Raw genomic sequence first — 101,199 nt, forward strand, 5'->3', positions numbered from 1 at the left:
GACCGCGCCGGCCTGGCCCGACAGGCCGCCGCCCTTGACGGTGGCGATCACGTCATACTGACCGTTGCGATCGGTCACGCCGAACGGCTGGTTGATCACCAGACGCAGGGTCGGACGGGCGAAATAGACTTCCTGATCGCGGCCATTGACCGTGATCTTGCCGGTGCCGGGCTTCACCCACACACGGGCGACGGCATCCTTACGACGGCCGGTCGCATAGGCGCGGCCGAGGCTGTCGATTTCCTGCTCGCGCAGCGGCATGGTCGAAACCGGGGGCGCGATCGGCGCAGCGGCTTCTTCACCTTCCACGACAGCGGCAGGCGCAGCAGCAGCGGCGACCGGAGCGGCAGCGGCTTCGGCGGCGATCGCCGCGAGGTCGGACAGGGACTGGCGGTTATCGGACATTATGCACCCACCTTGTTCTTGCGGTTGCGCGACGCGAAATCGAGCACTTCGGGGTTCTGGGCTTCGTGGGGATGCTCGGTGCCGGCGAAGACGCGCAGGTTGCGCATCTGCTGGCGGCCCAGCGGGCCACGGGGGATCATGCGCTCGATGGCCTTTTCAAGCACGCGCTCGGGGAAACGGCCTTCCAGGATCTTGGCAGGCGTGGTTTCCTTGATGCCGCCGGCATAGCCGGTGTGCTTGTAATAGACCTTGTCCGTCAGCTTCTTGCCGGTGAACTTGACCTTGCCCGCGTTGATGATGATGACATTGTCACCGCAATCGACATGGGGCGTGAAGCTGGTCTTGTGCTTGCCACGCAGGATATTCGCCACGGTCGAAGCGAGACGGCCCACGACGAGGCCGTCGGCGTCGATCAGGACCCACTTCTTTTCGACCGTTGCCGGGGTCGCCGGCTTGGTGGTCTTCATCAGCGCCTTCATGGTGCCAATACTCCAGAATAAAAATGAAACCGGGCGCCGTCGCCGACACCCGGAAGTGGGGCGCTAATGACGGGTGAGGCCCGACAAGTCAAGAGATTCGGCCCCTTTGCTGACGGGTAAAATAATACCTCTCCCTAATTGGCAGGCATCAGCGTGCGGCTTTCGGTCAGGGCGAGCGTGCCCACGGCCAGGCTGCGCTGCTGCGTTTCCACCAGTCCACTGGTCCGCGACAGGCGATAATGGATATCGACCTGCACGCCCGCGCCCGCCAGCTTCTCCTCCAGGTCCAGCGCATCGGCCGGCTGCCCGACGACGCGCAGCGTGCCTTCGACCGGCACCGGCCGGCCCAGCGGCGATCCTGCCACGGTGCGCAACCCGCGCCCTTCGCCGCCTTCCACAGTGCTGCCCGCGAACAGGAATATCGGCTGGACTTCGCCGGCCAGCAGCGCGAGCCGACCGTCGGGCGACAGGCTGGCGAACAGCGCCTGGACATTGGCCGCCGCCTTGTGCCGCGGCGTATCGGGCGCGAACGTGGCCAGCATGGCGTCGATTCCCGCTTGCACCGCGCCCCAGGCGGCGTCGACATTGTCGAGGCCGACGATCCGCCCCTGCCCGTCCAACCGGAACCGCAGCACCACGCCGATCAGCGGGGTCAGCGCAGCGCGATAGGGCTCCGCCCCGGCGGCCGGCGCATCGCTGTCGATGGCGCGCAGCGTCGCCTGCAAGATATAGCCTTGGTCCGCCCGCTCGAACTTCAGGTCGCGGATCGCGCTGAACCGGCGGGTCGCGCCTTCGACCGGCCGATGTTGCTCGATCCGATAGACCAACGCCCTGTCCGTGGGCGGCGCGAAGGGGACGGCGATGCCCTGCGCCGTCGCCGGCTGGCTGAGGACGATCAGCGCGGCGGCGAGCAGCCGCCTCAACGGCGCACGCCCACGGCATGGGCGCCCCAGGCGGCGGCGACCACGACCAGCGCCCCGACCGCCTGATGCAGTACGGCGAGCGGCAGCGCGATGCCGCTGATGACGGTGGCGATGCCCAGCAGGATTTGTGTGCCGACCGCCGCGTTGATCGCAATCGATGCGCCCCGCTGCCCGGCCTGCTTCGCGCCCCGCGCCAGCACGACCAGCGCCACCGCCGCCACCCAGGCCCACCAGCGATGCAGGAAATGGACGAGATAGGGATCGCTCGACACCGTGGCCCAGAGCGACCCCAGCCACTGGATGCCTTCGGGCACGACATGGTCGTTCATCAGCGGCCAGGTGTTCGACACATAGCCCGCGTCCAGGCCGGCGGTGAAGGCCCCCAGCATCAACTGGACCAGCAGCACCAGCAGCACCAGCAGCGCGAAGGGACGCAGCGCAGCAGGCCGCGCCCGCGGCGATCGCGCCAGCGCGCGCAGGTCGAGCGCGGTCCACACCAGCCCGCCGATGATGAACAGCGCCGTCAGCAGATGCACCGCCAGCCGGTAATGGCTGACGTCGGTGCGCACCGACAGGCCCGACTTCACCATCCACCAGCCGATCGCCCCCTGCAATCCGCCCAGCGCCAGCAAGGCAACCAGCCGTCCGCCATAGCCCGCCGGGATCGCCCGCCGCGCCGCAAACCAGACCAGCGGCAGGGCGAAGGCGACGCCGATCAGGCGGCCGAGCAGCCGGTGCAGCCATTCCCAGAAGAAGATGAACTGGAAATCCGACAGGGTCATGCCCTGGCGTAACTGCTGATATTCGGGAATCTGCTGATAGAGGCGAAACGCCTCCATCCACTGGTCGTGGGTCAACGGCGGGATAGCGCCTGTGATCGGCTTCCACTGCGTAATCGACAGGCCGGATTCGGTCAGCCGCGTGATGCCGCCCACGACCACCATGCAGAAGACCAGCAGGGCGACGACCAGCAACCAGCGGGCGATGGCGGCGGGACGCGAAACGGACGGAGCGGCGCGGGTGAAGGGAGACACTGTCATGCCGGGTCCATGCGCTCATGCCCTGCCCTTTTCAAGCCGTCCTGCACGACATAGGCATGGACAAATCAGCCCAGGCGCTGGCAGTGGAGGGGGGAAACAAAACGCCCCGCAGGCGTATCCTTCCAACGTGATTTTCTACAGGGGTTTTCGATGACCGCCGCATCGCCGGGAACAGCCGCGATGATCGCCGCACAGGGGCCGATCGGCGCCCTCACCGCCCGGCTCGACGCGTCCTCCCCGCTCGGCCCGGTCGACGGCTGGTCGCCCACCCTCGTCTCGACCGTGCGCCTGATGCTGTCGTCCAGGGCGGAGATCGTGCTGTTCTGGGGGCCGGACTTCTGCGCCCTCTACAATGAAAGCTATGTCCCGACGATCGGCGACAAACATCCACGCGCCTTGGGCCGCCCCGCGCGCGAAGGCTGGAGCGAATTGTGGGCCGATCTCGGCCCGCTGCTCCGGTCCGTCCTCGACACCGGCGAAACCGTCCATGCCAAGGATCGCCCCTTCTATATCGAGCGCGACGGCGGGCGCGGCGAGGACGTCTATTTCGACATCAGCTATTCCCCCGTGTTCGAAGCCGACGGATCGATCGGCGGCGTCCTGTGCATCGTCAGCGAGACGACCCAGCGCGTCCTGGCGGAACGGGCGATGCTGGCCGACCGCAACCGCATCTGGGCGCTGGCGCGCGACCCGTTCCTGATCGCCGACACGACCGGCGTCTGGCTCGCGGCCAGTCCGGCCTGGACCGATATATTGGGCTGGACCGAGGCGGAACTGATCGGCCGCACCGCCGAATGGATGGAGCATCCCGACGACATCCAGCCCACCCGCGATCAGATTGACGGCCTGGCGCATGGCCAGCCGGTGCTGCGATTCGACAATCGATTCCGCACGCGCGACGGCGATTATCGCACCTTCAGCTGGACCGCCGCGCCCGACGGCGACATCATCTATGCCGTTGCCCGCGACGTCACCGAACAGCGCGCCCATGCCCGCGCGCTGGCCGATGCCGAAGCTGCGCTGCGCCAGGCGCAGAAGATGGAGACGCTGGGCCAGTTGACCGGCGGGGTCGCGCATGACTTCAACAATCTGCTCCAGATCGTCACCGGCAACCTCGAACTGCTGCAACGCGCGCTGCCCGCCGACGACGCCCGGCTTCAGCGCATGGTGGCGCGCGCGGCGGCGGGCGCAGACAAGGCGGCCGTGCTGACGCAGCGGCTGCTCGCCTTCTCCCGCCGCCAGCCGCTCGATCCGCGCCCGACCGATCCCAACCGGCTGGTTGCGGGCATGTCCGACATGCTGCACCGGACGCTCGGCGAAACCATCAGCGTGACGACGATGGAGGCGCCCCAACCCTGGCCCATCGCCGTCGACGTCAACCAGATGGAAAATGCGCTGCTGAACCTTGCGGTCAACGCACGCGACGCCATGCCCGATGGCGGCAAGCTGACGATCGAGGTGAGCAACAGCCATATCGATGCGCAGCAGGCCGCGCGCGAAACCGACCTGGCGCCCGGCCCTTATGTCATGATCGGCGTGTCGGACACCGGCGAAGGCATGGACGACGCGACGCTGGCGCGGGCGATCGAACCCTTTTTCACCACCAAGGATGTCGGGCGTGGCACCGGCCTTGGCCTGTCGATGGTCTATGGCTTTATCAAACAGTCCGGCGGCCATATGCGGGTCTATTCGGAGCCGGGCCAGGGCACCAGCGTCATGCTCTATCTGCCGCGCCATCATGGCTGCACGACCATGGAGGACGCGCCGGAAACGCCTGCGTTCGCGGCGACGGGCGGACAGGAAACCATCTTGCTATGCGAGGATGACGATAATGTCCGCGCCTATTCCTTCGAAGTGCTGCGCGACCTTGGCTATCATGTCGTCCCGGCCGCCGATGGCGCGGCCGCGCTGGAGGCGCTGGAGGCGGCCGAGGGACCGGTCGACCTGCTCTTCACCGATGTCGTCCTGCCCGGCGGCATGACCGGCGCCGATCTGGCGGCCACGGCCAAGCTGCGCTGGCCCGCCCTCAAAATCCTGTTCACCACCGGCTATGCCCGCAACGCCATCGTCCATCACGGCCGGCTGGACGAAGGCGTCGACCTGCTGACCAAGCCCTTCAGCTATGCCGATCTCGCCGCCAAGGTTCGGGATGTGCTGGACAGACCTGCGGACGTGCCGGAAACGGTCGCCTGACTGTCAGCGCAGCGTCGCCTGCCACGCCGCGACCAGATCGCGGCCGCGCTGGCCGACCGTCGCCGCGTCGTCGCCCGGCTTGTAGAGCGCGCCGCCCACGCCGATGCCTTCGCAGCCGCCCGCCAGCCATTCGCCGATCGTGTCCGCGCCGGTGCCGCCCACGGCCCACACGCCCACCTCGCGCGGCAGCACGTCCTTGACCGCCTTCACATAGGCCGCGCCCAGACGGGCCGCCGGGAACAGCTTGATCCGCTTCGCCCCTGCCGCGATGGCGGCGAAGGCTTCGCTGGGCGTCATGAAGCCGGGCAGCAGGTCCAGCCCCAATGCCGCGCCACGCGCGATCACCGCCGGATTGGTGTTGGGTGTGACCATGATGCGCCCGCCCGCGTCGTGCAGCGCCTCGACTGCCTCGACGCTCAGCACGGTGCCGGCGCCGATCAGCGCCCGGTCGCCAAATTCGGCCTGCATCGCCGCGATACTGACCAGCGGATCTGGCGAATTGAACGGCACTTCCAGGATGCGGATGCCCGCATCGACCAAAGCGGCGCTCACGTCGATCGCTTCGTCGGGCCGGATGCCGCGCAGGATCGCGCAGACGGGCGGCGCGCCATCAGCCAGCAGGTCGTCCAGGGTCATGCTATCAAATCTCCGTCAGGCCAAGGCCGGCGAGCGCGCAGGCGTCGCCGTCCAGCATGTGTGTCGTCACGCCCTGCCTGTCCAGCGCCTGCGCATAGCGGGCGGACAGGCGGGCGTCACCGATCAGGGTGACGCTGTCCGTCGCACCCAGCATGCCGCGCATCTCCGCGACCTCGCACCCGATCAGCAGGCCCGACAGATAGCCCAGCGCCCAGTCGGGCGAGCGGCCCTGGCGCAGCCGCATGGCGCGCGCCGCGAACAACGACTGCAACAGCTTCCCGTCGTTGGCGCGGTCCAGCCCCTCGGCAAAGCCGGCGGCTTCCTCGACCGGACTGGTGACATCGACCTTCGGCCCCAGAGTCGACCGGTCGCGCAGCAGCGCGAACAATTCGCCGGTGGGCATGGTGCGGAAGGCGGTGATGCGGCCATCCTCGACCAGCGACCATTTATTGTGAGTGCCGGGCAGGACGATCATATGCCGCCCGGCGCCGAGCGCAGCATCGCGGGCAATCGCCCCGAAAATCTGGGTTTCCTCGCCGCGCATGACATCGGCGATGCCGTCCGCCCCCTCGCAGGCCAGCCCCGCCATGATGGCGACCGGCGCGCCGCGCCAGTCGAAACGCATCGCCGCCTGCCGCCATAGCGCCGCATCGGCCGGGCAGTCCGCATAGGGCGCCTCGACCCAACCGTCGCGCGCGCCGGCCATGCCGCACAGGGTGATCGATTCGGGCGGGCCGTCGGCCAGCCAGGGGGCGATCGTGTCGGCGAAGGCCGCCTCCGCCGCGCCGCCCACCGCGCCGATCCCCGGCCCATCGCGCCGCGCCGCCAGCACGGCCTTTTCGACCCGGAACAGCCGCAGACGGCTCGTCCCCCAGTCCCCGACGACGGAATAACCACTCACCAGCACGCTCTCCGGCCTTTATTTATGGTAGCGCTCACATTTCCCCGCTTGGGGTGCTTGAATTTCTATTTGTCTGAGTATATCAGGAGGCGGAGCGCGTCAACGCGCCATGCCCAATTTTTGCGTCAGCCATTTCTTGAATCAGGATGCCCCGATGAGCGATTCGCCCAAGACCTTCCCGAAGCTGCGCAGCCGCGCCTGGTTCGACAACCCAGACAATATCGACATGACCTCGCTCTATCTGGAGCGCTATCTGAACTTCGGCCTGAGCCTGGACGAATTGCGCAGCGGCAAGCCGATCATCGGCATCGCCCAGACCGGCAGCGACCTGTCGCCCTGCAACCGCCACCATATCGTGCTGGCCGAGCGGATGCGCGAGGGCATTCGCGAAATGGGCGGCATCGCGCTCGAATTTCCGGTTCATCCGATCCAGGAAACCGGCAAGCGCCCGACCGCGGGCCTCGACCGCAACCTCGCCTATCTGGGCCTGGTCGAAGCCATGTATGGCTATCCGCTGGACGGCGTGATCCTGACTACCGGCTGCGACAAGACCACCCCGGCGCTGCTGATGGCCGCCGCCACCGTCAACATCCCCGCCATCGCTTTGTCGGTCGGCCCGATGCTGAACGGCTGGTTCAAGGGCGAGCGCACCGGGTCCGGCACGATCGTCTGGAAGGGTCGCCAGCTGCTGGCGGCGGGCAAGATCGATGACGAAGGCTTCATCAAGCTCGTCGCCTCGTCCGCGCCGTCGACCGGCTATTGCAACACGATGGGCACGGCATCGACCATGAACAGCCTGGCCGAAGCATTGGGCATGATGCTGCCGGGTTCCGCCGCCATCCCCGCCCCCTATCGCGATCGCCAGGAAGTCGCCTATCTCACCGGCAAGCGCATCGTCGAAATGGTCGCCGAAGACCTCAAGCCGTCGGACATCATGACGCTGGACGCCTTCCACAACGCCATCGTCGTCAATTCGGCGATCGGCGGATCGACCAACGCACCGATCCACCTGTCCGCCATCGCCCGCCATATGGGCGTCGACTTGCCGCTCAAGGATTGGGAGACGGTCGGGCATAAGGTGCCTCTGCTGGTCAACCTCCAGCCCGCCGGCGAGTATCTGGGCGAGGATTATTATCGCGCCGGCGGCGTTCCCGCCGTGGTCAGCCAGTTGATCGACCAGGGCCTGATCCGCGAAGGCGCGATGACCGTCAATGGCAAGACCATGGGCGAAAATTGCAAGGGCGTGGAGATCGAGGATGAGAAGGTCATCCGTCCGTTCGGCCAGCCGCTGGTCACGGACGCCGGCTTCCTCGTCCTGTCGGGCAATCTGTTCGACGCCGCCGTCATGAAGACCAGCGTCATCAGCGCCGAGTTCCGCGATCGTTATCTGTCCAACCCCGACGATCCCGAAGCCTTCGAAGGCCCGGCGGTCGTGTTCGACGGGCCGGAGGATTATCATCACAGGATCGACGATCCGGCCACCGGCATCACCGCCAACTCGCTGCTGTTTATGCGCGGCGCCGGGCCGATCGGCTATCCGGGCGCGGCGGAAGTCGTGAACATGCGGCCGCCCGCCTATCTCATCACCGAAGGCGTTTCGGCCCTGCCCTGCATCGGCGATGGTCGCCAGTCGGGCACGTCAGGCAGCCCGTCCATCCTCAACGCCTCGCCCGAAGCGGCGGCAATGGGCGGCCTGGCGCTGCTGGAAACCGGCGACCGGGTCCGCATGGACCTGAAAGCCGGCACGGTGAACGTCCTGATTTCGGACGAGGAACTGGCCGAGCGCCGGGCGAAGCTGGAGGCCGCTGGCGGCTTCCAATATCCCGCCTCGCAAACCCCCTGGCAGGAAATCCAGCGGTCGGTCGTCGGCCAGTTGAACACCGGCGCCATATTGGAAGGCGCGGAGAAATATCAGCGCATCGCCCAGACCATGGGCCTGCCGCGCGACAACCACTGATCCTTGTAAAAAAGGGGGCGGCTATCCATCTGAGGCCGCCCCCTTCCCTGTCATTTCAGCCTGATATGTGCCGCAAACGGGTCCGATCCCGGCGGCATGATCGACCCGCTATTCCACCCCCCATTCAGGAGAACATCATGTTCAACGGAGCCATCCTCATCGGCGCGAGCGAGCGCACCGGCGGCGCGCCTTTCTACGCCATCGACCCGTCCACCGGCGCCAGGGGCGACATCGCCTTCTCCAACGCCTCGGTCGCCGATGTCGCCGACGCGACTGCGCTGGCCGACGCCGCGTTCGAAGCCTTCTCCACCCTGACCCCCGACGCGCGCGCCACCTTCCTGGAAAGCGTCGCCGACCAGATCGTCGCCATCGGCGACCTGCTCATCACCACCGCGATGAGCGAATCCGGCCTGCCCCGCGGCCGGCTGGAGGGCGAACGCGGCCGCACCGTCGGCCAGTTGCGCCTGTTCGCCTCCTATGTCCGCCAAGGCGACTGGCTGGACGCCACGATCGACAAGGCGCTGCCCGACCGCGCGCCCCTGCCCCGCAGCGACCTGCGCCGCGTCAATCAGGCGCTCGGCCCCGTCGCCGTGTTCGGCGCATCCAACTTCCCGCTGGCCTTCTCGGTCGCGGGCGGTGACACCGCGTCGGCCTTCGCCGCGGGTTGCCCGGTCGTGGTGAAGGGCCATCCCGCCCATCCCGGCACCGGCGAACTGGTCGCCCGCGCGATCATCGCGGCGGTCGCAGCCTGCGGCCTGCCCGAAGGCGTCTTCTCCTACCTGCCCGGCACCACCAATGATCTGGGCGGCGCGCTGGTCGCCGATCCGCGCATCAAGGCGGTGGGCTTCACCGGGTCGCGCGGCGGCGGCATTGCGCTGATGCAGATCGCGGCCAAGCGCGAAGAGCCGATCCCGGTCTATTCGGAAATGTCCTCGATCAACCCGGTCGTCCTGCTGCCCGGTGCGCTCGCTGCGCGCGCCGAAGCGCTGGGCACCGCATTCGTCGGTTCCATGTCGCTGTTCGCCGGCCAGTTCTGCACCAATCCCGGCATGGTGATCGCGCTCGACAGCCCCGATCTCGACAGCTTCGTTGCGTCGGCCGCCAATGCCCTGTCGGCCAACGCGGCGCAGGTCATGCTGACGCCCGGCATCCACGCCGCCTATGAAAAGGGCGTCGAGGCGCTGGCCAGCGCGGACGGCGTCACTACCGTCGCGCGCGGCACCGAAGCGGACGGCGTCAATCGTGGCCAGTCGGCCTTCTTCGCGACCGCCGCCGACCAGTTCCGCGCCAACCCGGCGCTGGCGCATGAAGTGTTCGGCGCGTCCTCGATCCTGGTGAAGTGCGCCACGATCGATGACGTGATCGCCACCATCGCCGATCTGGAAGGCCAACTGACCGCGACGCTTCAGATGGAAGCCAGCGATGCGGACAATGCCGCCAAGCTGTTGCCCACGCTGTCGCGCAAGGTCGGCCGCGTCCTTGCCAATGGCTGGCCCACCGGCGTCGAAGTGACCCATGCCATGGTCCATGGCGGCCCCTTCCCCTCGACCTCGGACGGCCGTTCGACCTCGGTCGGCACCTTGGCGATGATGCGCTTCCTGCGCCCCGTCTGCTATCAGGACCTGCCCGACGCGCTGTTGCCGCCCGCATTGCAGGCCGCCAACCCCTGGGGTCTGACGCGCCGTAACGAAGGCAAGCTGGACGTCACCGCATGACGATCCGGGCAGGTCTGGTAGGGCTCGGCAAGATCGCGCGCGATCAGCACCTGCCCGCCATTGCGAAAATCGACGGCATCGATCTGGTCGCCGTCGCCAGCCGCAACGCGCAGGGGGAAGGGGTGAACAACTACCCCGACCTCGGCGCGATGCTGGCGGGCGAACCGGACCTCGACGCCGTCATCCTCTGCCAGCCGCCGCAGGTCCGCTATCAGGCGGCCCGGCAGGCGCTGCTGGCGGGCAAGCATGTGTTTCTGGAAAAGCCGCCGGGCGCGACCGTGTCCGAAGTGGAGGCACTGACTGCGCTGGCCAAGGCGGAGGGCGTCACGCTCTACGCAAGCTGGCACAGCCGCTATGCCGCCGCCGTGGCGCAGGCCAAGGCATGGATTGCAGAGCGGAAGGTCGAGCGGATCGACATACAGTGGCGCGAGGATGTCCGTCACTGGCATCCGGGCCAGCCCTGGATCTGGGAAGCGGGCGGCTTTGGCGTGTTCGATCCGGGCATCAACGCCCTGTCGATCCTGACCGAAATCGTCGGCGAGCCGATCACGGTGCTGTCGGCCGAACTGGAAGTGCCGTCCAACAAGCAGGCGCCGATCGGCGCCACGCTGGCCATGGCGACGGCATCCGGAGCCGCGATCGACACCGTGTTCGACTGGCGCCAGACCGGGCCGCAAACCTGGGACATCGCGGTCGAGACGGACAAGGGCAGCCTGCTCCTGTCCGAAGGCGGCAATACCCTCCGCCTCGACGGCGAAGTGCAGATGAAGGCGCCGGACGAGGAATATCCCACCATGTATCGCCGTTTCGTCGGCCTGGTGGCGGACAAGGCGGTCGACGCCGACACCGCGCCGCTGCGTCTGGTGGCGGACGCCTTTCTTTGCGGACGGCATTGCCCTACGGCAGCATTTGAGGACTAGACTATAGGAGCGGGGATTTGGGTAGCGGGCGCAAGATCGGATCCGAGGAGGGCGTACTGCGCATCCATCAGACGATCGCCCGCGACCTGGGCACCGCCATCCTTACGGGCAAGCACAAGCCGGGCGAATTGTTCGAGGGTGAAATCGAGGCGTCCGAGCGCCTCGGCGTCTCCCGCACCGCCTATCGCGAGGCGGTGCGCATCCTGATCGCCAAGGGGATGCTGGAAAGCCGCCCCAAGGCCGGCACTCGCGTCCTGCCGCGCAGCCGCTGGAACGTGCTCGACCCCGAAATGCTCGCCTGGATGTTCGCGGGCGAGCCGGACGCCAATTTCATCCGCGACCTGTTCGAACTGCGCGGCGTGATCGAACCGGCCGCCGCCGAATTCGCCGCCCGCCGCCGCACCGACGAGCAACTGGCGACGATGGAGGCCGCGCTGGCGGAAATGGGCCGCTTCGGCCTGTCGACGCCCGACGGCCGCGCCGCGGACCAGCGTTTCCACCATGCCATCCTGGCCGCCACCCATAATGACGCGCTGGAGGCGCTGGCCAGTTCGGTCGGCGCGGCGGTCAGTTGGACCACGACCTTCAAGCATCGCAAGAAGCTGCTGCCGCGCGATCCCCTGCCCGACCATCGCGCCGTGTTCCAGGCGATCGCCGCCCGCGACACCGCCGCCGCGCGCGCGACCATGGCGGAACTGCTGCGCCTGGCGCTGGCCGACATGGACATCGCGCTGGCCGAGCCTGGCGGATAAGGCAGCCCCCATCCGTTCGCCCTGAGCGAAGCGACCTTCCTGCGGTCGGTCGAACCCTTCGACTTCGCTCAGGGCCAACGGATATCGGATATCAACCCAATATAAATTCCACCCCCGCCTTGGCGTGGATGCCGGTGCAATCATAGATCGGCAGGACATTGGCCTTTACGTCCACGATCAGCTCCAGCTCGGTGCAGGCCAGCACCACCGCCTGCACGTCCTCCTTGGCGATGTCGGTCAGTTCCGACTTCATATAGCGTTCGGATTCCTTGCTGACCTTGCCCACGGTCAGTTCGTCATAGACGATGCGGTCGATCCGGTCGGCCAGTTCCATGTCGGCGGGCAGCAGCGAAATGCCGTGCGCGACCAGTCGCTGGCGATAGAATTTTTCGGTCATCACGTTGCGCGTGCCGATCAGTGCAGCCTTTTCGATGCCGTCCGCCTTCATCTTCTTGCCGACGATATCGGCGATATGCAGGATCGGGATGCCGACCGCCGCCTGCACCCGGTCATAGACGCGATGCATCGAATTGGCGCAGATCAGCAGCGCGCCTGCGCCGCCCTGCTCCAGCCGCTGGGCCGCGCCGATCAGCTGGCCTGCCGCGCAGTCCCAGTCATTTTCCGTGGCGCAGCGCGCGACTTCGGCGAAATCCAGGCTCTCGATCAGCAACGGCGCACTATGCTGCCCGCCCAGCGCGCGGTGGACCGCCTGGTTGATGATGGCATAATAGCGCGCGGTGGAGGTCCAGCTAAGGCCGCCGATCAGGCCGAGTTTGTGCATATACGTCTCCGCTGCGGGAATGATTGGCTGGTAGCGTTAGGGTAAGCCCGCCCCGCTGGGCAAGGCTCTTGATGCAATCCTGCGCGCGCGCCACGCCAGGCGCAGCCCCGCGACGCCCGCCATGCCGCCCGCCACGACCATCGCGCCGTTGCCGATCGCAAAGCCCAGCGCCGCCGCCGCCCAGCCCGCGCCGCTGGTCAGCAAGGGAAGTCCGCCCAGCCTGCGCCCGAACGCCAGGACGAGCGCGCCCGCCAGCGTCGCCACGCCCAGGCCGAACCCCGCCACCAGCATCCCGCCCCCAAATGGAAGCACCGCGCCATCGTCGCCCAGCAGGCCGAACGCGCCGGGATTGCGCCACAGGGTCGCGGCCATGGCCATCGCCGCCACGCCCAGCAGGCCATGACCCGCGACGGCCAGCCAAAGCAGGGCCGCCACCGCACTGCGCCGCGCCAGCAACAGCGCGATGCTGCCGCCGATCACGACCGCGCTGACCATTTCCGGCAGGTTGACGACATCATGGCTGTAGACCGCCGCCGCCGCGCCGGTCGCGATGCCCGCCATCGCCCAGCGATGGCTATGGCGGCTGTTGCGCAGCCACAATCCCACGAGCAGCAGCAACCCGGACAGGAGATAGGCACCCGCCACCACGGGCGACGGATCGATGCCGTCCAGTTGCGCGCCCAGCCATGCCGGACCGACCGGGGGCATCATGCGTCCGTGTCCTCATCGCCTGCGCCGTCATCACTCGGCGACACGCGGCGTTCCGGAACGCCCAGCAGGAGGACGCTCGCGGCGCTGGCGCATAGCAGGGCGATCAGGGCGAGATAGCGCGCGGTCGCGCTGCCCGCTTCCGCGGCGGCGATCAGCGCCCCGACGAGGAGGATGGCGGCCACGCCGCCAATGCCCGACTGCCAGTGCGGCCGTTCGGGATCAGGCCCCGGCCGGGCGGCGACATAGCCGCCCGCACAGGCCAGCAGGAACAGGGGGATCAACGCCGGCGCGCCCGTCATGCGCGCGCGCCTCCTGTGTCGCCCTGCGGCAAGTCGATCAGCTTGAAATCAGCAGCACCACCAGCGCGGCGAGCGCGACGCTGACGATCGTGCCCCATTTGACGAAGCCGACGAAGCTTCCATAGGTTGCATTCGCAGCCTTCATATTGCCGTCCGACGCCATATCCTGTCCCCTTGTCCCAAGCGATTGTCGCCCACCTCTTATCGCCAAGGGTCTTCGCCCTCAACCCGCCGCCTTCAAGAAAATTCTTCGCGGTTAAGCACGCCTTTACCCCCTGCGCTTACCATCGGCTCCGGGTTGCATATGAGGGGTTTTGATGGCGCGCGACGGCGTACCGATGCTGATGCTGATCGACGACGAACCGGCGCAGCGACGCCTGGTGTCGGCGCTGGGGGCGCGTGCGGGATGGCGCACCATCTTCGCCGCCGACGGCGAAACCGCCATTGCGACGCTAGGCACGCAGGACGGGATGCAGCTCGACGCCATCATCCTGGACCAATGGAGCCCGGACTATGAGCCATCGGGCCTGATCCGCGAGATTCGCAGCCGTCGTCCGGCGCTGCCGATCCTGATCCTGACCGCGCATAACAATGTCGCCATCGCCGTGGAGGCGATGCGCGCCGGCGCCACCGACTATCTGTCCAAGCCGATCGCGCCCGAACGGCTGCTGGCCGCCTTGAATGCGACGCTGGCCGAAGGCGCGGCGGCGGGCGAGTTGCGCCCGCTCACCGAAAAGATCACCGCCCCCCTCTCCTTCGAGGATGTAGTCGGCTCCGCCCCGCAATTCCGTGCTGCGCTGGCCATCGCCGCCAAGGCCGCCCGCGCCCGCGTGCCGGTGTTGATCGAGGGCGAAAGCGGCGTGGGCAAGGATGTCATCGCCCGTGCCATCCATGCCGCTTCCCCCCGCCACAAACAGGCGATGGTCACGGTCAATTGCGGCGCCATCCCCGCCAACCTCGTCGAATCGGAGCTGTTCGGCCATGAACGCGGCGCCTTCACCGGCGCGTTCGACCGCCATGTCGGCAAGTTCGCCAGCGCGGACATGGGCACGCTCTTCCTCGATGAAGTCAGCGAAATGCCATTGGAGGCGCAGGTCAAGCTGCTGCGCGTGCTGCAGGATGGCGAAGTCCAGCCGATCGGCGCGCGCCGCCCGGTCCATGTCGATGTCCGTGTCATCGCCGCGACCAACAAGCGGCTGATCGAGGAGGTCGAGGCCGGCAATTTCCGCGAGGATCTTTATTACCGCCTCAACGTCGTCCAACTGACCGTCCCGCCCTTGCGCGAGCGCATGGGCGACATTCCCGCGCTTTGCCGCCATCTGCTCGCCCGCATCGCCACCCAGCCTGGGCTGCGCGGCCTGGGCGTCACCGACGATGCGCTCGCGCTGCTGATGCAACATGGCTGGCCGGGCAATGTCCGCCAGCTCCAGAACGCCCTCTTCCGCGCCGCCGTGCTGTGCGAGGGCGATGCGCTGACGCCGCAGGATTTCCCGCAGATCGCCTCGCAGATCCAGGCCGGGGCCAGCATATTGTCGTTGCGCCCGCGCGCCGCCAGCCAGCCGCATCGCGACGGCGCGGGCATCACCCTGTTCGAAGGCGACGGCCATGTCCGGCAACTGGCCGAGATCGAGGCCGACGTCATCCGTCTCGCCATCGGCCATTATCGCGGCCGTATGACGGAAGTCGCCCGGCGGCTGGGCATCGGCCGCTCGACCCTCTATCGCAAGCTCGCCGAACTGGGCATCGACAGCGCGGCCTGAACGGCCGCAATGAACAGATGATCGGGACCAGCAGCCTGCGGCGTTGAATTATCCGCGCGCCTATGCTTTGGATCGTCCCATGAAACATGCCGCTCTCGTTGCCTGCCTCCCCGTTCTCCTGCTCGCCGCCTGCGGCCGGTCCGAACCCGTGTCCGACATGCCGACGCAGGAGGAACTGGCCGCCGCCGCCAACGCCGCCGCGGCCAATGCGCTCGCCAATGCCGCCGCAGAGGACACCGACAATCGCAATTATGTGAACCAGGCGCGCGGCTTTTCCATCACCTTCCCTGAAGGCTGGACCGTCGACAAGGCCGCCAGCACGGCCGACGGCGCAGTCTATCAGGACCCCGGCGCCGGCGCGGACGTGCGCGTCTTCTGGCAGAAGAACGACAATGACCAGACGCTGCAGCAGATCGTAGAGGCGGTGAACGACAGCGCCGAAGGCGTGGACGGCGATTTCGTCGGCGAGAATGAATATCGCGGCACCGCCAATGACGGCGAAGGCAATAATGTCGCCATCCGCCTGCTCAAGCAACCCGACGGATCGATCGTGACCGCCACCTTCGTCTATCCCGAAATGCTGAGCGAACAATATCAGGGCATCGCCGAGCAGACGCTGTCCAGCCTGCGCAGCTTCGCGCCCAAAAGCGGGACGACGCCTGCGCCCGCGGCCGTCCCCGCACCGGCGAGCAACGCCAACTGATCCTGCGCGCGTCATGATCGGTCCCTTCGCCCCCGCCGACCAGCAGGGCGTGCTGGACCTGATCCTGTCGATCCAGCGCGACGAATATGGCATCGCCATCACCGCGGCCGACCAGCCCGACCTCACCGACATTCCCGCCTTTTACGGGCCGGGCGCAGGCGGTTTCTGGGTCGCGCGGCAGGATAGCCGGCCGGTCGGCACGGTCGCGCTCAAGGATATCGGATCGGGTGCCGTCGCCCTGCGCAAGATGTTCGTCGCCGCCAGCCATCGCGGCCGCGCGGCGGGCGTGGCGCAGGCGCTGCTCGACACCGCGCTGGCGGCCGCCCGCGACCGGGGCGTGACCCAAATCTGGCTCGGCACCACCGACCGCTTCGTCGCCGCGCACCGCTTCTACGAGAAGAACGGCTTTGCGCTGGTGGAGGCCGAAACCCTCCCGCCCGGCTTTCCACGTATGGCGGTCGACAACAGATTCTATGCGCGCGCGGTGGATGAATCCGGTCGATGTGCCTCCGCCTAAACCGCGCCTAGCCCCGCATCCGCCAGCCCGCGCCACAGGTGCAATGCCTGCACGCTTTCGCGGACATCATGCACCCGCACCATCTGCGCGCCCAGTTGCGCCGCGCGGAAGGCGAGCGCGATCGATCCGCCCAGCCGATCCGCCGCCGGCGCCTCGTTCGACAGCGCCCCGATCAACCGCTTGCGGCTCCCTGCGAACAGCAGCGGCACGCCCAGCGCCTGGAAAGTCGCCAGGCCGTTCACCAGCGCCAGATTGTCGGCCAGGCTCTTGCCGAAGCCCAGCCCCGGATCGACCATGATCCGGTCGCGCGCGATCCCCGCGCCCTCGCACGCGGCGATCCGCGCCTCCAGATGGTCGAACACGTCGGCGACGACATCGCCATAACCGCCCGGATTGTCATGCGGATCGTCGCCAGCGGATGGCGCGTGCATCAGGATCACCGGGCATCCCGCGCGCGCGACCACTTCCAGGCTGCGCGGATCATGCGCCAGCGCGCTGACGTCATTGACGATGCCGGCGCCCGCCGCCAGCGCCGCCTCCATCACGCCTGCCTTGCGCGTATCGACCGACACCGGCACGCCCGCCGCCGCCAGCCGCTCGATCACCGGGGCGATGCGGGCGATCTCATCGCCCTCCCAGACCTTAGGCGCGCGCGGCCGGGTCGATTCGCCGCCCACGTCGATCAGCGCCGCCCCCGCCGCCGCCATCGCGAAGCCGGCATCCGCCGCTGCCTGGGGATCGCCGACATGCTTGCCGCCGTCGGAGAAGCTGTCGGGCGTGACGTTCAATATCGCCATCACCTGGGGCGCGTCGAAGCGGATCGTGCGGTCGCCCAGCACCAGCGGCGCGCGAAGCGCGGAGATATGCGCCGCCAGTCGCTGCGCCCGCACTGCCAGCGCATCGGGCAGTCCCGCAATGGCCGCATCGAAATCCGCCACCGGCACCACGATCCGCGCGATCCGTCGCGCGCCGTCGAAGGCGCTCAGTTCATAGCCCTGGAACCAGATCAGCCCATTGCCCATCCGCGCCGTCGACCCGTCGGGCAAGCCGATCGGCGTCGGCACGAACCATGTGGGCTTCAGGTAGAGGCGGGCGTGAGGAGGGATGGTAGGAAGCATCGACTATCCTTCGGGCAGATGTGGCGCACATCCCCTTAACGCGACCCCATGCTCCTGCGAAGGCAGGAGCCCCGCTCAGACCGTGCGGGGTCGAACGGGCGGCAGGACTGGGCTCCCGCCTGCGCGGGAGCACCCCATCATCTCAAGGCTCGTTTGCCAGCAAATAGGTCTGCCGCAGCGTGTCGATCGGCTGCAACTTGCCCTCGACCTCCACATGCCAGAAGGTCCAGCCGTTGCAGCTCGGTGCATTTTGCAGCGTCGCGCCCATTTTGTGGATCGAGCCGCTGTCGGCCCCCACCAGCAGCGATCCGTCCGCGCGCACCTCCGCCTGCCAGCGGCGCTTGCTGTCCATCAGCAGCGCGCCGGGCGTCAGATAGCCCGTCTCGACCAGCGTGCCGAACGCGACCTTGGGCTGCTGGCGCGCGGTCTGCATGATGGTGAGCGCGCTTTCGTCCAGCGGCAGCGCCGCCTCGATCCGCTCCAGCGCGACCTCGATATAGTCGTCCTCGCGCTCGATGCCGATCCATTTGCGGCCCAACCGCTTGGCCACTGCGCCCGTAGTGCCGGTGCCGAAAAAGGGATCGAGCACCACGTCGCCCGGCTTGGTGCAGGCCAGCATCACGCGATAGAGCAGCGCCTCGGGCTTTTGCGTCGGGTGCGCCTTGGTGCCGTTGCGCTTCAACCGTTCCTGCCCGCCGCAAATCGGCAGCACCCAGTCGGAGCGCATCTGCAACTCGTCGTTCAGCGTCTTCATTGCCTTGTAGTTGAACGTATATTTGGCGTCTTCGCCCTGGCTCGCCCAGATCAGCGTCTCATGCGCGTTGGTGAAGCGCGTGCCCTTGAAATTGGGCATCGGGTTGGACTTGCGCCAGATGATGTCGTTCAGGATCCAGAAGCCTTCGTCCTGGAGCGCGGTGCCGACGCGGAAAATATTATGATAGCTGCCGATCACCCAGATCGAACCGTTGGGCTTCAAGATACGGCGCGCCTCGCGCAGCCACGCCTTGGTGAAGCGGTCATAGCTGCCCAGCGTGTCGAACTTGTCCCAGTCATTGTCGACCGCGTCGACGCGGCCGCCTTCGGGCCGGAACAGGTCGCCGCCCAGTTGCAGATTATAGGGCGGATCGGCGAAGATCATGTCGATGCAATTGTCGGGCAGCTTGGCCATTTCCGAAATGCAATCGCCGCGCAGCAGGGTGTCGGTCGCGATCTGGGCCGCCTCGACCGCGATCGGCCGTGCCGCTTTCTTCCGCCGCGGCGCCGCGACGCGCTCCATTACACCCATATGCAAAAGCCCCCGAATTCGTTCTGAGGCCCAGCGATGAGTCCTCGGGAGTCCGCCGTCAAGATCAGCAGCTTATCACAGGGACTTCAGGAAATGGTTAACGTGCAGGGGAACGAAGGGTGGACCCACAAGATATAGAGTCGCACGACTCGCCCCAGACTCCATATCGGGCGGTGTGACTCAAAAGACTCTATCCCCCGCCCCACCGAACTTTTTTTGGTTAACGCCGGTGCGGGGCGGTTTCACACCGCGAAACTTGACCAATTCATAACCCAATGATTATGGGTTAACCATGACAAGTGATTCACGAAGCGCAGATCGCGACGCCGCCGCCGATGCCCTGTTCAAGGCACTGTCCGACGGCACCCGCCGCGCTTTGCTGGAAGCGCTGGTGCGCGAGGGCGAGCAGAATGTGCAGGCGCTGACCCAGCAATCGGGCGTATCGCAGCCGATGGTGTCGCGCCATATGGCCAAGCTGAAACGTGCCGGCCTCGTGACCGCCCGCCGCACCGGCCGCGAAACCTGGTACGCCGCGCGGGTGAAGGGCCTGGCGCCGGTAATCGGATGGATGGCCGTCCACGGCGCGCTCTGGTCGCAGCGCTTTTCCGCGCTGGAGGGGTTGGGCGAGTGAGTGAAAGGCTGTCAGCCGTCCACTGCCGTTTTATCTCCGCGAAAGGCTGAGCAAGACCGCTGGTCCACGGATCATCATCTACTGCCGCCAGCCCAGCCTATCGGCAATAGCCCTCCTGCCCCGCGATCACGACCAGGCAGTCCTGCTTGCCCGCCAGATATTTGAACCCCGTCTCGTCGCCATTGCCCGGCCGGATCGCCAGATCCTTGCCATCGCGCACGAAGCGGATCGTGGTGCCTTCGGCCACACCGCTATAATCGCCCTGCCGGTCGAGATTATCCTTGTTGGTCAACGCATAATGGCCCGGCTTGCCGTCGGGCGAGGGCTGGATGTCGAGGAACAGCCCCTCCGGCCCGGTCCACCGCCCGACCCAGTCGTCGGTCGGCAGCCGCGCGTCAGTCGCCTGCGCGTTGGCCGGCACCGAGTCCATATCCTCGATCGTCTCGACCGCGGCGGCGTTGGTGGCATTGTTCGCGACCGCCATAGTGTCGTCGCTCTTGGCGCAGCCCGCCAGCAGCAGGGGCAGGATCAGCAGGGGGGAAAGGGCGCGCATCATCCGTCAATCTCCTTCATGTCCCGGGAAGAACCAACCGGGCCGCCGGTTCGATCCCTTGCTTGAGACGCCATCTTGCCAGCCGCACCGTCAGCGCGCAAAGGATGTAGCGGGGGAATGACTGTGAACGACAATAAGGACGATAGCATGGGCAAGGCGCGACCCAGGGCGCGATTTGTCCGGGAAACGGCGGATGTACGACGCCAGGCGCTGATCGAGGCGACGGCCCGATGCCTTGCCGAGAAGGGCGTGGGCGGCACGTCGGTCCGGGCGATCTGCGCTCATGCCGGGGTATCGTCGGGCCTGCTGACCCATTATTTCGATGGCGTCGATGCGCTGATCCTGGCCACCTATGCCGATGTCGGCGCGAAAGTCTCCGCCGCGCTCGACGCCGCGGTGGAGGCCGCGGGCGACGATCCGCGCGACCGGCTGCGCGCCTGCCTCCAGGCCAATTTCCTCTCGCCGATACTCGATCCCGACCTGCTCGCCACCTGGATCGCCTTCTGGAGCCTGGTCAAGTCCGACCCGAAGATCGCCGCGGTCCATGCCGAAGTCTATGGCGGCGCGCGGGCGCAACTGGAAACGCTGCTGCGCGCCGCCGCCCCGGCGATGAGCGACGCGCGCGTCCGGGTCGCCGCGATCAGCCTGACCGCGCTGGTCGATGGCCTGTGGCTCGAACTCTGTCTCGACCGGTCGACCTTTTCGCCCGAAGAGGCGCAGGCCATGGTCGAAGACGCTATGCTACAGGTGCTGGCAGGCATTTGAGGACAGGCGAAGCGATCGATCAGTCCGACAGGCTGTGATCGTTTTTCTCACTCAGACCATCTCAGAAAACCAATTTCCCCCGAATCGACCGCATCCCTACATGGGTGTTCGCAACTGCAACATCATATCGAGGATCTGGACAGCCTATGGCTCTCATCAACACCACCATCAAGCCGTTCTCCGCCACTGCCTATAAGGAAGGCAAGTTCGTCGACGTGACCGACGCTGACGTGAAGGGCAAGTGGGCGGTCTTCTTCTTCTACCCGGCCGATTTCACCTTTGTCTGCCCGACCGAGCTGGAAGATCTGGCGGATATCTACCCGACCCTGCAGAAGATGGGCGTGGAAGTCTATTCGGTGTCCACCGACACCCATTTCAGCCACAAGGCTTGGCACGACACCTCGCCGGCGATCGGCAAGATCAACTATTATATGCTGGGCGACCAGTCGGGCCAGATAACGAACAATTTCGAAGTGATGCGTCCGGGCGTGGGCCTGGCCGACCGCGCGACCTTCCTGGTCGATCCCGAAGGCGTGATCCAGTTCATGGAAATCACCTCGGAAGGCGTCGGCCGCAACGCGACCGAACTGCTGCGCAAGGTCAAGGCTGCACAATATGTTGCCGCCAACCCCGGTGAAGTCTGCCCCGCCAAGTGGGAAGAAGGCGAAGCCACCCTGGCGCCGTCGCTCGACCTGGTCGGCAAGATCTAAACAACCCGTCCCCTAACGGGTCGCAAAGTGGCCCGGAGTGGAACCTCTCCTCCGCTCCGGGCCATGTTTGTATCTAGAGTTTTCGATTCTGTCGCGGTTTCCGCCGGAAACCGCTTTGAGGAGTTTCCCCCATGCTCGACGCAACCCTGACGCAACAGCTCAAGGCCTATCTGGTCAACATCCGCGAGCCGATCGAACTGGTCGCCGCGCTGGGCGACGACGCCAAATCGAAGGAACTGGGCGACCTGCTGAACGAAATCGCCGCCCTGTCGGACAAGGTGTCCGTGGTGGACGGCGCCGATCCGCGCACGCCGAGCTTCCTGATCCGCCGCGTCGGCACGGACATCGGCGTGCGCTTCGCGGGCCTGCCGATGGGCCATGAATTCACCTCTCTGGTGCTTGCCCTGCTCCAGGTCGGCGGCCATCCGTCGAAGGCGGCGCAGGACCTGATCCAGCAGATCAGGGATATCGACGGCGACTTCGCCTTCGAAACCTATTTCTCGCTCTCGTGCCAGAACTGCCCCGACGTGGTGCAGGCGCTGAACCTGATGAGCGTCCTCAATCCCCGGATCAGCCATGTCGCCATCGACGGCGCGCTGTTCAAGGAAGAGGTGGACGGCCGCAAGGTGATGGCGGTCCCCACCATCTTCCTGAACGGCGAACCCTTCGCCAGCGGCCGCATGGAACTGGAGCAGATCGTTGCGAAGATCGACAGCGGCGCGGCCATCCGCGCGGCCGAGAAGATCAGGAAGCAAGACCCGTTCGAAGTGCTGATCGTGGGCGGCGGCCCCGCCGGCGCGGCATCGGCCATCTACGCGGCGCGCAAGGGCATCCGCACCGGCGTCGCGGCGGAACGCTTCGGCGGCCAGGTGCTCGACACGATGGATATCGAGAATTTCATCTCGGTATCGCGCACCGAAGGGCCGAAGCTGGCGAGCGCGCTGGAAGCTCATGTAAAGGATTATGACGTCGAGATCATGAACCTGCAAAAGGCGGCCAAGCTGATCCCGGCCAAGGCCGAAGGCGGCTATCATGAGGTCGTGCTGGAAAATGGCGCATCATTGAAGGGCCGCACCCTGATCCTGTCCACCGGCGCGCGCTGGCGGCAGATGGGCGTGCCGGGCGAGGACGACTATCGCAACAAGGGCGTCGCCTATTGCCCGCATTGCGACGGTCCGCTGTTCAAAGGCAAGCGCGTGGCGGTGATCGGCGGCGGCAATAGCGGCGTCGAAGCGGCGATCGACCTGGCCGGGATCGTCGCCCATGTGACGCTGATCGAATATGACAGCCAGTTGCGCGCCGACGCGGTGTTGCAGCGCAAACTCGCCAGCCTGCCCAACGTCAGGATCATCACGTCGGGCCTGACGACCAAAGTGGACGGCAATGGCGAACGGGTGACGGCCCTGTCCTACAAGGACCGCAACCATGGCACGGAACATGATGTCGAGCTGGAGGGCATTTTCGTCCAGATCGGCCTGGTGCCCAACACCGAATGGTTGAAGGACGCGATCGCCCTCTCGCCGCGTGGCGAGATCGAGATCGATGCGCGCGGCGAAACCAGCCAGCCGGGCATCTTCGCGGCCGGCGACTGCACCACGGTGCCGTACAAGCAGATCGTGATCGCGATGGGCGCCGGATCGACGGCGGCGCTGTCCGCCTTCGATTACCTCATCCGCCTGCCCGCCAGCGAGGAGGCCGCGCAACCCGCATAAGCACAACCCCGAGCCGGGTTTACGCGAAAGGCCGAGCCGGCGACGGGTCGGCCTTTTTGCGTATCCGCGGCGCGGTTTCGGGCAGCGTCAGCAGAACGGGCAGCACGCACAAGGCCACCAGCGCAATCATCGCGCCCGGCGCCGGCGCCCAGCCGCTGCGTTCGATCAGCCAGTGCGCCAGCCACGGCGTCAATCCACCGAACAAAGCTGTCGCGCTGGTCGCGCCGAAGGCCAGGCCGCTCAGCCGCCCCTCGCCGGGAAACTGCTCCGCCGTAGCCACCGCGCCGACTGCGCTGACTGCGCCGCCCAGACAGGCCAGCACCACCGCGCCGGCCAGCGCCACGCCAAACCCGCCCTGCATCAGCAGGAACATCGCCATCGGCAAGACCATGCCCGCCAGCGCCAGCGCCACCAGCACAGGCCGCCGCCCGACCCGGTCGGTCAACCATCCGACCAGCGGCGTGACCATGATCACCGCCAGCGCGGCCAGCGTCGACAGCCACAGCGCGTCCGACTCCCCCGTCGTGCCCATGGCGGCCAGGAAACTCGGCACATAGGTGATGCCGACATAATAGGTGATCGACCCCAGCGCCGAGATCGCAAAGCCCCGGCCGATCGCTGCCCTGTGGTGGCGCAGGCTATGGGCCAGCGGATTGGCGGGCGTGGTTGCCTGCGCCTGTTGCCGCAGAAAGTCGGGCGATTCCGCCATCGTGGACCGCGCCACCAGGATGACCCCCGCCAGCGCGGCGCCCACCAGAAACGGTATCCGCCACCCCCAGTCGGTCAGGCTCTGCGCACTCAGCGAGGCGACGGTGATCGCCGACACGCCCGCCGCCAGCAGCGCACCCACCTCGCTCGCCGCCGACGCCAGCGACGTCACGAACCCGCGCCGCCCGGCCCGCGCGCCCTCCAGCAGATAGGCCACCACGCCGGTATATTCGCCACCGACGGAGAAGGCCATGACACAGCGCAACCCGATCATCAGCCACCCCGCCAGCGGCCCGACCTGCGCATGGGTCGGCAGCATCGCGGTCGCCAGCATCGCCGCGGTCATCATCCCCATCGACAGCAGCATCGTCACCCGCCGACCATAGCGATCGCCGATATGGCCGAACACGATCGCGCCGACCGGCCGCATCAGATAGGCCAGCGCAAAGCCCGCCAGCGCATCGCCCAGCCCTACCGCACCCCCGCCGAAGAAGGTCCGCGACAATACCGTGGCGAAATAGAGATAGAGGGTAAAATCATACCATTCGACGATGGTGGAGAGCCCCGCGACCGCCAGCGATCGGGTGGGCAGCGATCGAGGGGATATGGGGTCTGCCAAGCGATCCACCTGCATTGATGCGCCTTCCTTGCTACCGAACGATCATAACTGCCCCGGTCCTTTCCGCATGGGAAGAGCCCGCAGGGACAGGGCCGGTACAGCGTGAACGCCCAGTCCGATAATCCGTCCCGTCGGTGGAAAAGGATAGGGCGAGGAGGGTGGTTAGGCGACTGTCGCCTAACGAGCGACATTGTGGAAAGCGGACATCAATCTCGCTTTGTTTCGTCTCTTATCCCTTCGATCAAACGATCATGGATGCCGTCCATGAGGTGTCGGGCGTCAGTTGGGTTCCTGAAACGCACAGCAATCGGAAAGCATCTTTTCAACTCTGGCTGGAGGTCAGTTGCCGCACCTACGGACGAGTTCCAGTCTCGCCATTCCTTTAGTATTGCTCGCCGATGATCCAATGATCCATCCTTAGCCGAAGCGGCAACAGCCCCATCAAGGGAGCCGTAGAGAAGATCGAAATCCTCGTTAAAATAACAAGCCATAAGGTTTGAAAGCAGCGGCCAGCGTTGCTCTGCGAAGTCTCGTTGCTGCTGTTTTCCTCTCTTCATGACGCGATATTGTCATCAGCGTTAGACGTCCGCAATAGAAGCAGCCTGCGGCCGGTGGGAACATCTGCCATTGGTCGCGTCCCGCCATTACACCTAGCCTCAGACCAAATTCTACGCGGCAGTCCGCCTGTTCAAACGCCCGCGACAGGCACGGTACGCCCTACCCCCGCACCATCCCGAAAATCGCCGGATCGACTTCCAGCCTCGGCACACCGCCCGCATCGTCACGCGCTGGCGGAGGCAGCATCATCCGCTCGCTCCGCGCCGGCCCGAACGTCACCACTTGGCTCCCCGGATCGCCCAGCACCAGCGCATCATATTGCAGCGCCGCAGTCAGCCGCGCCTGCGTCACCTCCACCAGCGTCCCCATCTTTGTCAGCGCGAAAAGGTCGCGGGCAAAGGCATAGGGCAGGCGGATGCAGCCGTGGCTGGCGGGATAGCCCGGATTATGCCCGGCATGGAGCGCGATCCCATCCCAGGTCAGCCGCTGCATATAGGGCATGGGCGCATTGCTGTAGAGGTTGGAGCGGTGCCATTGCCGCTTTTGCAGGATCGGATAGTCGCCGGTCGGGGTGCGATGCCCCTTCATTCCCGTCGATACGCTGGCGAGCCCGATCAACTGGTCGCCGCTATAGACATGGATCATCTGTTTTTCGATGCTGATGACCATGTAGATCGGGCCGTCCCACGGCCCCTGCCCCAGCCAGCGATAGCCGCCCGGCGCCAACTGCTGCGCGCCGCCCTGCGACTGGGCGGGCGCTGCGGCGGGCATCGCCAGCGCCATTGCGCCGGCCAGGGCGAGGGGGCGCAGCATGGACAGGCGAAGACGAACGGCGGGCATAAGCATTTCTTAACCATGATATTCGCCAGCGCCAGCATGCAGTTTGGCGGGCACGCGCTGTGATCCCATCATGGGACATCGGCCACCGCGCGCGACACCGCTGTCCTACAGTCCCGCAAGCTGATAGAGGAAAGGTAGCAAGCCATTGAAAGGCATGAATTTTATGGAAAAACACTCACAGGCGACATGCATCATCTTCGTGAAGTTCCGGTCCAGCCGCGCACCCCGCCGCCCGCAACAAAATGACGCGGCCATAGCCGCCAACATGCGCAAAGCCTGACATGGGCGGCCAAAGGGAATAATATGTTTCGCTGACCGCCCCCAGCCTGTAAGGGGTCCGCTTCCACCGCCTTGAAGGACCGTTGCAATGCCCGCCTACCGCTCCCGCACCACCACCCACGGCCGCAACATGGCGGGCGCGCGCGGGCTTTGGCGCGCGACGGGCATGAAGGACGAGGATTTCGGCAAGCCGATCATCGCCATTGCCAATTCATTCACCCAGTTCGTGCCGGGCCATGTCCATCTGAAGGATCTGGGCCAGCTTGTCGCGCGGGAGATCGAGGCCGCGGGCGGCGTCGCCAAGGAATTCAACACCATCGCCGTCGATGACGGCATCGCCATGGGCCATGGCGGGATGCTCTATTCGCTGCCCAGTCGCGACCTCATCGCCGACAGCGTCGAATATATGGTCAACGCCCATTGCGCCGACGCGATCGTCTGCATCTCCAACTGCGACAAGATCACGCCCGGCATGTTGATGGCCGCCATGCGCCTCAATATCCCCGTCGTCTTCGTGTCGGGCGGGCCGATGGAAGCGGGCAAGGCCACCGTGCGCGGCAAGAAGGTCGCGCTCGACCTGGTCGACGCGATGGTCGTCGCCGCCGACGAAAATTACACTGACGAAGAAGTGCAGACGATCGAGCGTTCCGCCTGCCCGACCTGCGGCAGTTGTTCGGGCATGTTCACCGCCAATTCGATGAACTGCCTGACCGAAGCCCTGGGCCTCTCGCTGCCGGGCAACGGTTCCACGCTGGCCACCCATGCGGACCGCGAACGGCTGTTCCGCGAAGCCGGTCATGTCATCGTCGACATCACCAAGCGCTATTATGAACAGGACGACGAGAGCGTCCTGCCGCGCAGCATCGCCAATTTCGCCGCGTTCGAAAACGCCATGAGCCTCGACATCGCCATGGGCGGGTCGTCCAACACCGTGCTGCACCTGCTCGCTGCCGCCTATGAAGGCGGGATCGACTTCACCATGGCCGACATCGACCGTCTGTCGCGCCGCGTGCCGTGCCTGTGCAAGGTCGCGCCCGCCAAGAACGACGTCCATATGGAGGACGTCCATCGCGCCGGCGGCATCATGGCGATCCTGGGCGAACTGGAGCGCGCCGGCCTGATCGACGCCAGCCTGCCGACCGTCCATGCGCCGACCATGGCCGCCGCGCTCGCGCGCTGGGACATCGGTCGCACCAATAGCGAGGACGTGCGCAACTTCTACCGCGCCGCGCCCGGCGGCGTGCCGACCCAAACCGCATTCAGCCAGTCGAAGCGCTGGGAAGAGCTGGACACCGACCGCGAAAAGGGCGTGATCCGCTCGGCCGACCATGCCTTCTCCAAGGATGGCGGCCTGGCCGTGCTGTTCGGCAACCTCGCGCCCGAAGGCTGCATCGTCAAGACAGCGGGCGTGGACGAGAGCATCCTCGTCTTCCACGGCACCGCGCGCGTCTATGAAAGCCAGGACGCGGCGGTCGCGGGCATCCTGGGCAACGAAGTCAAGGAAAAGGACGTCGTCGTCATCCGCTATGAAGGGCCAAAGGGCGGTCCCGGCATGCAGGAAATGCTCTACCCGACCAGCTATCTGAAGTCGAAGGGACTGGGCAAGGCCTGCGCGCTCATCACCGACGGCCGCTTTTCCGGCGGCACGTCGGGCCTGTCGATCGGCCATGTCTCGCCGGAAGCGGCCGAAGGCGGCCTGATCGCACTGGTCCAGACCGGCGATCCGATCGTGATCGACATCCCGGCCCGCGTCATCAAGGTCGACCTGGACGACGCCCTGCTGGCCGAGCGCCGCGCGGAAATGGAATCGCGGGGGGCGAAGGCCTGGAAGCCCTTCGGCCGCAAGCGCGAAGTCTCGCCTGCCCTGCGCGCCTATGCCGCAATGACCACCAACGCCGCCAAAGGCGCGGTCCGCGACGTCAGCCAGATCGAGCGCTGATCCGATCACCAGGTCCGTCGCGGTCGACAGGCGCGGCGGACCTGGGCGCTCGGCCGGGTAGGGACCGGCAAATTGCGGATGCAACCCATGTCCTCATAACTGGGCCAGGCAATTGGCGAGATCGCTTTGCTTGAACGGCTTGGTCAGGCGCGGCAAATCGGGCGAGATGCCCTTTCCTTCCGCATAGCCCGACACGACGAGCACACGCATACCGGGCCGCAACTCCCGCAGCTTCGTGGCAAGATCGGTACCCGTTATGCCCGGCATCAGATGATCGGTAACAAGCAGGTCTATCTCGTCGGACCCATGCATCAACCTGAGCGCTTCCTCGCCTGAATGCGCTTCCACGACCGTATATCCCAATTCGCTGAGCATGTGCGCCGTACTGGCGCGCACCAGATCCTCGTCATCCACCACCAGCGCGATCCCGCAATCGCGATGGCTGTCGTCGATCTCCAGCGGCGCCGACGCCTGTTCGGGGCGCGCATCCGTTGCCGGCAGCCACAGGTCGATGCGCGTACCCCGCCCCACCAGGCTGTCGATGGACAGGCCGCCGCCCAGTTGCGCGGCGAGGCCGTGGACCATGGAAAGGCCAAGGCCGGTCCCCTGCCCGACGCCCTTGGTCGTGAAAAACGGCTCCACAGCTTTAGCGATCGTGTCCGCATCCATCCCGGACCCGGTGTCGGTCACGCTCAGCCGCACATAGGCGCCCGGCCGCAATCGCGCCGCATTGCCGGGCTTGATCTGGTCCGGTGCCGCACCGATCGTCAGGGTTCCGCCATCGGGCATCGCATCGCGCGCGTTCACCGCCAGATTGAGGAGCGCCATCTCGATCTGGTTCGCGTCCGCCTTGGCCGGCGGCAGCGGATCGGCGATGTCTATCGCTACCCTGATCCGCGGCCCACAGGTGCTGGCGACCAGATCGAACAGATTTCCCACCAGATTGCCGATGTCGATCGCGGTCGCCTGCAACGGCTGGCGCCGGGCGAAGGCCAGCAACCGCTGCACCAGCGTGCGTGCGCGATCGGCCGACTGGACCGCCCCTTCGATCAACTTGCGTTCCCGTTCGGTGCCAACCCCGCGCCGCAGCAACAGGTCGAGGCTGCCCACGATCGGCGTGAGGAGGTTGTTGAAGTCGTGCGCAACACCACCCGTCAATTGCCCCATCGATTCCAGCTTCTGCGACTGGCGGAGCGCTTCCTGTGTACGTTCGAGCGCCTCGGTGCGCTCTACGACGCGCTCCTCCAGCGTTTCGTTGAGGCCCCTCAGCCGCTCCTCGCTCTCGCGCAGCGCCAGCTCCATCTGCCGCCGTTCGGAAATATCGTTGAACAGGACCGCGACCCGTCCGGCGTCCGGATCGCCGACCCGAAATGCATAGACATCGTACCAGATATTTCCCAGCGCCTCGGCATGCTGCTCGAAACGCACGCGCTCGCCAGTCCTGGCAACGGCGCCATAGACGTCGAACCAGTGCTGCTCATGACCGGACACCATGGACCGCATCGTCCGACCCACGGCCCCCTGCAACCCGGTCTGGCGCTCGAAGGCGGGATTGGCCTCCACGAACATATAATCGATCGGGCGTCCGTCCGCGTCGAAGACCATGTCGATGATGCAGAAGCCTGCATCGATCGATTCGAACAGCGATCGATATTTATCCGCGCCGCGATGCAGTTCCTCCAGCCGCGAACGTGCCTCATATTGACGCCGCCGGCCCCGCAGCGCCGACTGGGCGAGACTGACCATGGTCGTGGGGTGGAAGGGCCGCTCCAGAAAGGTGACGTTGCCGAGCATGTCCAAAAACCGCTTGGCCGCCGGGTTGCGTTCGAGGCCGCCGCCCTTCTGGGTCAGCAGCACGAACGGAAAATCGGACCATTCCGGCTGCGCTTCCAGCCAGAGCGCGAGCGGATTGAGATTGGCCGTCCGCAGGCCTTCTTCGGTAAGGAGCGCGAAACCCGCTCCCCGTTCCAGCTCGCCGACAAGATCTCGCAATGCGTTGACGACCGTCGACCCCAACCCCGCATCGGTCAGGATCGACGCCGCAATAGCAGCGTCGCGCCCATGGGGCGCCAGGATGATCGCGCGTTCGGAGAAATGTGGGCTCACCGAGCCTCGTCTTCCAGCAAGGGAGTCGCGCCCTGTCCGCCGACGAAATTGGGCACGCCCCGCAACACGCCCTGAAAGCCGATCAATGGTTCGCCCAGACGAATGCCATAGCTGCCGATGCGGAACTCACGGATCGTATCCTCATGCGCACCTGTGCGCTTCTTGATGATCGAAATGGCGCGCCGCACGCGCCCGGAAGCCTCGAAATAACGTAGCAGCACTACGGTGTCGGCCAGATAGGTCACGTCGACAGGCGCTTTCATGTCACCGACCAGGCCGTGCTGCGCCACTGTCAGGAAGGTCGTCGCCCCCTGTCGGTTCAGATATTGCAGCAATTCGTGCATGTGCAGGACCAAAGCATTCTCTTCCGGCATCGCCGCCTGATACCCGTTCAGGCTGTCGATGATGATCGTACGGACCTTGTGCTGTTCGACACAGGTACGCACGCGTTGGGAGAACTCCCCAGGGGACAATTCGGCCGCATCCACCTGTTCGATGAAGAGATTGCCGCTATCGACCATGGCCTGCATGTCGATGCCCAGCCCGATCGCGCGGTTGAACAACAGGCCGATTTCTTCGTCGAACACGAACATCGCCGCCCGTTCGCCGCGCGCAATCGCCGCCGCGACGAAGATGAGGGCAAGCAACGACTTGCCGGTCCCGGCCGGACCCAGGACCAGGACGCTCGATCCCCGTTCAATCCCCCCGCCCAGCAGCGCGTCCAGTGCGGGCGAATCGCTCCGCAACACGTCGCGCACGAACTCCGTCTTATGTTCAGCCGACACCAGCCTGGGAAAGACCCGTACGCCGCCGGTATCGATGATGAAATCGTGGAAACCGCCGCGGAACCGGCGCCCTCTATATTTGATGACGCGCAGCCGCCGCCGCTCGGGCCCATATTCTGGGGACAATTCTTCCAGGCGGATCACGCCATGCGCGACGCTATGGACCGTCTTGTCGGCAACGTCGGCGGTCAGGTCGTCCAGCATCAGCACCGTAGCGTTCTGCGTCGAGAAGAAATGCTTGAGCGCGAGGATCTGACGGCGGTAGCGCAGCGAACTCTGCGCGAGCAGGCGAATTTCCGACAGGCTGTCCAGCACGACCCGGTCGGGCTTCACCCTCTCGAACATTTCGAAGATACGCCGCGTGGTCTCCCCCAATTCCAGGTCGGACGAATAGAGCAGGCTTTGTTGCTGGTCCTCGTCCAGCAGACTTTCGGGCGGGACCAGTTCGAAAAGGTCGATACCGGTGAGATCCCAGCCGTGCGACTGTGCGCTGTCGCGCATTTCGTCTTCCGTCTCAGACAGCGTGACATAGAGGCATTTTTCGCCACGCATCGCGCCTTCCATCAGGAACTGGGTGGCGATCGTCGTCTTGCCGGTCCCCGGGCTGCCTTCCAGCAGGAAGACCCGGCCGCGCGTCAATCCACCCGCCAGGATATCGTCCAGGCCCCCAACACCGATGAGAGCAGGTACGGTGGCAGCGTGGGTCATGCTCTTGTTCCTTGTAGTTCCACAGGCTCATCGAGCTAACACAGCCGCCTTGCCGGCAAAATCGATCTCAGCCTGATCCATATCAAGAACAACGCAAACCCCGTTTATTTCCTGCGGAGCCCGGCCCATTTCAACAACGCCCCTCTCTCCACTCCGGTGACCCCGACAATCAGGCAATCCGCCGTGCCGCCATTGTATCGCGACCCGAGCGCCCCATAGCGGCCCGACTGCCATTCCCTGAGGATTAGATGTTTAGACGATTATTCGGTTCCTCCGCTCATGATATGGCGATCGACCTCGGCACCGTGAACACAGTCATCCATGTGCGTGATCGCGGCATCGTCCTCAACGAACCGTCCGTGATTGCGATCGAGACCATCGCCGGAGTGCGCCGTGTGAAGGTGGTGGGGAATGAGGCCAAGCCCATGATGGGCAAGACCCCATCCAACATCCAGGCGATCCGCCCGCTGCGCGACGGCGTCATCGCCGACATCGATGTGGCCGAGCAGATGATCAAACATTTCATGGCGAAGGCGGTCGGCTCCGCGGGCCGATTCAGCCGGCGTCACGAGGTGGTCATCTGCGTGCCATCCGGCTCCACCATGGTGGAGCGGCGCGCCATCCAGGTCGCGACGATGCAGGCGGGTGCGACCCGGGTGCAATTGATCGACGAGCCGATGGCTGCGGCGATCGGCGCTGGCCTGCCCGTCACCGAACCGCGCGGCGCCATGGTGGTGGACATAGGCGGCGGAACCACCGAGGTCGCCGTTCTGTCGCTGCAAGGCATCGCATATAGCAATTCCGTCCGCATGGGGGGCGACAAGCTGGACGATGCGATCACCTCTCATGTGCGACGCCATCACAATCTGATGATTGGCGAAATGACCGCGGAGCGCGTCAAACATGCGATCGGGTCGGCGGTGCTGCCGATCGATCAGGGGCGCACGATGCAGGTCAAGGGACGCGATCTGGTGAATGGCCGCCCGGCTGAAATCACGATCAGCGAGTTGGAGATCGCAGAAGCCTTGATCGAGGGCGTAGGCCAGATCAAGCAGGCCGTCATGTCCGCGCTTGAACAGACGGCGCCGGAATTGTCGGCCGACATCATAGAGGAAGGCATCACTTTAACCGGAGGAGGCGCTCTGCTGGGTCATCTCGACCAGGCGCTGTCGGAGCAGACCGGCCTGCCGGTCAGGGTCGCGGACGATGCTCTGATCTGCGTGGCCATGGGTGCAGGCAGGGCGCTGGAGGACGCGGCCTATAGCGGCGTGCTGACGACGGCATAAGCGGACCTCTCGCCCCTTACCCGCCGCGCTACCGCAGCGATCCTGTCAATTGCCTGGGAACGACTTCCCGTCGCTTCCCGTGGATGCTCGCCATCGAAGTTCGGCCAGCTCGACCGGTGGAAGGCCGACGCGCTGCGCCGATTGATTGGCATATTGCAGGAATCGCTTGGCCCGTTTCGGGACACCGACACGCAGCCATGCCAACGCCACGATCGGGCGCCATGCCGCAAGCCTTTCCGGCGGCACGTCACCTATGCCCCGATAGGCTCGCTGACATGCTCTTGTTGCCCAATCACGCCATATGCCAACGACCAGCCCCGTCGGTCCGACACCAAAGCGCATGAGCATGTCCATGCGCACCAGATCGGCGGCCGGATCCCCCCTAGCCGCCTTCGACCAATCGACCAGTATCAGCGCCTCATCCGCCAGCATGACATTGCCGATGTGCAAATCCCCATGGAGCAGGCGATCCCCGTCGGGCAGGGACTCAAGATATTCAATAGCGGGCAACTTCACACGGTCCGGCAGGGGGCCGTGCAGCATGTCGGTGCGGCATACGTCCTTGAAACTTCGCAAACCGTCCGGGACAACCATATGCATCTGCCGGCATAGCATCATCCAGCGTCGCAAAAGGCGTTCGCCCCGCAATGGGCGCCGACGCAATTCATCGGCCATGCTGACGCCATGGACGCGCGGATACAAAATGGCCCGCGCGCCGTCATATCGTACAAAATCGAGTGCAGCAGGCACCGGCAGCCCGGCCCGCGCCGCCAATCGCGACGCGAAAGCCTCACGCTCTATCATCGAATCGGCCGCCTGATCGTCGAACAGCTTCAATACATGATCCGTACCCAGTGCGAGCAACTGCCCACTCGCGCCCCGCGCGATCGTGGCAAGCGATGGATCGCCGACCGGGTCCAGACCGATGTCCGCCAATCTATGGAACTGCATCAAATGCGCTTAAGAGCCAAATGTTCGCACGACGTCGCAATCCCGATTTCACTGCCGCGCGCTCCAATCCAGCCCGGTCGATCGAACTCAAACCATAGGCGATCGGTTCGCAACCGCATCATAGCGCGCATATACTTCATCACCTCATCCATGCTCCTGCGGCAAGCGGATTGCGGAAAAGTCCCGATCTGCCTAAAGTCATGGGCGACACCGACCGGATAACCCATATGCCACGCATCTGCGATGCTCAATCGTCGGATCAAACAATCTCATAAGCGAGAAGTCATGCATTTCATTTGTGCGGCGGCCTTCCGGCCGATTTTAGCATGAGGCTTCTGGTCGATGGTTTCAATATGGCGCTCCGCAAAGGAACCGGCATAGCGTCCTATGGCCGCAGTTTCCTGCAAGCGGCCCATGATCTGGGCCACAGAACCGAATTGCTGTTGGGAGAAAGCCTGACGGACGCGCCAACGCCGACCGCCCGGAAAATCATCGACTATCTCATGTCGCCTCTCGGCCATCGACCTCGCTCGATATCGCGCGACGACCTGTCGATTGGGTTGCAGGCTCTTTCCCCGGCCGTCGACGCTTACTGGAACAAAGCGCGCCTTTTCCGGGCCGCTCGCGGCGCCTTCCGACGGACTGGCCTGTTCACCCCGGTAAGAATGCCGGGTGTGGACGTCGCGCATTGGACCTACCCCCTGCCTCTGTTCGTTCCGGGCGCGCGAAACATCTATACCATTCATGATATCGTCCCGATCAAATTTCCCGCAATGTCCTCCGGCAGCGAGGATTATCTGCGCACCTGCCACGCCATCACAAAGCGGGCAGACCATATTTTGACCGTGTCCGAGGCGTCTCGCACCGACCTCATCGAACATTTCGCCCTCGATCCGGAACGCATTTCCAACAGCTATCAGGCGCTGAGTGCCTGGCATGGGATTGCGACGGAAGAGAACGAAACCATCGACCGGCTGCTGGGCCGCTGGCAGTTGACGGATCGAGGCTATTTCCTGTTCTTCGGCGCCATAGAGCCGAAAAAGAATGTCGCACGCCTGCTTGAGGCATTCGTGACGTCAGAAAGCGAAGCCCCTTTGGTCCTCGTTTCAGGCGGGGGGTGGGACAATGCAACGGAACGGGCGATGCTGGAGCGATTGATGGTGGCAGGCGCGCATCCGCGCATCATCCTCATCGACTATCTGCCGCGCAGCGAGCTTGCGCACATCATCCGACATGCACGCGCTACGATTTTCCCCAGTCTCTACGAAGGCTTCGGGCTTCCCGCCCTCGAATCCATGGCGATGGGAACCCCGGTCATCACATCCGATCGGGGGGCGCTGCCGGAAATCGTCGGGGATGCGGCACTGCTCATCGACCCGCTGTCCGTAGGATCGATCAGCGACGCCATACGGCGTATCAATAACGATGCAGTGCTGAGGGATAGTTTGAAATACAAGGGCGTACAGCGCGCCCAGCTTTTCTCGATGGATGCCTATCGTGTGCGGATAGGAAAGCTTTTCGAGCGATGGAGCTGATACGATTTGGCCTTTCACCCGAACCGAGGAGCGCGTAACTAGGGAGCGGCCAATTTGCTTTGGACATATTCATATTGGGGATCCCGTTTTGATCATCTACCCTACCGGCATAGCGACCTGCGCGCGCCTGCCCCTGATTATGGCGCTTACCCTATCGACTTTCGCGACGACGGGCTGCAGTTCCTTCAGCGCCATGGGACCATCGAGCCGCGATGTCGTCCATGCGGCACAGGCGCCGGATGGAGCGCAGGTCTATCTGATCGATCTTACGAAGGACAATGTGAATTCGGCGCAGAACGCCATGAATGGTGCAGGCTTTGCCGACACGATGGGCGGCGCCCTGCCCGTTGGAACCATCATTCATGCCGGCGATGTACTGAGCATAGCAATCTGGGAAGCTCCGCCCGCCGTTCTTTTCAACGCCACCCCATCCTCAACCCGCAGCATCGGGGAAGGATCGGCGCTGGCGCAAGGCAATGGCAGCAGCACGGCCCGCCAGTCCAGCTTTCCCGATCAGGTCGTCATTTCCGACGGCACGATCTCCGTGCCATTCGCCGGCCAGATTCCGGTGGAAGGACGAACCACACGACAGGTTGCGAATGAAATTGCCCGTCGCCTCCGGGGGAAAGCGCATATGCCCCAGGTGGAAGTCGCATTTTCGCGCAACGCGTCTGCCACCGCAACAATGGTGGGGGAATTCGAGAATAACGGCGTCATCCCGCTGACCGCAAAGGGTGAGCGGGTGCTGGACGCCATCGCCCTGAGCGGCGGCACCAAGCAGCCCATAAACAAGACCACCATCCAGATCACACGAGCCGGGGTCGCCAGATCTCTACCGCTGGAAACGATCATTCGCGACCCCCGCCAGAATGTCGTCCTCGCGCCCGGCGATATCATGTCTGCCTATTTCCAGCCGCTCAGCTTCACCGCCTTGGGCGCAATCGGTCAGAGCAGGGAGGTATCGTTCGAATCCACCGGCCTCAGTCTGATCGAGGCATTGGGTCGTGTGGGCGGCCTTCACGAAGATAAGGCCAATCCTGCTGGCGCTTTCCTGTTCCGCTTCGAAGACGCGCGTGCTCTCGGTTTAGACCCTGCCAATCCAGTCCGCCAAACGGAAAAAGGTCCGGTGCGGGTTGCTGTGGATGCGCAAGGACGAGTGGGCGTCATCTATCGCGTGAATTTACGTGATCCGGCAACATTCTTTGCCGCGCAGAACTTCGCGATGCGCGACAAGGACATCCTGTATGTGTCCAATGCGCCGATCGTCGATGTACAAAAATTCGTCGGCATTATCTCTTCGACGATCTTCCCGATCATTTCCCTCAATAACGCCATCACCAGATAACGCCGGCAACGGCATTGTCGAAACAGAAGGAGCGGGACCGGCATAGACATGCCAGTCCCGTTCCTTCTGTCTCATTCTTGCGCTTCACTCGAGAGCGCAGCGGGGGCGTCGAATCGGCCCTTGCGCCGCCCGTTACAAGATATTCTGCAGCACCCGTTCCCAACTACATGCCTTCGCCAGTCGCCGCGCTTCCTCCGCCATGGCGTTCAGCCCGCCATCATCCTTCGCCACCAGCATCGCCGCCAGCGCCTTTTCCAATTCGGCTGCGCTACCGTCATAGACAATACCGGCATCTCCCCCGCCCATGACTTCCCGGATCATGCCGGCTTCGGTAATCACCGTCGGCACGCCAAAGGTGAGCGCCAGCATCAGCGATCCACTCGTCAAAACGTTGCGATAGGGATAGACGGCGAAATCCGCCGCTTTCAGAAAAACCTGAAGTTCCGCATCGTCTATATACCGATCGACGATATGGATACGCGTTCTTTCGAACGCGCTCAGCGGCGTAGCTAAATTTTCGATCGGGCTTTCCGGCGCCGCGCCGGCGATCAGCAACAACGCGTTGGGGCGTTGCGCCAGCACCTTGCGAAACGCCTCAACCAACGTGCCGATGCCTTTATATTTACGCACCTGGCCATTGAACAGAATGACGTCATCGGCAGGCGCAAGGCCGAGGTAGGAACGGGCCGCATCTTGCGATACCAAATCGGCATATGCCCCGACATAATGACCATGCCTGGCAATCAGCACCTTGTGTCGCGGAATGGGGAACAGGGCCTCGACCTCAGCGATCGAATATTCGCTGTGCAAATGCAATGCATCGGCCAGTTCCGTCAGCTTTTTGGACAGGTTTACTTCAACTTCGCGATGTTCTGCATCGTGCGATATGACATTGTGAATAGTCCACACGACCTTGCCGCCCAGCGTCTTGAATTTTTCCAGCTTGGCGAGGAATTCATTCGCGCTGGCGGCAGCTTCCTGCTCGCTCATTCCTGCCTTGAACAGGAAATTGAGCCAATGGAGATGGAATATATGCTCTGCCGGGCGTTCGGATATCGTGATCATCTGCAACGCAGCGTCGATCGTCCCGGCGCAGAATTCGGCATCATTGGCATGGGGGGCATAGAGGAGGCGCTGATAAGGATTGGCCCGGTAATAGGGCCAGAACATAACGAGCGGCCGTCCCTCTGCCCGCTGATACGTAACCCGCCGCGGTTCCTTGGGATCAGCGATATGGATATCCCAGAAATGAGCCAAGCCGGATCGCGTCAGTGCTTCGCGCTGCACGCGGTAGGTGTTGGTCGTTTGGAATCCTTCATTGACGTTGGACGTGTTTTCGCCATGCCAACGACGCTGGTACAAAATCTCGTCGATGTGATGGAATTTACCGACTTCCGACAATTTCAAGAAAATATCATAGTCGACCGCGTTGACGATATCCTCGCGAAATTTTTCCGTCCGCTCCCACGCCAGTTTGCGAAACATGCGAAAATGGTGCGCGATGGACGTGATCATCATCTTCTCTCGCGAGAAGACGGGCCAACTATATTCGTTCTTGAGGAAATTTTCGTCCGCGTCGATGCGTTCGCAAGAGCCATAGCAACAGGCGACGTCCGTATTCTCGTCCAGGAAATCGGCCAGTCTGCGGACGGCGCCCGGCTTTAGACGATCGTCAGAATCGAGCTGGCCGATATAGATGCCCCGCGCCATGGCGATAGCGCGGTTGGACGCAAAGCCGATGCCGCCATTTGCTCCGGTTGTCCAGCGCACCCGTGGTTCGTCGCCATAATGGCGTTCCAAAACCCCCAGCGTGTCGTCAGGCGATCCGTCATCGGCGATGCAGACTTCCAAATCCTGCATGTCCTGTTCGAGCACGCTGTCGATCGCCCGGCGGATATATTTACCGGCTTTGTAGGCCGGAATGTAGATGCTGACCTTGGGCACCTCATGCGCGCCATCCGTCTTGCGATCCCAATGGTTGGGGCAAAGCTGAACATAGAGCTTTGCGTCGGCAGCCCCTTGGCCTTTCTTGGCCGAGAAATCCCGAATGTTTCGGGTGGCGATAGGCTGAAAATAGCAGCCCCTATTATAGAGACGGAAACAAAATTCGCGCCCCGCATGGTAGGCGCCACCGAACCGAGGCTCGAACAACCCGCCAACATTGCGGAACAAGGTGCTGGTGACAGCAAAATTTAGCCCCAGAACATCGCGAAACGGATAGCGCCTGTTAACGATGTTCTTGTGGGCGCTGGTGCAAAATGGGGTAGCCCCGGAATCAGCCAGCGGCGGGATCAAAGTCTGCACCACCTGATCCGATATCTGGCCCATGTGCGCGATCCGCAAAAATGTCATGGGATCAAGATCGATTACGCCACTGGTGAATAGCAGCAGTCGCGTATCGCCGCTGATCCGCCACAACAGCGCGTTGGCTTCTTCGCTGGGAAACGCAATCGCGTGGAATGTCACATCAAGCCCACGGGGCTTTTTCCACCCTGACGGCTTCTCGCCTAAAATATGAAGCCTTATTCGACCGGCATAGCTCTGGGCGGCGATTGAGGCGAGCAGCGAGGGGATGCCTTCTCCCTTCTCATCGACATGAATGATATCGATCGGCAAAGCCGCTCCAGCGCTGCTGCGCCAATTGGCATATTCTTCGATGTACCGGAAATCGTTACAATTTCCAACCATGTCCGGAAGCGCCAACCCAGATGGATAAGGCTTTGGAAAGCTTGCGCCGTCCTTGATGGATCGGAAAGGAGGATGGAGTGGTCCGCCGATACCCCGATTATAGTCGGAGGGAATATTGATTTTCCGAACATCATCATTGGTCGCGACTCCGTTGATGAGTGTTTCGAAGAACAGGAACAGGTCGCTTTCGATATTATCGTTATATCGGATCGTATCGAGAATCCGATTGGCTTTATAGCCCTGTCCCAGCTCACGGAGATCAATCGCGGCCAGCGCGCGCGCCCAATGATTTCTTGGGTTGGCGGATATCTGGGTCACCGACCCGGCGATATGAGACATTCTGATCTCCGTCATTCAAGTCCGTGAAGGAACAGTATTTTGAAAGATTTTATTTTAAAATGGGCAAATCAGGGACATGATCATAGTCCACCTTATCCGAACTAAATGTAGCGTGCGTACATAGTTCGAGCAAAAGGTCTGTCGTCCATTCAGGCCATTCCTGCGGCTCAATATGAAAGACCGCCATACGCCCTATTATGTCCGAAGGCTTCAAAAGCGCTTCGACAGCATGATATGCTTTACGATCGGCATAATCGTCAAAGAGAACGGTCATCGGTTGCTTGGCACGAAGACAAGCGTTGACCAGACAGGCCGCCCGGAAACGGCCATCGATTAACACGACTTCGGGATGCCGGAAAAAATTTTCTGTCCAGATGGACGTCGGGTACCGATAGAATTTACGCCAGGAACTGTCGTCCTTGGCGCGTCCCCATGCGCCCGTTTCGCCGATATCGACATGATAGATGATGACCGGCGACGGCAGGTCGGCCTCGTCGAAGCGGCGCTGCAGTGACAGTGCCCATTGACGGTCCGTCTCGACGCTGAAAATGAGCTTCCCCGCCGCGCTGCCCCCCAGCACGGTGGAACCACCCGATCCATATTCGAGGATGACGCGCGCCTTATCATAGGTCTCCCGCAAGAATTCCGCTTCCATGGACGGAAGCGTCAATGCGGGCCAGCCTCCCTCTATCGCGGTCATCAGGAAGCACCCTGCGCAAGCGCAGCGTTCCAGAGAGTAAGCCGTGAAGCGCGCTGATATCTTGGGCTTTCCCAATTGGAATTGGCAGGCTCCTGAGTCAGATCGACGGTTGACCGCTGCTGAAAATAATCAATTTCCGCGTTCAACGCTTGGGTAATGGTATCGAACTGGATCAGGGCTTCGCGCAACGCTTCCGTCTCCTGAATCTGCAGCGCCAACTCGCCCTGGATCGTGGCAACCATGCTGTCGCGTGTGCTCAATGCGTCGTGGAGGGCCAACTCAAGAGCTTCCAGTTCACGATAGTCGCTGCCGGTTGCGGCTGGCCGATGGGCATCTATTTCCGCCTGCGCCTCTTCAGCAGCGACGAGCTTGTCCTGAACGAAGCGCAACTCCATCGAAAGCGCCTGGATAACATTTTCGCTTTGCTCCATCGCCTGCAGGAGCGCCCTCGTCCCTTCGAGATGCCTCGCCAGTTCCTCGCGCGTCGCGGCCTCTTGGGCATCCCGCTCCGCGAGCATATCATCAAATTCGGCAATCCTGGCCTGATAGGCTTGCACCTCCGCATTCATTTGCTGAGCCGCCGCCAATTGGTCTTTAAGCTCGCCAAACTCGACCTTCAAAGACAAGAGGAGGTTCTCGCTATGCGCAAGGTCTTCCAAAAGAATCTTTGTCCCCTTAAGCTGACGCGAAAATTCCTCGCGTGCGGCGAGCTCTTGCGACTGCATATCCTCGGCGGCCTTGGTCAATTCCGCCTGCAGCCTGGCATTGTCGTCTCGGTGCTTTGCCAGATCGGCTTCGAAACCGCCGATCGAGTCCGCATATTGCATGGACGCCGCCTGGAAAGATGCCTGCCCTTCTTCCATCGCCTGGGCGTGCGCGGCTCTTTCAACGTCCCGCTGCTCGCTCAAAATCGTGCAGCGCTGCTGAGCCTCGGCCAGTTCCCCGGACAGGCGCACCAACTCTCCTTCATGGGTCGCAATCAGCGTTCTCAACTGGGAAACCGTGGATATCGCCGACTGTTGCGCCTCTTCAAGCTGGGCATATGCCATCTCGCGACCCGCACGGTCGGCCTGGAGCGTCGCCGACTCTTGCGACAGACGCTCTACATCCGCGCCCCGCTCGTCAAACGCCGCCTTGAGGTCAGCCAATGCAGAGCGATCGGTCTCGCGTGCGGCCTCCAGCGCCTGGAGCGCCTCCGCATCGGCCTGCTTGCTCTCCAGCAGTTCGTCCCGCTCGGAGCGCAGGGTGTTCGACTCTTGCGACAGGCGCTCGACCTCCGCGATCCTATCATCAAACGCCGCCTTGAGATCGGACAATGCAGAGCGATCGGTCTCGCGCGCAGCCTCCAGCGCCTGGAGCGCCGTCGCGTCGGCCTGTTTGCTCTCCAGCAATTCGTCCCGCTCGGCACGCAGCGTCTTCGACTCTTGCGACAGGCGCTCGATATCCGCGCCCCGCCCATCAAACGCCCCCTTGAGCTCGGCCAAGGCAGAGCGATCGGTTTCGCGCGCAGCTTCCAGCGCCTGGAGCGCCGTCGCGTCGGCCTGCTGACGTTCCAGCAGGTCGTCCCGCTCGGCACGAAGCGTTTTCGACTCTTGCGACAGGCGCTCGACATCCGCGCTCCGGTCATCAAACGCCGCCTTGAGGTCGACCGACGCAGAACGATCGGCCTCGCGCGCGGCCTCCAGCGCCTGTAGCGCCTTCGCGTCGGCCTGTTGACGTTCCAGCAGGTCGTCCCGCTCGGCGTTCAACAGCGTCAAATTCTGTTTGAGCTGCGCAATCTGTCCACCGCGCTCGGCAAACAGCTTCTCCAGCTCCAGCAATTTGGACTGGTCGGCCTGGCGTGATTGGTGCGCTTCCCGGGCCTTGGCTTCCTCCGCCTTTCGATGACTTTCCAGATCATCGCGCTCAGTCCGTAAAGCCGTCAACTCCTCCGACAGGCGGTCAATTTGCCCCTTGCGCCTTACCGCCACCGTCTTGAGTTCGGTAAATTCTGATTGCGCCTTTTCATACTCATTCTGCAACTGCAGGATCGAGGCGGCGCCCTCATCCAGTTGCACTTGCAGCCGGCCGGTTTCGTCGCGCGCTTTTTTGAGACGATATTTCAGACGGTCCGCCTCGATTCTCCGCATTTCCTCGGCGATTTGAAGATCGAAGGACTTGGCCTGTAAATTGGCGATCTGCCGGTGACGCCCCTCATATTGGGCGCGGCTGTCTTTCAGTTGCTCCGCAAGCTTTTCATATTCTGCCTTCAGCTCTTCGAAATGGCGACCGGCCGAGGAAGCCCGCTCTTCCTGCGACTGGCTGGACATTTCGTAATAATTCGCTGCGCCCAAACGGGTGAACATCTCTATGAATGCCTGGCGCGCCTGATGCTCCGGATGATCCTCGGTCAGCGATACCAGGTCGCCTAGCTGTTCAATCACATTCTTCCCGTAGAGCAGGACGGTCATCCCCTCCCCGCCCGGAAGTTGAATAGTGGGCATACGCGCCGACATTCCGTCGATGAAAGCGGCCACATCCCCCTCTGCCTGCGCCGTTCCGTGGACGAGAATGATGCTTTCATTGGACAGCTTGCCCAGCCATTTTTCCTGGATCGTTTCGATGACTGTAGCCGCGGTCAAGCCCGCCCGGGCAGTCGCGACCATGTCGATCAAAAGAAAATCGATGGAAGCGGCGGCGAAATGCCTGTCGCCTCGCCCGATGCCATCGGTCAGGATGCGGGAAAAATGACCGTATAAATCCGTATTACGGGAAACCAGCTTTGCTGGCGCGTCGACGACATCGCCCTCCCCGGCCCAGGTTCCCACAGCGTCGCAGCGGGCGTCGGGCTGCACCCGGTGAAGGCATTGACATGCGGCCATATAGGCAACGCCCTCGCCCACGCCGATTTCGACATATTGGCGCGGACGCGAAAGCTCCAACACCCAGAACAGAAAGGGGATATGCCACAATATGACATCATTTCTGGCATATTGCGGCTGCCAAAAAAGCGCTTGGACGCGACTGGATCGCGGCATGACGGCGTTAAGGGGGGCCGACAGCAGGCCCTCTTCAGTTGTTACCTTCCTCATCATCACCCCAGCGCCCGAATCAGCTTGCCAAGAATAGCCACCATTCCTCCACCGCTTGTCAATATTATCGGCCCAATCTGGCCGTCTCGCTTCCGTCAAGAAGCGCCTTCCAGGCTATACCGGAACCGCTTCGATCAGACCAAGGTCGACCAAATCCGCCGTCCCCCTGTAACGCCGACTATCAGGATACATGAAGCTGAATCCTGAGAAACGTCTAATCGCCTCATCATAGACGCGATATTCGTAACTGCCTTGCCAATATTGCCCTCGCGCAATCGCATCCGAAATATGCGCAAGCGCATCGCCATCGAACTTGAAATGCAACAGCGCGATCCAGCATGGGTCGTCCCCCAGAAGCGGCGGATCGACATAATGCGGGCTGACAAGAGTTTCATCTGCCGTCAAGCGAAACAGCGGATATTTCGTCATTTCCGGCATGAAATCAGGCTTGATGCGCGACAAGGTCCGCTGCCTGGGACCGCCCATTCGGCTGGTCAGCAGTTCCAGCCGGTTATCGCGATACCCTTCCGGATCGAAAAAGGGATAGGCCTGCAAAAAGGATTGGTCGGACCGACGATGGTCGATCGCCAATGGCTTGTCGCTATACATGTCCAGCAAAAATCCCCGCACCCGCCGCAGGCCCGATCGTTCCGCAGCGGCAGCCAGTGATTGCAGATTCTTTGTCCCGTGAAAGACGGCATGCTCGTCCGCATCCGCGAGCATGTACCAGCGGTCGCCATATTCTTCCACGAGGCGCATGATCCACCCGTGCTTCGCCTTAGCACTGAAAGGATCCAGCATCTCGAACAGATCGACATCGGCCTGGCTCGCCAGGAATTCACGCGAGCCATCGGTCGATCCGTTATCGACGAACAGGAAATGTGCCGCGCCCAGCCGCCGATAATGGGCCAGAAAATAGGGGAGTCGTCGAAGTTCGTTGCGGACAATGCAAATGACGATGGGTTGCCCGGGCCGATCTGCGGCCAGCCTGGAAACGCCGACGCGAGTCAATCTGGCCGATCGAGCCAAGGCGCGAATTTCGTCCGCTTCCGTCGTCATCATGATCCGGTCGAGGCGTAGCGCAGCCCAGCGATCAAACCAGCCTCCTTAGCGCGCCGATTGAAAGGCGTGCGCGTTCAACGCGCACGCCCATCCCAATTAACAATATCGTGCGACCTTAGTAACCGATCGCGCGATGCAAGCCCTGTCGCAAACTAACCATGACATCGGTTGCCCGGCTTCTCAGCATTTCCAGCGCAACGGGATCGTGCGGCGCCGGTTCGGGATCGAAACGGCTACACAGGGTAGGATCGTCAAACTTGGACAGCAGGTCGTCGCGACCGATCCTCTTCATAAAATTGCGGTTCTTGTTGGTGGGGATCAAGACGGTCGAAGGAACGCCGTACATCGTTGCCACAACGGTGCCGTGGAACTTCATGCTGACCAACGCCGTACAGCCGCCGATTGCTTCGGTCAGTTCGGTCAATGACTCGGTGTAGATCAGCTCCTTGTCGCCGCGGATATCGTCCGCATCCGCCCTGTCGCGGACGCCGACAATGCCTGTTCCCAGGATGATATGACGGACACGCCACCCTCTGGCGCGCTGCTGATCGGCAAGAGCGTTAATCTGCGAATAGTCATCTTCCAGATCAGGTCGCTGGCGGGTTACGATGCCCAGGATTTTCTGGTCCGCCGATTTCGCGACGGGAGGCAGATTCAAAGAGCATACCAAGTCCGGAGATTCAATGACTTCGACGGCCGGCTCGGCTTTGCTCATGATCCATTTGCACGACTGCTCGTCACGGGCATGAATCATCTTGACCGAGGGATGTTGCAGAAAATTCTTGTACTTCTGAACGATCCAGTCCTTTTCGGCATTCCCCTTATTCGTGTTTGCCCGAATGGGAACGCCTACGCCAACCACGAACACCGGCTTTTTCAAAAACTCCTTGCTGAAATAGCGCGCGTCGAGATTCCAGGGCTGAATAATGTCCCCGCCCCCGATGACGATAGCATCCACTTCCGCCACCATATCCTGCGGAGGCCTGGAATAATAGGGCTGCTCCAGCTTGTCGGCAAGAAAACGCAAGTCAAAGTCGTCTTGCAGAAATTGCTTGTAAACACTGACGAACAATTCGTCGCCGTAATTGCCATAACCAAAAAAGCCAGCCAGTCCCACAACTGGCTTCCTGCCGGTTTCAAGGCGAAGTTTTTCAACCAAAAAGTCTCTCCCTATGCGTGCCAATACGCCTGGAATGATGGAGCGTCATGAAGACATAAAAGAAGCTGTATCACGGAAACTTTTCGGACCGTCCCACCTCCGCTCACTCTTTCGACATGCCAGATTTCCTCGCAAAACCCAATGGCAGACGATCATCACAGCGGCTAGCCACCCTACCGAATGTCATGTTTCTAGTATGACTTATCAAATCGACAAGCCGTAAAATAAGAAGTTTAGGCGATGGAGATTCCGCTCCATATGGGCTTTTTATACTGACGCCCGTCCAAATTTGCGGTCACCTCACACCCATATGACCCTTTCAAAACACCCGGTTGGACGATCCAATCATCGCAGGATGGACCAATTAAACGGCGAATATCAAGCCCAATTCGCCGCTCCAAAGACATTGTGGCCAGCACGCGCCCCTGCCCGACGGTTCACACGAGGAGTGGCGCCGCACATCGCAATCGCCCTTCGGCGATTGCGCGCCATGGAGGCGCAGTCCAGCCCTGAAAAACCTGGCAAACGGAACGCGCAGACGGCGGAAACAACCGGGCCCGACAGCGGCGCCGGCGACCAATACGCACTTGCCGCTCGCCCCATTGGTCTGCTACCGACCACGTCTATTACTTAACGGGGATAGCCAGTGAACTCTTACCTCCGAACCAATGCACGCCAACTGCCGACGGTTGTGGGCGGGATTTCTGACGATGGCTTCCGCATTTCGACCGGAGAAGCAGGAATAGTTTGCTACGGGCCTTATATCTCGCTTGAGCCCGGCAGGTATGTCGCTGGATTCTACATTCGCCGGATGGGTCCAGCCCAGATGAATAACGTCATTATCGATGTCAATGAGGATGGACAGCCTCTGCTCGCGGAAAGGGCCATCGCACAACAGGATCTGTTCGACGATCTCGCTTCGTTCATCTACATGCCCTTCACCGTCACGGAGCAGACCCGGCAGACCGAAGTGCGCGTTCATGTGGAGCAGGATGTTCTGGTCGAAATTCGCGACCTCGTCATCTTCAAGGCCGATCCGCGCGTTTGGAGCAATATATGAGCGAGGGCGGCGGTCTCTTTTCATGGCTGAAGAACGCGTTCGCCGACCGCGTCGATGCACGCATTGATCAAGCTCTGCAGGGATTTGCGGAACAGGCCGATGCCCGCAACCACCGCGCGCTCGAGGAAGCTGTGCGCAGGCTGGAAGGCAAGCTGGCCGAACTGACGCATCTTTCACAGCGGATCGAGGCAAATAGTCAGGCGGCAGCCCGGGAAACCGAGACTGCCGGCCGGGAAACCGTCGCGCAGGCGCAGCGGGATATGACGCAAGCCATGGCTTACGGTTTTGAAGTCCATTCGCAACTGGCCGCGATGAACGCCCGGAGTCACGCCGCGCATGACGCGGAGGCGAAGGCCCAAATGGCTGGCCTGGAAGCCAAAGCTTATGCCGACGCCGGCATCGCGGATATATCCAGCTCCATCGCCGCAACCGGAAAGTCGATAGGCCAAGCCTCGAAGCGGATCGGCGCGCTGGAACAGACGATGATCGAGATCCGATTGCGCCTGGATCGCATAGAGGTGAAGTCGCGAACCAGGACGCAGGCTCAGCCAACCCAGAAGGCCGCACCCAGCCTGCCGCGCACATCAACCGACGTCAAAACCGAAGTGGCGGATGCCGTGGCGAAAACCTTGCGTCAGATCGATGATGTTATCGGACAGCAGAAGCGGCGGCGCGCAGATCAGGATGCCTCCGTAAAGAAGCCAATGACTAAATAACCTCCCGTCGAAAGACGCGCCTTTCTCCCAATGGCCTCATCATCAGCCAAAGATGCCTGGCCATGTCCACCATCGCGCCCATCCCGCGCGCCATAAACTATCCCACCGGGTCGCGCCATGTCCGCCCCACTCGCGGGCCAACCTCACATGTCCATCGCCTTGTCGATAGCCACGCCCTGTCCGTGCGCCCATAAGCTGCGCTGGCTCCACGGCATGGCAGCATCGCTCCAAAAAGGCGCTTCGCTGGGCAAACCAAGAGGCAGGAAGGCTGTTGAGCATAGATACAGGCTTCCGGTCGAGATATAGCCTTCCGCCATGTTGGGTTGCGATCCATTAAGGCCCAACCGCAGCCAGCCTTCTTGATCAAAGTTTTCCGGCGCATCGAGGGTCCGTCGAATAACCGCTTCAAGCGCACAACGAACCTGCGCCGGCGGCAATGCAGCCGGCAACTCGCCGTGCAGCGCCAGTTGCGCCAGCGGCTGGAAGGCAGCGCAACGATAGGCAAGCGATCGCCCAATGGGCGGGAAGGACCCATCAGGCCCTATCAGTCGTTCCAAAACCACGGCATATCGCGCCATGCGGCTGGAATGCGCGACGCGCATCGACTGCCAATGCGGATTGACAGCACCGACGGCTGAAAGAATATCGCTCAGCATGGGCTGAATGACATATCCATTATAATAATCCCACCGCAGATGGGGGCCATCCTTGTAGATTCCATCTCCGGCATACCAAAGCTCATGTTGACGCAGCGCATAGTCGATGCGAACCGGATCCCAGGGTTCGCCGATTTTCGCCAGCATGGCCTCGATTGTCGCGGAAAACAAAAGCCAGTTATTGTAATAGGGTTCAATCTTTCTCGCCTGATGCAATGCGTCCACCAGATTGCGCTGGATATCCGGCGACAGGCTTGTCCACAGCGCATGGGGCGCCCGCAACACGGCCTGAGCGAGAAATGCAGCGTCCACCAATGGCTGCAATCCGTCTGAAAAGTTCAGTTTATGCGGGCCATCGGGGTCGACGCTGGCTCCAATCAGGTTGTGGACATCCGAGATATCTATCGCCCCGACGGCCCCGTCCAGCATCTCTCGTTCGAGCAGGGCGGACAGTCCGCACAGAAGCCGCCCCACCGCCTCCAGGGCACTAAATTGCCTTCTATCTTTTTTGCCTGGCGCAACCTCAACTGGCATTTGAGCAGCCAGTCCGCCCCTTTTGGCGGCGACCAAAACCGGCGCCGAGATTTTTACAATCAAAGCTTTCATTCGATGGTGGCTTTCGCCCCGAGCTTCTTCGATCACGTCATGCCCTCCATTCGATGAGGAAAGTCGGACGAGTTTGGCCGGCACCCGTTCAAGCAGACACCGAAAGGAGGGCGCGCGCCCTTCGACGCAAGCCGCTCCTGTCGATCTTGAATTGAACCAAGCGAATAGCCAGCGCCCGAACCCGACATTCTGTCAGGTCGCTTCAGCTTGGCGGCTTCCTCACGCCAGTCTTCCGTAAGACCGTATCTATTACAGCACAACGCCACAAAAACGCGATCTTCCGGAGAAGAGAATATTATCCCCAACCTACTCGCGAGAAACCCTTCCCGCCTTCGGCAGTCTCTCGTGATCCGCAAGCGCCGAGCCTGCGCCATACTGGCGATGGCCGGACGTCGATGCGGGTCATGCGCGTCGGCGACCTGATGATGACAGCCTGCGATCGCGCCATCGGAGGCCGACGCCGCGGCCGGGCCCGTCTCTGCAGCCATCAGGCGTAGATATTGATGAGGTTCCGGACGAGCAGATATAATCGGCTATCCTGGTGCAGACGCACGGTCACTGCATGGGCATGGTAGGGATGGTCAATGATCGTCACATAGGGACTAGCCGCCAGTCGCTTTATGTGGCGCCAGTCGTCCCAAAAGAACTCGTCCTCATGCTCCGCCTCAGATCGTGACACATTTATGACAATATGGGGACGTGGCGTATCCAAATGAAGTTTTGCCACATCGACTATTGGGACATGGGGAATCATCGTACACTGTCCGCTGAACATATTGCTCGTTTGCGGCGCGAACGGAATACATAAATCAGCATCACAATGCCATGAGTACAGCAAAGCCGCATATCCCCCACTACTCTGTCCGCAAAATATCTTCTTTTTATAATCGGCGAGAATAGTATCGAGAAATTCCACGCCCTCCTCGATCGACGAATGCTCTGGCAGGACGCCTGTAGAATACCAGTCATTCCCGCAGTCTCTCAACAAAACAATATCTTTATCCTGAGAATTGGCGAAATTCTCGCTCATAAATGGTTCATTTATCCCACCAAACCACACAATAACGGTATCATTACCTGATAAGTATGTGACATAATCCACTATATCGTTTGAGATATATTCTTTTTTTTCTTTTTGTGGCATATACTCTCCGAAATCCCAAGACGCGCATGGCCTCTTTGAATGCAGCATTCTTCCTTTATGTACATTGCCGATCGGATGGGCAAGCGCCGATCAAACCTTTACGCCACAGGTGACTGCACGGCCGCAGCCGCCCTCTTCGCCTCAAGTGCCTGTCAACATGAGGATGATCGACCTTATACGGTGATGGCTTCGGACGGGAATGTCGGCCGCAACACACCCCCGCGTGCGCCCAGGCATCCCGCCCGGGCCTAGACGCCAGTCGATCGCCTGACTTCAGGCCCGGCACTCTTTGCGTCAAGTTCGATCCGTCAGGATGGCAGGCCTTGGCGCAAGAAATGCCAGCGCCATCGCGCGATGCTCTGGCAATCTTACCACTCGCCTAGACCTTCCGCGTCACGCGATCATGGTCGCATCCTGCAATGGATCAGATTCTCGCTCGCCCGAGAATCTCTGATGCACGCCTGCTTCGCGAAAAATGCCTACTCCCGCACGGGCAGGAACTGCAGCGCATGAAGATCCAAACCGGCGGGGTCGAGCATGTTCAATCGGAATTCCAGCGCGTCCGCCCGCTCACTGAGTTGAAAAGGCAAAGACATCAATATGCCGTAACCTTCCTGCTCCAGTCTATTTTCTCCTTCGGCGAGGACATTCCGCCCGTGGTCGCAAACGACATCGCCCTGAATATGCAAACGCCCGCCTCGCGGCAGCGACCTGACCCGACCGAATGCACGCGCCAAATATGTCCCCGGCGCCAAAGCAATATAGGGACCAAAACACAAAGTGCCGACCTGCCCATCGACAGAGAGGCCGCAGTCTGTTTTCCTGGCTATTTGCGATCGAATGACTTCATGCTTTGCGGGAATATAGATTCCGGGCGCTGACAGTGCCGGATACCCGACACCCGACAGCACCTTTTCCACTTCATCCTCGATATATGCGCATCGGGATTCAAAATCTCCGATATGCGATCGCAGGATTTGCTTTATGAATGGGCCATTGTTGACATGACTTTGATCCGGAAGCTGGAACATGAAATGAGGTTCCAGGTGACGCTCCTCGACATAATCCTTGAGAATCAGATGAAGCATCAACTGATCTTCCGGGATATCCTCACCCCATATCAAAGATCGGCTGAACTCCCCTTTTCCGATACGTTCAAGAGATAGAAAATAGTCCGTAACCAGTTGACGGGCTATTGGATGAGCGAAATTCAACGCAAACCCGCCGGAATTTATCGTATAGCTCACATCTGGAGAGTGATACCCCGCAAAAATCCCGGCAAAATGCGCTTTGTCCGCAAGGAAATTACGCAGATCAAAGCCAAGATCGGCTATATAGGCATCGGCATCAAGGTAGAAAACCCATCCATCATAGCCTCTGGAAAGAATTTCCTTGAGTTGCGCGATCCTGTTATAGGCCGCATGCCACGGCATACCACCAAATTTAATGCCCGTGTAACTTTCATATTCGAAATTGTTACTGCGGCAATACGCTATTACAGTCTTCGAGGTCGCATCCATCATTCTCTTGTAAAAGAGATGATCTGAAGTCTGCACGAATTTTACTTTTGTCATATCGGCCCCACTAACATGCCTGCACGCGCATGGCAAAATGGCTCCCGCCGCGACTTTGGCGATGCCTGGAGCTGCAATCGATCAACAATGAGCGATGAGAATATCCGAAGCGATGTCGGCGGAGATGGATGCCCCGCCCTCTACCAGCCAACAATCCCCCTCCTCCCATGGGAACTCGCCGAAATGGCCTTTCCCGCGCAACGCCATCACCCAATATTGCGGGCCTGCAAGGTCGAGCGTGTCGCGCGCTGCCATATGGCGCAAAAGAACCTTGAACGGCCCTTCATCGAGCAAGGCAGCCGTCTCGCCGATCGGATGGCGCACGGGTTCGCGCAAATAAGGGGCCGCCTTGCTGACGGCCACCCCATCGTCCAGATGCAATTCCCGTGGACGTCCATAATCGTAGAGGCGATAGGTGATATCGACGTTTTGCTGCACCTCGACCAGCGAAATTCCGGCCCCGATGGCGTGTACGGTCCCGGCAGGAATGAAGTAGAAGTCGCCCGGCGCCACCGGCTTCCAATCCATCATCTGCTCCAGCTCGCCGTTCAGCGCGCTGTGGCGCAGCGCCTCGGCATCCATCGGGACGATCGTGCCGATACCCAAGGTCGCGCCTGGCTCGACGTCCAATATGTACCAGCATTCTTCCTTGCCGCCCGCGACGCCATGGCTACGCCCATATGCGTCGTCCGGATGAACCTGGATAGACAATTTCTCGCGCGTATATATGGTTTTGATGAGCAACGGCAAAGGCGCTGCGGCTGCCCCCTCGTACCAAATCTCACCGATGTGCCTGCCGTCGAGCGAAGCTGGCAAATTCGCGATATCCGACCTTCCCCAGATCTTTTCGACATAATGCGCCTTCAACTTCGTAGCGGTCATGCGAATAGGGATCCAACAAATATCTATGGCCCGCGAGCTATAGGCAGGCTTTGACGCCCGGACAATATGCATTCGATCTACTGCTGCGCGATCACGTCGATATGAAGGCGATAGGAAAGATTTTCTGCCGCGTACAAGTGTCGGCCTTTCCTCTCCGGTTGCGCCGCGCCGATCTCCATGACATCAGGTTAGCGCGTGAATGAGGCAGGGAGGCAGAGTTGAAGCAGAACGATCGCGGTGACGCGATTCCCAAAGCGATGAAGCGAGACATCCCCGGTACGCCGGAAAGGGTGGGCCGCAAACGCCCCGAAGCGGATGCAGCGACCTCACGGTCGAAAGCACCGCCAACGACATCATCGGAACAATCGCCACGGCCACAGGCCGACGCGGCGCAGGACGAGCAGGTGGCGCCATCCGCCGGTGCGCGATGGTGGATGGAGCGCGCGAAAGCCATGGAAGGCAAGATAGCGGAGCTTGAAACCAAATTATCCGCAGCCGACGAACAGGTCATGCGATTGTCCGCCAGCGCGGCCGCTGCGGAAAGCAACTTGTTGTCGCGCGCCGAATCCGATCGCATGGCCGCGCGTACCGCCGAAGCGCGCGCCCAGTCCGAGATCATCAAAGTGATGACGCGGTTGCAAGACGCCAATCAGGAAGCGAAGCGCTATGCGCACGAAGCCGAATGGCTGCGTACCGTCTATGTCCTCATGCACGACCGGCCGCGCTGGTGGTTTTTGATGTCGGACGCCTGGCGCTCGATAAAAATTCGACGGCGCCTCCGCCGTCGTGGCCTGTTCGATGCCGAAGCTTATCTCACTTTATATCCCGATGTCGCCGGCGCCGGCATCGACCCGCTGATCCACTATATATCGCACGGCTTGGCGGAAGGACGCAGTAACGGGATAGATTGAAACCTGACTGCCGCCACTGTTGGCCTGGCGGCGGCAGTCATGTCACGGGATAACGGGAATGGGTGCGAGCCCCGACAAGCCTGTCCTGTGGCCCTGAATAGCTGCGCCCCCTTTTTGGCGCCCGCCTGATCGTGGGGCGCTGCATGAAAGGCGGAACGGCAAGAAACAGCAAGTGAGTCACACGCCAATCGACGGGAATGAGGTGCGGCAATGCAGGCGATGCATCCGCCTCGTTCGAATGCTGAGTTAACATTGCGGAAGCAGCAGAAAATGCATATTTGGATAGACGGTCAGTGCCTTCAAACGGCCAGCAATGTTCGCGGCATCGGACGCTATGTCAGTGAACTGCTGCGTGCGCTGCACCTGCGGACCGACGTTCAGCTTACTGTGTCGTTCAATGCGAATTTGAAGCATCAGGCTGTCGCGGCCCGAACCTATCTGGCCGACACGCTGCCGAACGTTCGCATAGAAACATGGTATGGGACGGCCTCGGCGGGCGAGATTGCGCATGGCTACACGCCACAGCGCATCGCCGATGACCGCATCTTGGCGGCGCATATCAATGCCATTGCGCCGGATGTGGCGCTATGCCCCAGTTCCTTCGAGGGTTTTGAGGACAACAGTTCCCCCCTCGTCACCCTTGACGATGTCGAATGTCCCACCGCCTGTATATTTCATGATGCGATCCCGCACCGCTTCCCGGAACGCTATTTCCATCACCCCAATATCGCACCGGCCTATTATCGCCGATTTTATTCTCTGCCGAAATATGACTTCGTCTTGTGCAATTCCGATTTTACGCAGGACGAATATCGGGAACTGTTCGACAAGGATAATTGCGTTACGATCGGCGCCGGTCTGCCCGCAGATTTCGAGGAACTGCTCGCGGCCGACCTGACGAACGTCAAGCTGCCAAAGGCGCTGACGGCCTATATTCTCTATGTCGGCGGTTTGGACTGGCGCAAGAATGTCGGCATGCTCGTCAAAGCGCTGGCCCGTATCCCGGATGTTCAAAGCGGCATGATGCAATTCGTGCTCGCGGGCGATCACAGCGAACCGGAACTTGCGCCACTCCGCAACCTGTGGGCGGCCAATGGCCTGCCTGATGACGGCCTGGTCGTCACCGGATGGGTATCCGATGCCCAACTCGTCAAACTGTATCGAAACGCCAGCATAGCCGTTCAGCCCTCGCTGATGGAAGGCTTCGGCTTGGCCGCGCTGGAAGCCATGGCCTCCGGCTGCCCCTTCATTGCTGCGCGCGGCGGTGCGGTCGGCGAAGTGGTTGCCAGGGAAGATCTGCTGTTCGATGGCCAGACGCCGGACGAACTCGCCAAGCTGCTGAGCCACATCCTGAAGGATACGTCCTTTCGGCAGGATGCCGTCGCCTTCGGCAAGCAACGCACGAAGGAGTTCAGCTGGGAAAAATCCGCGGAGATCACGGTATCGGCGTTGCGCGCCATGCTGGAAGAAAAGCTGGTATCAGCGCCTTCCCGCGCGCCGGCGATAGAGGCTCGCCCCGCGAACGCGGCGCCACCTCGACTGATCATGGACGTGACCTCGACGGCGCAAAGCACTTTGCTTTCCGGTATTCAGCGGGTCATCCATCGTCTCACGACGGCGTTGGTCAACAGCGATACGCCTTCAGTATCGGAGACTGTTCTCAGCTATGCCGATGATTCATCGGGATGGTATCGCATGAAGAACCTCAGCAATGCAGCGATCACAAGAAACCCGCTCGATAGCCTGCCATACTCGGCCGACGACAGCTATTTCCTGATCGACAGTTCCTGGGGATATCCGGAAATTCAGGGGCCGCGCCTGCTGAATGCCATGGCGATGGGCCAAACCGTGGTCCACGGCATTCACGATATCGGGCCGCTGACCAAACCGGGCATGACGATCGAAAGTATGCCGGCTGTCTTCAGACGATGGTTCGAATTCATATTGGGCCACTCCACCGGAATTATCTGCGTTTCGCGGGCCGTCGCGGACGAGGTTTACGCCTTGCTGGAAGCGATCGAGCTGCCGCGACCGATGAACGTGGGATATATCCGTCTGGGCGCCGATTTCAGTGCCGCGCCCGCGGATCCGGAATGGCTGGACTTTCTGGGCGACCGACCGACTTTCATGATGGTCGGGACGATCGAACCGCGCAAGGGGCACAGTATCGTCCTCGACGCATTTGAACGACTGTGGTCCCGCGGCGTCGATGTCAACCTGATGCTGATCGGCAAGCCGGGCTGGAACACCCGGATTCTGTACGAGCGCATCAAGGTCCATCCGGAGGCGGAACGCCGCCTTTTCCTGCGAGAAGAGGTCCGCGACGGGCAGTTGCGCGCTGCCTATAGCGCTGTCAACGCCTTGATCATGGCATCCTATCTGGAAGGATTTGGCTTGCCCGTGGTCGAAGCAGGGCATTTCGGTTGCCCGGTGATCCTCAGCGACATCCCGGTCTTTCGAGAGGTGGGGCAAGGGGCGCCGGTCGCCCAATATTTCGAGATGGGCAATGCAGGCGCCCTGGCGCAGGTCGTCGAGGAGATGGCAGGACAGGACCGCCTGGCCTATCCCCAGGACGGAACAGCTTGGCCCACTTGGGAAGGAACCGCGCAGGAGGTGCGGGACATCATATTGGGCGACAACTGGTATCGCCGTTATCGCCCACGCAATCTCTCGCCCAATGCGGTGCCGGCGCTGATCGGCAACATCCGCATGCGTCAGCCGCTGGATCTGCCTGACCGCAAGCACAGCTTCCGGTATGTAGAAGGACCGATGGTGTCCGACGATGGCCGCCGGCTGCAGTTCATCATTGCCTTGCGTAACGAGAGTTCGAAATTGTGGTCGAGCAATGGCCTGCCGGGCAAGGGCATGGAGATCAATATCGGCTCCCACATCGTTGCCGAAGATGGAGCGATGCTGGACTATGAAAATCCGCGCACGCCCATACCATTCGTGCTGCCGCCGGGCGATGAACTCTATCTCCCCATTTACGTCAATGCGGACTGGCTCGCGCGGGGGGCACGCTACGTCGATGTGGAGGTCGTGCAGGAAGCGGTGGATTGGTTCGGCACCACATTCCGCCTCGATCTGACGCAGCCGCCCGTCAGCCCCGGCAAAGACCGGGACGGTTCGATTGCGGACTTAAGGCCGATGCTGTTGCGCGAACCTTTTTCGGTTCCCGGCCAATCGGGCAAATTTCTCCTGCTAGGCTTGATGAACGCAACCCATCACGGCATCGACATGTCGGATCATGCATCCGGCGACGTCCTTCGTATCGCCATGCTGGACGACTCATCACGCTCGATCGGCGATTGCAAAATCGTCTCGAGCTTTTCCCGACTGGACCCTGCCGGCTATGGGCTCCTTACCGTGCAATGTCCGGCACGCGCTTTCGTCCAGGCGGATAGTTTGGCGATCCTGCTGGGCAACCAGGATCAGGTCGAATGGAGACTTAAGCTGGTGTCCGGGAAGATCAGCCGCGTATCGCAGGTAGAGCCCATTCCCGCCGATCAGCCAGCCTGATCGGCGGGCCGGACGGCGCAGGCCTTGCAACGCGCCTAGCCGGTCTTCCGGGGGCGTCCCTTGCCAATAAGGCGTCGGCGGAGTCGGCGCCAAAGCGGCTTTTTCTGCAATATCGGCTCCGGCGGCATCAATTCCGGCACGACCTTGCCCAGCACCATGTTGGGCATCATGTCGCCGGTGGCGATGTTCAGGATATGCCGCGTATCGATCCGACCCGGCGCGGGTTCGGAATAGGCAGGCGTATAATAGGTGCAGCCTTCAAAATAATAATGCGTGACTTGGGACCAGCGTGTTCTCCGCAAATCCGTGCGGGTGCTGCCCCCGTGTAGCAGGTTGGCAAGCCAGATCAGCGCCTGCCCCTTGCGCGCATGAAAAGTTTCCCCCTCGATGCCCGCTTGCTCGATCAAGGATCGCCAGATCGGTTCATACGGCGCCTGCGGCGCATTGCGCGGCTCGTTCTCCCTCGAAATTTGCAGCATTTCATTGGAGACGATCGGCCATTTATGGCTACCGGGATAATAGATCAGAGGACCGGATTCCGGCCCGATATCTTCCATCGCAAGCCAAACGCCACACATGAACCGTTCCGGCAGGCTGGAAAAATGAATGGAATCGCTATGCATATGTTGCTGCGTTCCGACCGGGAAATTCAGCGTTTGGAAGGGGAAGGCCGGCCGGCCATAAAGCTTGCTGAGCAGATCGATCATCTGCGTGTTGCAGGCGATCGCCCGGACATCTTCATCCTGTTGCCATGCGTCTTGGATACGCAAATCTCCCTCCGGCATGACGGCATCAGGATCGTCCATGTTGATGGCGAACATGGGAGCCAGCCGATTCTTTATCCGGTCGATGCGTTCTGCAATCGTCGGATCAGGGAAATCGATCACCGCGTAGCCGCGCCGATAAAGATCTTCCGCGACGGTCCGTTCCGACTCGCTCAGATCCATGTCGGCAACGAAGCTTGGAAACAGCGGCGATTCGATCAACGGCAGGCCCGGCAACATTTGCTTTTTTGACAACATCATCCGGCTTTCCGAAAATGGCGGTTATTCTGCGACGTCCAAAGATACCGATCGCCGGCGCAGGCCTGTCGGCGGCGTGACAGGACAAGCGACATGCCCACCCTATCAGGAACGGCGCGCGACACGCCAGGGTTCCGGGGATGCGCTATGCCGGACATGACGCAATATCTCTTCCAGCGGCGGGTCGCGATAGCCGTCAAAGGGATATCCGCCGGTTGCAAAATGCGGGTTGTAACCGGGATCGCGCAGGCAGGCGTCGCCCCAACCCATGTACAGCGTATGGAGTTCGCTCTGATCCCACTCGAGCATTTGCGAGGTCAGGTTCGCGCCGCGCGAAACCGACTCATAATGAGTCAAGATCAGTCTGGGATCATAGAGGATGACCCGTCCCAATTCGCGAAGCCGCAGGCACATGTCGATATCATTATAGGCTATGGCGAAATCCAGCTCATTGAAGCCGCCCACCTGCACGAACAGCTGACGAGGCATGGCGAGAAAGGCGCCGGTCACCGCAGAAGTTGTGCGCAACCGAAGCCAACGCCCATGTGGCCCGCACTCATCGGCATTCTGCCACCGCGCTTCATGCTGCGGCCCGTCTCCATCCAGGCCCAGGATAATACCGGCATGCTGAACGCCACCGGAAGGGTAAAGCAAGCGCGCACCCACGGCGCCCACCTTATCGTCATTTTCCCAGGTTGCGATCAGCAGCGAGTCCCAATGGGATGATAGCATTTCGGTATCATCATTGAGGAACAACAATATCTCCGCATTTGTCTCCTGCGCCGCGACATTATTGGCCCGCGACCAATTGAACGGCTCATCGAAATTCAGGATGCGCGTCAACGGCCGCTTCGCCAACTGCCCAAGCAGCGCATGGGTTTCGGCATGTGCCGACCGATTGGAGACGATCAAAATCTCGATTTGCTGGGGATTATCCGCCTTGGCCAGCAAACTGGCTACGCAACGTTCCAACAAGGCCGGATTGTCGCGCGTGGGAATAACGACGGCGATCGATCGGGCGGCGGCGCCCAATCCTTCCGGCATGGCGGAAGCGACGAAAGACACCGAGCCGCCCATATTGGAGGCGAGGATACGCGGAATATGGGCCACTGTACCGCGCGCCGCGGCAGATCGCAGCACCGTCCTGCGATCGCCGCCGCCCGGCACGTCGCCAAACGTCAGGAAGGCGGCGGGGCACACCAACGCGTCGTCGAACCAATAAGGATCATAGACCGGCTGCAGCACCGGGGCGCTATAGGATGCGCCATATTTCCAGTCCTGCGCCATATGGTCATGGTCGCAATAGGCGAGGGAACAGCCCGTCTCTCCGGCAGTCCAGCCGAACCAGGCCAATGCGTGCGGGTTTAGCACCGTTCCCGCTTCAAGATGGAGGATATATCCGCTTTCGTCGGCCCATGCTGCATCGATGAAATGGATGCGCGGCTCGACATGCGCCATGCTGCCGATCGGGGATTCCCGCAGATCGGACGAAGACAGGACTTCCGCTCGCCAGTTCCACCGACTTTGCACGATCAGGCTGCGCAATGTCGCACGAAGCCGCGCAGGGGCCGCTCCGCGCGCATCGATCCTTATGCTCAGGCAATCAAGGCCGGCTCCCTCACCGGGAGGCGGGCCGATAATCGACTGCTTGCGAAAGGCATCATAGTCGAGCGCGGGAAAGATTCCGGCCTGTTCGACCTCGTCCCGCCAGATATTGGCTTGGTCCAAGCTCAGGCGCAGACCAGCCAGCGCATCGGCGATGGCGGCACGACCATGGGCGGCTTCCGGCACGGCTCCGCGCGCGCCATAGCGAAGAAGCTCCTCGCGAGCCGATCTCGATAGAGGGTCGATCCGCAACGCCTGGACGAAAGCATCGATGGCCGCCGATCGCTGTCCTTGCGCCTTGAATGCAATACCAAGGCCCGTCCAGGCGGCCGCGGTGCCCGGCTTCAACGCCAGAACGCGACGATAGGCATCCCCCGCCTCGACAGACTGGCCAGAGCGTCGCAGCGCATGGGCATATTGGAGCCATATGCGGCTGCTACGCCGCACGGTGCGGACCACCCGCCCCCAAGCGTCGGCGGCCAGCAGCCAATCGCGCACATCCTGTGTTTTCTTTGCCCTGCGGGACGCAAGGCGCGCGCTCGCGATGCCTAGAAGATTCTTCATCGGACAGCCGGCTCCGATACGATCAATGCGTATGGGTCACTTTGTGATAATATTCATAACCCGCTTCTACCTCGTCGAACAATTCCAAGCGACCGCCGGAAATGACGCCCATCTTGTTGCAATGGTCGCGTATGAAGGAATTATCGTGAGATACGACCAGGAACGCGCGGTCAGCGCGTTTCTCGAACAGCTCGACATGGCATTTCTCATGAAAGCGCTGATCGCCGACGGCCGTGATCTCATCGATCAGGAAACAGTCGAACTCAATCACCATGGAGACGGCAAAGGCCAGGCGCGCCCGCATACCCGAAGAATATGTCTTGACCGGCTCCCGCAGATACCGCCCTAGCTCGGAGAAATCATCCACATAGTCGATTTTGTCACGATAATCGACGCCGTACACGCGACAGATAAACCGCAGATTATCCAGCCCCGTCAGCGAACTCTGAAACGCGCCGCCGAACGCCAATGGCCAGGATATGCTCATATCCCATTGGATTTTGCCCGATGTCGGCTGCTCGACGCCGCCCAACAAACGCACCAGTGTGGACTTGCCGGCACCGTTGCGGCCCAGAATGCCGACTTTCTCGCCTTTCTCGACACGCAGATTTATTTTGTCGAGCACCGTCACTAGCCCGGTGGAGGTGCGATAGCTTTTCGTTACGTCCCGCAACTCAATCACTGAGCACACCCCTCCGTGCGATTACTCTGATCTGCAAAAGGCCGAAGGCCGTCAAAATCAAATTGACCAGCAGGACGTAGCCAAGATTGTGAATGGCCACGATCTTGGACCCGAAATAGCCTTCTCTGATATATTCGGTGCAATGGACCATGGGGATCCAGCCCACGACTTTTTGGAAAGCCGGCGGCGCCGCACTCATCAAAAAGCCAGCCCCGGATAATGGGAACATCAGGTAAGAGGCCGGATGCCAGAGCTTGTCGACCAGTTCGGAATGCTCCGCAAGCGTCCCCAACGTAATCGCGAGCGCCGCACCGAACCAGGCGAGCAATGTCCATCCGATGATGATTTTGAAGACATCTTCAGGTAAATCGATCAAGCCGACATAATTGAACGCAAGAGTCAGCACCAGGAAGGACCCGGTTGCGCCCATCGCCTCCAGGATGAGCCGCGACATGAAGATATCGATGATCCGCACGTTGCGATGATACATCAGCGATGCATTGGGCTGAATGGCGCCGATGCATCGACCAGGCATGTTACGCCAGAGAAGAACACTGGAATAGCCGGTCAGCGCGAAAGCCGCGATCGGTAGCTGACTGGCATGTCCTCTACCTGTCGCAGACCATAGGGCGGTAACGCCCAGGGTGAACATCATGGGTTCCGCGAAGAGCCAGAAGAGGCCGATATTATGCCGGCCGTACCGGGTCAGAGCTTCGCGCATGAGAAGCGCGAAAATCACGCGCTTCTGCACCATCAGGGATTTAAAAAAACGCGTCAGCCCTCCAGCAAAATCCCAACCCATTATCATTGGCGATGCTCGAAAATGGCGGCCACGAGAAGCTGGAAGATGCCGTATATCACGAGGCCCAGCAGCAAGACCGAAACCACACCCTTAAGCCTCTTGGGGTAAAGGGCGGCATCCGGCTTGTTGGGCGCCACGATACGCTCGACATAGATTTGCTGGCGACGCGCCTCATTCTTGGCATCTTCCAGCGAGGCCATCGCGCTCGCCAATTGCTTGGCCGCAAATTCGCTATCCATCTGGACACGCTCATAGCCCGCGACGCTGCCTGCGAGCGACTGGGCGCCTCCCGCAACCTTTTGCATCTCCGTGCTCATTTGCCGACGAATGCTCGCGACGCGCTCCTGCAAGACGGAAACCTGGGGATTTTCCGGGGTAAACTGCCTCAATTGATCAAGTTGCGTCTGATTGGCGATCAGTTCGTCCTGCAACTTCGTCACGAGCTGAATTTGAACGGCCGCCTGCTTTTCAGGGTCCACCACGCCGCGCTTGTTGCGATAGGTAGACAGCGCCACGGCTGCCGTCGCAGCCCGCGCCCTCGCCTCATCGACCTCCTTTTCCGCGTAGCGAACAAGGTCGGTCCGGCTACGCTGGTTCAGTCGATTGACGAGACTTTCGCCCAGATTGAGCAGACGCCGGTTGATCTCGAAGGCATCGTCCGGCGTATAGGCCTGCACCTTCAGATGCGCGACGAATGTCCCGCCGTCATAAGTGGAATCCACCCGCTTGCTGAAATATTTGTACAGCGCTTCCTCACTGTCACTTCCCAGCTTACCAAAACGGTCGAATATCGAGATGGAAGAACGCGTAAAGGCGTTCGTCACCAGCCCATCCTTATTGACGTCCCGCAGGGCGTCGCGCGATTTCAGATATTCCTCGACCGCATGAACCTCGTCAGTCGAGCCTCCCGCCCCTTCACCGGCAAAAAAGGAAGCAAATCCGGTGACCGACTTCTCGCGCTGAGAACTTTTTACAACAAAATAGGAATCGGATGTATAAACATCGGATGCAAGCAATCCATAATATATAATAGCTATGGATGTTGGAATAACAACAATTGCCCAGAAGCTTGGCTTCAACTTGGAGAGATAATCGCGAAATCGGCTCAAGCGAACCCCGTCATTTGGATAGACAACGTCGTGCATCACAGGCATCTCGATCCCGATTTAAAGTTCATTGCGCGGTTACTCCAAATACGATATGCCCGCTAGGGCCACGCAATGGCAGAAAAGCTTCTTAAAGTCCAAGAAAATTCTGTTGCCCGGACCCTGCCGGGCCGCCTCGCCTGGCCGCATTACCTGTTCCATCGCACGTCGATGCCGACCGTCTCAAGCCATATATTGATCGTTCAGACGGCAAGGCTGGCGCGCGCCACAAGGGGGCGCCACCAAGGCTCATGGGCCAGATACCAGTCCAGCGTCTCGGCAAAGCCTTGCGGAAAATCGCGGGCAGGCACGTAACCGAGTTCGCTGCGTATCTTGCGCTCGTCGATCGCATAGCGCCGATCATGCCCCTTGCGATCCTCGACATAGGTCTTGAGTTCCATCGTGGACCGCCCCTGAGCCGCCGGTGCATCGGGGTATCGGCTGCCAAGGGTCGGGTCGGCCGCAAACGCCGCATCGACCCCATGGCAAATGGCTTCGACCACCTGTTCATTGCGCAGTTCCTGACCGCCGCCGATATTATAGGTTTCGCCCACCCTGCCATGCTGCAGGACAAGGCCGATGCCGACGCAATGATCCTCCACATGCAACCAGTCGCGCACATTCATGCCATCGCCATAGACGGGCATTTTTCGTCCAGCCAAAGCATTGAGCGTAAACAGCGGGATCAGCTTTTCCGGAAACTGATACGGCCCGTAATTATTCGAGCAATTGCTGGTCGTTACTTCCAGCCCGTAGGTGTGGTGATAGGCACGCACCAAATGATCGGAGCCGGCCTTCGACGCGGAATAGGGAGAATTGGGCGCATAAGGCGTCTGCTCGTGGAATGCCGCGTCGTCAGGGCCCAGGGAACCATAGACCTCGTCGGTCGAAACATGATGGAAGCGGTGCGGACGGCCCGTGCCCTGGTCCAGCCAGGCATTTTTTGCCGCCTTGAGCAGGCTGTGCGTGCCAACGACATTGGTCGTGACGAACGCATCGGGGCCGGTGATCGACCGGTCGACATGGCTTTCGGCCGCAAAATGCACGATCGTGTCGATGCCGTAATCGGCGATCAACTTGTCCACCAGCGCGGTATCGCAAATGTCGCCATGTATCAGATCGACACCGTCCAATCCCGCCAGATTGGCCGCGTTTCCCGCATAAGTCAGGGCGTCGAGAACGACGATTTCATCGCTCTGCTGCGTGCGACGCCAAAAATGGACGAAATTCGCGCCAATGAAACCGGCGCCGCCAGTCACCATCACCTTAGCCATGCGTGCCTATCTCCGTCATCATCCGGCGCAGGTTGGCGCGCCAGTGGGAGGATGACTCCCCCAGCGCCGCCCATGTCGAACCCTTGTCCAGCACCGAATAAGCCGGTCGGCGGGCGGGCGTCGGGAAACTGGCGGTATCGATCGGGATGACGGGCACCCCGCGCGCCAATATCCCCACGGCCAGCGCCTCGTCCCGGATCGCCACCGCGAAGTCATACCAACTCGCTGTACCGGCGTCGGTATAATGATGCACACCCGTCACGCCCAGCGCCGACAGGCGCCATAACGCCGCGGCCAGATCTGGCGCATAGGTTGGCGACCCCACCTGATCCGCCACGACCCGCACTTCGGGCCGTTCGGCCATCAGCCGCACCATCGTGCGCACGAAATTTGCACCGTCAGGGCCATAAAGCCATGCGGTGCGCACGACCAGAGCGGCGTCGCCCGCCAGCAATTCCCCCGCCCGCTTGGTGCGCCCATAGGCGCACAGCGGATTGGTCGGATCGTCCGGCGCATAGGGCGTGGCCGACGCGCCGTCGAATACGAAATCGGTCGAAACATGGATCAAGGTTGCACCCGCATCAGCGGCCGCCTCGGCGATATGGCCGACGGCGGTGGCGTTGACCGCATGGGCGATCGTTTCCTCCTGTTCGGCACGATCGACGGCGGTGTAGGCCGCTGCGTTGAACACCAAGTCCGGCGCCAGATCGCGAATGAAGCGCCCAACGGCTGCCCTATCCCTTATGTCGAGGTCATGCGATCCGAGAGCGGTCACCATCACATCATCAGGTGCGGCGGCGGCGAGGCAACGGCCAAGCTGGCCATGGGCGCCCAGGATGAGCGCTTTCTTGTCCCCCATCTCAGTCGCACGCCTGGATGTGCGCCAGGGGCAGACCGTCGCGATCCTTGGCCGATAGCTGGATATCCATCCCAGCCACAGGCCATGGGATATTCAGCGCCGGATCGTTCCACAGCAACGAATGCTCCTGCGCGGGCTGATAGAAAGCCGTGCATTTATACAGGAAGTCCGTCCCGTCTTCGAGGCACAGGAAGCCGTGGGCGAAGCCCGGTGGAATCCAGAACATCCGCTTGTTCGCCGCCGACAGTTCAACCCCGAACCAGCGCCCGAATGTCGCCGAAGATCGCCGCAGGTCTACCGCGACATCCCAGACGCTGCCGCTGGTGACCCGCACCAGCTTGCCCTGCGGATTGGGATGCTGGAAATGCAGTCCGCGCAGCACGCCCCGATCCGAACGGCTGTGATTGTCCTGGACGAATGTCAGGTCCAGGCCGGCGTCCCGGAAAGTCTGGCTGTTCCAGCTTTCCATGAAGAAACCGCGATCGTCCTGGAACAGGCGCGGCTCCAGGATCGCCAGACCCGCAATGCCGGTGGGAATGACCTTCATGAATGCGCCGCCCTGCCTTCGAGAAGGCCGGAAAGATAATCGCCATAGCCGCTCTTGCGCAACGGCGCCGCCAACTCCTCCAACTGCGCATCGTTGATGAAGCCCTGACGCCAGGCGATTTCCTCCGGGCAACAGATTTTCAGTCCCTGGCGCTGCTCGGTGATCCGAACATACATCGCCGCGTCAAGCAACGACCCATGCGTGCCCGTATCGAGCCACGCATAGCCGCGACCCATGATCTCGACCGATAGGTTGCCCTGTTCGAGATAGAGGCGATTGAGATCGGTTATTTCCAGTTCGCCACGCGGCGAGGGCACCAGACTGCGCGCCAGTTCGACCGCGTGCCCATCATAGAAATACAGTCCGGTGACGGCATAGTTGGACTTGGGCTGCGCAGGCTTTTCCTCGATCGTTTCCGCCCGTCCGTCGGCATTGAAGGACACGACGCCATAAGCCGCGGGGTCCTTCACATAATAGCCGAACACCGTCGCCCCGGTTTCGCGCGCCGCGGCGGTGCGGACCATGTCGGCCAAGCCATGGCCATAGAAGATATTGTCGCCCAGAATCAGCGCGGAAGGACAGCTTCCTACAAAATCCGCGCCGATATGATAGGCTTGGGCAAGTCCTGCCGGCTCGGGCTGGACCGCATATTGCAGGTGGATGCCAAGCCCTGACCCGTCGCCCAGCGCGGCCTCGAATGCCGCCCGGTCATGGGGCGTCGTGATGATAAGGATATCCCGCATACCCGCGAGCATGAGCGTCGATAGCGGATAATAGATCATGGGCTTGTCATAGACGGGCATCAATTGCTTCGACACGCCCTTGGTCAATGGGTAGAGCCGCGTCCCGGAACCGCCAGCGAGAATGATACCCTTGCGCATCTATGGTCCTTGCTGTTCAAAGCCGCATTCGATCGAACATCAGAAAACGGAATATAATATTGCCGCATGATCGGTCCCGTTGCGGTCGGATCGCGACTTGCGAAATCATCGTGAGCCTGGAATGCGATATTTAGTCGAATCCAGATCGCGCACGCCAGTTTTTCAGCATCGATTTTGGCGGAAAAACCGGCTCTCCCATTTCCCCCGAGACGCCTTTCGTCTTTCAGCCGCTGCAAAACTGCGCCTTGCCAGCCTTACCTGTCACATCGTTCGCTCTCAAATCGTCCGGTAAATGGTTCAAGTTGACGGACGGGAATTGGCAAGGGATTTACGGCCGATGGCGGGATGAGCGACGATCGTAGCGCCTGTAGCAGGTGTCCGTTTCCCAGCCAGACGGCGCACCGCATTATCGACCAGCAACGTCAGCCCTTCTTCGCTCAGAAGACCACCATGGATAAGGCAACGATCCATCAGCACACGGCGGAATGCGGAATAGAGATCGTGATCCATCTTTCCGGGCGTGGCCCAGAAGGCGTCGAGCGGACCGGTGTTGACGATTCCAGGCACCTTGTAGACCGCATGGCCGAGCACCGTGACAGGCTTGCCTTCGTTCAACGCCAATGTACCGACCGTGCTGTTGACGGTTACGACACCCTCCGCGTTGCGAACGAGTTCTGCGATGTCGCCTTCCTCCAGGTAGAAGACCCGGTCGCCTATGCCATATTTCGCCGCGAGCCTGCGCGTCAGCCGAGACCAGGACACCAGGCCCGGATCGAGCGGATGCCGCTTCACCACCAGCGCGACGTCATCAGGCGCATGGCGCGCAAAGCTCTTGAGGACGAAACGCAGCGCGGCGCGCATGTCGCCAAATGGCGAATGAATCCGAATCTGATAGTCCGAATTGAGCTGCAACGGCAGCGCGAAATAGGGACGGCCTCTGACCTTCTCCCATTCCTTCAGCGACTTGGCCGCGTCATGCTTGCCCACCAGCAGCTTATAGGTCCATGCCACTGATTCCATGATGAAACTATGTGGCCGATGCGTGCGGTAATAGGGGAAAAGCGGCCGCATCAATGCGGACGCCATGCCGTTGCGCATGGTGTTGCGCGCACGCGCGTGAAAGGTCGATGGCACGGGCGGAAAAGTCACCTCCGCCCGATCCAGCTTCCGGGCTTCGTCCAAATACCATTGCGGATCGAGCGGCAGGGTCGAATTGCCGTTCACGCCATCATCCTGCAACGTCAGGAAGTCGGGACGGATATACCCTTCTTCGACGACATGTACCCGCACGGACCGCAATCTGGCCATGCCGTGCGCGGAGGCATGATAGGGTCGGCAGTCGCCGTAGAGGATAAGGTCGGTCACGCCATGGTTGACGATGAAATCGTCGAAAAACAGAGGCCAGTTGCGAAACGTGCCGCGATAATCGCTGGCGTCACCCGGCCAGTCGACTTTGTCGCCGCCATTTATATTGATCCGCAGCGCGCTATGTCCCCGCGCGCGCAAGGCATCGGCCAGCATTGCAAAATAGGGGCCATGCGGGCCCTGCAGGAAGAGAAATGTCCGGATCGAGGCGTCAGTCATGAAGAAACTCTGCGCACAAAGTCATAAATCTTCGTAGCTTTCCCTGTGCCGTTCGTGCCCTAATAAGCCAGGTGACGTTCGGTGTCGATGCACTTGCCATGCGATCCACCATCAATTCCGGCCCGCACGGCAAACGCGTCACCGGATCAATATATCGAGGATAGAGAATGAGTGTTCCGGCGACAAGCTGATCCACGGTAAGGCGGCGCCCCCGGCGGCCGGTGGGTTCGGCCAGATCGCGGGTCAGGCCCCAGCCGGCGTAGAAGGGCATGCCGTGGACGGTCACGGACTGCCCGCGCACCAGCGCCTCGAACCCGGTCAGCGACGACAGGACATGCACGTCATCGACCGCCTGCACCATTTCCATCAAGGGCGCCCCGCTATCGATCGCATCGGCATGGCTGAGGATCGCGGCATCGCTCAAATGGCCGCGGCGATGCCCGGCCTGGACGTCGGGATGGGGGCGGTAGATGATCCATGCGTCCGGCTCGCTGCGACGCACGCGGGACAGGAAGTCCAGATTGCCTTCCACCCCTGCCCCACCCAGCCGGACGGACATGTCGTCGTCGACCTGACCGATCGCCAGCACGGTGCGGCGACCGGCCGGCAAATCCAACATACGGCCACCCTCGATCCCATATTTGGTGACGCCCGCATCGCTGATGGCGGTCCGCAAACGCTTCGCCCGCTCGATCAACGTCGGCGGGAAGGGATGGGTGGCCAGCAATTGCTCCAGCTCGCTGGGAACGAGCGCATTATAATAGATGCCGGCATGATCGACCACCACCGAACTGGGCGGATGCAGCCCGGCCCCCAGCCCATTGGACCGCAGAAACCCGTCCTCCACCCGGCAGATCGGAACCTGCATCCGCTCGGCATCCCTCACCGTCGAGGCAGGCACCCTTGAAGGCCAGATGGCCAGCGCACGCCCCGATTGCTGCGCGCTGCGCAGGCCTTTCTCTGGTGCAAGGAAAGGCGGCGCGCGCAACCCGTCCCACAGAAACTGGCGCATCATGTCCCGCTTCCAGAAGGCCATGCCGCTGGCGGCGGCGATATCGCGATTGCTGTCGAGATGGCGGCGCCATTCGCCCAGCCGCTCGATGACCTGCTCGACCGGCACGTCCCGGTCCGTGAAACAGTCGCGATAGCGCGCCATGCCGATGCGCGCACGCGCGACATCCCGCAACCGGTCGGCCGGCACCTCTTCCCCCTGCGCATCGAACACCGCAACGCCCAGCATGCCGGCAACGACCGCCAGTTCGTCCTCGGCATCGGCATGGACCGCATCGGCGGCGGCGATCAGATGCCAGGGATCGACAGGGTCGCGCAATATGCGCCCATGCACCGATGACGGCATATCGCCGACGATGCCGATGTGGTCCGGATCGATCCCGCTGACCCGGTCGGCCTGCACGGCGACACCGGCGCGCACGACGATGGCGACACCCTGCGGCCGGTCGCCCCAGAAGGCGCCGCCCACCCGTGCATCCGCGATGGCATGAAGCACGCTGTCCTGAACCGGCGCGCCTTGCGCAGCGACGCTCACGGCCGCCACCGATGTCGCCACGCCGGGAAAGGGCGGCGATCGCAGGAACAAGGGATGGGTCACCGGTCTATGCATGGGCAGGCCTGCCACGCCAGCGCCAGAGATCCTGTCCTGGCTCGATCAACTTGCCCCCATCCAGCGCAAACGGCCGGTCTTTCAATCGGTTCTACACTTCCATGCGGGCTGCGTCGGCGACCGTCAAGAAACTTGCGCAGTGACTTCTTCCAGCAAATCCGTTACGATGTCGAAATAGCCCTGCCAAGTCGGTCCACGCCAGGCGGCGATCCGGGCGATTTGCGCATCGCGTTCCGGCGAGTTCGGCTGGCTGTAAGCCTCGATCAACCTCAGCCACCCCAGGCCATCGATCGGGTCGAGATAGTCGGGCGCGTCGCCGCCGACCTCCCGATGCGCGGAAATGTCGCTACAGATCACGGGGACGCCGGCCGACAACGCCTCGACGACCGGCATTCCGAAGCCTTCGATGAAGGACGGCATGATCATGGCCCTTGCTCCGGCGATCAGTTCCTCCATTTCCCGGTCGGACAATTCTCCCGCCTCGACCACATGATCGCGCACCGCCTCGCCGCGTTCGAGCATATCGATGACATTCTCGATCTCCCAGCCGCGGCGCCCGACCATGACCAGAACCGGGGCATCCTTGCCAAGCCGCTCCACCAGCCGCCGCCAGACATTGAGCAGCAGCATATGGTTTTTCCGCGGCTCGATCGTCGCGATATAGACGAAAAAGGGCCGCTCCGGCCCCGCATAGCCTTTCAGCGCGAATACATCCTGCGGATCGGCGCCGAAATGCGCCACCCGGACGGCGCGGCCGTCCAGCCCATATTGCATGTGCGGCGCCAGCGCATCGATCGTCGCCTGGCTGTTGCCGATGATCCCCGCAGCATGGGCGTCGATCGTGCGGACGCGGCGGCGATGTTCTTCCGCGCCCTGCGGCCTCGCATATTCCGGATGGGACAGCGGGATGACGTCATGCACCAGCGTGACGAACTTCGCCCCTTCGGCGCGCAGGATCGCGCCGACCTGCTCCTCATCGTCCAGATGATGCGGCGACACCTGCAGATAGACGCGCGGCCGGCTGGCGCGGGGCACCGGCCGGGGACGCAGCGCGAACAGATGCGCGATGATGGTCGCGCGGTTCTTCCGCTGATCGGGCGATTCCACATTGCGCCATTTGGCGATCGTGAAGGCCAGGAACTGGCGCACGGCCGATGTATCGAGCCGACCATAATAGCCGCCCGCCGGATGCACCGCGGCAAAGGCCAGCCGATCGGGCATCCGCGCCAGCAACTCGCGCGCATAGACATATTCGACACGGTCTATGCCCGTCGGCGTGGGATGGAAACAGCGCGACAGCAAACGCGACAGGTCCAGGATGATTTCGGCGTCGCCCTCCATGCTGGTGGAAGGCTTGGCGGGCCGCTTGGTCCGCAATGCGAGACGGGCGCCGGGCGCCTTGAACGGTTTGAGAACCAAGGAGTCGGTCCGCTGTCAGAACTGCGCGCGGATCTGTTCGGCGAGCGCGGCCAGTTGCGCCGCGTCGGCGAAATCGCCCTGCGCATGGGCGCTGAATCCCAGCGGTCCGCCTTCCCAGCGCGGCACGACATGGACATGGAGGTGAAACACCGTCTGCCCCGCCGGCGCGCCGTTGAACTGGGCGATGTGGATGCCGTCGGGGGCAAGCGCCCGGCGCGTGGCGTTGGCGACCTTCTTCACGCTCGCCATCACCTTCGCCAGCGCCTCATCCTCTATCTCCAGGATGTTGCGCGCCCTGGACCATTTGGAAATGACCAGGCTGTGCCCCTTCGACTGCGGCTGGATGTCGAGGAAGGCGAGCGTGTGCGCATCCTCGTATAATTTGGTCGACGGAATCTTGCCCGCAAGGATCAGGGCGAAGGGATTATTGTCGTCATACACGCCGTCAAGGCTCATCCTGGCCGTCCTCAGCTCACATAATGAGCGCTGGTCTTAGCCGCGATATCCTCCGCCGTCACGCCCGGCGCCAATTCGACCAGCTTGAACGGGCTGTCATGGTCGGGGCGCTGGAAAACGCACAGGTCCGTCACGATCATGTCGACCACATTCTTGCCGGTCAGCGGCAGGGTGCAGGCCGGAATGAACTTGGGATCGCCATTCTTGCTCGTATGCTCCATGACGACGATGATCTTCTTGACGCCCGCGACCAGATCCATCGCGCCGCCCATGCCCTTGATCATCTTGCGGGGGATCATCCAGTTGGCGATGTCGCCATTTTCGGCAATCTCCATCGCCCCCAGCACGGTCAGGTCGATATGCCCGCCACGAATCATGGCGAAGCTGTCGGCCGAACTGAAATAGGCGGTCTGCGGCAATTCGCTGATCGTCTGCTTGCCCGCATTGATAAGGTCGGCGTCCTCTTCGCCCTCATAGGGAAAGGGGCCGATGCCCAACATGCCGTTTTCCGACTGGAGCGTCACCTCCACGCCATCGGGAATATGATTCGCCACCAGCGTCGGAATGCCGATGCCCAGATTCACGTAGAAACCGTCCTGCAATTCCTTCGCCGCGCGCGCGGCCATTTCGTCACGAGTCCAGGGCATGATTATTTCTCCCCTATGGCGGGCGGCGCCCACCTTTTGTCCATCGGAAATATGTCGTCGAACCCGCCCTTTAGGCCGCTGCCATAGACGGGGTTGGGCATTACGAACCAGCCATTGCCCCACAGACCCGCGACCAGCGGTTGCAGCGTCGCGTCGCGGCGCGCGGATACGGGTTGCGCGGCGTTGAACAGATCGGAAAAGTCGCCCAACTGGTCGCCGCCCATGGCGATGACGCAATAGCGCGCCGCGATCGTCGCCCGGCGGCCATCCTTGCGCGATCCCATCGCATCGTCGCCGCTTAGATACAGCGTCTGGCCATGCACCGCATCGCCCAGCCCTGCGGCCTTGATCGCGCGCGCGGTCGAATCAGCATTGGCGGCCGACCGGTTGGTATTGAAGATGACGGTAACGCCCAAGCCACGCAGCGCGGCCAGCCCATGGTCGGCGCCCGGCACCGGCCCGACCGCACCCTCGCCCGTCTTCTCCCATGCGTCCCAGGCGGCAGCGTCGAAGCCCCGGCCGGTCTTCGCGTCATGATATTCATAACCGGTGTTGAGCATCACCGTTTCGTCCACGTCGAACACCGCGGCGAACGGCTTGTCGCCACAGGGTACGAAGCGCGGCGCGGCGAGGCGCGCGCCCTCCGCCAGCACGACGCTGTCGGCCGGGCGCGCCTTCACCCTGGCCGATACATAGGCCAGCAGCGCGTTCCAGGCCTGCACCGAAAGCGCCGCGCCCTCGCCCGACCCGTAGAGATATTGCATCCCCGCCGGCGGATTGGCGACAGGCGCGGCGACAGGCGCAGGCGCCACGGTCGCGCAGGCGGCCAGCGGCGCCAGCAGCAGCGCCGGCGCCATGCGCATCGTCGCCGACATCAGGCCGCTTCCCGCGTCCGCACCGTCCGGAATTCGATCTTCTTGTCATAGGGCGCACCCACGATCATGCGCTTCACATAGATGCCGGGCAGATGGATCGCGTCGGGATCGAGGCTGCCGGTCGGCACCACTTCCTCGACTTCGGCGATGCAGATCTTCGCCGCGGTCGCCATCGGCTGGTTGAAGTTGCGCGCGGTCTTGCGGAAGATCAGGTTGCCGCTCTCGTCCGCCTTCCAGCCCTTGATGACCGCGACGTCGGCGAAGATGCCGCGCTCCAGGATGTAATCCTGGCCGTCGAAGCTCTTCACTTCCTTGCCCTCGGCCACCTGCGTGCCGACGCCGGTCTTGGTGTAGAAGCCCGGAATGCCCGCCCCGCCCGCACGGCAGCGTTCGGCCAGCGTGCCCTGTGGGCAGAATTCGACTTCCAGTTCGCCAGCCAGATATTGCCGTTCGAACTCCTTGTTCTCGCCGACATAGGAGGAGATCATCTTCTTGACCTGGCGCGTGCGCAGCAGCTTGCCCAACCCCTCGCCGTCGATCCCGGCATTGTTGGAGGCGATGGTCAGATCCTTGACCCCCGAATCGCGGATCGCATCGATCAGCCGTTCGGGAATGCCGCACAGGCCGAAGCCGCCCGCGCACAGATGCATTCCGTCGAACAGCAATCCTTCCAGCGCCGCAGCGGCATCGGGGTAAAGCTTCCTGGCCATCGGCATCCTTCCTTTTTGAAAGTTCACACCGTTCTTAGGCAGCGCGACCAATCAATACCAATGATTTGTTTTTTCAGTTAAGCATAAGCAATGTCTATCAATCGCATCGCCTTCTACCATCTTGAAACCTTGCTCTGGATCGCCCGGCTGGGCACCTTCGCAGCGGCGGCGGCGCGGCTCAACACGACCCAGCCCGCCATTTCGGCGCGCGTGCGCGAACTGGAAAGTCATCTGGGCACCGCCCTGTTCCGGCGGGAGGGGCGAGCCATGGCGCTGACCCCGGCCGGGCGCGAGCTGGTGCGCGAAAGCGAACCGCTCTGGGCGCGCTTCCAGGGGGTGCTGATGGGGTGTAGCGACATATCGGGCGCGACCGGGATCATCCGAATCGGCGCGGGCGAGATTGCGGCGGCCAGTTGCCTGCCCGGCTTCGTCGCGCAACTGGGCCATGACCTGCCCCACGTGTCGCTGGAGGTGGACATTGCGCTGACGGTCGATCTGATCCAGCAACTCGCCTCCGGCCGCACCGACATCGCCTTTGCCGCCGGCCGGATCGCCCATCCGATGCTGCGCTCCGCGCCGATCGGCAGCGTCGACCTGCTCTGGCTGGCCAGTCCGTCGACGGTGCGCACCATGGATGCGGCCGGGACGCCGATCTGGTCGCTGACCAACCTGTCGCCGCTCTATCGCATCATGAAGGAGGCGATCGCCGCGTCGGACCTGGCCGATTGCCCGCTCAACCTGTGCAACAATGTCCGCACGATGATCGACATCGTGCTGGAAGGCAGCGGGATCGGCATCTTTCCCCATCCGATGGTGCGCCAACCCATCGCAAGCGGGCGGCTGGTGCCGGTGCCCGATGCGCCCGCCATGCCCCCGGTCGAATTTCAGGTCGCGATGCGCGCAGCGGAGTCCGATCCGCTGGTGCTGGCGATTTTCGACCGGGCGAGCCGGCTGGACCTGCGTGCGAATTCCGGGCCTTAGAGCGGTCCTGCAAAAGCGCCGCGTGTTCCCGCTAAGGCGGGAACCCAGGCCAGACGGCAGAACTGGATTCCCGCCTTCGCGGGAACACACGGAATAAACGCTAGATCAACCCCGCCAGCGGGCTGGACGGATCGGCATACATCCGCCTGCCCATGCGCCCGGCGCGATACGCCATGCGCCCGGCCTCGACCCCCGCCTTCATCGCGGCGGCCATCAGCACCGGGTCTTTGGCCTCGGCAATGGCGGTGTTCATCAATACGCCGGTACAGCCCAGTTCCATCGCCTGCGCCGCTTCCGACGCGGTGCCCACGCCCGCATCGACCAGCACCGGCAGCTTGGTCCCTTCCACGATCAGGCGGATCGTCACCCGGTTCTGGATGCCCAGGCCCGATCCGATCGGCGCGCCCAGCGGCATGATCGCGACCGCGCCGACATCCTCCAGCCGCTTGGCCGCGATCGGATCATCGACGCAATAGACCATCGGCTTGAAGCCTTCCTTGGCCAATATCTCGGTTGCCCGCAGCGTTTCGACCATGTCGGGATAGAGCGTGCGCGCTTCCCCCAGCACTTCCAGCTTCACCAGGTCCCAGCCGCCCGCCTCGCGTGCCAGCCGCAGGGTGCGGATCGCATCCTCCCCGGTGAAGCAGCCCGCGGTATTGGGCAGGTAGGTGATCTTCTTGGGATCGATATAGTCGGTCAGCATCGGCGCCTTGGGATCGCTGACATTGACGCGGCGCACCGCCACGGTGACGATCTCCGCGCCCGAAGCGGCCAGCGCGGCCGCATTCTGTTCGAAGCTCTTATATTTGCCGGTCCCCACGATCAGGCGCGACCGGAAGGTCTTGCCCGCCACGGTCCAGCTATCGTCGGCGGCGGATACCGCCCCGCCGTTACCGGCGACAGGATGATCGCCGCCGCCCACGAAATGGACGATCTCCAGTTCGTCGCCATCCTCGACCATGACCTGCGCCAGGGTCGATCGCGGCACGACCTCCAGATTGCGCTCCACCGCGACCTTTTCGGGCACGAAGCCCAGTTCGCTCGCCAGTTGCGCGAGCGTCAGGCCGTCGCGGATGCGGCGATGTTCGCCATTGATGTGGATGGAGATGGTGCCGTCTGTGCTCACTATAGCTTTCCCGAACATGCGAAGATGTCTCGACTAAGCGAGACATGAAGGGCTAAGGATCGTGCCGCATATAGGGGCGGCCTTGCCCCGGTCGCAACATGCAAGGGGATCGCCATGGCCGACATGCGTAAAATCTATGTGCTGAACGGACCCAATCTGAACATGCTGGGCACCCGCGAGCCGGAAATCTACGGCTATGACACGCTGGACGACATTGCCGAGCGGATGGACGACGCCGCTACGCGCGCCCATGTCGAAATCGATTTTCGCCAGTCCAACCATGAAGGCCATCTGATCGACTGGGTGCAGGAAGCCCATGCGGAAGGCGCCCACGCGATCATCATGAATCCCGGCGGCCTCACGCACACGTCGGTCGCGCTGCATGACGCGATCAAGGCCGTGACCGTGCCGGTGATCGAAATCCACCTGTCCAACCCGCATCAACGCGAAGCCTTCCGCCACAAAAGCTATGTCGGCATGGCGGCCAAGGGGACGATCGCCGGCTTTGGCCCCATGTCCTACATGCTGGCGCTGGAAGCCGCGCTGGAACTGTGAAGGGGCGCGTTTGGGCGCACAAAAGTTGCGCTTTGCCGTAAATGCGCATAGGCGCGGGCACCAGAAACGATATTCACCGGCCAGGGACTTCAACATGACCGAAAAACAAGAAAAGGGCGCAATGCAGGTAGACGTACAGCTGGTGCGCGATCTGGCCGCGCTGCTCGATGACACCAATCTGACCGAGATCGAGGTCGAGGACGGCGACCGCAAGATCCGCGTCGCGCGCAAGGCCGCCGCCAGCACCGCGCCGGTCTATGCCGCCGCGCCTGCGCCCGCCGCCGCGGCCCCTGTGGCAGCCGCTGCTCCGGCGCCCGCCGCCGCGCCGGCCGAGGCTTCACTGCCCGCCGGCACGCTGGTCAAATCCCCGATCGTGGGCACCGCCTATCTCTCCGCCGAACCCGGCTCCGCCCCCTTCGCCCGCATCGGCGCGCAGGTCGCCGCCGGTGAGACGATCCTGATCGTCGAAGCGATGAAGGTCATGAACGCGATCGCCGCACCCGTGTCCGGTACGGTCAAGGCCGTGCTGGTCGACAATGGCCAGCCGGTCGAATTCGACCAGCCGCTGATCGTCATTGAATAAGGCCGTCGGACCCATGGCCATTGAAAAGCTGCTGATCGCCAACCGCGGCGAAATCGCGCTGCGCATCCACCGCGCCTGCCATGAAATGGGCATCAAGACGGTGGCGGTCCACTCGACCGCCGACGCCGACGCCATGCATGTGCGGCTGGCCGACGAAGCGATCTGCATCGGGCCGCCCGCGGCCAAGGACAGCTATCTGAACGTTGCCGCGATCATTTCGGCCGCGGAAATCAGCGGCGCGGATGCGATCCATCCGGGCTATGGCTTTCTGTCGGAGAACGCCAAGTTCGCCGAAATCGTCGAAGCGCACGGCATCGCCTTCGTGGGGCCGAAGCCCGAACATATCCGCACCATGGGCGACAAGATCGAAGCCAAGCGCACCGCCGGCGCGCTGGGCCTGCCGCTCGTCCCCGGCTCCGACGGCGCGATCAGCGACCTGGAGGAAGCCAAGGCGATCGCGGAAAAGGCCGGCTATCCGGTCATCATCAAGGCCGCGTCCGGCGGCGGCGGTCGCGGCATGAAGGTGTGCAATTCGCCCGACGAGCTGGAAACGCTGATGCAGCAGGCCGGGTCGGAAGCGAAGGCCGCCTTTGGCGACGCGACCGTCTATCTCGAAAAATATCTCGGCAATCCGCGCCATATCGAAATCCAGGTGTTCGGCGACGGCAATGGCAACGCCATCCATCTGGGCGAGCGCGATTGTTCGCTCCAGCGGCGTCACCAGAAGGTGCTGGAAGAAGCCCCCTCCCCGATTCTGAGCCAGGCCGATCGCGACCGCATCGGCGGCGTCTGCGCCAAGGCGATGGCCGATATGGGCTATCGCGGCGCGGGCACGATCGAATTTCTGTGGGAAGATGGGGAATTCTACTTCATCGAAATGAACACCCGGCTTCAGGTCGAACATCCGGTGACCGAAATGATCACCGGCATGGATCTGGTCCGCGAACAGATCCGCATCGCCGAAGGCAAGCCGCTGTCGGTCACGCAGGACGAACTGCGCTTCACCGGCCATGCCATCGAATGCCGCATCAACGCCGAAGACCCAAAGACCTTCGCGCCGTCGCCGGGCACCGTGACCAGCTATCACGTGCCGGGTGGCATGCATGTCCGCGTCGATAGCGGCCTGTATCAGGGCTATAAGGTGCCGCCCTACTATGACTCCATGATCGGCAAGCTGATCGTCTATGGCCGCACCCGCGAGGGCGCGATCATGCGGTTGAAGCGGGCGCTGGAGGAATATGTGATCGAAGGGATGAAGACCACCATCCCGCTGCATCAGGCGCTGCTGCGCGATCCCGATTTCCTCAACGGCAACTACACGATCAAATGGCTGGAGGAATGGTTGGCGCGGGAGGGCGACGCGTGAAGGCGACCATCTGGCACAACCCCAAATGCGGCACGTCGCGCAAGACGCTGGCGATCCTCGAGGAGGCGCCGGGCGTCGAGGTCGAGGTGATCGAGTATCTGAAAACCCCGTTCACCCGCGACAAGCTGGCGCAGATCATCGCCGACGCCGGATTGACCCCGGCGGAGGCGATCCGCAAGATGGGCACCGACGCAGAGGAACGCGGCCTGCCTACCTTGGACGCCAGTGCGATCCTGGACGCAATGGCGTCAGATCCGGCTTATGTGAATCGCCCCTTCGTCGAGACCGAGAAGGGCGTTCGCTTCTGCCGGCCGCAGGATAAGGTACTGGAAATTCTATAAAAATCTAAACACTCTATCATTGCATATCCGAAACGATCTTTGTTTTGAAAATGCGATATAATTGTCCAACTCCCTGTCTCATCTCGTCACGTCACAGGCGCGTAACAAAGCCATGATCTGAGCGCTTGCTTTGATGGCGGGAAGCCGTAGCTTCTCTCCTCATGGCAAAGGAACCGACATTGGCGACCATCGCCGTCTACAGTCTGAAGGGCGGCGTGGGTAAGACCACCTTCGCGATCAACCTGGCCTGGGCATCGGCCTGCATCTCCAAGCGGCGCACCCTCCTCTGGGATCTCGACCCGCAGGCCGCGTCGAGCTGGCTGCTCTCCACCGACACGGAAAGCCGCGACGCGGCGCAGGCGATCTTCAGCAAGGATGTGGACGTCCGCAAGCTGATCCAGCCGTCGACCGTGCCGGGACTGGACCTGATCGCCGCCGACACCTCCTTGCGCAGCCTCGACCATCTGTTCCGCGAAATGGACAAGAAGAAGCGGCTGGCCAAGCTGATCGAGAGCCTGGGGCGCGACTATGACCGGATCATCCTCGATTGCCCGCCCGGCCTGACCGAGACCAGCGAGCAGGTGCTGCGCGCCGCCGACCTGATCGTCATCCCCGTCATCCCGTCCCCCCTGTCGCAGCGGGCGATGGGCGAGGTCGCCCGCTATCTGGTCCAACGCGGCGGCAACCATGCGCCGATCCTGCCGGTCTATTCGATGGTCGATCGCCGCCGCAGCCTGCATCGTGCGGCGCTGGACAGCCAGTCGGGCTGGCCCGCCATTCCGATGGCCAGCACGATCGAGCAGATGACGGTGCGCCGCAAGCCGCTAGGCGCTTTCGCCCCGACTTCGCCGCCGGCACAGGCCTTCGCCTCGCTGTGGACGATGGTCGAGCGGCAATTGCAGGCCGGCTAGAGCGGCGTCAGCCGATGGCAGCCCGCTGGGGTTTCGGAAACAGGCGCGCCGCGTCCTGGGGCAGCATCGGCCGACCGAAATAATAGCCCTGCACCTTCTTGCAGCCCAGCCGCCGGACCATCTGCAATTCGGCCTCGGTCTCCACGCCCTCGGCCGTGGTGCTCATGCCCAGGCTTTCGGCCAGCGTCACCACGGCCCGGATGATGGCCAGGCTTTCGGCGGTATTCTTGGACGCGCCAACGACGAAGCTGCGATCGATCTTGATCGTGTTGAACCGGGTACGGCTGAGATAGCCCAGCGAGGAATAGCCGGTGCCGAAATCGTCGAGCGAGAGCTGGATACCCAGGCTGAGCAACTGGTCCAGCACCTTGAGCGCGCCCGCATCCTCGTTCATGAATACGCTTTCGGTGACCTCCAGCTCCAGCCGGCGCGCGTCGAGCCCGCTCTGCGCCAGCGCGGACACGACCGCGGCGACGAAGCTGGGATGGGTCAGCTGCTCGGCCGAGACATTGACGGCGATCCGGATATCGTCCGGCCAGGTCACCGCCTCCATACAGGCGGTGCGCAACACCCATTCGCCGATCGGCGCGATCAGCCGCGCTTCCTCAGCCACCGGTACGAACTTGACCGGCGATATGACGCCCAGTTGTGGATGGGTCCAGCGCACCAGCGCCTCGAACCCCAGCACCACGCCCTGGTCGGCATCGACTACGGGCTGATAGAGAACGTGCAACTGATCCTTTTCCAGCGCCTCGCGCAGCGCCAGCTCCAGCTGCCGCCGCTCCTCCGCCTGCGCGTGGAGCCGCGGCTCATAGGCGCAATGCACACCGCCGCCCTCATCCTTGGCGCGATAGAGGGCGAGGTCGGCGCTGCGGATCAGGGCTTCGGACGCGCGGCCATCCATCGGCGACAAAGCCGATCCGACCGATGCGCCGACATAGAGCATATGCTGGTCGATCTGATAGGGGGCGGAAAGCGCCCCGATGATCGCCGACGACAGGCGAGGGATGGCCGCGCTATCGGCGACATCCGGCATGATGACGGCGAATTCGTCGCCGCCGATCCGGCCGCAGAATATGTCGGTCGCGCAGACCTGGCGCAGCCGCCGCGCCACCTGGCTCAACAGCTTGTCGCCGATCTGATGGCCCAGCGTGTCGTTGATAGACTTGAAGCGGTCGAGATCGATCATAAGGAAACCGCAGCCGGGCGAGCGGCCTTTCGCCGCGTCCATCGACTGGTCCAGCACCTCGCGCAGATGGCTGCGGTTGGGCAGGCCGGTGAGCGGATCGAAACGGGCGAGCTGCGCGATCTTGTCGGCCGATTCGCGCTGCGCCGTCACGTCCGACCCGACCCCGCGGAACCCTTGGAAAATGCCGTTTTCATCGTGGCGGGGCGAAGCCGACAGCTCCCACCAGCGCCATTGGCCCTTGACCTCGACCGGAAGGAGCAGATTGCTGAAACTCTCGCGCCGCTTCAAATAGTCGGCCAGGCTGTGCAGGCCGGCTGCGAACCGGCCGTCGTCCCAACCGCTGCCCGCCAGCATTTGCACCAGCGGCGCTCCCTCCAGCTCCGCCGGCTGCATCCCCATCGTTTCGGCGAAACGGCCGGAAACGCCACTGATCCGCCGCAGCGCGTCGGTCTGCCACAGCCAGTCCGATCCCCCTCCCTCGAACTCCCGCAACAGCAGGCTGACGACTTCGCTCTTTTCGGCCAGTTGCGCGGTCGTGCTGTGCTGCCGCGCAAAGGTGCGCGCATAGATGAAACAGCCGGCCAGCAGCGACAGGGCGTAGCTGGTCGCCAGCGCCCGCAACGGCATCTGGCCGCCTTGGTCGAACATGGCGAAAAGACCCAGGATACAGGGTAGCAAATAGGCAGTGGCGGACAGCGGGGTCGCCGCATAGCTGATCGCGCCGCAGACCATGATGCAGCTGATGAGGGTCCAGAGCGCCACCAGTTCCGCAGTCTGGCCGGATCGCGACACCAGCACCATGCAGGCCGCCCAGACCAGCCCCTGCAACAATCCCCCCAGCCCATGCCGCCGCAGATCGGATGGCGACAGGCCGATATTCTTCGCGCGCCCCCGTTGCCGGTCGAGCAGCAGGGCGATGGTCGTCGCGGCGATCAGCGCCGCGCTCCACCCGCCCAGCAGAACCGGCGAGCAGCAATGAGAAAAGACCTCCCACAGAAACAGCAAGCCGCAGATATTCATGCCATGGCGCAGGATGGCCACGCTGTCGGCGGATCGCAGCTGGGCCTCCAGCACGCGCAGGCCCGCTTCGTCCTTCACGGGCGAAAGGCCCGCCATGGCGCGCAGCGACGCGCGCGCCTGGCGGTCCGGTTCTACGGCTTGGTCCTGCTTGCTACCCACATGACCGGGTTAGCAGTCATGGGTTATCAATCGGTAACCTTGGCCGAGAGGATATCGCGATCGGGCCGAGTGTCAGGCGGCGATATCATAGGGCCGGATTTCGCCGGTCAGATAGAGGTTGCGCGCCTTCGACCGGCTGAGTTTGCCCGAACTGGTGCGCGGCAGGGTGCGTGGCGGCACCAGTTCCACGACGCAGTTCATGCCGGTGATGGCGCGGACCCGCTCGCGGATCTGGTCGCGCAGGCGCGACCGTTCTTCATTGTCCGACGTGCGGCAATGGACCAGCACCGCGGGCGCTTCCTCGCCGCCCGGCGTGGTGATGGCGAAGGCGGCGATGTCGCCCTGCTTGAAGCCGGGCAGTTGCTCGACAGCCCATTCGATATCCTGCGGCCAGTGATTCTTGCCGTTGATGATGATCATGTCCTTGGCGCGGCCGACGATGTAGAGATAGCCGTCGCTCAGATAGCCCATGTCGCCGGTGTCGAGCCAGCCATCCGCCATGCACGCCTTGGTCGCGGCTTCGTCGCGGAAATAGCCGACCATCAGGCTGGGACCGGTGGTCCAGACCTTGCCGATCTGGCGCTCGCGCAGCAGGCCGCCATCCTCGTCGCGGATTTCCACGATCATGTCTTTGGCCGGCTTGCCGCAATTGACGATCGAGCGGAAGCGCTGGGGACGCCCCTCTGTCGCGTCGCCGCCCGACAGGTCGGTTTCCTCGACCAGTTCGACGATGATCCCCTCGCCCGGCGGCATGATGGTCACGGCCAGCGTCGCTTCGGCGAGGCCATAGCTGGGCAGGAAGGCCTTGGGGCTGAACCCCGCATCGGCGAAGGCATCGACGAAGCTCTGCATCACGTCGGGGCGAATCATGTCCGCGCCATTCCCGGCAAGCCGCCAGCGGGACAGGTCGAACCGGTCCTCCGCCTTGGTCTGGCTGGAGATGCGGCGGGCGCAAATGTCATAGCCGAAGGTCGGCGAATAGCTGATCGAGGTGCCTTCATTGCGGCTGATGAGGTCGAGCCAGGCCAGCGGACGGCGGGCGAAATCCTCGGTCTTCATATAGTCGGTCGACACCTGGTTGGCGACGACCGACAGGAAGCAGCCGACCAGGCCCATGTCATGATACCAGGGCAGCCAGCTGATGCAGCGATCGCTGTCCTGCACCTGCATCCCGTGGCTGTGCGCCGACAGGTTGGACAGGAGCGCATGATGCGTCACCGCGACGCCATGGGGGAAGCGGGTCGAGCCGCTGCTATATTGAAGATAGGCGATCTCGTCGGTGCGCGCCTGCGGCAGGTCGACGGGCGACGCGTCGCGGGCGATGAAATCCTCGAAGGCGATGCTTTCGACCGATTTCTGCCGGCCGGATTCGCCGGCCATTTCTTCCAGTTCCTTGGGGAAGAGGAACAGCATCGGGTCGCAGCTGGAAAGCTGGACGTTGAGCTGGTCGATATAGCTTTCCTTGCCGCCGAAGCTGGTCGGCAGCGGCAGCGGCACCGGCCAGGCGCCGGCATAGACGATGCCGAAGAAGAGCATGGCGAAATCGGCGCCGGTTTCGGCGACCAGGGCGACGCGGTCCTGCGGCTTCACGCCATGGGCGATCAGGCGGTGGGCGCAGGCAAGCGCGTCGGCGCGCAATTCGCTGAACGGATAGGGCCGCGCCAGATTGCCACGCGCATCGTGGAAATTGAGGCCGCGTTTGCCCTGCGCCGCATAGTCCAGCGCTTCGCCCAGCGTCCCGAAATCGGAGAAGCGGCGCGGCAGATCATCGGTGGTCGGCGTCGGTGCCATCATCTCTTGCGAACCCGTCATATTGGTTTCACCCAATGTCATAAAAATCGTGAAGGCGCGGCCGCTATCATCTTTGACTGCGACATGCACCGGATATTGCATTCCAGCATGCACTCATAGCCGACAAGGCGCGGTGAAATTCCGGCCCGACTGTGGCATAAAGATGGCGCATGTCGCATGTTGCATCATGATGACCGGCAAACGCCTCCCTCCACCGCTCGATGAAAGCGCGTTGCGCGACATGGCGCTGCGCCATGTCGCCCGCTTCGCCACCAGCCGGGGCAAGCTGCTCGCCTATCTCAAGCGCAAGATCAAGGAGCGCGGCTGGGGCGGCGAACAGCCCGCTGACCCGGAAGGGCTGGCCGACCGCTTCGGGGAACTGGGCTATATCGACGATGCCGGCTATGCCGTGATGAAGAGCGGGGCGCTGGCTCGGCGCGGCTATGGCGCGCGGCGCATCGGCGAGGAACTGCGCGCGGCGGGGATCGCGGAGGAGGATCGCGAACAGGCCGATGCGCAGATCGCGTCCGAAGCCTGGGCGGCGGCGGACCGCTTCGCCCGGCGCAAGCGGGTCGGCCCTTATGCGACCGGGCCGCTTGACCCCAAGCAGCGGGAGAAGGCGATCGCGGCGTTTCTGCGCGCGGGTCATGATTATGCCGTCGCACGGCGCTGGGTCGATGCCCCGCCGGGGGAGCCGATGGCGGCGGAAGAGGAATAGATCGGGGTCACAACCGGGTCATGGGCGCGAAGTTCACACCGTTGATGGCATGATTTCGCGCGCGAAAGACAGGACGAAGCGTCGGTCAAGCGCCGGTGAGGCCATAGCGACGCGCCCCTTGGGTCATAGTCGCGTCCCTGTCGGGTCAGGATCGCGCGCCGCCCGCGCATCAGCCACGCGGCTGTCGGGTCACGGGTCGGGTGGGATCAGCGCCGAAGGGATCCGCCAGGCTTTGCGCATGGAGCGCCAGGGCATTGGCCCAGGTCCGGTCGAACGGCGTACCGGCCAGGCGGCGGCGCAGGCGATGCGCGCTGGCGGGCGACATGCCGACGGCGCGGGCCGCCTGCGTCACATTGCCGGTGGCGAGCAGGCTGGTGAGGAAGCGGCGCTGCCTGTCGGGCGTCCAGCGGATGGGGTCGGTCGCGATGGACGCGCAGGGCGCGGGCGGATTGGCGGTGGGGTGCGGTTCCATCGACAAGGATAAATCAGATGAAATCCTACATTGGAAGAGGGATTTTGGGTTGGAAGGTCGCCGTAGTTTTCATGCCCTCTCAACAGCGCGAAAACGACCGGAGGCCTCTTTCCGCTTTATCTCCGCGTTCTCCGCACGATTAGATTTTTTTCGCGCGGAGGCGCGGAGACGTGACGATATCGGCTTATCTTTGAATGGCAAAAAGGGTGGAGAGCGGAACGTCGCCTCTTGGGAGCACTGCGATATGAAACAGACCTTACCCGCCTGACCCGGCGTCACGATATGCAGGAATGTTGCCTCGAAAACCTGCGCGAACCCTGGGAGATCATCTGCGATGTCCTCGGGCGATCGTTTTGGATCGAGTTCTCCGATGATGGCGAGGGATCGCTGTTCAGGTTGCGGTGGCTGTGATTACTTGGTTTCCGCTTTAGCCGCTGGAGATGGCGTCGGTAACAGCAATGGGATCGCGATTCCTAAAACCACAGGGATCAAAACAACACCAAGCACCCAGAGCAGCACGGTTCTCGCTTCGGAGGCATCCTTGCTGCTGCGTCCATAATCAAATTTTAATGAGGGGAATAGTTTTGCGTATTTGTCTGTTATGAAAAAGATCGCAAGCGGCATGATGCATAAGTAAATTGGAAACAGATTTGCGTAAATCTTCCGCGAGCTAGTTCCACTTTTTGTAAAGTAAACGCAGAGCATAAAAGATGCTACAAATACGCAGAAAAGCACAACTCCGAATATCCTTGAGTGCCACTTGCTAAAAAAGAATGGATAATCAGTTTTTGAACCAGATATTAAATTGTCGAGCATGGTACGCATATGATTGACATGCACATCAGTTCCCTCAATGTCATAGGTTATCACTTTGAGCAGGAATTTTCCGATGTTAATTCGCAACCTCAGCACTCCATGCTTTCCATGAGAGAATGCGAATTCTGTCGGTATGGAATGTTCGGTCGCAAGCAACAGTTCGACTTGATCTAAGTCGTTGGTTTCAATCGTAGAGCCATTCGCGAACGCGAGAGAATATGACCCACCCTCGAAATCGGCGATGAGCATTCGGGCTTCACGTATCTTGGCTCCACGATCTTCGCTGAAACCAACTTGATCGGTTCCGGCAGCACGATTGAACTCTTCTTCAGTGACCCCCGAATAAGTCCGTATGGCAGAGACAGATAGCGCTTGCATCTCTGCCATAACGCGGCGCAGCCCTCGAAAAAACTCAGGCGAGATGGTGATTGGCGTAGTCACAGTGCGCGAAAATTTACGTAACATCATACCCCCCCTATTCTGCATAACTTTTCATAGGGTTCGGCATAATTCGCGTCCATATGGGCTGACGAAAAAAGCAGGGCCGAAGCCCTGCTCTTATCCCGTGGTGCCTTTCAGCAGATGATACATCGCCGCTAGGATCACCAGGCCGCTGCCGCATAGCCTGCTAAGCCGATCGGACCTTGTTCGCGGACACCATGAGGGCCAGCGGTCTCACCGACTGCATCAACAGGCCGGACAGACGACTGCACCCGACCAATGGCCAGATCATCACTTTATGCTTGCAACGCGGGAGCCATCCACAGATGCCAGTCCGCAAGGGGCCCAGCCTCGCATGCTTGGGGAAGCCGCCGGTCGGCAGCTAAGAAGCGAAATTGCTACGCCGAATGACCGCGATTGGTCGCTTGCAGCTACTCCCCTCCCCCAGCACATTGACCGTCAATACCCTCCCCATCGGCCGCGAATCGCATTAGGCAGTCATGATGATCCGCCTCCCCGCCCTTCTCGTCCTCGGCCTGCTGGCCGCCTGTTCCAGCCCCAAGCCCGCTGCCGACAATAGCGCGCAGGCGCAGGCCGACACCGCCGCGCTGCCGGTCGTCATCTCGACCGCCAAGGGCGGGCATCGGTTCGACGTCGAGGTCGCCGCCACGCCGCAGGAACAGGAAAAGGGGCTGATGTTCCGCAAGGAACTGGCCGCCGACGGGGGGATGCTGTTCCCGATGGACCCGCCGCGCACCGCGAGCTTCTGGATGAAGGATACGCTGATCCCGCTCGACATGCTGTTCATCCATACCGACGGGACGATCGCGTTTCTGAAGGCCAACGCCGAACCTTATTCGCGCATCCCCGTGTCCGCCGGCATTCCCGTCGCCGCCGTGCTGGAACTGCGCGGCGGGCGCGCGGCGGAGCTGGGCATCGCGGAAGGCGATGTCGTCCACTGGGGCGGCTGCGCGGTGCCGGGCGGCAAGGTCACGACCGACCGCAATTTCTGTCCGGCCGCGCCCCGATAGCGCCATATCCTCCTTGCCCGCGCCCGTCGCAGCGGCTAAGCGCTTGGCCCATGGGAATCCTCGGCAAGATCTTCACCTGGTGGGATGGCGCGACCATCGGCACCGCTCTCTTCACCTCCCGCAAGGGCAGCAAGGTCGGTGAAGACCATCAGGGCAATATCTATTATCAGGGCGGCATCGACCCCAATGGCCTGACGCGCCGCTGGGTCATCTATAATGGCGTCAACGACGCCAGCCGCGTGCCCGCCGAATGGCATGGCTGGCTGCATCATTCGATCGAGGGTGCGCCCGAAAGCTTCCTGCCGCCGCCGCGCATCTGGGAACTGGAATCGACCCCCAACGCCACTGGCACCGCCCACGCCTATCGCCCGTCGGGCGCGCTCGAAAAGGGCGGCCAGCGCCAGAAGGCGACCGGCGATTATGAGGCGTGGAGCCCCGACGCGGCATGAGCCGGCGTCCGGCGGGGGGCGTCCCGCCGATCCTGTTGTACGCGCCTCTGCTGTCCTGCGCGCTGGCTCTGGCCGCGTGCGGCAAGAATGATGTGCCTGACGGCAACCAGACCGGCCCGGTCAAGGTCGAAGGATCGCCGATCCGGTCGGTCGCCGGCACCGCCCTGCCCGGCACCACGCCGATGGCGGAACGCACCGCCGTCGTCGGCCTGCTCAACAAGCGCAACGGCCTGACCCGCGACCTGACGATGAAGCCGGGCGAAGCGCTGCGCGTGGGCGACGCGATCGTGCGGCTACAGGCGTGCGAAACCAGCGCGCCCTGGGAAAATGTGCAGGAAACCGGCGCCTTCATCCAACTGGACGTGCGCAGCAGCGCCGACGGCAAATGGCGGCGCAATTTTTCCGGCTGGCTGTTCCGCGAACGGCCTGACCGCAATGTCGTGCAGCACCCGATCTATGACGTCTGGGTCAGAAGCTGTGCAATGGCCTGGCCCGAAACCGGGCCGGAGACGGTGAAGCTGGGCGCCAAGGGCGAGCCCGTGACGGCATCGCCCGCGAGCGGCGCAAACGCCCGTTCGGCCGCCACGCCCGAACCGCGCGACAATGCGCCCGCCCCGGCCCCCAGCGCCACGCCGCCGGCCGCCGCGCCCAGCAACTGAAGATAGTCGCGCTGGCTGATTTCGACGGCGCCCATCGTGCGCAGATGATCGGTCATGAACTGGCAGTCGAGCAGGGTGAAGCCGCCGACGCGGAGCCGCGCGACCAGCCAGGCCAGCGCCACTTTCGACGCATCGGTCCGGCGCGACACCATGGATTCGCCGAAAAAGGCACGACCGATGGCGACGCCATAGAGGCCGCCCACCAGTTCGTCGCCCTCCCATATCTCGATCGAATGGGCGAAGCCGGCTTCATGCAGGTGGCGATAGGCGGCTTCGATCTGATGGTTGATCCAGGTCGAGGGGCGATCGGGCGCGGCCTGCGCGCAGAGCGCCAATATCTGCGCAAAGGCGCGGTTCGCACTGACCCGGAAATGGTCCCGGCGGATCGTCTTGGAGAGCGAATGCGACAGGTGGAAACCGTCGAGCGGCAGAATCGCGCGCCGCTTGGGTTCGACCCAATAGACCTCGTCCGCATCGCGGTCGTCGGCCATGGGAAAGACGCCGATGGAATAGGCCTGCAGCAGGACGAGCGGATCGATCATCATTCTGGCCAAGGAGTAGCAGACGGGGCGGAAGGGGAAAGCCCTCTGCATCGATTATGGCATCCGGCGGGAGATTGACTTGCGATGGCGCGGCCCTAGCTTGCCGCCCCATGAAAAGCCTGTCCCTGGCCCTGCTGCCGCTCCTCCTCGCCGCCCCCGCCGTCCACGCCGCCGATCCCTATGTGGATCGGGTCGCCAAGGTGCTGAAGGCCACCCCCCTGATCGACGGCCATAACGACTGGCCCGAAGCGCTGGCCGACAAGGCCAAGGAAGGACGCTGGACGATGGCGCTCGACCGGCTGGACCCGGCGACCTTCCATACCGATATCGAACGGCTGCGCGCGGGCGGCGTGGGCGGGCAATTCTGGTCGGTCTGGGTGTCGGCCGACCTGCCCGAACTGCAGCAGGTCAAGGACACGCTGGAGCAGATCGACCTGGCCCATAGTTTTGCGCGCCGTTACCCCAGCGACTTCGCCTTCGTCACCACGGCGGCGGAGCTACGCGCCGCGCACAAGGCGGGACGGGTCGCATCGCTGCTGGGCGTGGAGGGCGGCGGCCAGATCGACGGCAGCCTGGCGGTGCTGCGCAGCTATCGCCAGCTTGGCGCTTCCTATCTGACGCTGACCCACGCCCGCACGATCGCCTGGGCCGACAGCGCGACCGACAATCCGCAGCATGACGGGCTCACCCCGTTCGGCGAGGCGGTGGTGCATGAGCTGAACCGGCTGGGGATGCTGGTGGATCTGAGCCATGTCAGCGAGGGCACGATGCTGGACGCGCTGCGGGTCAGCAAGGCGCCGGTGATCTTCTCCCACTCCAGCGCGCGGGCGATCTGCAACACGCCGCGCAACGTGTCGGATGCGGTGCTGACGCAGGTGGCCGCCAATGGCGGCGTGGTGATGGTCAATTATGCGCCGCAATATGTGTCGGAAGCGCGCCGTATCTGGAGCGCGGCCCGCAGTGCGGAAGTCGCACGCTATAATGCACCGCCCTTTGGCGGCCTCTATATCGGCGATCCCGAAGGCGCGAAGACGGCGCTGGCGGCGTGGGAAAAGGCCAATCCCGAGCCGGTGGTGACATTGGCGCAGGTCGCCGACCATATCGACCATATCGCCAAAGTGGCCGGCGTCGACCATGTCGGCATCGGTAGCGATTTCGACGGCGTGGGATCGCTGCCGCAGGGACTGAGCGGGGTGCAGACCTATCCGGCGTTGCTGGCCGAGCTGATGCGCCGGGGCTGGAGCGACAAGGATATCGCCAAGCTGGTCGGCGAGAATGTGCTGCGGGTGATGGCGGCGGCGGAGAAGGTCGCGGCCGGGATGCAGGGCGAACCGGCGGGGAGCGGGACCGTGGCGGCGCTGGATGGCGTGAAACCATAGGCAGCCCTGGTCCTCCCTGCGCCAAAGGCCTGGGGAGGATTTTCAGACCGCCTAACTGACCGCCGCCTCCAGCAGCCTGATCGTCCCCGCTTCCGCGTCCATTTCCGCGGCCACACCCAGCGGCAGGCTATATTGGTTGGCGACGTGACCGAACTGGCCGCCCTGAAAGGCGGGGATGCCGAGCGGCTCCAGATGCTGTTGCAGCACCTCCGACAGGGTGAAGCCGCCATAGCTGGCGCCGCCCGGCCCGCAGTCGGTGCATTGGCCGAAGGCCACGCCCGCCAGCTTGCCCAATATCCCCGCCAGCGATAGCTGGGTCAGCATCCGGTCGATGCGATAGGGCTGTTCGCTCACATCCTCGATGAACAGGATCGCGCCGGTGAAATCGGGCAGATAAGCCGTGCCCATCAGCGCCGCCAGCACGGTGAGGTTACCGCCCAGCAGCCGCCCGCGCGCCACGCCGGGGCGGAAGGTGCGGATGCGCCCCGTGCGCTGCGCCAGCCGATCGTCATGCCCGACCGGGGTGGAAAAGGTCGGCGTCGCCGCGTCGAAGGCGACCGCGCGGAAGGCGTCCCAGCTAAACGCTCCCCAACTGCTCGCGGCATTGGGGCCGTGGATGGTGGTGAAGCCCGCCTTGGCGGCGAAAGCCAGATGGAGCGCAGTGATGTCCGAAAAGCCGACCAGCAGTTTGGGATTTTTACGGATCGCCGCGAAATCGAGCCGAGGCAGGATGCGCGCGCAGCCCCAGCCGCCGCGCACCGCGAAGACCGCCCGGACCTGCGGGTCGGCGAACATCGCGTTGACGTCCGCCGCCCGATCCGCATCGGTCCCGGCCAGATAGCCGTAGCGCCCGGCGAGATGCGGCGCGGCCCTGGGCTTGAGCCCCATGGCGAGGATCGTTTCCTTGACCAGATCGAGGTCGAACGCGTCGTCGCTGAACCCCGCCGGCTCGATCAGGCCCACCATGTCGCCCGCGCGCAGCCGCGGCGGCTTCACCAGGGCAGCAGGCGCGGCGCGCGCCGATATACTCATCGCCGCGAGCATCGCGCCCATTCCGGTCAGCGCACCGCGCCGGTCCATCCGCATCGTCAATAGCTGCTCCCATCCTTGTGGCGGTAGGCCCCGCCCGACCAGAGAAGGTCGATATCGGGATAATGGCAATCCCCCGTCGGCACACGGCCGAACGCGACGAACACGCAATCGGCTGCGCTTTCATTGACCAGATGATGGCCGTTCGGATCGCCTTTCGGAAAAGCCGCCATGTCGCCGGCCGTCATCGGCGTGCGCTTGCCCTCCTCCACCAGCACGGCCTCTCCCGCCAGCATCAGCACGAACTCGTCCTCATCCTCATGCCAGTGGCGCTGGGACGACGCCGCGCCGGGTTTCAGCACGACATGGCTGACGCCGAAATCGCTGAGACCGTGGGCGGGGCCGAGCCGTCGCACCCATCGCCCGTCGACGATAGCCGCATGGCCGGCGGGATAGCCGGTGCTGTTCGTCTGCGCGATGCTGTCCAGGTCGATCCGTGGCATGGGCCGGTCCTCCTGTGGCCTGTCCTCTTGGGGCTGGCCCCCAAAAGCTGGCCAACCCGCATGGCTTTCGCTAACGCGGCAGGATGAGCATGACCAGCACCAATGACGATGTGGTGGCACTGGCCCGGCGCCTGCTGGCCTGCCCGTCCGTAACCCCCGCCACCGGCGAAGTCTTCGCTGCGCTGGAGGCGATGCTGGTCCCGCGCGGCTTTACCGTGGATCGTTTCACCGTGGGCGAAGCGCCCGACGGGCCGGTGGAAAATCTGCTGGCCTGGCGCACCACCGGGGCGGGACCGCATTTCGCCTTTGCCGGACATCTGGACGTGGTGCCGCCGGGCGCGGGCTGGACCAGCGATCCGTTCGCGCCGGAAATTCGCGGCGACCTGCTCTACGGGCGGGGCGCGGTGGACATGAAGGGGTCGATCGCCGCCTTCGTCGCAGCGCTGGACGCGCTGCCAGACGACCTGCCGGGCACGATCAGCCTGATCATCACCGGGGACGAGGAAGGGCCGGCCGTCTATGGCACGCTGGCGCTGATGGACCGGATGCAGGCGCGCGACCTGCGCCCGGACCTGTGCCTGGTGGGCGAACCGACATCGTCGGCGCGGCTGGGCGATGTGGTGAAGATCGGCCGGCGCGGGTCGGTCAATATGTGGATCAGGGTCGCCGGGTCGCAAGGGCATGTAGCCTATCCGCATCTGGCCGACAATCCGATCCCGAAACTGGTGCGCATCCTGACGGCGATCGAAGCCGAGGTGCTGGACGAGGGGACCGACTGGTTCCAGCCCAGCAATATCGAGATCACCGACCTGGAGGTCGGCAATGTCGCGCATAATGTGATCCCCGGCGCGGCGACCGCGCGCATCTCCATCCGCTTCAACGACCAGCATAGCGGCGCGGCGCTGATCGAGCGGATCAAGGGGCTGGCGGCGACCGAGGGCGGCATAGTCGAAGCCAAGATCAGCGGCGAATCCTTCCTGACCGCGCCGGGCGCGTTCAGCGATCTGGTGCGCGACGCGATCCGCGACGTGACCGGCGTGGAGACGGAGTTGTCGACCACCGGCGGCACGTCCGACGCGCGTTTCCTGTCGCGGATTTGCCCGGTGGTGGAATTCGGCCTGAACAACGCGACCATGCACAAGCTGGACGAGGCGGTGGCGGTGCAGGATCTGCATGACCTGACGCGCATCTATGCGCTGGTGGTAGCGCGGGCGCTGGGATGAACCCAGGCGCGGCGGGGGGAGATACCTGCCTGTTTCGGTCCGCGGGCGTCAGAAATCCAGTTCCGCGCGCCAGCCGATGACATCGACGCCATAATCGCTCTTGCCACCGGCCAGGATCGCCGCGTCGGTATAATCCAGATGGGCGTAATTGACGTTGAAACGCAGATATTCGACCGGCGTCCACACCAGCGCGGCGATGATCCCGTTCTGCTTGCCGCCGACGATATCCTTGTCGTTGAGGCTCAGATAATCGTAGCGCACCGTCGCCTGCAACGCACCCCAGCCGCCGCTGCCGACCGGGCTGTCGGGCTTCACGATGCCGAAGATGCCGTTCTTGTAGCCGCGCGTTTCGCCGGTCAGGACATAGCCGACCTCGCCATAGCCGCCGAAGAAGGTGGGATCGGCCAGCCCCGGCCGCGAAACCCGCAGCCAGTGGGCCTCGCCCGCCCACCATAGCGGCCCGCGCTCGCCGGCCAGTTCCAGTCCATAATGGCTTTCTCCGTCGGCCGGAATATTGGCCGTCGCCAGGAACCGGCTGTTGGCGCTGTGGAGATAGGCGCGCTGGCGATAGCGCTGCGGATTTTCCGCCAGCCGCTGGAAATCGCGCCAATGGCCGGACAGGCCGAAATGCAACTGCGTCTTGCCGAACCTGGGCGCCAGCACGACCCGGCCATCGACGCCATAGCTGTTGTTTTCGTCTCCGCCATCGGCCCCGTCGGCATCGTTGGTCAGCGAATCCGCGCTGTCGGAAAAGATACCCGCCTGCGCCAGCACGATGCCCGACCGATATTGCGCCGACAGACCCAGCCGCCGCTCGAAGCCGAACGCGTCGGTGAAGGCGGCCCGCTCCATCACCGATCCGCCGGTATCGCCGATCAGTTCGTCCAGCGACTGGAAGCTGTTGTGATTGCCCAGCGTGACCAGCCATTTGCCCTTTTCATAGGTGATGAAGGTGTCGACCAGATCGACGCTGTTGTCGGACAGCTCCAGCTCCAGCTTGTAGCCGAATCCACCGCCCAACTGCCCCTCGCCGCCCAGACGCAGGCGGCGCAGTTCGTTGGAATAGCCCTTGGCGCGATCGGTGATGCTGTCCGGGGTCATCAGCAGCCCGGCGTCATATTGGATGCGGCCCTTCACATGGAAGCTGGCGGCGCCCTTGCTGAACACCGGCCCGCCCTTCCAGCCGATGACGCTGTCGCTCGCCGGCCTGGCCTGCGCCACCTGCGCAGGCGGGGCGGCCGATGCTGCAACGGGCGCGGGCGCGGGCGCGGCCGGCGCGCTGTCCAGCCGCGCCTCCAGCCGATCGACCTGCGCCTTCAGCGCGGCGATCTGGGCGCGCAACGCGTCGGCTTCCGCGGCGCTGATCGCCTGCGCACACAGCGGCGCGGGCGCCATCGCCAGCGCGATGGCGGTGCCGGCGGCCAGTCGGCCCATCACCGGTCGCAATATGGGACGCATCGATTTCCCCTTCCTGTCTCGCCAAGCCCGTATGAATTTTTCGTGACAACTGCGCGTCTTTGACATGTCACTTTTATGACATGGCTGTGGCGGTGATCCCCGGTTGGCGGGGCGGCCATCGCAGGCTACTCCTTGTCCCATGTTCACGCGCGCCCGCCCTCCCGTCAGAAAGCCGTCATTGGTCGTCGGTGCGATATTGTGCCTGCTGGCGGGTGGCTGTTCCGATGAGGGCCACGATCCCGTCGTGGTGAGCGTAGTGGGCAATCGCGACGATTTTGCGAAACCGCTGGCCGCCCTGCCCGACCCCGGCGCCAAGCTGATCCTGGAGGCGACCGCGCAGGGACTGGTCGCCTTCGACGCGGGCGGCGAAGTCCTGCCGGCGCTGGCCCAGCGCTGGATCGTCGAGGATGACGGGCGCAGCTATATTTTTCGCCTGCGCCGCGCCTTCTGGGCCAATGGCGCGCGCGTCACCGCGCCCGATGTCGCCCGGATGCTGATGGCGCGGATCGAATCGCTGCGGCGACTCGATCCCGACGGCCCGCTCGACGCGGTGCAGGCGGTGGTGCCGATGACCGGCGAGGTGATCGAGATTCGCCTGGCCGCACCGCGCCCCTATGTGCTGCAAATGCTGGCCCAGCCGCAGATGGCGGTGCTGTCGCGCGACGGCGGCACCGGCCCCTATCGTCGCGCCGCGCGCGGCAATGCGCTGGTCCTCACTCCGATCGACCGCGCCAGCGGCGACGACGCGGCGGCGGACGAGCCGGTTCCACCCTGGCAGACCCGCGTCCTGCGCGCGGAACGCGCCGCGCTGGCGATCATCCGCTTTCGCGAACGCGATGCCGCATTGGTGCTGGGCGGCCGCTTCACCGACCTGCCCCTGCTGGTGCCGGCCGGGATCGATCGCGACAATGTGCGGGTCGATCCGGTGCGCGGCCTGCTCGGCCTGGCCGTCACTGGCCGGGGCAAGCTGCTGGACGACGCCGCGATTCGCGCCGCCATCAACATGACGATCGACCGCAGCCAGTTGCCCGCCCTGTTCCCGCTGGGCGGCTGGGCGACCAGCGAGCGCATCCTGCCCGATCCGATGGATCTGGGCCGCACCCCCACCGATCCGGCCTGGGCGGCGCTGTCGCTGGACGAACGACGGGCGCAGGCCGGGGCGAGCGTCACCCGCTGGCGCGCCGACAATGGCGCACCACCACCGCTGCGCATCGCCCTGCCGGCCGGTCCCGGCGCCACGCTGCTGTTCGGCCTGCTGCAGCGCGACCTTGCCGCCATCGGTCTGCCCGCACAGCGCGTCGCGATCAATGCGGATGCCGACCTGCGCCTGATCGATGAAGTCGCCGCCTATGACAGCGCCCTCTGGTATCTCGGCCGTATCGGCTGCGCCCGCAAAATCCATTGCAGCGACGTCGCCGATGCCCAGCTTCAGGCCGCCAGCCTCTCCAGCTCATCCGAGGAACGCACGGCCCGCATCGCCGAAGCCGAAGCGCAGATGGTCGCGCATGACGGCTATATTGCCCTCGGCGCGCCGGTACGCTGGTCGCTGGTGGCCAAGCGGCTCACCGGCTTCCAACCCTCCGCGCGCGCGCGTCACCCATTGAACCATCTCTTCCGCACCACCAATTAGGGATTGGATCATGCGTGCGATGAACGCTTGGGCGTTGCGTGCGTATAGGGATCAGGCCCCCGTCGCAAACGGGGCGAGGAGACAGAGACGATGGCGATTTCGCAGGACCAGTTCGACCGGCTAGCGCGGGAACTACCGGGTTTCGGCCGTGACCCGGCCTCGATCCGCCGCCGGATCGAAGCGATGGAGGCGGTGCTGGAGGGCCTGTTCGTCATCCCCGGCACCAAATATCGGGTGGGCCTCGACAGCCTGGTAGGGCTGGTCCCCGTCGTCGGCGACCTCGCCACCGCGGCTATGGGCGCGTGGATCGTGTGGGAAGCCCGCAACCTGGGCATGTCGAAATGGCAGATTACCCGCATGGCCGCCAATGTCGGCGTCGATACGCTGGTCGGCGCCATCCCCTTCGCGGGCGACCTGTTCGACTTTCTCTACAAGTCCAACACCAAGAATCTGCGCATCATTCGCAAGCATCTCGACCGCCACCATCCCGCGACGGTGACGATCGACGGCTAGAGCGGCCTGTGACCCGACTGCGTTGGATTAGCCGCTCTAATTTATTGGTTTGACGCGATTTCTTAACCGTCACACGATTCCGTTTGAGTGGAAATCGCTCTAAGGCTTGTGGGGATTCACCGGGAATTGATGACGGCTGCAGCGAGGTGGATCATGGCCTCGAAGCTGCGATCGGTTTTGCAGGCGCGCATGGCGATACGCTTGAATTCCTTGAGTTTGCAGAAGAAGTTTTCGATGAGGTGGCGCCACTTGTACATTTCGGCGTCGAGCGGGATGGGTCTGGCGCGTCGCGGGTGCTGCGAGATGACGATTTTTGCACCCCGCTCGTTGAGATCGGCGACGATATCGTTGCTGTCGAAAGCCTTGTCAGCGAGCAGTGCGCCGAACTTGATGCCGTCGATGAGTGGAGCAACGCCAACCGTGTCGAAGCGGTGGCCGGGCATCAAGCGGAAGCGGACAAGGTTGCCCAGCGCATCGGTCAAAGCCAGGATCTTGGTCGTCATGCCTCCTTTGGAACGACCAATGGCCTGGCTCTGAGTCCCCCTTTTGCGCCCTGGCCGTGCCGGTGAACCTTGACGATGGTGGCATCGATCATGGCGTATTCCATGTCGGGTTCATCCGACAGAGCATCGAAAATCCGCTTGAAAACATCGGCTTCCCGCCAATCGCGAAATCGGCGGAATGCCGTGCTCCAATTGCCGAACATCGCCGGTAGGTCGCGCCATGGACTTCCAGTGCGGACAATCCACAGCACTGCCTCCACGAACAGCCGGTTGTTTCTGCCGCTGCGTCCGGGGTCGGTGATCTTGCCCAGACAGTGCGGTTCCATCTGCGCCCATTGGGCGTCCGTCAGTACAAAGCGATCCATCCAGAGTGTGAATCACAACTCCAGCAAAAGGGGAATCCTAAATCCCCACAGCCCTTAAAGCGCGCTGCGTTTGATCGGACGCAAGTCGCACGCTCTAGTTTTTTGTTTTCGCATCGCTTTTAGCGGAAAACCGGTTCCCACTTTCCCGCACGATACTCCAGGGATCAGCGCGGCGGTTCGATCCGCAGTTGCGCCCGGTCCCTGACGCCGCCCTGCTGCGGCGGGCAACTGATGTAGCGATATTTGCGGTCCATGCAGATCCACACCTCGCTCAGCGATCCGTCGCGGGTGACGTTCAGGCGAATGCCGTCGGCGACCATGCCCCTGTTCCGTGCCGCGAAGGCTTCTGCGAAAGCCCGCGCCGACAGGGTCGGGCGCTGCGCCAGTTCCGCCATGTCGGGATAGCGCAGCGCATGATACAGCTTGCGCGACAGGGCGAAGAAGGCAGTCGGGTTGGTCGGCATACAGGTGCCATGCTTGACCCATTCATGCTGGATCAGCTGGACCGACGGTGTCGCGCAGAGATGATCGCGGATCACCTTGCGCGGCAGAATGCCGGCGGCCTTGCAATATTGCGGCCATTGCTCGCCATAGCCGTCAGGCCACAGTCCATGCAGGGTGAAGGCGAAGCTGTTGTCCGACTGGCACTGAAACGCATCGCGCGCGCCCCCGCGCGACGTCTTGCAATATTGCGGGGTCCAGCTGACCGCCAGCGTGTAATAGCCGATCGGCAGGACGCGTTTGGGGTCTTCGGCCGTCGGCCCCTCGATTCGCGGCCGGGCGATGACGTCCGGCAGGCGGCACTGATTGGCCTGCGCCAGGGCGATGCCGGGCGTCGCCAGCGCGATCAACGGCAGCAGCATCTTAAGCATAAGCGAAATCCAGTCCGATGTCGGCGGCCGGCGCCGACTGGGTCAGCCGCCCGACGCTGATATAAGTGACGCCGGTCTGCGCCTTCGCGCGGATCGTTTCCAGCGTGACGCCGCCCGACGCTTCGGTCGGCACGCGCCCGTCCACCAGGGCGACCGCCCCGCGCAGCGTCGCCGCATCCATATTGTCGAGCAGCAAATGGGTTGCGCCCGCGCGCAGCGCCGGTTCGATCTGGTCGACCCGGTCGACCTCCACGATGATGCTGGCGACCCCGGCCGCCACGGCGCGGCGCACCGCTTCCTCGACCGATCCGGCGACCGCGACATGATTGTCCTTGATCATCGCCGCGTCCCACAGCCCCATGCGATGATTGGTCGCCCCGCCCATGCGCGTGGCATATTTCTCCAGCACGCGCAGGCCCGGTATGGTCTTGCGCGTGTCGAGCAGGGTCGCCCCCGTCCCGTCGATCGCATCGACATAGGCCCGCGTCATCGTCGCGATGCCGGTCAGATGCTGGACGCTGTTGAGCGCGGACCGCTCCGCCGTCAGCATCGCCCGCGCCTTGCCCCTGATCCGCATGATGTCGGTCCCGGCCGCCACCCGGTCGCCGTCCTGCGCCAGCAATTCGATCGCGACGTCGGGGTCGAGCGCGCGGAAGAACGCGACCGCGACCGGCAGCCCCGCCAGCGTCACGTCGTCCCGGCTGTCCATCACCCCGTCGAACACCGCATCGGCCGGAATCACCGCCTCGCTGGTGACGTCGCATCCGCCCGGGCCAAGATCTTCGGCCAAGGTGGAAGCGACGAAGGCGGCGAGGTCGAAGCCGGGGAGGGATAAGACAGGAAGCGTGAAGGTCATGGCCCATCCTCTAGCCCCGCCGCCCGACGCGCCGCAACCTGATTCCTCACTTGACTTAGTCCATGGACTAAGTCCATATCTTCGGAATGACGGCGATCATCAATGTTCATGAAGCCAAGACGCATTTTTCCAAACTCCTGGAACGCGCCCATGCCGGCGAGGAAATCATCCTTGCCAAGGCAGGCAAACCCTATGCGAAATTGGTGCCGATCGACGCCGTGCAGGCCCGACCCAAACGGCGGGGCGGTCAGTTTGCTGGACTGTTCGCGGTCGGCGACGAGATTTTCGATCCATTGCCGGACGAAGAATTGCGCCTGTGGGAGGGGCATGGCGATTGAGACTGCTGCTCGATACCCATGTGCTGATCTGGTGGTGGACGGACCGGCGCCTGCTGCCCGACACCGTCGATTCGATGATCGAAAGCGGCGCCGACCAGATTTTTGTCAGCAGCGTCAGCGCCTGGGAAATCGCGACCAAGGCGCGCTTGGGCAAGTTGCCGCAACTCCTCCCCTATCTCGACCGCTATGAAGCGGCGGTCGCGGATGCGGATTTCAGGCAATTGAACCTGACGATGCGCCATGGCCTGCACGCCGGTGCTTATGAGGCGCTACACCGTGATCCGTTCGATCGCATGCTCGCGGCGCAAGCCGAATTGGAAGGACTCGTCCTGGTGACCCGCGATCCCGCTTTCATCACTTTCCCTTGCGAGACATTGTGGCACAAGCCCCTGCTCAGCGAACAGGGACTCGCATATCGGGGCTGACGCGCCTCACCGCGCGCCCACATCCCTCGCCCCTACATCCCCCTGCCCCACAGTCCCGCTCGCCATCTCCAGCATCCGGTCCAGGCTCTTCTTCGCAGCCACGCGCAGCGTCTCGTCCATCTCGATGCGCGGCTGCAAATCGCGCAGCGACAGATACAGCTTCTCCATCGTGTTGAGCGCCATATAGGGGCAGATGTTGCAGTTGCAGTTGCCGTCCGCACCCGGCGCGCCGATGAAATTCTTGTGCGGCACCGCCTTTTCCATCTGGTGGATGATATGCGGTTCGGTCGCGACGATCAGCGTGTTGCCCGGCATCGTCTTGGCGAAGTCCAAAATGCCGCTGGTCGATCCGACATAATCGGCATGGTCGACGATATAGGGCGGGCATTCGGGATGCGCGGCAATAGGCGCGTCGGGGTGCTGGGCCTTGAGCTTGAGCAATTCCGTCTCGCTGAACGCCTCATGCACGATGCACACGCCCGGCCACAGCAGCATGTCGCGGCCCAGCTTGCGCTTGAGGTATCCGCCCAGATGCTTGTCGGGACCGAAGATGATCTTCTGGTCCTTGGGGATCTGCGCCAATATCTTTTCGGCCGATGACGATGTCACGATGATGTCGGACAGCGCCTTCACCTCGGCCGAACAATTGATGTAGCTCAGCGCAATATGATCGGGATGCGCCTCGCGAAACGCCTTGAACTGGGCGGGCGGGCAACTGTCCTCCAGCGAACAGCCCGCATCCATGTCCGGCAGCACGACGATCTTTTCCGGCGACAGGATTTTGGCCGTCTCCGCCATGAAGCGCACGCCGCAAAAAGCGATCACGTCCGCGTCCGTCTCCGCCGCCTTGCGCGACAATTCCAGCGAATCGCCAACGAAGTCCGACAAATCCTGGATCTCGGGCGACTGGTAATAATGGCCGAGGATAACGGCGTTGCGCTCCTTGCGCAGCCGGTCGATTTCGGCGCGCAGGTCGGTGCCCTGCGGAATATCCGTGATCGCGTTCATACCCTGTAACTCCTCGGTCCCATGGCTGGCCCTTTGTCCGCG

93 protein-coding genes and 1 pseudogene (1 of these 94 only partly in view) are annotated in these 101,199 nt (G+C 62.9%); 36 read left to right on the top strand and 58 right to left on the bottom strand.

The genetic code is table 11. The annotated features are described in order from the left end of the window. The 4 genes from rpsI to SBA_RS18045 form a co-directional block, all read right to left on the bottom strand. A protein-coding gene (rpsI, locus tag SBA_RS18030) for a 30S ribosomal protein S9 (protein WP_261935398.1) crosses the window boundary here: on the bottom strand, positions 1-405 show its 5' portion. The gene continues 156 nt to the left of window position 1, outside the view; 405 of the gene's 561 nt are visible here — the first part of the coding sequence; it begins with the start codon at positions 403-405; the stop codon falls past the left edge of the window. After that, positions 405-884: a 50S ribosomal protein L13 gene (gene rplM, locus SBA_RS18035; RefSeq protein WP_082679079.1), complete on the bottom strand. Its 480-nt coding sequence runs from the start codon at positions 882-884 to the stop codon at positions 405-407. The genes rpsI and rplM overlap by 1 nt, the downstream gene beginning before the upstream one ends. Positions 885-1,018: 134 nt before the next feature. Further along, positions 1,019-1,807, bottom strand: coding sequence for a hypothetical protein (locus SBA_RS18040; protein ID WP_261935399.1), 789 nt, complete (start codon positions 1,805-1,807; stop codon positions 1,019-1,021). Continuing rightward, positions 1,804-2,847, bottom strand: a complete 1,044-nt coding sequence (locus tag SBA_RS18045; RefSeq protein ID WP_224551204.1) for a COX15/CtaA family protein — start codon at positions 2,845-2,847, stop codon at positions 1,804-1,806. Before SBA_RS18045 ends, SBA_RS18040 begins: the two co-directional genes overlap by 4 nt. A gap of 150 nt (positions 2,848-2,997) precedes the next feature. Between SBA_RS18045 and SBA_RS18050 the strand changes: the two genes are divergently transcribed. After that, a complete protein-coding gene (locus SBA_RS18050) occupies positions 2,998-5,040 on the top strand; it encodes a hybrid sensor histidine kinase/response regulator (protein ID WP_261935400.1) in 2,043 nt (680 codons plus the stop codon). A gap of 3 nt (positions 5,041-5,043) precedes the next feature. Here SBA_RS18050 and SBA_RS18055 read toward each other — a convergent pair whose 3' ends face one another. Beyond that, positions 5,044-5,676 carry a 2-dehydro-3-deoxy-6-phosphogalactonate aldolase gene (locus SBA_RS18055; RefSeq protein ID WP_261935401.1) on the bottom strand — a complete coding sequence of 211 codons (633 nt, stop codon included), beginning with the start codon at positions 5,674-5,676 and terminating at the stop codon, positions 5,044-5,046. 4 nt (positions 5,677-5,680) lie between these two features. After that, a complete protein-coding gene (locus SBA_RS18060; protein ID WP_261935402.1) occupies positions 5,681-6,577 on the bottom strand; it encodes a 2-dehydro-3-deoxygalactonokinase in 897 nt (298 codons plus the stop codon). A 154-nt stretch (positions 6,578-6,731) separates the two neighbouring features. On the opposite strand from SBA_RS18060, the gene SBA_RS18065 reads away from it, so the two are divergent. From SBA_RS18065 to SBA_RS18080, 4 genes are all read left to right on the top strand, one after another. After that, a complete protein-coding gene (locus SBA_RS18065) occupies positions 6,732-8,534 on the top strand; it encodes an IlvD/Edd family dehydratase (protein WP_261935403.1) in 1,803 nt (600 codons plus the stop codon). A 137-nt stretch (positions 8,535-8,671) separates the two neighbouring features. Then, positions 8,672-10,249, top strand: coding sequence for an aldehyde dehydrogenase (NADP(+)) (locus SBA_RS18070; protein WP_261935404.1), 1,578 nt, complete (start codon positions 8,672-8,674; stop codon positions 10,247-10,249). Then, entirely contained in the window at positions 10,246-11,169 is a 924-nt protein-coding gene (locus tag SBA_RS18075; protein ID WP_261935405.1) for a Gfo/Idh/MocA family protein, read from the top strand. The genes SBA_RS18070 and SBA_RS18075 overlap by 4 nt, the downstream gene beginning before the upstream one ends. Before the next feature lie 17 nt (positions 11,170-11,186). After that, positions 11,187-11,921 carry a FadR/GntR family transcriptional regulator gene (locus SBA_RS18080; protein WP_261935406.1) on the top strand — a complete coding sequence of 245 codons (735 nt, stop codon included), beginning with the start codon at positions 11,187-11,189 and terminating at the stop codon, positions 11,919-11,921. Positions 11,922-12,012: 91 nt separating this feature from the next. Here the strand turns inward: SBA_RS18080 and SBA_RS18085 are convergent, their stop codons facing one another. The 4 genes from SBA_RS18085 to SBA_RS18100 are packed head-to-tail and all read right to left on the bottom strand — an operon-like array spanning position 12,013 to position 13,875. Then, positions 12,013-12,702, bottom strand: coding sequence for an aspartate/glutamate racemase family protein (locus SBA_RS18085; RefSeq protein WP_261935407.1), 690 nt, complete (start codon positions 12,700-12,702; stop codon positions 12,013-12,015). Positions 12,703-12,738: 36 nt separating this feature from the next. Continuing rightward, positions 12,739-13,413 carry a hypothetical protein gene (locus SBA_RS18090; protein WP_261935408.1) on the bottom strand — a complete coding sequence of 225 codons (675 nt, stop codon included), beginning with the start codon at positions 13,411-13,413 and terminating at the stop codon, positions 12,739-12,741. Continuing rightward, positions 13,410-13,712, bottom strand: a complete 303-nt coding sequence (locus SBA_RS18095; RefSeq protein WP_261935409.1) for a hypothetical protein — start codon at positions 13,710-13,712, stop codon at positions 13,410-13,412. The genes SBA_RS18090 and SBA_RS18095 overlap by 4 nt, the downstream gene beginning before the upstream one ends. A 37-nt stretch (positions 13,713-13,749) precedes the next feature. Next, positions 13,750-13,875 carry an aa3-type cytochrome c oxidase subunit IV gene (locus SBA_RS18100; protein WP_261935410.1) on the bottom strand — a complete coding sequence of 42 codons (126 nt, stop codon included), beginning with the start codon at positions 13,873-13,875 and terminating at the stop codon, positions 13,750-13,752. Positions 13,876-14,029: 154 nt separating this feature from the next. Here SBA_RS18100 and SBA_RS18105 point away from each other — a divergent pair, with 154 nt between their 5' ends. The 3 genes from SBA_RS18105 to SBA_RS18115 all read left to right on the top strand — a co-directional run bounded on the left by SBA_RS18105 (position 14,030) and on the right by SBA_RS18115 (position 16,692). Then, on the top strand, positions 14,030-15,472 hold the full coding sequence (locus tag SBA_RS18105) for a sigma-54-dependent transcriptional regulator (protein ID WP_261935411.1): 1,443 nt from the start codon (positions 14,030-14,032) through the stop codon (positions 15,470-15,472). 79 nt (positions 15,473-15,551) lie between these two features. Continuing rightward, on the top strand, positions 15,552-16,175 hold the full coding sequence (locus SBA_RS18110) for a hypothetical protein (protein ID WP_261935412.1): 624 nt from the start codon (positions 15,552-15,554) through the stop codon (positions 16,173-16,175). Positions 16,176-16,188: 13 nt separating this feature from the next. Then, on the top strand, positions 16,189-16,692 hold the full coding sequence (locus SBA_RS18115; protein ID WP_261935413.1) for a GNAT family N-acetyltransferase: 504 nt from the start codon (positions 16,189-16,191) through the stop codon (positions 16,690-16,692). On the opposite strand, the gene folP is transcribed toward SBA_RS18115, so the two are convergent. Both folP and SBA_RS18125 read right to left on the bottom strand, forming a co-directional pair. Continuing rightward, entirely contained in the window at positions 16,689-17,810 is a 1,122-nt protein-coding gene (gene folP / locus SBA_RS18120) for a dihydropteroate synthase (RefSeq protein ID WP_261935414.1), read from the bottom strand. The genes SBA_RS18115 and folP overlap by 4 nt on opposite strands. Before the next feature lie 142 nt (positions 17,811-17,952). Beyond that, positions 17,953-19,095, bottom strand: a complete 1,143-nt coding sequence (locus SBA_RS18125) for a site-specific DNA-methyltransferase (RefSeq protein ID WP_315975785.1) — start codon at positions 19,093-19,095, stop codon at positions 17,953-17,955. A 292-nt stretch (positions 19,096-19,387) separates the two neighbouring features. Between SBA_RS18125 and SBA_RS18130 the strand changes: the two genes are divergently transcribed. Then, positions 19,388-19,726 carry an ArsR/SmtB family transcription factor gene (locus tag SBA_RS18130; RefSeq protein WP_224551188.1) on the top strand — a complete coding sequence of 113 codons (339 nt, stop codon included), beginning with the start codon at positions 19,388-19,390 and terminating at the stop codon, positions 19,724-19,726. 97 nt (positions 19,727-19,823) lie between these two features. Here SBA_RS18130 and SBA_RS18135 read toward each other — a convergent pair whose 3' ends face one another. Then, a complete protein-coding gene (locus tag SBA_RS18135; protein ID WP_390902462.1) occupies positions 19,824-20,279 on the bottom strand; it encodes a hypothetical protein in 456 nt (151 codons plus the stop codon). A 147-nt stretch (positions 20,280-20,426) separates the two neighbouring features. Between SBA_RS18135 and betI the strand changes: the two genes are divergently transcribed. The 3 genes from betI to ahpF all read left to right on the top strand — a co-directional run bounded on the left by betI (position 20,427) and on the right by ahpF (position 23,466). After that, complete coding sequence (gene betI, locus SBA_RS18140; protein ID WP_261936789.1) at positions 20,427-21,044, top strand: transcriptional regulator BetI; 618 nt, start codon at positions 20,427-20,429, stop codon at positions 21,042-21,044. Positions 21,045-21,190: 146 nt separating this feature from the next. Beyond that, positions 21,191-21,754, top strand: coding sequence for an alkyl hydroperoxide reductase subunit C (ahpC, locus tag SBA_RS18145; RefSeq protein WP_224551185.1), 564 nt, complete (start codon positions 21,191-21,193; stop codon positions 21,752-21,754). A 131-nt stretch (positions 21,755-21,885) separates the two neighbouring features. Further along, positions 21,886-23,466, top strand: a complete 1,581-nt coding sequence (gene ahpF, locus SBA_RS18150) for an alkyl hydroperoxide reductase subunit F (protein ID WP_261935416.1) — start codon at positions 21,886-21,888, stop codon at positions 23,464-23,466. 19 nt (positions 23,467-23,485) lie between these two features. Here ahpF and SBA_RS18155 read toward each other — a convergent pair whose 3' ends face one another. The 3 genes from SBA_RS18155 to SBA_RS18160 form a co-directional block, all read right to left on the bottom strand. Beyond that, on the bottom strand, positions 23,486-24,808 hold the full coding sequence (locus SBA_RS18155) for an MFS transporter (protein ID WP_261935417.1): 1,323 nt from the start codon (positions 24,806-24,808) through the stop codon (positions 23,486-23,488). 191 nt (positions 24,809-24,999) lie between these two features. Beyond that, positions 25,000-25,350, bottom strand: coding sequence for a contact-dependent growth inhibition system immunity protein (locus SBA_RS25310; protein ID WP_390902354.1), 351 nt, complete (start codon positions 25,348-25,350; stop codon positions 25,000-25,002). Positions 25,351-25,510: 160 nt separating this feature from the next. Beyond that, positions 25,511-26,191 (bottom strand): L,D-transpeptidase family protein, encoded by a 681-nt coding sequence (locus tag SBA_RS18160; protein WP_261935418.1) that lies wholly within the window; start codon positions 26,189-26,191, stop codon positions 25,511-25,513. A gap of 367 nt (positions 26,192-26,558) precedes the next feature. Here SBA_RS18160 and ilvD point away from each other — a divergent pair, with 367 nt between their 5' ends. Then, positions 26,559-28,409 (top strand): dihydroxy-acid dehydratase, encoded by a 1,851-nt coding sequence (gene ilvD / locus SBA_RS18165; protein ID WP_261935419.1) that lies wholly within the window; start codon positions 26,559-26,561, stop codon positions 28,407-28,409. 93 nt (positions 28,410-28,502) lie between these two features. On the opposite strand, the gene SBA_RS18170 is transcribed toward ilvD, so the two are convergent. Then, entirely contained in the window at positions 28,503-30,515 is a 2,013-nt protein-coding gene (locus tag SBA_RS18170; protein WP_261935420.1) for a hybrid sensor histidine kinase/response regulator, read from the bottom strand. Beyond that, entirely contained in the window at positions 30,512-32,008 is a 1,497-nt protein-coding gene (locus SBA_RS18175; RefSeq protein ID WP_261935421.1) for an ATPase domain-containing protein, read from the bottom strand. The genes SBA_RS18170 and SBA_RS18175 overlap by 4 nt, the downstream gene beginning before the upstream one ends. 284 nt (positions 32,009-32,292) lie before the next feature. Between SBA_RS18175 and SBA_RS18180 the strand changes: the two genes are divergently transcribed. Next, positions 32,293-33,294, top strand: a complete 1,002-nt coding sequence (locus tag SBA_RS18180) for a rod shape-determining protein (protein ID WP_390902355.1) — start codon at positions 32,293-32,295, stop codon at positions 33,292-33,294. A gap of 45 nt (positions 33,295-33,339) precedes the next feature. On the opposite strand, the gene SBA_RS18185 is transcribed toward SBA_RS18180, so the two are convergent. Both SBA_RS18185 and SBA_RS25315 read right to left on the bottom strand, forming a co-directional pair. Next, the gene (locus SBA_RS18185) at positions 33,340-34,230 is read right to left on the bottom strand and encodes a phosphotransferase family protein (protein WP_261935423.1); all 891 of its coding nucleotides are present in this window, start codon (positions 34,228-34,230) and stop codon (positions 33,340-33,342) included. Positions 34,231-34,514: 284 nt separating this feature from the next. After that, positions 34,515-34,934 carry a hypothetical protein gene (locus tag SBA_RS25315; protein WP_390902465.1) on the bottom strand — a complete coding sequence of 140 codons (420 nt, stop codon included), beginning with the start codon at positions 34,932-34,934 and terminating at the stop codon, positions 34,515-34,517. On the opposite strand from SBA_RS25315, the gene SBA_RS18190 reads away from it, so the two are divergent. Further along, a complete protein-coding gene (locus SBA_RS18190; protein WP_390902463.1) occupies positions 34,893-35,780 on the top strand; it encodes a glycosyltransferase family 4 protein in 888 nt (295 codons plus the stop codon). The genes SBA_RS25315 and SBA_RS18190 overlap by 42 nt on opposite strands. 88 nt (positions 35,781-35,868) lie before the next feature. Beyond that, on the top strand, positions 35,869-37,125 hold the full coding sequence (locus tag SBA_RS18195; RefSeq protein WP_261935425.1) for a polysaccharide biosynthesis/export family protein: 1,257 nt from the start codon (positions 35,869-35,871) through the stop codon (positions 37,123-37,125). A gap of 132 nt (positions 37,126-37,257) precedes the next feature. Here SBA_RS18195 and SBA_RS18200 read toward each other — a convergent pair whose 3' ends face one another. The 5 genes from SBA_RS18200 to SBA_RS18220 all read right to left on the bottom strand — a co-directional run bounded on the left by SBA_RS18200 (position 37,258) and on the right by SBA_RS18220 (position 46,144). Continuing rightward, positions 37,258-40,152, bottom strand: a complete 2,895-nt coding sequence (locus SBA_RS18200; protein WP_261935426.1) for a glycosyltransferase — start codon at positions 40,150-40,152, stop codon at positions 37,258-37,260. 49 nt (positions 40,153-40,201) lie between these two features. Continuing rightward, the gene (locus SBA_RS18205) at positions 40,202-40,852 is read right to left on the bottom strand and encodes a hypothetical protein (RefSeq protein ID WP_261935427.1); all 651 of its coding nucleotides are present in this window, start codon (positions 40,850-40,852) and stop codon (positions 40,202-40,204) included. Next, on the bottom strand, positions 40,852-43,926 hold the full coding sequence (locus SBA_RS18210; protein WP_261935428.1) for a hypothetical protein: 3,075 nt from the start codon (positions 43,924-43,926) through the stop codon (positions 40,852-40,854). Before SBA_RS18210 ends, SBA_RS18205 begins: the two co-directional genes overlap by 1 nt. Before the next feature lie 111 nt (positions 43,927-44,037). Then, complete coding sequence (locus tag SBA_RS18215; RefSeq protein WP_315975786.1) at positions 44,038-44,985, bottom strand: glycosyltransferase family 2 protein; 948 nt, start codon at positions 44,983-44,985, stop codon at positions 44,038-44,040. A gap of 115 nt (positions 44,986-45,100) precedes the next feature. Next, on the bottom strand, positions 45,101-46,144 hold the full coding sequence (locus tag SBA_RS18220) for a polysaccharide pyruvyl transferase family protein (RefSeq protein WP_261935429.1): 1,044 nt from the start codon (positions 46,142-46,144) through the stop codon (positions 45,101-45,103). 646 nt (positions 46,145-46,790) lie between these two features. Between SBA_RS18220 and SBA_RS18225 the strand changes: the two genes are divergently transcribed. Next, positions 46,791-47,204, top strand: coding sequence for a hypothetical protein (locus tag SBA_RS18225; protein WP_224549742.1), 414 nt, complete (start codon positions 46,791-46,793; stop codon positions 47,202-47,204). Beyond that, entirely contained in the window at positions 47,201-47,920 is a 720-nt protein-coding gene (locus SBA_RS18230) for a hypothetical protein (RefSeq protein WP_224549741.1), read from the top strand. Before SBA_RS18225 ends, SBA_RS18230 begins: the two co-directional genes overlap by 4 nt. Before the next feature lie 143 nt (positions 47,921-48,063). Here the strand turns inward: SBA_RS18230 and SBA_RS18235 are convergent, their stop codons facing one another. From SBA_RS18235 to SBA_RS18250, 4 genes are all read right to left on the bottom strand, one after another. After that, a complete protein-coding gene (locus tag SBA_RS18235) occupies positions 48,064-49,218 on the bottom strand; it encodes a DUF2264 domain-containing protein (RefSeq protein WP_261935430.1) in 1,155 nt (384 codons plus the stop codon). A gap of 451 nt (positions 49,219-49,669) precedes the next feature. Then, complete coding sequence (locus SBA_RS18240; RefSeq protein WP_261935431.1) at positions 49,670-50,326, bottom strand: hypothetical protein; 657 nt, start codon at positions 50,324-50,326, stop codon at positions 49,670-49,672. Positions 50,327-50,805: 479 nt separating this feature from the next. Beyond that, positions 50,806-51,900 (bottom strand): hypothetical protein, encoded by a 1,095-nt coding sequence (locus tag SBA_RS18245; RefSeq protein ID WP_261935432.1) that lies wholly within the window; start codon positions 51,898-51,900, stop codon positions 50,806-50,808. A gap of 81 nt (positions 51,901-51,981) precedes the next feature. After that, entirely contained in the window at positions 51,982-52,854 is an 873-nt protein-coding gene (locus SBA_RS18250) for a class I mannose-6-phosphate isomerase (protein WP_315975787.1), read from the bottom strand. A gap of 146 nt (positions 52,855-53,000) precedes the next feature. Between SBA_RS18250 and SBA_RS18255 the strand changes: the two genes are divergently transcribed. Both SBA_RS18255 and SBA_RS18260 read left to right on the top strand, forming a co-directional pair. Continuing rightward, entirely contained in the window at positions 53,001-53,693 is a 693-nt protein-coding gene (locus tag SBA_RS18255; RefSeq protein WP_261935433.1) for a hypothetical protein, read from the top strand. A gap of 270 nt (positions 53,694-53,963) precedes the next feature. Beyond that, entirely contained in the window at positions 53,964-57,212 is a 3,249-nt protein-coding gene (locus tag SBA_RS18260) for a glycosyltransferase family 4 protein (protein ID WP_261935434.1), read from the top strand. A gap of 35 nt (positions 57,213-57,247) precedes the next feature. On the opposite strand, the gene SBA_RS18265 is transcribed toward SBA_RS18260, so the two are convergent. The 16 genes from SBA_RS18265 to SBA_RS18340 all read right to left on the bottom strand — a co-directional run bounded on the left by SBA_RS18265 (position 57,248) and on the right by SBA_RS18340 (position 73,905). Beyond that, complete coding sequence (locus SBA_RS18265; protein WP_224549732.1) at positions 57,248-58,237, bottom strand: phytanoyl-CoA dioxygenase family protein; 990 nt, start codon at positions 58,235-58,237, stop codon at positions 57,248-57,250. A gap of 102 nt (positions 58,238-58,339) precedes the next feature. Beyond that, positions 58,340-60,337 carry a glycosyltransferase gene (locus SBA_RS18270; RefSeq protein WP_261935435.1) on the bottom strand — a complete coding sequence of 666 codons (1,998 nt, stop codon included), beginning with the start codon at positions 60,335-60,337 and terminating at the stop codon, positions 58,340-58,342. An 88-nt stretch (positions 60,338-60,425) separates the two neighbouring features. Continuing rightward, the gene (locus SBA_RS18275) at positions 60,426-61,085 is read right to left on the bottom strand and encodes an ABC transporter ATP-binding protein (protein ID WP_224549728.1); all 660 of its coding nucleotides are present in this window, start codon (positions 61,083-61,085) and stop codon (positions 60,426-60,428) included. Then, a complete protein-coding gene (locus SBA_RS18280) occupies positions 61,078-61,887 on the bottom strand; it encodes an ABC transporter permease (protein ID WP_224549726.1) in 810 nt (269 codons plus the stop codon). The genes SBA_RS18275 and SBA_RS18280 overlap by 8 nt, the downstream gene beginning before the upstream one ends. Before the next feature lie 2 nt (positions 61,888-61,889). Next, positions 61,890-63,032: a hypothetical protein gene (locus SBA_RS18285; RefSeq protein WP_224549724.1), complete on the bottom strand. Its 1,143-nt coding sequence runs from the start codon at positions 63,030-63,032 to the stop codon at positions 61,890-61,892. 203 nt (positions 63,033-63,235) lie between these two features. After that, positions 63,236-64,306, bottom strand: coding sequence for a dTDP-glucose 4,6-dehydratase (gene rfbB / locus SBA_RS18290; RefSeq protein ID WP_261935436.1), 1,071 nt, complete (start codon positions 64,304-64,306; stop codon positions 63,236-63,238). Next, positions 64,299-65,165 (bottom strand): dTDP-4-dehydrorhamnose reductase, encoded by an 867-nt coding sequence (gene rfbD / locus SBA_RS18295; RefSeq protein ID WP_261935437.1) that lies wholly within the window; start codon positions 65,163-65,165, stop codon positions 64,299-64,301. The genes rfbB and rfbD overlap by 8 nt, the downstream gene beginning before the upstream one ends. Position 65,166: 1 nt before the next feature. Further along, complete coding sequence (gene rfbC, locus SBA_RS18300) at positions 65,167-65,712, bottom strand: dTDP-4-dehydrorhamnose 3,5-epimerase (RefSeq protein ID WP_261935438.1); 546 nt, start codon at positions 65,710-65,712, stop codon at positions 65,167-65,169. Further along, positions 65,709-66,593 carry a glucose-1-phosphate thymidylyltransferase RfbA gene (rfbA, locus tag SBA_RS18305; protein ID WP_224549717.1) on the bottom strand — a complete coding sequence of 295 codons (885 nt, stop codon included), beginning with the start codon at positions 66,591-66,593 and terminating at the stop codon, positions 65,709-65,711. The genes rfbC and rfbA overlap by 4 nt, the downstream gene beginning before the upstream one ends. 297 nt (positions 66,594-66,890) lie before the next feature. Then, a complete protein-coding gene (locus SBA_RS18310; RefSeq protein ID WP_224549716.1) occupies positions 66,891-68,177 on the bottom strand; it encodes a capsule biosynthesis protein in 1,287 nt (428 codons plus the stop codon). Next, positions 68,170-69,798 carry a capsular polysaccharide export protein, LipB/KpsS family gene (locus SBA_RS18315; RefSeq protein ID WP_261935439.1) on the bottom strand — a complete coding sequence of 543 codons (1,629 nt, stop codon included), beginning with the start codon at positions 69,796-69,798 and terminating at the stop codon, positions 68,170-68,172. Before SBA_RS18315 ends, SBA_RS18310 begins: the two co-directional genes overlap by 8 nt. Before the next feature lie 123 nt (positions 69,799-69,921). Further along, on the bottom strand, positions 69,922-71,217 hold the full coding sequence (locus SBA_RS18320) for a glycosyltransferase family 4 protein (protein ID WP_261935440.1): 1,296 nt from the start codon (positions 71,215-71,217) through the stop codon (positions 69,922-69,924). A 15-nt stretch (positions 71,218-71,232) separates the two neighbouring features. After that, positions 71,233-71,673: an HIT family protein gene (locus SBA_RS18325; protein ID WP_261935441.1), complete on the bottom strand. Its 441-nt coding sequence runs from the start codon at positions 71,671-71,673 to the stop codon at positions 71,233-71,235. 11 nt (positions 71,674-71,684) lie between these two features. Further along, positions 71,685-72,320: a CoA transferase subunit B gene (locus tag SBA_RS18330; protein ID WP_261935442.1), complete on the bottom strand. Its 636-nt coding sequence runs from the start codon at positions 72,318-72,320 to the stop codon at positions 71,685-71,687. A gap of 2 nt (positions 72,321-72,322) precedes the next feature. Further along, positions 72,323-73,195: an HAD family acid phosphatase gene (locus tag SBA_RS18335; protein ID WP_261935443.1), complete on the bottom strand. Its 873-nt coding sequence runs from the start codon at positions 73,193-73,195 to the stop codon at positions 72,323-72,325. After that, on the bottom strand, positions 73,195-73,905 hold the full coding sequence (locus tag SBA_RS18340; protein ID WP_224549710.1) for a CoA transferase subunit A: 711 nt from the start codon (positions 73,903-73,905) through the stop codon (positions 73,195-73,197). Before SBA_RS18340 ends, SBA_RS18335 begins: the two co-directional genes overlap by 1 nt. Before the next feature lie 90 nt (positions 73,906-73,995). Between SBA_RS18340 and SBA_RS18345 the strand changes: the two genes are divergently transcribed. Further along, entirely contained in the window at positions 73,996-74,886 is an 891-nt protein-coding gene (locus tag SBA_RS18345; RefSeq protein ID WP_261935444.1) for a LysR family transcriptional regulator, read from the top strand. Positions 74,887-74,986: 100 nt separating this feature from the next. Here the strand turns inward: SBA_RS18345 and thiS are convergent, their stop codons facing one another. Beyond that, the gene (gene thiS / locus SBA_RS18350; RefSeq protein ID WP_224549707.1) at positions 74,987-76,012 is read right to left on the bottom strand and encodes a sulfur carrier protein ThiS; all 1,026 of its coding nucleotides are present in this window, start codon (positions 76,010-76,012) and stop codon (positions 74,987-74,989) included. A gap of 114 nt (positions 76,013-76,126) precedes the next feature. Here thiS and aroQ point away from each other — a divergent pair, with 114 nt between their 5' ends. The 5 genes from aroQ to SBA_RS18375 all read left to right on the top strand — a co-directional run bounded on the left by aroQ (position 76,127) and on the right by SBA_RS18375 (position 79,768). Further along, positions 76,127-76,567 carry a type II 3-dehydroquinate dehydratase gene (gene aroQ, locus SBA_RS18355; RefSeq protein WP_224549705.1) on the top strand — a complete coding sequence of 147 codons (441 nt, stop codon included), beginning with the start codon at positions 76,127-76,129 and terminating at the stop codon, positions 76,565-76,567. Between the two features lie 94 nt (positions 76,568-76,661). Further along, the gene (gene accB / locus SBA_RS18360) at positions 76,662-77,150 is read left to right on the top strand and encodes an acetyl-CoA carboxylase biotin carboxyl carrier protein (protein ID WP_224549703.1); all 489 of its coding nucleotides are present in this window, start codon (positions 76,662-76,664) and stop codon (positions 77,148-77,150) included. Positions 77,151-77,163: 13 nt separating this feature from the next. Further along, positions 77,164-78,516: an acetyl-CoA carboxylase biotin carboxylase subunit gene (gene accC, locus SBA_RS18365; RefSeq protein ID WP_224549701.1), complete on the top strand. Its 1,353-nt coding sequence runs from the start codon at positions 77,164-77,166 to the stop codon at positions 78,514-78,516. After that, complete coding sequence (locus SBA_RS18370; RefSeq protein ID WP_261935445.1) at positions 78,513-78,857, top strand: arsenate reductase family protein; 345 nt, start codon at positions 78,513-78,515, stop codon at positions 78,855-78,857. The genes accC and SBA_RS18370 overlap by 4 nt, the downstream gene beginning before the upstream one ends. Before the next feature lie 161 nt (positions 78,858-79,018). Next, complete coding sequence (locus tag SBA_RS18375) at positions 79,019-79,768, top strand: ParA family protein (RefSeq protein WP_224549697.1); 750 nt, start codon at positions 79,019-79,021, stop codon at positions 79,766-79,768. A 7-nt stretch (positions 79,769-79,775) separates the two neighbouring features. Here SBA_RS18375 and SBA_RS18380 read toward each other — a convergent pair whose 3' ends face one another. Together SBA_RS18380 and SBA_RS18385 are read right to left on the bottom strand one after the other, a co-directional pair. Further along, positions 79,776-82,073, bottom strand: coding sequence for a putative bifunctional diguanylate cyclase/phosphodiesterase (locus SBA_RS18380; protein ID WP_315975816.1), 2,298 nt, complete (start codon positions 82,071-82,073; stop codon positions 79,776-79,778). A gap of 135 nt (positions 82,074-82,208) precedes the next feature. Beyond that, complete coding sequence (locus SBA_RS18385; RefSeq protein ID WP_261935447.1) at positions 82,209-83,969, bottom strand: fatty acyl-AMP ligase; 1,761 nt, start codon at positions 83,967-83,969, stop codon at positions 82,209-82,211. A gap of 148 nt (positions 83,970-84,117) precedes the next feature. Here SBA_RS18385 and SBA_RS18390 point away from each other — a divergent pair, with 148 nt between their 5' ends. Beyond that, complete coding sequence (locus SBA_RS18390; RefSeq protein ID WP_261936791.1) at positions 84,118-84,645, top strand: regulatory protein RecX; 528 nt, start codon at positions 84,118-84,120, stop codon at positions 84,643-84,645. Between the two features lie 169 nt (positions 84,646-84,814). Here SBA_RS18390 and SBA_RS18395 read toward each other — a convergent pair whose 3' ends face one another. Beyond that, positions 84,815-85,117, bottom strand: a complete 303-nt coding sequence (locus SBA_RS18395; RefSeq protein ID WP_261936792.1) for a terminase small subunit — start codon at positions 85,115-85,117, stop codon at positions 84,815-84,817. Between the two features lie 411 nt (positions 85,118-85,528). Next, complete coding sequence (locus SBA_RS18400) at positions 85,529-86,401, bottom strand: hypothetical protein (RefSeq protein ID WP_261935448.1); 873 nt, start codon at positions 86,399-86,401, stop codon at positions 85,529-85,531. A 476-nt stretch (positions 86,402-86,877) separates the two neighbouring features. Here SBA_RS18400 and SBA_RS18405 point away from each other — a divergent pair, with 476 nt between their 5' ends. From SBA_RS18405 to SBA_RS18415, 3 genes and pseudogenes are all read left to right on the top strand, one after another. Next, positions 86,878-87,405 (top strand): DUF192 domain-containing protein, encoded by a 528-nt coding sequence (locus SBA_RS18405; RefSeq protein ID WP_261936793.1) that lies wholly within the window; start codon positions 86,878-86,880, stop codon positions 87,403-87,405. Between the two features lie 50 nt (positions 87,406-87,455). Continuing rightward, positions 87,456-87,854, top strand: a complete 399-nt coding sequence (locus SBA_RS18410) for an NADH:ubiquinone oxidoreductase subunit NDUFA12 (protein ID WP_261935449.1) — start codon at positions 87,456-87,458, stop codon at positions 87,852-87,854. 248 nt (positions 87,855-88,102) lie between these two features. Next, positions 88,103-88,273 (top strand): annotated as a pseudogene (locus SBA_RS18415) (DUF2155 domain-containing protein); the annotation flags it as partial. A gap of 35 nt (positions 88,274-88,308) precedes the next feature. Here the strand turns inward: SBA_RS18415 and aat are convergent. Next, positions 88,309-89,058 (bottom strand): leucyl/phenylalanyl-tRNA--protein transferase, encoded by a 750-nt coding sequence (gene aat / locus SBA_RS18420; protein WP_224549691.1) that lies wholly within the window; start codon positions 89,056-89,058, stop codon positions 88,309-88,311. Between the two features lie 107 nt (positions 89,059-89,165). Here aat and SBA_RS18425 point away from each other — a divergent pair, with 107 nt between their 5' ends. Further along, on the top strand, positions 89,166-90,434 hold the full coding sequence (locus SBA_RS18425) for a dipeptidase (protein ID WP_261935450.1): 1,269 nt from the start codon (positions 89,166-89,168) through the stop codon (positions 90,432-90,434). Between the two features lie 51 nt (positions 90,435-90,485). On the opposite strand, the gene SBA_RS18430 is transcribed toward SBA_RS18425, so the two are convergent. Together SBA_RS18430 and SBA_RS18435 are read right to left on the bottom strand one after the other, a co-directional pair. After that, positions 90,486-91,520, bottom strand: a complete 1,035-nt coding sequence (locus tag SBA_RS18430; RefSeq protein WP_261936794.1) for a S66 peptidase family protein — start codon at positions 91,518-91,520, stop codon at positions 90,486-90,488. Between the two features lie 2 nt (positions 91,521-91,522). Then, a complete protein-coding gene (locus SBA_RS18435) occupies positions 91,523-91,966 on the bottom strand; it encodes a cupin domain-containing protein (protein WP_224549689.1) in 444 nt (147 codons plus the stop codon). An 83-nt stretch (positions 91,967-92,049) separates the two neighbouring features. Between SBA_RS18435 and dapE the strand changes: the two genes are divergently transcribed. Next, positions 92,050-93,189 carry a succinyl-diaminopimelate desuccinylase gene (gene dapE / locus SBA_RS18440; RefSeq protein WP_261935451.1) on the top strand — a complete coding sequence of 380 codons (1,140 nt, stop codon included), beginning with the start codon at positions 92,050-92,052 and terminating at the stop codon, positions 93,187-93,189. 48 nt (positions 93,190-93,237) lie between these two features. Here dapE and SBA_RS18445 read toward each other — a convergent pair whose 3' ends face one another. Beyond that, positions 93,238-94,647, bottom strand: coding sequence for an OprO/OprP family phosphate-selective porin (locus SBA_RS18445; RefSeq protein ID WP_261935452.1), 1,410 nt, complete (start codon positions 94,645-94,647; stop codon positions 93,238-93,240). A 139-nt stretch (positions 94,648-94,786) separates the two neighbouring features. Between SBA_RS18445 and SBA_RS18450 the strand changes: the two genes are divergently transcribed. Both SBA_RS18450 and SBA_RS18455 read left to right on the top strand, forming a co-directional pair. Next, positions 94,787-96,277: an ABC transporter substrate-binding protein gene (locus SBA_RS18450; protein WP_261935453.1), complete on the top strand. Its 1,491-nt coding sequence runs from the start codon at positions 94,787-94,789 to the stop codon at positions 96,275-96,277. Between the two features lie 90 nt (positions 96,278-96,367). Continuing rightward, positions 96,368-96,790, top strand: a complete 423-nt coding sequence (locus SBA_RS18455) for a DUF4112 domain-containing protein (protein WP_224549683.1) — start codon at positions 96,368-96,370, stop codon at positions 96,788-96,790. Positions 96,791-96,906: 116 nt separating this feature from the next. On the opposite strand, the gene SBA_RS18460 is transcribed toward SBA_RS18455, so the two are convergent. The 3 genes from SBA_RS18460 to nadC form a co-directional block, all read right to left on the bottom strand. Next, a protein-coding gene (locus SBA_RS18460; protein WP_261935108.1) for an IS5 family transposase occupies positions 96,907-97,658 on the bottom strand; the annotation gives its coding sequence in 2 pieces (ribosomal slippage) (positions 96,907-97,328 and positions 97,328-97,658; 753 coding nt in all). Positions 97,659-97,822: 164 nt separating this feature from the next. Beyond that, positions 97,823-98,530 (bottom strand): ribonuclease T2 family protein, encoded by a 708-nt coding sequence (locus tag SBA_RS18465; protein WP_261935454.1) that lies wholly within the window; start codon positions 98,528-98,530, stop codon positions 97,823-97,825. Further along, on the bottom strand, positions 98,523-99,386 hold the full coding sequence (nadC, locus tag SBA_RS18470; RefSeq protein WP_261935455.1) for a carboxylating nicotinate-nucleotide diphosphorylase: 864 nt from the start codon (positions 99,384-99,386) through the stop codon (positions 98,523-98,525). The genes SBA_RS18465 and nadC overlap by 8 nt, the downstream gene beginning before the upstream one ends. Before the next feature lie 86 nt (positions 99,387-99,472). Here nadC and SBA_RS18475 point away from each other — a divergent pair, with 86 nt between their 5' ends. Beyond that, positions 99,473-99,724 (top strand): type II toxin-antitoxin system Phd/YefM family antitoxin, encoded by a 252-nt coding sequence (locus SBA_RS18475; protein ID WP_224549678.1) that lies wholly within the window; start codon positions 99,473-99,475, stop codon positions 99,722-99,724. Continuing rightward, positions 99,721-100,149 carry a type II toxin-antitoxin system VapC family toxin gene (locus tag SBA_RS18480; protein WP_261935456.1) on the top strand — a complete coding sequence of 143 codons (429 nt, stop codon included), beginning with the start codon at positions 99,721-99,723 and terminating at the stop codon, positions 100,147-100,149. Before SBA_RS18475 ends, SBA_RS18480 begins: the two co-directional genes overlap by 4 nt. Positions 100,150-100,155: 6 nt before the next feature. Here the strand turns inward: SBA_RS18480 and nadA are convergent, their stop codons facing one another. Continuing rightward, positions 100,156-101,157, bottom strand: a complete 1,002-nt coding sequence (gene nadA / locus SBA_RS18485) for a quinolinate synthase NadA (RefSeq protein ID WP_224549676.1) — start codon at positions 101,155-101,157, stop codon at positions 100,156-100,158. Between the last annotated feature and the right edge of the window lie 42 nt (positions 101,158-101,199).

This window comes from Sphingomonas bisphenolicum (genome assembly GCF_024349785.1).
In the GTDB taxonomy this organism is placed as follows: Bacteria; Pseudomonadota; Alphaproteobacteria; order Sphingomonadales; family Sphingomonadaceae; genus Sphingobium; species Sphingobium bisphenolicum.

What these genes read in the sequence shown, in the direction of transcription:
- rplM (WP_082679079.1), bottom strand. Translation starts at nt 884, where the DNA reads ATGAAGGCGCTGATGAAGACCACCAAGCCGGCGACCCCGGCAACGGTC.
- SBA_RS18045 (WP_224551204.1), bottom strand. Translation starts at nt 2,847, where the DNA reads ATGACAGTGTCTCCCTTCACCCGCGCCGCTCCGTCCGTTTCGCGTCCC.
- SBA_RS18050 (WP_261935400.1), top strand. Translation starts at nt 2,998, where the DNA reads ATGACCGCCGCATCGCCGGGAACAGCCGCGATGATCGCCGCACAGGGG.
- SBA_RS18055 (WP_261935401.1), bottom strand. Translation starts at nt 5,676, where the DNA reads ATGACCCTGGACGACCTGCTGGCTGATGGCGCGCCGCCCGTCTGCGCG.
- SBA_RS18065 (WP_261935403.1), top strand. Translation starts at nt 6,732, where the DNA reads ATGAGCGATTCGCCCAAGACCTTCCCGAAGCTGCGCAGCCGCGCCTGG.
- SBA_RS18070 (WP_261935404.1), top strand. Translation starts at nt 8,672, where the DNA reads ATGTTCAACGGAGCCATCCTCATCGGCGCGAGCGAGCGCACCGGCGGC.
- SBA_RS18075 (WP_261935405.1), top strand. Translation starts at nt 10,246, where the DNA reads ATGACGATCCGGGCAGGTCTGGTAGGGCTCGGCAAGATCGCGCGCGAT.
- SBA_RS18085 (WP_261935407.1), bottom strand. Translation starts at nt 12,702, where the DNA reads ATGCACAAACTCGGCCTGATCGGCGGCCTTAGCTGGACCTCCACCGCG.
- SBA_RS18090 (WP_261935408.1), bottom strand. Translation starts at nt 13,413, where the DNA reads ATGATGCCCCCGGTCGGTCCGGCATGGCTGGGCGCGCAACTGGACGGC.
- SBA_RS18095 (WP_261935409.1), bottom strand. Translation starts at nt 13,712, where the DNA reads ATGACGGGCGCGCCGGCGTTGATCCCCCTGTTCCTGCTGGCCTGTGCG.
- SBA_RS18100 (WP_261935410.1), bottom strand. Translation starts at nt 13,875, where the DNA reads ATGGCGTCGGACGGCAATATGAAGGCTGCGAATGCAACCTATGGAAGC.
- SBA_RS18105 (WP_261935411.1), top strand. Translation starts at nt 14,030, where the DNA reads ATGGCGCGCGACGGCGTACCGATGCTGATGCTGATCGACGACGAACCG.
- SBA_RS18110 (WP_261935412.1), top strand. Translation starts at nt 15,552, where the DNA reads ATGAAACATGCCGCTCTCGTTGCCTGCCTCCCCGTTCTCCTGCTCGCC.
- SBA_RS18115 (WP_261935413.1), top strand. Translation starts at nt 16,189, where the DNA reads ATGATCGGTCCCTTCGCCCCCGCCGACCAGCAGGGCGTGCTGGACCTG.
- folP (WP_261935414.1), bottom strand. Translation starts at nt 17,810, where the DNA reads ATGCTTCCTACCATCCCTCCTCACGCCCGCCTCTACCTGAAGCCCACA.
- SBA_RS18125 (WP_315975785.1), bottom strand. Translation starts at nt 19,095, where the DNA reads ATGGGTGTAATGGAGCGCGTCGCGGCGCCGCGGCGGAAGAAAGCGGCA.
- SBA_RS18130 (WP_224551188.1), top strand. Translation starts at nt 19,388, where the DNA reads ATGACAAGTGATTCACGAAGCGCAGATCGCGACGCCGCCGCCGATGCC.
- SBA_RS18135 (WP_390902462.1), bottom strand. Translation starts at nt 20,279, where the DNA reads ATGCGCGCCCTTTCCCCCCTGCTGATCCTGCCCCTGCTGCTGGCGGGC.
- betI (WP_261936789.1), top strand. Translation starts at nt 20,427, where the DNA reads ATGGGCAAGGCGCGACCCAGGGCGCGATTTGTCCGGGAAACGGCGGAT.
- ahpC (WP_224551185.1), top strand. Translation starts at nt 21,191, where the DNA reads ATGGCTCTCATCAACACCACCATCAAGCCGTTCTCCGCCACTGCCTAT.
- ahpF (WP_261935416.1), top strand. Translation starts at nt 21,886, where the DNA reads ATGCTCGACGCAACCCTGACGCAACAGCTCAAGGCCTATCTGGTCAAC.
- SBA_RS18155 (WP_261935417.1), bottom strand. Translation starts at nt 24,808, where the DNA reads ATGCAGGTGGATCGCTTGGCAGACCCCATATCCCCTCGATCGCTGCCC.
- SBA_RS25310 (WP_390902354.1), bottom strand. Translation starts at nt 25,350, where the DNA reads ATGAAGAGAGGAAAACAGCAGCAACGAGACTTCGCAGAGCAACGCTGG.
- SBA_RS18160 (WP_261935418.1), bottom strand. Translation starts at nt 26,191, where the DNA reads ATGCCCGCCGTTCGTCTTCGCCTGTCCATGCTGCGCCCCCTCGCCCTG.
- ilvD (WP_261935419.1), top strand. Translation starts at nt 26,559, where the DNA reads ATGCCCGCCTACCGCTCCCGCACCACCACCCACGGCCGCAACATGGCG.
- SBA_RS18175 (WP_261935421.1), bottom strand. Translation starts at nt 32,008, where the DNA reads ATGACCCACGCTGCCACCGTACCTGCTCTCATCGGTGTTGGGGGCCTG.
- SBA_RS18180 (WP_390902355.1), top strand. Translation starts at nt 32,293, where the DNA reads ATGGCGATCGACCTCGGCACCGTGAACACAGTCATCCATGTGCGTGAT.
- SBA_RS25315 (WP_390902465.1), bottom strand. Translation starts at nt 34,934, where the DNA reads ATGCGCGACGTCCACACCCGGCATTCTTACCGGGGTGAACAGGCCAGT.
- SBA_RS18200 (WP_261935426.1), bottom strand. Translation starts at nt 40,152, where the DNA reads ATGTCTCATATCGCCGGGTCGGTGACCCAGATATCCGCCAACCCAAGA.
- SBA_RS18205 (WP_261935427.1), bottom strand. Translation starts at nt 40,852, where the DNA reads ATGACCGCGATAGAGGGAGGCTGGCCCGCATTGACGCTTCCGTCCATG.
- SBA_RS18210 (WP_261935428.1), bottom strand. Translation starts at nt 43,926, where the DNA reads ATGATGAGGAAGGTAACAACTGAAGAGGGCCTGCTGTCGGCCCCCCTT.
- SBA_RS18215 (WP_315975786.1), bottom strand. Translation starts at nt 44,985, where the DNA reads ATGATGACGACGGAAGCGGACGAAATTCGCGCCTTGGCTCGATCGGCC.
- SBA_RS18230 (WP_224549741.1), top strand. Translation starts at nt 47,201, where the DNA reads ATGAGCGAGGGCGGCGGTCTCTTTTCATGGCTGAAGAACGCGTTCGCC.
- SBA_RS18240 (WP_261935431.1), bottom strand. Translation starts at nt 50,326, where the DNA reads ATGCCACAAAAAGAAAAAAAAGAATATATCTCAAACGATATAGTGGAT.
- SBA_RS18245 (WP_261935432.1), bottom strand. Translation starts at nt 51,900, where the DNA reads ATGACAAAAGTAAAATTCGTGCAGACTTCAGATCATCTCTTTTACAAG.
- SBA_RS18250 (WP_315975787.1), bottom strand. Translation starts at nt 52,854, where the DNA reads ATGCATATTGTCCGGGCGTCAAAGCCTGCCTATAGCTCGCGGGCCATA.
- SBA_RS18260 (WP_261935434.1), top strand. Translation starts at nt 53,964, where the DNA reads ATGCATATTTGGATAGACGGTCAGTGCCTTCAAACGGCCAGCAATGTT.
- SBA_RS18265 (WP_224549732.1), bottom strand. Translation starts at nt 58,237, where the DNA reads ATGATGTTGTCAAAAAAGCAAATGTTGCCGGGCCTGCCGTTGATCGAA.
- SBA_RS18280 (WP_224549726.1), bottom strand. Translation starts at nt 61,887, where the DNA reads ATGGGTTGGGATTTTGCTGGAGGGCTGACGCGTTTTTTTAAATCCCTG.
- SBA_RS18285 (WP_224549724.1), bottom strand. Translation starts at nt 63,032, where the DNA reads ATGCACGACGTTGTCTATCCAAATGACGGGGTTCGCTTGAGCCGATTT.
- rfbB (WP_261935436.1), bottom strand. Translation starts at nt 64,306, where the DNA reads ATGGCTAAGGTGATGGTGACTGGCGGCGCCGGTTTCATTGGCGCGAAT.
- rfbD (WP_261935437.1), bottom strand. Translation starts at nt 65,165, where the DNA reads ATGGGGGACAAGAAAGCGCTCATCCTGGGCGCCCATGGCCAGCTTGGC.
- rfbC (WP_261935438.1), bottom strand. Translation starts at nt 65,712, where the DNA reads ATGAAGGTCATTCCCACCGGCATTGCGGGTCTGGCGATCCTGGAGCCG.
- rfbA (WP_224549717.1), bottom strand. Translation starts at nt 66,593, where the DNA reads ATGCGCAAGGGTATCATTCTCGCTGGCGGTTCCGGGACGCGGCTCTAC.
- SBA_RS18310 (WP_224549716.1), bottom strand. Translation starts at nt 68,177, where the DNA reads ATGACTGACGCCTCGATCCGGACATTTCTCTTCCTGCAGGGCCCGCAT.
- SBA_RS18315 (WP_261935439.1), bottom strand. Translation starts at nt 69,798, where the DNA reads ATGCATAGACCGGTGACCCATCCCTTGTTCCTGCGATCGCCGCCCTTT.
- SBA_RS18325 (WP_261935441.1), bottom strand. Translation starts at nt 71,673, where the DNA reads ATGAGCCTTGACGGCGTGTATGACGACAATAATCCCTTCGCCCTGATC.
- SBA_RS18330 (WP_261935442.1), bottom strand. Translation starts at nt 72,320, where the DNA reads ATGCCCTGGACTCGTGACGAAATGGCCGCGCGCGCGGCGAAGGAATTG.
- SBA_RS18335 (WP_261935443.1), bottom strand. Translation starts at nt 73,195, where the DNA reads ATGTCGGCGACGATGCGCATGGCGCCGGCGCTGCTGCTGGCGCCGCTG.
- SBA_RS18340 (WP_224549710.1), bottom strand. Translation starts at nt 73,905, where the DNA reads ATGGCCAGGAAGCTTTACCCCGATGCCGCTGCGGCGCTGGAAGGATTG.
- SBA_RS18345 (WP_261935444.1), top strand. Translation starts at nt 73,996, where the DNA reads ATGTCTATCAATCGCATCGCCTTCTACCATCTTGAAACCTTGCTCTGG.
- aroQ (WP_224549705.1), top strand. Translation starts at nt 76,127, where the DNA reads ATGGCCGACATGCGTAAAATCTATGTGCTGAACGGACCCAATCTGAAC.
- accB (WP_224549703.1), top strand. Translation starts at nt 76,662, where the DNA reads ATGACCGAAAAACAAGAAAAGGGCGCAATGCAGGTAGACGTACAGCTG.
- accC (WP_224549701.1), top strand. Translation starts at nt 77,164, where the DNA reads ATGGCCATTGAAAAGCTGCTGATCGCCAACCGCGGCGAAATCGCGCTG.
- SBA_RS18375 (WP_224549697.1), top strand. Translation starts at nt 79,019, where the DNA reads ATGGCAAAGGAACCGACATTGGCGACCATCGCCGTCTACAGTCTGAAG.
- SBA_RS18380 (WP_315975816.1), bottom strand. Translation starts at nt 82,073, where the DNA reads ATGGCGGGCCTTTCGCCCGTGAAGGACGAAGCGGGCCTGCGCGTGCTG.
- SBA_RS18385 (WP_261935447.1), bottom strand. Translation starts at nt 83,969, where the DNA reads ATGACATTGGGTGAAACCAATATGACGGGTTCGCAAGAGATGATGGCA.
- SBA_RS18390 (WP_261936791.1), top strand. Translation starts at nt 84,118, where the DNA reads ATGACCGGCAAACGCCTCCCTCCACCGCTCGATGAAAGCGCGTTGCGC.
- SBA_RS18395 (WP_261936792.1), bottom strand. Translation starts at nt 85,117, where the DNA reads ATGGAACCGCACCCCACCGCCAATCCGCCCGCGCCCTGCGCGTCCATC.
- SBA_RS18400 (WP_261935448.1), bottom strand. Translation starts at nt 86,401, where the DNA reads ATGATGTTACGTAAATTTTCGCGCACTGTGACTACGCCAATCACCATC.
- SBA_RS18405 (WP_261936793.1), top strand. Translation starts at nt 86,878, where the DNA reads ATGATCCGCCTCCCCGCCCTTCTCGTCCTCGGCCTGCTGGCCGCCTGT.
- SBA_RS18410 (WP_261935449.1), top strand. Translation starts at nt 87,456, where the DNA reads ATGGGAATCCTCGGCAAGATCTTCACCTGGTGGGATGGCGCGACCATC.
- aat (WP_224549691.1), bottom strand. Translation starts at nt 89,058, where the DNA reads ATGATGATCGATCCGCTCGTCCTGCTGCAGGCCTATTCCATCGGCGTC.
- SBA_RS18425 (WP_261935450.1), top strand. Translation starts at nt 89,166, where the DNA reads ATGAAAAGCCTGTCCCTGGCCCTGCTGCCGCTCCTCCTCGCCGCCCCC.
- SBA_RS18430 (WP_261936794.1), bottom strand. Translation starts at nt 91,520, where the DNA reads ATGCGGATGGACCGGCGCGGTGCGCTGACCGGAATGGGCGCGATGCTC.
- SBA_RS18435 (WP_224549689.1), bottom strand. Translation starts at nt 91,966, where the DNA reads ATGCCACGGATCGACCTGGACAGCATCGCGCAGACGAACAGCACCGGC.
- dapE (WP_261935451.1), top strand. Translation starts at nt 92,050, where the DNA reads ATGAGCATGACCAGCACCAATGACGATGTGGTGGCACTGGCCCGGCGC.
- SBA_RS18445 (WP_261935452.1), bottom strand. Translation starts at nt 94,647, where the DNA reads ATGCGTCCCATATTGCGACCGGTGATGGGCCGACTGGCCGCCGGCACC.
- SBA_RS18450 (WP_261935453.1), top strand. Translation starts at nt 94,787, where the DNA reads ATGTTCACGCGCGCCCGCCCTCCCGTCAGAAAGCCGTCATTGGTCGTC.
- SBA_RS18455 (WP_224549683.1), top strand. Translation starts at nt 96,368, where the DNA reads ATGGCGATTTCGCAGGACCAGTTCGACCGGCTAGCGCGGGAACTACCG.
- SBA_RS18465 (WP_261935454.1), bottom strand. Translation starts at nt 98,530, where the DNA reads ATGCTTAAGATGCTGCTGCCGTTGATCGCGCTGGCGACGCCCGGCATC.
- nadC (WP_261935455.1), bottom strand. Translation starts at nt 99,386, where the DNA reads ATGACCTTCACGCTTCCTGTCTTATCCCTCCCCGGCTTCGACCTCGCC.
- SBA_RS18475 (WP_224549678.1), top strand. Translation starts at nt 99,473, where the DNA reads ATGACGGCGATCATCAATGTTCATGAAGCCAAGACGCATTTTTCCAAA.
- nadA (WP_224549676.1), bottom strand. Translation starts at nt 101,157, where the DNA reads ATGAACGCGATCACGGATATTCCGCAGGGCACCGACCTGCGCGCCGAA.